This window comes from Arsenicicoccus dermatophilus (assembly GCF_046267915.1).
GTDB lineage: Bacteria > Actinomycetota > Actinomycetes > Actinomycetales > Dermatophilaceae > Arsenicicoccus > Arsenicicoccus dermatophilus_A.
In genome coordinates this window covers 564,789-675,227 of sequence record NZ_CP176520.1, presented here as the reverse complement: position 1 = coordinate 675,227, position 110,439 = coordinate 564,789, and the positions used below count along the sequence as shown (strand labels likewise).

At 73.9% G+C, this 110,439-nt stretch carries 111 protein-coding genes and 4 tRNA genes (2 of these 115 running past the window's edge); 55 read left to right on the top strand and 60 right to left on the bottom strand.

Going from position 1 to position 110,439, the window contains the following annotated elements:
• On the top strand, positions 1–236 hold the final stretch of the coding sequence (locus ACK2IS_RS03545) for a class I SAM-dependent methyltransferase (protein ID WP_409484784.1). It extends 553 nt beyond the left edge of the window; 236 of the gene's 789 nt are visible here — the last part of the coding sequence; its start codon lies beyond the left edge, outside the window; its stop codon occupies positions 234–236.
• A gap of 84 nt (positions 237–320) precedes the next feature.
• Here ACK2IS_RS03545 and ACK2IS_RS03540 read toward each other — a convergent pair whose 3' ends face one another.
• Entirely contained in the window at positions 321–1,091 is a 771-nt protein-coding gene (locus tag ACK2IS_RS03540) for a CPBP family intramembrane glutamic endopeptidase (RefSeq protein ID WP_409484783.1), read from the bottom strand.
• 187 nt (positions 1,092–1,278) lie between these two features.
• Here ACK2IS_RS03540 and ACK2IS_RS03535 point away from each other — a divergent pair, with 187 nt between their 5' ends.
• Positions 1,279–2,469 carry an MFS transporter gene (locus tag ACK2IS_RS03535; RefSeq protein WP_409484782.1) on the top strand — a complete coding sequence of 397 codons (1,191 nt, stop codon included), beginning with the start codon at positions 1,279–1,281 and terminating at the stop codon, positions 2,467–2,469.
• Here ACK2IS_RS03535 and ACK2IS_RS03530 read toward each other — a convergent pair.
• The 10 genes from ACK2IS_RS03530 to ACK2IS_RS03485 all read right to left on the bottom strand — a co-directional run bounded on the left by ACK2IS_RS03530 (position 2,458) and on the right by ACK2IS_RS03485 (position 9,061).
• Positions 2,458–3,264, bottom strand: coding sequence for an alpha/beta fold hydrolase (locus ACK2IS_RS03530; protein ID WP_409484781.1), 807 nt, complete (start codon positions 3,262–3,264; stop codon positions 2,458–2,460). The genes ACK2IS_RS03535 and ACK2IS_RS03530 overlap by 12 nt on opposite strands.
• A complete protein-coding gene (locus ACK2IS_RS03525; RefSeq protein ID WP_409484780.1) occupies positions 3,261–3,581 on the bottom strand; it encodes a DUF2516 family protein in 321 nt (106 codons plus the stop codon). The genes ACK2IS_RS03530 and ACK2IS_RS03525 overlap by 4 nt, the downstream gene beginning before the upstream one ends.
• Before the next feature lie 16 nt (positions 3,582–3,597).
• The gene (dtd, locus tag ACK2IS_RS03520) at positions 3,598–4,023 is read right to left on the bottom strand and encodes a D-aminoacyl-tRNA deacylase (RefSeq protein WP_409484779.1); all 426 of its coding nucleotides are present in this window, start codon (positions 4,021–4,023) and stop codon (positions 3,598–3,600) included.
• 61 nt (positions 4,024–4,084) lie between these two features.
• Positions 4,085–4,954: a hypothetical protein gene (locus ACK2IS_RS03515; RefSeq protein WP_409484778.1), complete on the bottom strand. Its 870-nt coding sequence runs from the start codon at positions 4,952–4,954 to the stop codon at positions 4,085–4,087.
• On the bottom strand, positions 4,951–5,427 hold the full coding sequence (locus tag ACK2IS_RS03510) for a helix-turn-helix domain-containing protein (protein WP_409484777.1): 477 nt from the start codon (positions 5,425–5,427) through the stop codon (positions 4,951–4,953). The genes ACK2IS_RS03515 and ACK2IS_RS03510 overlap by 4 nt, the downstream gene beginning before the upstream one ends.
• A 78-nt stretch (positions 5,428–5,505) precedes the next feature.
• A complete protein-coding gene (locus tag ACK2IS_RS03505; protein ID WP_409484776.1) occupies positions 5,506–6,345 on the bottom strand; it encodes a 3-keto-5-aminohexanoate cleavage protein in 840 nt (279 codons plus the stop codon).
• A gap of 44 nt (positions 6,346–6,389) precedes the next feature.
• The gene (locus ACK2IS_RS03500; protein ID WP_409484775.1) at positions 6,390–7,430 is read right to left on the bottom strand and encodes a YgfZ/GcvT domain-containing protein; all 1,041 of its coding nucleotides are present in this window, start codon (positions 7,428–7,430) and stop codon (positions 6,390–6,392) included.
• Positions 7,427–7,930 carry an FABP family protein gene (locus ACK2IS_RS03495; protein WP_409484774.1) on the bottom strand — a complete coding sequence of 168 codons (504 nt, stop codon included), beginning with the start codon at positions 7,928–7,930 and terminating at the stop codon, positions 7,427–7,429. The genes ACK2IS_RS03500 and ACK2IS_RS03495 overlap by 4 nt, the downstream gene beginning before the upstream one ends.
• Positions 7,931–7,950: 20 nt before the next feature.
• Positions 7,951–8,784 carry a hypothetical protein gene (locus ACK2IS_RS03490; protein ID WP_409484773.1) on the bottom strand — a complete coding sequence of 278 codons (834 nt, stop codon included), beginning with the start codon at positions 8,782–8,784 and terminating at the stop codon, positions 7,951–7,953.
• Positions 8,785–8,800: 16 nt separating this feature from the next.
• Complete coding sequence (locus ACK2IS_RS03485; RefSeq protein WP_409484772.1) at positions 8,801–9,061, bottom strand: MoaD/ThiS family protein; 261 nt, start codon at positions 9,059–9,061, stop codon at positions 8,801–8,803.
• An 84-nt stretch (positions 9,062–9,145) separates the two neighbouring features.
• On the opposite strand from ACK2IS_RS03485, the gene ACK2IS_RS03480 reads away from it, so the two are divergent.
• From ACK2IS_RS03480 to ACK2IS_RS03440, 9 genes are all read left to right on the top strand, one after another.
• On the top strand, positions 9,146–9,871 hold the full coding sequence (locus ACK2IS_RS03480; RefSeq protein ID WP_409484771.1) for a DNA-binding response regulator: 726 nt from the start codon (positions 9,146–9,148) through the stop codon (positions 9,869–9,871).
• Between the two features lie 34 nt (positions 9,872–9,905).
• Positions 9,906–10,814: a mycothiol synthase gene (mshD, locus tag ACK2IS_RS03475; RefSeq protein ID WP_409484770.1), complete on the top strand. Its 909-nt coding sequence runs from the start codon at positions 9,906–9,908 to the stop codon at positions 10,812–10,814.
• Between the two features lie 12 nt (positions 10,815–10,826).
• Positions 10,827–13,061 (top strand): RNA degradosome polyphosphate kinase, encoded by a 2,235-nt coding sequence (locus ACK2IS_RS03470; RefSeq protein ID WP_409484769.1) that lies wholly within the window; start codon positions 10,827–10,829, stop codon positions 13,059–13,061.
• Between the two features lie 72 nt (positions 13,062–13,133).
• Positions 13,134–14,126, top strand: a complete 993-nt coding sequence (locus ACK2IS_RS03465) for an NUDIX hydrolase (RefSeq protein WP_409484768.1) — start codon at positions 13,134–13,136, stop codon at positions 14,124–14,126.
• A gap of 167 nt (positions 14,127–14,293) precedes the next feature.
• Positions 14,294–15,463 (top strand): phosphate ABC transporter substrate-binding protein PstS, encoded by a 1,170-nt coding sequence (pstS, locus tag ACK2IS_RS03460; RefSeq protein WP_409484767.1) that lies wholly within the window; start codon positions 14,294–14,296, stop codon positions 15,461–15,463.
• Positions 15,464–15,574: 111 nt separating this feature from the next.
• The gene (pstC, locus tag ACK2IS_RS03455) at positions 15,575–16,618 is read left to right on the top strand and encodes a phosphate ABC transporter permease subunit PstC (protein ID WP_409484766.1); all 1,044 of its coding nucleotides are present in this window, start codon (positions 15,575–15,577) and stop codon (positions 16,616–16,618) included.
• Complete coding sequence (gene pstA / locus ACK2IS_RS03450; protein WP_409484765.1) at positions 16,615–17,529, top strand: phosphate ABC transporter permease PstA; 915 nt, start codon at positions 16,615–16,617, stop codon at positions 17,527–17,529. Before pstC ends, pstA begins: the two co-directional genes overlap by 4 nt.
• 28 nt (positions 17,530–17,557) lie before the next feature.
• Complete coding sequence (pstB, locus tag ACK2IS_RS03445; protein ID WP_409484764.1) at positions 17,558–18,334, top strand: phosphate ABC transporter ATP-binding protein PstB; 777 nt, start codon at positions 17,558–17,560, stop codon at positions 18,332–18,334.
• A gap of 270 nt (positions 18,335–18,604) precedes the next feature.
• Positions 18,605–18,871, top strand: a complete 267-nt coding sequence (locus tag ACK2IS_RS03440; protein WP_409484763.1) for a hypothetical protein — start codon at positions 18,605–18,607, stop codon at positions 18,869–18,871.
• Positions 18,872–19,099: 228 nt separating this feature from the next.
• Here ACK2IS_RS03440 and ACK2IS_RS03435 read toward each other — a convergent pair whose 3' ends face one another.
• From ACK2IS_RS03435 to ACK2IS_RS03415, 5 genes are all read right to left on the bottom strand, one after another.
• The gene (locus tag ACK2IS_RS03435; protein WP_409484762.1) at positions 19,100–19,696 is read right to left on the bottom strand and encodes a hypothetical protein; all 597 of its coding nucleotides are present in this window, start codon (positions 19,694–19,696) and stop codon (positions 19,100–19,102) included.
• A gap of 29 nt (positions 19,697–19,725) precedes the next feature.
• Positions 19,726–21,477 carry a malto-oligosyltrehalose trehalohydrolase gene (treZ, locus tag ACK2IS_RS03430; RefSeq protein ID WP_409484761.1) on the bottom strand — a complete coding sequence of 584 codons (1,752 nt, stop codon included), beginning with the start codon at positions 21,475–21,477 and terminating at the stop codon, positions 19,726–19,728.
• 98 nt (positions 21,478–21,575) lie between these two features.
• Complete coding sequence (gene treY, locus ACK2IS_RS03425; protein WP_409484760.1) at positions 21,576–23,951, bottom strand: malto-oligosyltrehalose synthase; 2,376 nt, start codon at positions 23,949–23,951, stop codon at positions 21,576–21,578.
• Between the two features lie 168 nt (positions 23,952–24,119).
• Positions 24,120–24,557 carry a CoxG family protein gene (locus ACK2IS_RS03420; protein ID WP_409484759.1) on the bottom strand — a complete coding sequence of 146 codons (438 nt, stop codon included), beginning with the start codon at positions 24,555–24,557 and terminating at the stop codon, positions 24,120–24,122.
• A 43-nt stretch (positions 24,558–24,600) separates the two neighbouring features.
• On the bottom strand, positions 24,601–25,635 hold the full coding sequence (locus ACK2IS_RS03415; protein ID WP_409484758.1) for an NAD(P)H-binding protein: 1,035 nt from the start codon (positions 25,633–25,635) through the stop codon (positions 24,601–24,603).
• 216 nt (positions 25,636–25,851) lie between these two features.
• On the opposite strand from ACK2IS_RS03415, the gene ACK2IS_RS03410 reads away from it, so the two are divergent.
• Positions 25,852–26,301, top strand: coding sequence for a MarR family winged helix-turn-helix transcriptional regulator (locus tag ACK2IS_RS03410; RefSeq protein WP_409484757.1), 450 nt, complete (start codon positions 25,852–25,854; stop codon positions 26,299–26,301).
• Between the two features lie 75 nt (positions 26,302–26,376).
• On the opposite strand, the gene ACK2IS_RS03405 is transcribed toward ACK2IS_RS03410, so the two are convergent.
• Together ACK2IS_RS03405 and ACK2IS_RS03400 are read right to left on the bottom strand one after the other, a co-directional pair.
• A complete protein-coding gene (locus ACK2IS_RS03405) occupies positions 26,377–26,685 on the bottom strand; it encodes a hypothetical protein (RefSeq protein ID WP_409484756.1) in 309 nt (102 codons plus the stop codon).
• Between the two features lie 137 nt (positions 26,686–26,822).
• Positions 26,823–29,429, bottom strand: a complete 2,607-nt coding sequence (locus tag ACK2IS_RS03400; RefSeq protein WP_409484755.1) for a DEAD/DEAH box helicase — start codon at positions 29,427–29,429, stop codon at positions 26,823–26,825.
• A 92-nt stretch (positions 29,430–29,521) separates the two neighbouring features.
• On the opposite strand from ACK2IS_RS03400, the gene ACK2IS_RS03395 reads away from it, so the two are divergent.
• The 3 genes from ACK2IS_RS03395 to ACK2IS_RS03385 all read left to right on the top strand — a co-directional run bounded on the left by ACK2IS_RS03395 (position 29,522) and on the right by ACK2IS_RS03385 (position 33,004).
• On the top strand, positions 29,522–30,991 hold the full coding sequence (locus tag ACK2IS_RS03395) for a 6-pyruvoyl tetrahydrobiopterin synthase (RefSeq protein ID WP_409484754.1): 1,470 nt from the start codon (positions 29,522–29,524) through the stop codon (positions 30,989–30,991).
• Between the two features lie 85 nt (positions 30,992–31,076).
• Complete coding sequence (locus tag ACK2IS_RS03390; protein ID WP_409484753.1) at positions 31,077–31,589, top strand: SigE family RNA polymerase sigma factor; 513 nt, start codon at positions 31,077–31,079, stop codon at positions 31,587–31,589.
• Positions 31,586–33,004, top strand: a complete 1,419-nt coding sequence (locus tag ACK2IS_RS03385; protein ID WP_409484752.1) for a hypothetical protein — start codon at positions 31,586–31,588, stop codon at positions 33,002–33,004. The genes ACK2IS_RS03390 and ACK2IS_RS03385 overlap by 4 nt, the downstream gene beginning before the upstream one ends.
• 448 nt (positions 33,005–33,452) lie before the next feature.
• Here the strand turns inward: ACK2IS_RS03385 and ACK2IS_RS03380 are convergent, their stop codons facing one another.
• A complete protein-coding gene (locus tag ACK2IS_RS03380; protein ID WP_409484751.1) occupies positions 33,453–34,634 on the bottom strand; it encodes a zinc-dependent alcohol dehydrogenase in 1,182 nt (393 codons plus the stop codon).
• A gap of 236 nt (positions 34,635–34,870) precedes the next feature.
• Between ACK2IS_RS03380 and ACK2IS_RS03375 the strand changes: the two genes are divergently transcribed.
• Positions 34,871–37,054: a catalase gene (locus tag ACK2IS_RS03375; protein WP_409484750.1), complete on the top strand. Its 2,184-nt coding sequence runs from the start codon at positions 34,871–34,873 to the stop codon at positions 37,052–37,054.
• 57 nt (positions 37,055–37,111) lie between these two features.
• Here ACK2IS_RS03375 and ACK2IS_RS03370 read toward each other — a convergent pair whose 3' ends face one another.
• Both ACK2IS_RS03370 and ACK2IS_RS03365 read right to left on the bottom strand, forming a co-directional pair.
• Positions 37,112–38,335, bottom strand: coding sequence for a glycosyltransferase (locus ACK2IS_RS03370; RefSeq protein ID WP_409485627.1), 1,224 nt, complete (start codon positions 38,333–38,335; stop codon positions 37,112–37,114).
• Positions 38,332–39,357, bottom strand: coding sequence for a hypothetical protein (locus ACK2IS_RS03365; protein WP_409484749.1), 1,026 nt, complete (start codon positions 39,355–39,357; stop codon positions 38,332–38,334). The genes ACK2IS_RS03370 and ACK2IS_RS03365 overlap by 4 nt, the downstream gene beginning before the upstream one ends.
• Positions 39,358–39,534: 177 nt before the next feature.
• Between ACK2IS_RS03365 and ACK2IS_RS03360 the strand changes: the two genes are divergently transcribed.
• The 13 genes from ACK2IS_RS03360 to ACK2IS_RS03300 all read left to right on the top strand — a co-directional run bounded on the left by ACK2IS_RS03360 (position 39,535) and on the right by ACK2IS_RS03300 (position 51,856).
• Positions 39,535–40,914 carry a glycosyltransferase gene (locus tag ACK2IS_RS03360; RefSeq protein ID WP_409484748.1) on the top strand — a complete coding sequence of 460 codons (1,380 nt, stop codon included), beginning with the start codon at positions 39,535–39,537 and terminating at the stop codon, positions 40,912–40,914.
• A complete protein-coding gene (locus tag ACK2IS_RS03355; protein ID WP_409484747.1) occupies positions 40,911–42,068 on the top strand; it encodes a glycosyltransferase family 4 protein in 1,158 nt (385 codons plus the stop codon). The genes ACK2IS_RS03360 and ACK2IS_RS03355 overlap by 4 nt, the downstream gene beginning before the upstream one ends.
• A complete protein-coding gene (locus ACK2IS_RS03350) occupies positions 42,065–43,087 on the top strand; it encodes a glycosyltransferase (RefSeq protein WP_409484746.1) in 1,023 nt (340 codons plus the stop codon). Before ACK2IS_RS03355 ends, ACK2IS_RS03350 begins: the two co-directional genes overlap by 4 nt.
• Positions 43,084–43,932, top strand: a complete 849-nt coding sequence (locus ACK2IS_RS03345) for a glycosyltransferase family 2 protein (RefSeq protein WP_409485626.1) — start codon at positions 43,084–43,086, stop codon at positions 43,930–43,932. Before ACK2IS_RS03350 ends, ACK2IS_RS03345 begins: the two co-directional genes overlap by 4 nt.
• Entirely contained in the window at positions 43,929–45,290 is a 1,362-nt protein-coding gene (locus ACK2IS_RS03340) for a cryptochrome/photolyase family protein (RefSeq protein ID WP_409484745.1), read from the top strand. Before ACK2IS_RS03345 ends, ACK2IS_RS03340 begins: the two co-directional genes overlap by 4 nt.
• 131 nt (positions 45,291–45,421) lie before the next feature.
• Positions 45,422–46,078 carry a class I SAM-dependent methyltransferase gene (locus ACK2IS_RS03335; protein WP_409484744.1) on the top strand — a complete coding sequence of 219 codons (657 nt, stop codon included), beginning with the start codon at positions 45,422–45,424 and terminating at the stop codon, positions 46,076–46,078.
• The gene (locus tag ACK2IS_RS03330; RefSeq protein WP_409484743.1) at positions 46,075–47,097 is read left to right on the top strand and encodes a hypothetical protein; all 1,023 of its coding nucleotides are present in this window, start codon (positions 46,075–46,077) and stop codon (positions 47,095–47,097) included. Before ACK2IS_RS03335 ends, ACK2IS_RS03330 begins: the two co-directional genes overlap by 4 nt.
• Positions 47,081–47,848, top strand: coding sequence for a glycosyltransferase (locus tag ACK2IS_RS03325; RefSeq protein WP_409484742.1), 768 nt, complete (start codon positions 47,081–47,083; stop codon positions 47,846–47,848). Before ACK2IS_RS03330 ends, ACK2IS_RS03325 begins: the two co-directional genes overlap by 17 nt.
• Positions 47,849–47,856: 8 nt before the next feature.
• On the top strand, positions 47,857–48,834 hold the full coding sequence (locus tag ACK2IS_RS03320) for an SDR family NAD(P)-dependent oxidoreductase (protein WP_409484741.1): 978 nt from the start codon (positions 47,857–47,859) through the stop codon (positions 48,832–48,834).
• The gene (locus tag ACK2IS_RS03315) at positions 48,834–50,372 is read left to right on the top strand and encodes an ATP-dependent DNA ligase (RefSeq protein WP_409484740.1); all 1,539 of its coding nucleotides are present in this window, start codon (positions 48,834–48,836) and stop codon (positions 50,370–50,372) included. Before ACK2IS_RS03320 ends, ACK2IS_RS03315 begins: the two co-directional genes overlap by 1 nt.
• Positions 50,372–51,076: a phosphodiesterase gene (locus tag ACK2IS_RS03310; protein ID WP_409484739.1), complete on the top strand. Its 705-nt coding sequence runs from the start codon at positions 50,372–50,374 to the stop codon at positions 51,074–51,076. Before ACK2IS_RS03315 ends, ACK2IS_RS03310 begins: the two co-directional genes overlap by 1 nt.
• Positions 51,073–51,552: a pyridoxamine 5'-phosphate oxidase family protein gene (locus ACK2IS_RS03305; protein WP_409484738.1), complete on the top strand. Its 480-nt coding sequence runs from the start codon at positions 51,073–51,075 to the stop codon at positions 51,550–51,552. Before ACK2IS_RS03310 ends, ACK2IS_RS03305 begins: the two co-directional genes overlap by 4 nt.
• Positions 51,553–51,628: 76 nt before the next feature.
• Positions 51,629–51,856, top strand: a complete 228-nt coding sequence (locus ACK2IS_RS03300) for a hypothetical protein (protein ID WP_409484737.1) — start codon at positions 51,629–51,631, stop codon at positions 51,854–51,856.
• A gap of 119 nt (positions 51,857–51,975) precedes the next feature.
• Here ACK2IS_RS03300 and ACK2IS_RS03295 read toward each other — a convergent pair whose 3' ends face one another.
• Positions 51,976–52,353: a hypothetical protein gene (locus tag ACK2IS_RS03295; RefSeq protein ID WP_409484736.1), complete on the bottom strand. Its 378-nt coding sequence runs from the start codon at positions 52,351–52,353 to the stop codon at positions 51,976–51,978.
• A gap of 153 nt (positions 52,354–52,506) precedes the next feature.
• Here ACK2IS_RS03295 and ACK2IS_RS03290 point away from each other — a divergent pair, with 153 nt between their 5' ends.
• From ACK2IS_RS03290 to ACK2IS_RS03260, 7 genes are all read left to right on the top strand, one after another.
• Complete coding sequence (locus ACK2IS_RS03290; protein ID WP_409484735.1) at positions 52,507–54,003, top strand: phytoene desaturase family protein; 1,497 nt, start codon at positions 52,507–52,509, stop codon at positions 54,001–54,003.
• On the top strand, positions 54,000–54,884 hold the full coding sequence (locus tag ACK2IS_RS03285; RefSeq protein WP_409484734.1) for a phytoene/squalene synthase family protein: 885 nt from the start codon (positions 54,000–54,002) through the stop codon (positions 54,882–54,884). Before ACK2IS_RS03290 ends, ACK2IS_RS03285 begins: the two co-directional genes overlap by 4 nt.
• A complete protein-coding gene (locus ACK2IS_RS03280) occupies positions 54,881–55,210 on the top strand; it encodes a lycopene cyclase domain-containing protein (RefSeq protein WP_409484733.1) in 330 nt (109 codons plus the stop codon). Before ACK2IS_RS03285 ends, ACK2IS_RS03280 begins: the two co-directional genes overlap by 4 nt.
• Positions 55,207–55,527, top strand: a complete 321-nt coding sequence (locus ACK2IS_RS03275; protein WP_409484732.1) for a lycopene cyclase domain-containing protein — start codon at positions 55,207–55,209, stop codon at positions 55,525–55,527. Before ACK2IS_RS03280 ends, ACK2IS_RS03275 begins: the two co-directional genes overlap by 4 nt.
• Positions 55,524–56,390 (top strand): prenyltransferase, encoded by an 867-nt coding sequence (locus tag ACK2IS_RS03270; RefSeq protein WP_409484731.1) that lies wholly within the window; start codon positions 55,524–55,526, stop codon positions 56,388–56,390. Before ACK2IS_RS03275 ends, ACK2IS_RS03270 begins: the two co-directional genes overlap by 4 nt.
• A 117-nt stretch (positions 56,391–56,507) precedes the next feature.
• Positions 56,508–57,533, top strand: a complete 1,026-nt coding sequence (locus tag ACK2IS_RS03265; protein ID WP_409484730.1) for a C1 family peptidase — start codon at positions 56,508–56,510, stop codon at positions 57,531–57,533.
• Positions 57,534–57,659: 126 nt separating this feature from the next.
• Positions 57,660–57,908 carry an addiction module antidote protein gene (locus ACK2IS_RS03260; protein WP_409484729.1) on the top strand — a complete coding sequence of 83 codons (249 nt, stop codon included), beginning with the start codon at positions 57,660–57,662 and terminating at the stop codon, positions 57,906–57,908.
• A gap of 328 nt (positions 57,909–58,236) precedes the next feature.
• On the opposite strand, the gene ACK2IS_RS03255 is transcribed toward ACK2IS_RS03260, so the two are convergent.
• From ACK2IS_RS03255 to ACK2IS_RS03235, 5 genes are read right to left on the bottom strand one after another with little or no spacing between them, the layout of a single operon-like run.
• Complete coding sequence (locus ACK2IS_RS03255; RefSeq protein ID WP_409484728.1) at positions 58,237–58,797, bottom strand: hypothetical protein; 561 nt, start codon at positions 58,795–58,797, stop codon at positions 58,237–58,239.
• Positions 58,794–60,299 (bottom strand): isopentenyl-diphosphate Delta-isomerase, encoded by a 1,506-nt coding sequence (idi, locus tag ACK2IS_RS03250; RefSeq protein ID WP_409484727.1) that lies wholly within the window; start codon positions 60,297–60,299, stop codon positions 58,794–58,796. Before idi ends, ACK2IS_RS03255 begins: the two co-directional genes overlap by 4 nt.
• A complete protein-coding gene (locus ACK2IS_RS03245; RefSeq protein WP_409484726.1) occupies positions 60,296–61,528 on the bottom strand; it encodes an NAD(P)/FAD-dependent oxidoreductase in 1,233 nt (410 codons plus the stop codon). The genes idi and ACK2IS_RS03245 overlap by 4 nt, the downstream gene beginning before the upstream one ends.
• 44 nt (positions 61,529–61,572) lie before the next feature.
• Positions 61,573–63,027, bottom strand: a complete 1,455-nt coding sequence (locus ACK2IS_RS03240; protein ID WP_409484725.1) for a tryptophan-rich sensory protein — start codon at positions 63,025–63,027, stop codon at positions 61,573–61,575.
• Positions 63,024–63,740, bottom strand: coding sequence for a CPBP family intramembrane glutamic endopeptidase (locus tag ACK2IS_RS03235; protein WP_409484724.1), 717 nt, complete (start codon positions 63,738–63,740; stop codon positions 63,024–63,026). The genes ACK2IS_RS03240 and ACK2IS_RS03235 overlap by 4 nt, the downstream gene beginning before the upstream one ends.
• A 31-nt stretch (positions 63,741–63,771) precedes the next feature.
• Here ACK2IS_RS03235 and ACK2IS_RS03230 point away from each other — a divergent pair, with 31 nt between their 5' ends.
• Both ACK2IS_RS03230 and ACK2IS_RS03225 read left to right on the top strand, forming a co-directional pair.
• Positions 63,772–64,179 carry a DUF3253 domain-containing protein gene (locus tag ACK2IS_RS03230; protein ID WP_409484723.1) on the top strand — a complete coding sequence of 136 codons (408 nt, stop codon included), beginning with the start codon at positions 63,772–63,774 and terminating at the stop codon, positions 64,177–64,179.
• Positions 64,180–64,185: 6 nt separating this feature from the next.
• Complete coding sequence (locus tag ACK2IS_RS03225) at positions 64,186–64,671, top strand: MarR family winged helix-turn-helix transcriptional regulator (protein ID WP_409484722.1); 486 nt, start codon at positions 64,186–64,188, stop codon at positions 64,669–64,671.
• Between the two features lie 34 nt (positions 64,672–64,705).
• Here the strand turns inward: ACK2IS_RS03225 and ACK2IS_RS03220 are convergent, their stop codons facing one another.
• Positions 64,706–64,996, bottom strand: coding sequence for an LPXTG cell wall anchor domain-containing protein (locus tag ACK2IS_RS03220; protein ID WP_409484721.1), 291 nt, complete (start codon positions 64,994–64,996; stop codon positions 64,706–64,708).
• Positions 64,997–65,082: 86 nt separating this feature from the next.
• On the opposite strand from ACK2IS_RS03220, the gene ACK2IS_RS03215 reads away from it, so the two are divergent.
• Positions 65,083–65,823 (top strand): spermidine synthase, encoded by a 741-nt coding sequence (locus tag ACK2IS_RS03215; protein ID WP_409484720.1) that lies wholly within the window; start codon positions 65,083–65,085, stop codon positions 65,821–65,823.
• Here the strand turns inward: ACK2IS_RS03215 and ACK2IS_RS03210 are convergent.
• The 4 genes from ACK2IS_RS03210 to ACK2IS_RS03195 all read right to left on the bottom strand — a co-directional run bounded on the left by ACK2IS_RS03210 (position 65,733) and on the right by ACK2IS_RS03195 (position 67,591).
• The gene (locus ACK2IS_RS03210) at positions 65,733–66,128 is read right to left on the bottom strand and encodes a DUF952 domain-containing protein (RefSeq protein ID WP_409484719.1); all 396 of its coding nucleotides are present in this window, start codon (positions 66,126–66,128) and stop codon (positions 65,733–65,735) included. The two genes, ACK2IS_RS03215 and ACK2IS_RS03210, sit on opposite strands and share 91 nt — an antisense overlap.
• 72 nt (positions 66,129–66,200) lie before the next feature.
• Positions 66,201–66,274, bottom strand: a tRNA-Lys gene (locus ACK2IS_RS03205).
• A gap of 99 nt (positions 66,275–66,373) precedes the next feature.
• Entirely contained in the window at positions 66,374–67,081 is a 708-nt protein-coding gene (locus ACK2IS_RS03200; RefSeq protein ID WP_409484718.1) for a GAF and ANTAR domain-containing protein, read from the bottom strand.
• A 327-nt stretch (positions 67,082–67,408) separates the two neighbouring features.
• A complete protein-coding gene (locus tag ACK2IS_RS03195) occupies positions 67,409–67,591 on the bottom strand; it encodes a hypothetical protein (RefSeq protein WP_409484717.1) in 183 nt (60 codons plus the stop codon).
• Positions 67,592–67,765: 174 nt separating this feature from the next.
• On the opposite strand from ACK2IS_RS03195, the gene ACK2IS_RS03190 reads away from it, so the two are divergent.
• The gene (locus ACK2IS_RS03190) at positions 67,766–68,386 is read left to right on the top strand and encodes a hypothetical protein (protein ID WP_409484716.1); all 621 of its coding nucleotides are present in this window, start codon (positions 67,766–67,768) and stop codon (positions 68,384–68,386) included.
• An 85-nt stretch (positions 68,387–68,471) separates the two neighbouring features.
• Here ACK2IS_RS03190 and ACK2IS_RS03185 read toward each other — a convergent pair whose 3' ends face one another.
• The 5 genes from ACK2IS_RS03185 to ACK2IS_RS03165 all read right to left on the bottom strand — a co-directional run bounded on the left by ACK2IS_RS03185 (position 68,472) and on the right by ACK2IS_RS03165 (position 74,010).
• The gene (locus tag ACK2IS_RS03185; protein ID WP_409484715.1) at positions 68,472–69,755 is read right to left on the bottom strand and encodes an NAD(P)H-dependent oxidoreductase; all 1,284 of its coding nucleotides are present in this window, start codon (positions 69,753–69,755) and stop codon (positions 68,472–68,474) included.
• A complete protein-coding gene (gene rfbC, locus ACK2IS_RS03180; RefSeq protein WP_409484714.1) occupies positions 69,752–70,348 on the bottom strand; it encodes a dTDP-4-dehydrorhamnose 3,5-epimerase in 597 nt (198 codons plus the stop codon). The genes ACK2IS_RS03185 and rfbC overlap by 4 nt, the downstream gene beginning before the upstream one ends.
• On the bottom strand, positions 70,348–71,388 hold the full coding sequence (locus ACK2IS_RS03175; protein ID WP_409484713.1) for an NAD-dependent epimerase/dehydratase family protein: 1,041 nt from the start codon (positions 71,386–71,388) through the stop codon (positions 70,348–70,350). The genes rfbC and ACK2IS_RS03175 overlap by 1 nt, the downstream gene beginning before the upstream one ends.
• 8 nt (positions 71,389–71,396) lie before the next feature.
• Positions 71,397–72,236: a sugar phosphate nucleotidyltransferase gene (locus tag ACK2IS_RS03170; RefSeq protein WP_409484712.1), complete on the bottom strand. Its 840-nt coding sequence runs from the start codon at positions 72,234–72,236 to the stop codon at positions 71,397–71,399.
• 400 nt (positions 72,237–72,636) lie between these two features.
• Entirely contained in the window at positions 72,637–74,010 is a 1,374-nt protein-coding gene (locus ACK2IS_RS03165) for an L-serine ammonia-lyase (protein WP_409484711.1), read from the bottom strand.
• Between the two features lie 67 nt (positions 74,011–74,077).
• Here ACK2IS_RS03165 and ACK2IS_RS03160 point away from each other — a divergent pair, with 67 nt between their 5' ends.
• The 4 genes from ACK2IS_RS03160 to ACK2IS_RS03145 all read left to right on the top strand — a co-directional run bounded on the left by ACK2IS_RS03160 (position 74,078) and on the right by ACK2IS_RS03145 (position 75,638).
• Positions 74,078–75,175, top strand: a complete 1,098-nt coding sequence (locus ACK2IS_RS03160) for a PHP domain-containing protein (RefSeq protein ID WP_409484710.1) — start codon at positions 74,078–74,080, stop codon at positions 75,173–75,175.
• A 115-nt stretch (positions 75,176–75,290) separates the two neighbouring features.
• A tRNA-Glu gene (locus tag ACK2IS_RS03155) sits at positions 75,291–75,363 on the top strand.
• A 76-nt stretch (positions 75,364–75,439) separates the two neighbouring features.
• A tRNA-Asp gene (locus ACK2IS_RS03150) sits at positions 75,440–75,516 on the top strand.
• Between the two features lie 45 nt (positions 75,517–75,561).
• Positions 75,562–75,638, top strand: a tRNA-Phe gene (locus tag ACK2IS_RS03145).
• A gap of 210 nt (positions 75,639–75,848) precedes the next feature.
• On the opposite strand, the gene ACK2IS_RS03140 is transcribed toward ACK2IS_RS03145, so the two are convergent.
• The 5 genes from ACK2IS_RS03140 to ACK2IS_RS03120 all read right to left on the bottom strand — a co-directional run bounded on the left by ACK2IS_RS03140 (position 75,849) and on the right by ACK2IS_RS03120 (position 79,974).
• Positions 75,849–76,484 (bottom strand): SGNH/GDSL hydrolase family protein, encoded by a 636-nt coding sequence (locus ACK2IS_RS03140; protein WP_409484709.1) that lies wholly within the window; start codon positions 76,482–76,484, stop codon positions 75,849–75,851.
• A 33-nt stretch (positions 76,485–76,517) separates the two neighbouring features.
• A complete protein-coding gene (locus ACK2IS_RS03135) occupies positions 76,518–78,179 on the bottom strand; it encodes a protein kinase domain-containing protein (protein ID WP_409484708.1) in 1,662 nt (553 codons plus the stop codon).
• A gap of 50 nt (positions 78,180–78,229) precedes the next feature.
• Positions 78,230–78,991 (bottom strand): hypothetical protein, encoded by a 762-nt coding sequence (locus ACK2IS_RS03130; RefSeq protein WP_409484707.1) that lies wholly within the window; start codon positions 78,989–78,991, stop codon positions 78,230–78,232.
• A gap of 20 nt (positions 78,992–79,011) precedes the next feature.
• Positions 79,012–79,692: a SatD family protein gene (locus ACK2IS_RS03125; RefSeq protein WP_409484706.1), complete on the bottom strand. Its 681-nt coding sequence runs from the start codon at positions 79,690–79,692 to the stop codon at positions 79,012–79,014.
• A 72-nt stretch (positions 79,693–79,764) separates the two neighbouring features.
• The gene (locus tag ACK2IS_RS03120) at positions 79,765–79,974 is read right to left on the bottom strand and encodes a BldC family transcriptional regulator (RefSeq protein WP_409484705.1); all 210 of its coding nucleotides are present in this window, start codon (positions 79,972–79,974) and stop codon (positions 79,765–79,767) included.
• A gap of 392 nt (positions 79,975–80,366) precedes the next feature.
• On the opposite strand from ACK2IS_RS03120, the gene ACK2IS_RS03115 reads away from it, so the two are divergent.
• Positions 80,367–80,564: a DUF3073 domain-containing protein gene (locus tag ACK2IS_RS03115; protein WP_409484704.1), complete on the top strand. Its 198-nt coding sequence runs from the start codon at positions 80,367–80,369 to the stop codon at positions 80,562–80,564.
• A gap of 245 nt (positions 80,565–80,809) precedes the next feature.
• Here the strand turns inward: ACK2IS_RS03115 and purM are convergent, their stop codons facing one another.
• The 5 genes from purM to ACK2IS_RS03090 all read right to left on the bottom strand — a co-directional run bounded on the left by purM (position 80,810) and on the right by ACK2IS_RS03090 (position 85,217).
• Positions 80,810–81,922: a phosphoribosylformylglycinamidine cyclo-ligase gene (purM, locus tag ACK2IS_RS03110; protein WP_409484703.1), complete on the bottom strand. Its 1,113-nt coding sequence runs from the start codon at positions 81,920–81,922 to the stop codon at positions 80,810–80,812.
• A 90-nt stretch (positions 81,923–82,012) separates the two neighbouring features.
• The gene (gene purF / locus ACK2IS_RS03105) at positions 82,013–83,512 is read right to left on the bottom strand and encodes an amidophosphoribosyltransferase (protein ID WP_409484702.1); all 1,500 of its coding nucleotides are present in this window, start codon (positions 83,510–83,512) and stop codon (positions 82,013–82,015) included.
• A gap of 30 nt (positions 83,513–83,542) precedes the next feature.
• On the bottom strand, positions 83,543–83,785 hold the full coding sequence (locus ACK2IS_RS03100) for a hypothetical protein (RefSeq protein ID WP_409484701.1): 243 nt from the start codon (positions 83,783–83,785) through the stop codon (positions 83,543–83,545).
• A 75-nt stretch (positions 83,786–83,860) separates the two neighbouring features.
• Positions 83,861–84,829, bottom strand: coding sequence for an LLM class flavin-dependent oxidoreductase (locus ACK2IS_RS03095; protein ID WP_409484700.1), 969 nt, complete (start codon positions 84,827–84,829; stop codon positions 83,861–83,863).
• Position 84,830: 1 nt separating this feature from the next.
• Positions 84,831–85,217, bottom strand: a complete 387-nt coding sequence (locus ACK2IS_RS03090) for a sterol carrier family protein (protein WP_409484699.1) — start codon at positions 85,215–85,217, stop codon at positions 84,831–84,833.
• A gap of 155 nt (positions 85,218–85,372) precedes the next feature.
• On the opposite strand from ACK2IS_RS03090, the gene ACK2IS_RS03085 reads away from it, so the two are divergent.
• From ACK2IS_RS03085 to ACK2IS_RS03060, 6 genes are all read left to right on the top strand, one after another.
• A complete protein-coding gene (locus ACK2IS_RS03085; protein WP_409484698.1) occupies positions 85,373–86,419 on the top strand; it encodes a zinc-dependent alcohol dehydrogenase family protein in 1,047 nt (348 codons plus the stop codon).
• Positions 86,416–87,246 (top strand): spermidine synthase, encoded by an 831-nt coding sequence (locus ACK2IS_RS03080; RefSeq protein WP_409484697.1) that lies wholly within the window; start codon positions 86,416–86,418, stop codon positions 87,244–87,246. Before ACK2IS_RS03085 ends, ACK2IS_RS03080 begins: the two co-directional genes overlap by 4 nt.
• 73 nt (positions 87,247–87,319) lie before the next feature.
• Positions 87,320–87,475 carry a hypothetical protein gene (locus tag ACK2IS_RS03075; RefSeq protein ID WP_409484696.1) on the top strand — a complete coding sequence of 52 codons (156 nt, stop codon included), beginning with the start codon at positions 87,320–87,322 and terminating at the stop codon, positions 87,473–87,475.
• Positions 87,472–87,897 (top strand): organic hydroperoxide resistance protein, encoded by a 426-nt coding sequence (locus tag ACK2IS_RS03070; RefSeq protein ID WP_409484695.1) that lies wholly within the window; start codon positions 87,472–87,474, stop codon positions 87,895–87,897. The genes ACK2IS_RS03075 and ACK2IS_RS03070 overlap by 4 nt, the downstream gene beginning before the upstream one ends.
• Positions 87,894–88,397, top strand: a complete 504-nt coding sequence (locus tag ACK2IS_RS03065) for a glutathione peroxidase (protein WP_409484694.1) — start codon at positions 87,894–87,896, stop codon at positions 88,395–88,397. Before ACK2IS_RS03070 ends, ACK2IS_RS03065 begins: the two co-directional genes overlap by 4 nt.
• A complete protein-coding gene (locus tag ACK2IS_RS03060) occupies positions 88,394–89,398 on the top strand; it encodes an alpha/beta hydrolase (protein ID WP_409484693.1) in 1,005 nt (334 codons plus the stop codon). Before ACK2IS_RS03065 ends, ACK2IS_RS03060 begins: the two co-directional genes overlap by 4 nt.
• A 97-nt stretch (positions 89,399–89,495) precedes the next feature.
• Here the strand turns inward: ACK2IS_RS03060 and purL are convergent, their stop codons facing one another.
• From purL to purD, 5 genes are all read right to left on the bottom strand, one after another.
• Complete coding sequence (gene purL / locus ACK2IS_RS03055) at positions 89,496–93,395, bottom strand: phosphoribosylformylglycinamidine synthase (protein ID WP_409484692.1); 3,900 nt, start codon at positions 93,393–93,395, stop codon at positions 89,496–89,498.
• Between the two features lie 52 nt (positions 93,396–93,447).
• Complete coding sequence (locus ACK2IS_RS03050) at positions 93,448–93,858, bottom strand: hypothetical protein (protein WP_409484691.1); 411 nt, start codon at positions 93,856–93,858, stop codon at positions 93,448–93,450.
• Between the two features lie 77 nt (positions 93,859–93,935).
• A complete protein-coding gene (locus ACK2IS_RS03045; RefSeq protein WP_409484690.1) occupies positions 93,936–95,303 on the bottom strand; it encodes a hypothetical protein in 1,368 nt (455 codons plus the stop codon).
• A 418-nt stretch (positions 95,304–95,721) separates the two neighbouring features.
• A complete protein-coding gene (locus ACK2IS_RS03040; RefSeq protein WP_409484689.1) occupies positions 95,722–96,627 on the bottom strand; it encodes a phosphoribosylaminoimidazolesuccinocarboxamide synthase in 906 nt (301 codons plus the stop codon).
• A 13-nt stretch (positions 96,628–96,640) separates the two neighbouring features.
• Positions 96,641–97,912, bottom strand: a complete 1,272-nt coding sequence (purD, locus tag ACK2IS_RS03035; RefSeq protein WP_409484688.1) for a phosphoribosylamine--glycine ligase — start codon at positions 97,910–97,912, stop codon at positions 96,641–96,643.
• A 164-nt stretch (positions 97,913–98,076) separates the two neighbouring features.
• Between purD and ACK2IS_RS03030 the strand changes: the two genes are divergently transcribed.
• Positions 98,077–100,302 carry a HelD family protein gene (locus ACK2IS_RS03030; protein ID WP_409484687.1) on the top strand — a complete coding sequence of 742 codons (2,226 nt, stop codon included), beginning with the start codon at positions 98,077–98,079 and terminating at the stop codon, positions 100,300–100,302.
• 62 nt (positions 100,303–100,364) lie between these two features.
• On the top strand, positions 100,365–100,679 hold the full coding sequence (locus ACK2IS_RS03025) for a chorismate mutase (RefSeq protein WP_409484686.1): 315 nt from the start codon (positions 100,365–100,367) through the stop codon (positions 100,677–100,679).
• A gap of 72 nt (positions 100,680–100,751) precedes the next feature.
• Here ACK2IS_RS03025 and ACK2IS_RS03020 read toward each other — a convergent pair whose 3' ends face one another.
• The 5 genes from ACK2IS_RS03020 to ACK2IS_RS03000 form a co-directional block, all read right to left on the bottom strand.
• Positions 100,752–102,044 (bottom strand): adenylosuccinate synthase, encoded by a 1,293-nt coding sequence (locus ACK2IS_RS03020; protein WP_409484685.1) that lies wholly within the window; start codon positions 102,042–102,044, stop codon positions 100,752–100,754.
• Between the two features lie 85 nt (positions 102,045–102,129).
• Positions 102,130–103,101: a helix-turn-helix domain-containing protein gene (locus ACK2IS_RS03015; RefSeq protein WP_409484684.1), complete on the bottom strand. Its 972-nt coding sequence runs from the start codon at positions 103,099–103,101 to the stop codon at positions 102,130–102,132.
• Positions 103,102–103,420: 319 nt separating this feature from the next.
• Positions 103,421–103,840, bottom strand: coding sequence for a DUF3151 domain-containing protein (locus ACK2IS_RS03010; RefSeq protein ID WP_409484683.1), 420 nt, complete (start codon positions 103,838–103,840; stop codon positions 103,421–103,423).
• A gap of 12 nt (positions 103,841–103,852) precedes the next feature.
• On the bottom strand, positions 103,853–104,881 hold the full coding sequence (gene fbaA, locus ACK2IS_RS03005) for a class II fructose-bisphosphate aldolase (protein WP_409484682.1): 1,029 nt from the start codon (positions 104,879–104,881) through the stop codon (positions 103,853–103,855).
• Positions 104,882–105,037: 156 nt separating this feature from the next.
• On the bottom strand, positions 105,038–105,745 hold the full coding sequence (locus tag ACK2IS_RS03000) for a TrmH family RNA methyltransferase (protein WP_409484681.1): 708 nt from the start codon (positions 105,743–105,745) through the stop codon (positions 105,038–105,040).
• Here ACK2IS_RS03000 and ACK2IS_RS02995 point away from each other — a divergent pair.
• Together ACK2IS_RS02995 and ACK2IS_RS02990 are read left to right on the top strand one after the other, a co-directional pair.
• Entirely contained in the window at positions 105,734–106,420 is a 687-nt protein-coding gene (locus ACK2IS_RS02995; protein ID WP_409485625.1) for a DedA family protein, read from the top strand. The genes ACK2IS_RS03000 and ACK2IS_RS02995 overlap by 12 nt on opposite strands.
• A gap of 220 nt (positions 106,421–106,640) precedes the next feature.
• On the top strand, positions 106,641–107,996 hold the full coding sequence (locus tag ACK2IS_RS02990) for a hypothetical protein (protein WP_409484680.1): 1,356 nt from the start codon (positions 106,641–106,643) through the stop codon (positions 107,994–107,996).
• 334 nt (positions 107,997–108,330) lie between these two features.
• Here the strand turns inward: ACK2IS_RS02990 and ACK2IS_RS02985 are convergent, their stop codons facing one another.
• The 3 genes from ACK2IS_RS02985 to ACK2IS_RS02975 form a co-directional block, all read right to left on the bottom strand.
• Positions 108,331–109,155, bottom strand: a complete 825-nt coding sequence (locus ACK2IS_RS02985) for a LemA family protein (RefSeq protein ID WP_409484679.1) — start codon at positions 109,153–109,155, stop codon at positions 108,331–108,333.
• 178 nt (positions 109,156–109,333) lie between these two features.
• Positions 109,334–109,888 (bottom strand): orotate phosphoribosyltransferase, encoded by a 555-nt coding sequence (gene pyrE, locus ACK2IS_RS02980; protein ID WP_409484678.1) that lies wholly within the window; start codon positions 109,886–109,888, stop codon positions 109,334–109,336.
• Between the two features lie 26 nt (positions 109,889–109,914).
• On the bottom strand, positions 109,915–110,439 hold the 3' portion of the coding sequence (locus tag ACK2IS_RS02975) for an SDR family NAD(P)-dependent oxidoreductase (RefSeq protein WP_409484677.1). Its footprint extends 252 nt past the window's final position; 525 of the gene's 777 nt are visible here — the last part of the coding sequence; its start codon lies off the right edge, out of view — the gene reads right to left on this strand; its stop codon occupies positions 109,915–109,917.

The following is a 110,439-nucleotide window of genomic DNA, read 5'->3' as shown; positions in this document are numbered from 1 at the left end:
GACTGCCCAAGGCGCTGATCCACCGCAACGTCCCCGGGGAGCGGGTGCACCGGTGGCTCGCGGCGGTGGACGCGCAGTGGGCCCGGCAGGCGCCGCTCGCGTCGTACGGCGCGCGCCAGCGCTTCCTCGCGACGGCGGGCGCGCTCCGCGACCAGGGTTGGCCGGTGCTCGACGGCCCGGCGCGGTGGCGGCTGGGCGAGCTGACCGTGGCGTGGGCGGCCGTGGCCCCCTCCTGAACGCGGGTCTCCCGTCGTGCGCGGGTCTCCCGTCGTGCTCCGGGCCGGCCCGTCGTGCGCGGGGCCGGGCCGGCCGTCGTGGCGTCAGGCCCGGGCCGCCGCCAGCGCCGGCCACGAGCGCCAGCTCGCCCGGTGCCGCCAGGCCCGCACGACGAGCAGCAGCAGCGAGACGATCACGATCGCGTCCACCAGCAGGCCGATCAGCCCGGGGCTGTAGAGGTCGCCCGCATGGGCGGCGAACAAGCCGAAGTCCACGGTGGCGTGCCAGGCGACCAGGGCCCAGATGTTGCGGGTGCCGAGGTAGAGCGCGGCGAAGCACACCCCGAAGCCCAGGGCCCCGACGGACTGGCCCACCGCCGCCGACAGCGGCATACCGCCGGTCACGTTGACCAGATGGACCGCTCCGAAGCTGACGACGGACAGGACGGTGCACCCGACCAGCGAGCGCCAGGTCGGCCCGGCCGCGTCCAGGAGGTACTTGCGGAACATCCCCTCCTCGGCGAACCCGATGAGCAGGGCCAGGACCGCCGAGCTGATCAGCACCGGGGAGAACATCCCCCGGGCCAGGGCCTCCACCCAGACCACGACGACGGTCAGGACGGCGGCCAGGGGCAGCAGGTGCACCGCCGTGCCGTCAGGGCCGCGACGCAGCAGGGACCTCACCGGTGGCCAGGCGCCGCGCTGCACCCACCACACGAGCCCGGCCAGGACGAGCATCTGCGGCAGCGCCGCCCAGGTGATGCGCGGGTCGGAGTACTCGATCCCCGCCCGCGCCAGGAGCGCGAACCCGGTCGCGCTGACGGCGTAGTAGGCGGCGATCGTGGCGAGCAGCCGCCCGAGCGGTCGTGACGTCATGCTGGTTCCCCCCCTGCGCCGGGGCCCTCGCCCCGGGTCGATCCGTTCCGGTGATCCGGGGAACCTAGATCCCCGCGCTGGGCGGAGGCTTCGAGCAGACCGGGAAGGACCAGGGAACTCGCTAGGTTGGCCTCACCACCCCGCGCGAGAGGACGCCGTGCCCAGCAGCTGCGCCACCCCCGGCCCGATGACCACCGTCACCCCCGAGTCCGCCCGCCGCGCCGCGTGGGCGGTCGCCGCCGTCTTCGCCGTCAACGGCATGGGCTTCGCCACCTGGTCCTCGCGGATCCCCGCGATCAGGGCCGCCCTGCACCTGGAGCCCGACACGCTCGGCGCCCTGCTCGTGTGCGGCTCGGTGGGCTCCCTGGTGGGTCTGCCCCTCGCCGGCGCGATCACGAGCCGGATCGGGGCGGCGCGGACCGTGCTCGCCGGCCTGGCGGTCTTCGTCGTCGGCCTGGCCACGCTCGGCGTCGCGACCGACCTGCTGCACCTGGTGCCCCTCGCCGGGGTGGGCTTCGCGCTCGTCGGGCTGGGGATCGGCAGCTGGGACGTCGCCATGAACATCGAGGGCGCCGCCGTGGAGCAGCACCTGGGCCGGGCGATCATGCCGTGGTTCCACGCGGCCTTCTCCGCGGGCACGGTCCTGATGGCGCTGGTCACCGCGGGCCTGGCCTACCTGCACGTCCCGGTGTGGACCCACCTGCTCGCCGTCGCGGCCGCCTGGCCGCTGCTCGGGGCGCTGGCGGTGCGGGGCTTCGTCCCGGGCGGCGAGGCCGAGCACCACGAGGGGCGTCCTTCCGCGGCGTCGGCCTGGCGCGAGCGGCGGACCCTGCTCGTCGGCGTGGTCGTGCTCGTGGCGGCGCTCACCGAGGGAACGGCGAACGACTGGGTGGCCGTGGCCCTGGTCGACGGCTACGAGCTGCCGCAGTGGGCAGGGGTCCTGGGCTTCGCGGTCTTCCTGACGGCCATGACGGTGGGTCGGCTGCTCGGCACCGCCGCCCTGGACCGGCACGGCCGGGTGCCGGTGCTGCGGGTGCTCTTCGTCCTGGCGGCCGTGGGCTCGCTCCTCGTGGTCCTCGGCGGGCCCGTCCTGGCGTATGTCGGTGCCGCGATCTGGGGCGTGGGGGCGAGCCTCGGCTTCCCCGTCGGCATGTCCGCGGCGTCCGACGACCCGCGCCGCTCGGCCGCCCGGGTGAGCGTCGTGTCCACCATCGGCTACCTCGCCTTCCTGGCCGGGCCGCCCTTCCTCGGGTTCCTGGGCAGCCGGGTGGGGGTGCTGCACTCCCTGCTGCTCGTGGGGGCGCTCGCGCTCCTCGCGCTCGTGCTGGTGCCCGCGACCCGCGAGCAGACCTGCCGCGAGGAGCCCTCAGCCGCCTAGGAATCCGCTGACGAGGCGGCGGACCTCGTCGCGGTGCGCCCAGAGCAGGCCGCCCGGTGGGAGCACGTGCACCTCGGCCTGCGGGAGCACCTCGCCGAGGCGGCGGGCCACCTGCGCGGGGTGCACCTCGTCGTCCTCCTGGGCGAGCACGAGCACCGGGCAGGCGACGGCAGCCAGGTCGGAGGCGGACCCGACCGCCGCCTGTCCTGGCATCGTCGCCAGCGCGCGGGCCAGGCCGGCGCGGTTGACCCGGCCGTCCGTGACGGCGTCGGCCATGGACCGGGCCCACCGGTCGGCGGCGCCCGCGGCACCACCCGCCCCGGCCCCTGCGCCCATGTCACCGGCGAAGAGCTCGTAGGCCGCCTCCGCGTCCCCCTCCGCCAGCCGGCGGGCCAGACGGTGCACCTCGTGGACGGCCGCGCCGCGACGCGGCTCGTCCAGGGCCGGTGGCAGGACCAGGGCCACCCGCTCGAAGCGGTCCGGGGTCCGGGTCAGCAGCCGCAGGAGCGCGGCCGCCCCCAGGGACACGCCCAGGGCCCGGGTCGCCCCGACGTGGTCCGCCACCGCGCGCAGCTCGTCGGCGAGGTCGGCGTAGGTCCACGGCAGGTCCGGCGTCACCGAGGCGCCGTGCCCGCGGAAGTGGAAGAAGGTCCGGGTCCCGCGGACCCCCGAGGCGAACGGGCGGGTGGACTCGATGGCCGCCCCCACCCCGTGCGCGAACACCGTGGCCGGGTCGCCGCGCCCCACGGTCAGGACCTCCAGCGGCCCGGCCGGACCCTCGACGAAGGTCGTCACCACGGGCCGTAGGGGCCGTCCGAGCGGCCCGCGCCCAGCACGGCCCGCAGCGCCGGCCGTACGTCGACCCAGTAGACGATGATCGCCACCACGGCGACCAGACCGAGCAGGCTGAGCGGCCCGAAGGCGAAGACCACGAGGGCCGACCCACCGAGGATGGCGCCCCACCCGGCCTTGGTGAGCTTGCCCGCGGCCCGGAAGGCGTCCTCGCGGGTCCGCAGCACCTGGCCCAGGCCGACGAGGGCGCCGACCACGGCGGCGAGCATCAGGGCCGAGGTGATCAGGCCCTGGAGGGTGAAGGAGAGATCGGCGAGCACCCCGGCAGCGTAGCCGTCAGACGTCCACGATCACGGTGAACGGGCCGTCGTTGACCGACGCGACGTCCATCATCGCGCCGAACCGGCCCGTCTCCACGTGGATCCCGCGCTCGCGGACCGCGGCCACCACGGCGTCGACCAGCGGCTCCGCGACCGGCCCGGGGGCGGCCGCCGACCAGGACGGGCGACGGCCCTTGCGCGTGTCGCCGTACAGCGTGAACTGGCTGACCACCAGCACCGGGGCGCCCGCGTCGAGGACGCTGCGCTCGTCGTCGAGGATCCGCAGCTCGGTGATCTTGCGGGCCATGGCCGCGACCTGGTCGGGGCCGTCGTCGTGGGTGACGCCCAGCAGGACGAGGAGCCCGGGCGAGGTGATCTGCCCGACCACCTCGCCCGCCACGACGACGCTCGCGGCGGTGACTCGGGTGATGACGGCGCGCACGGCAGCTCCAGGTGGGGCGAGGGGTCGGAGGGCGGTCAGCCCTCCGACCCTACTCGGCCGGTCACGGCGCGGCAGCCTCGACGTCCGGGGCCTCGACCTGCCCACGGGAGGTGCCGGTGGTCGCGGACGACGCGTCTGCCCCGGCGGTGCGGGGGCGGCGCGGCGCCCGGGCGGCCCTGGTGACCGCCGGGGTGTCTGCCTGTGCGCCCTCCTCGAGGTCGGCGATCGTGGTGGCGGACCGCATCGCTGTGGCCTTGCCGGCGACCGAGGCGCGGGAGGGCCGCTTGCTCGCCGTGGCCGGGGTGGTCTCGACGTCCTCGATCGTGGTGGCGCGCTTGGCCGTGCGCTTGCGCGGCGGGCGGGGGGTCTCGGCCTTGTCGTCCTTGGCGACGGCCCGGACGTTCTTGACCGGGGCGGTCTGGGCGCCCTCGCCCTCGACGACGGCGCCCTTGACGGTCACGGCGGCGGTGTCCTTGACGGTCACGGCGGCGGTGTCCTTGTCGTGGCCTCGGGTCTTGTCGGCCAGGCCCCGCACGGACGCGGCGACCTTGACGGTCGCCTCGGCCCGCTCGGCAGCGGCCCGGACCCGCCTGTCCTCGCGGATCTCCGCCACGCCGCGGCCCACGACGCGCTGGCCGCGCTGGGTCATCTCGGTGTACGCGTGGGACGCCAGGCTCGCCACGGTCAGCCCCTGGTTGAGCACCTGCTCGGGGGCGCCGTGGGCGACCCTGCCGGCCCTGACCGCCGCGTCGTGGGCCTCCTCGTTCGCCTTGGCGATGCGCTCCTCGAGGTCGGTGCGGATGGTCTCGGCGAGGGTCTCGACCTGGGCGAGGGTCTTCTTCAGCTGCTCGATCGCCAGGTCGGCGGCTCCGACGGCGGCGTAGACCGGCGTGACCGCCGGCTGCTTGGGGGCCTTCGACTTCTTGCTCATGGCGTGCTCCTCGGGGTGGTGGTGACGATGCTGCGGGACGTATGGCGGCGGGTGCCGGGCGGGGTGCCCGCCGGACCGGGGGCCGGGGTGCGGGCATGACCGGCGGGCGACCTCGTCGGCTCGACCATCCGGCGGTACCGGGCGATCAGCGACGCCCGCTGGGCCGGGGACAGGGCCGGGTCCGCCTCGATGGCGGCCACCACGTCGGAGCGCGCCGGCCGGGCCGCCTCCTCGTCGAGCAGGCCGGCCCGGACGTAGAGCGACTCCGCGGAGACCTGCAGCCCGGCGGCCAGGGCGTTGAGGATCTCGGCGCTGGGGCGGCGAAGCCCTCGCTCGATCTGGGACAGATAGGGATTGCTGACGCCCGCCAGCTCCGACAGCTGCCGCAGGCTCAGCTGGGCGGAGACCCGCTGCTCGCGCAGGTAGGCCCCCAGGTCGGGCCCGGGCAGCCGAGCGACAGGTAACCGTCCCATGACGGACAGTCTGCTTGCGATTGCAAGCAGAGGTCAACCGTGCGCGCCGTGACCCGGTCCGCCCGACGCCCCGCCCGGTCAGCGGGCGCGCTTGTCCTTGACCTGCAACAGCTCCCGGGCGTCCGCCGGCGACATGGCCGGGCGCTGCATGAGCTCGGCCAGCCGGGCCGCCCGCTCCACCAGCTGGGCGTTGTGCTCGACCTTGACGCCCCGCGCGAGGAACAGGTTGTCCTCCATCCCCACCCGCAGGTGACCGCCCGCCGCGACCGCGGTCGCCATGATCGGCAGGTGCCCCCGCCCGATGCCCGTCGCCGACCAGGACGTGACCTCGGCCGGCAGGGCGGCCACGCAGGCGAGCAGGGCCTGCGGCGTGGCCGGCGCGGCGCCCGGGACACCGAGGACGAGGTCACAGTGCACCCTTCCGCCGTACGGCAGTCCGCACTCCTCGATCAACCGCCCCAGGGCGTGCGCGTGGCCGAGGTCGAAGATCTCGAACTCCGGCACGACCTCCTGCTCCTGGGCGCGGACGTAGAGGTCCCGCATGAAGGGATGGGGGTTGAGGAACATCCCGTCGCCGAAGTTGGTGCTGCCGCAGGTGAGCGAGCAGGAGTCGGGGTCCGCGTCCAGGACCGCCAGGCGAGCCTCGAAGGGGTCGGTGATGGCGCCGCCGGTCGACAGCTGCACCACCAGGTCGGTCGTCTCGCGCAGCGCCGCCACGGTCTCGCGCAGCCGGCCCACGTCGAGGGTGGGCTCGTGCTGGTCGTCGCGGATGTGCACGTGGATCAGACCGGCCCCCGCCGCCTCGCAGCGCTGCGCGGTCTCGACGAGCTCTGCGAGCGTCGTCGGGAGGGTGGGGACGTCGGCCTTGGTGGACTCCGCGCCCGTCGCGGCCACGGTGATCAGGGTGGACTCAGACATGCCGCCATCGTGGCACAGGCCGCAGATCCTGCGGGTCCAGGGGGTTATCGAGCCACGATCTGCGTCTGGGCGGCGGCGATGCCGCAGATCGTCAGGTCGGCCTCCACGGGGGTGGAACGCTTGAGCACCGCCAGACCGATCGGGCCGTCCTCGTGGTGCCGGGCGACGGAGCTCAGCCGACCGACCACGCGGCCGTCCAGCTCCACGGGCGCGTCGCGCTCCGGCAGCAGGTGACCCGAGCCGTCCAGGTGCAGGAAGGCCAGCCGCCGCGGTGGTCGCCCCAGGTTGTGCACCCGGGCCACGGTCTCCTGACCGCGGTAGCAGCCCTTGTGCAGGTGCACCGCCGTCCGCAGCCAGTCCACCTCGTGCACGATCGTGCGGTGGTCCGTCTCGTGACTGAGCCGCGGCCGCCAGGCGGCGATCCGCAGGGCCTCGGCGGCCCAGGTGCCGGCGAGCGACCGGTCGGCCAGCCGGTCGGCGAGCTCGGCACGGGGCACGACCACCTCGCGCCAGCGACGGTCCGCGCCGGGATGGCCCTCGACGGGGCCGTAGGCCGCGGTGTCCGGCCCCAGGTGCGGCCAAGGGTCGCGCCAGGTGGGCGGCTCGCCCTCGGCGCCCTCCGCGTCGACGGGCTCCCCGACCACGGCATACGCCTCGGTCACGTCGTCGACCTCGACCCGCAGCAGGAACTGCATCCGCCGCAGCCAGGCCACCAGCGTCCCGGCGGTGCCCGGCTCCACGGTGATCCAGGTGGTCCCGCCGTCGTCGACGAGGTGCAGCGCGTGCTCGACGTGCCCGGTGGGGCTGAGCACCAGGTCCTCCACCGAGGTGCGCGGCGGTAGGCCGGTGAGCTGCTGGGTGGTGAGCGAGTGCAGCCAGGACAGGCGGTCCGGACCGGTCACCGTGACGACGCCGCGGTGCGACAGGTCCACGGCCGCCAGGCCCTCGAGGAGGAGGCGCTGCTCGCGCATGGGGTCGCCGTAGTGCGCGGCGACGCCCGCGTCCTCGCGCTCACCCGCGACGGCGTCGGGGCGCCGCAGGAGCGGTGAGACCTGGCGCCGGGGGTCCCCCGCCGCTGCGGTCACGGCACCCGCTTGAGCTGGGCGGACACGTGGGTCTGCAACGGCTGCCCCTCGGCGGCCATGTCCATGGCCCAGAAGAGCTCGCCGTTGACGTAGCCGTACATCCGCGAGCCGGCGGAGTAGTCCTTGGCCTCCGGTGAGCGCAGCACGCCGTCGGTCTTCATCATCAGCCGGGCCGGCTCGACGGTCCCGTAGTACATCTCCACGATGCCGGTCGGGTGGGCGAGCAGCAGCTCGCACTCCTTGCTCTCCTCGCCCGTCGGGCGCAGGTAGCCGACCTCGGTCGCCCGCGGCCGGATCGTGGTCCCCGCCTCGTCGAGCTCCCAGGTGCGCGAGCGCCACTCCAGGAAAGGACGCCCGTCGTGGGTGATCTCGAGCTCCTGGCCGAAGCGGCCCTCGCTGATCGTCGGGTAGGAGAACAGGCCGACACCCTCCCACCGCCCGATCATCCAGGCGAGGGGCAGCAGCGGCGCGGGCAGGTCCGTGGGGATCTCGAAGGGCACGGGTCGATGCTAGTCCCTGGTCAGTCCAGCAGGTGGCGCGTGACCATCTCGACCGCCGGGCCGCACACCAGCACCGAGACCACCCCGCTCACCAGCTGGGCGCGGTGGGCGACCAGCGTGGGCAACGGCGCCATCAGGGCCCGGGTGGCGACACCGAGCCCGGAGCAGGCGACGCCGAGCAGGACCGCGGCCGGCAGCGAGGATCCGACGAGCGCGGCCACCGCGAGCGCCGCCCCGGTGCCGGCGACGACGGCCCCGGGCACGATCGCCGGCCACCGGCGCGCCCGGTGCAGCAGCCACTCCACCAGGGTGGCGACCGCCAGGGCGGTGCAGGCGAGCAGTGACCCCCGCCCGCCCCCGGGCAGGCCCGGGACGGCCACCCAGGTGACCCCGGACGCGAGCAGGGCGAGGGCGAGCAGGGTGCCCGACAGGGAGGTGACCACGCGTGGGCGGCCGTCGCGACGCAGCAGCTGGTGCAGGAAGGCCGACACGACCCCCAGCGCCAGGGCGGCCGGGACCCAGCGCAGGCTCGCGCCGTCCCGGGGCAGCGCCACGGAGGCGAGGAGCAGCACCGCGGTGATGCCGACCGTGATGACGGTCCCCTTGCGGCTCGGCAGCCCGACGAGCCGGGTCCAGCCGGCGGTGAGCACCGCGAAGGCCAGGGCGACGGCGCCCACGGTCACGGGGCCGGCGGCCCCCCGGGCGCTCCCGGCCACCGCCAGCAGAACCGCAAGGACGACCGCGGCCAGGGCGACCAGGCTGCGCGCGGGCAGCTCGCGCACGGTGGTGGGGCGGGCGAACCGCCTCGCGTGCTGCCTCAGCTCGCGGCGACGGGAGGCGTCGGGTGAGGTCACGTCGCGCATCCTGCCATCACCCGCCGGCGAAGGGCGGCAGCACCTCGACGACGCCACCGGACGGCACCGGGGCGTCCAGGGCGACCGCGCGGCCACCGAGGAGGATGCTGCAGGCCGGGAGCACCGGGGCGAGGGCGGGTCGCGCCTCGACCGCGGCGGCCAGCACGTCGGCGACCGTGCGCGGACCCGCCGCGAGGGTCAGGGTGTCGGACGGTGCCCCGGCGGCGGCCCGGGCCCCGGCCCAGTACCTCACCTCGACGGTGTGCGCGCTGACCACGGCTCTCCTCGGTCGTGCGGACGGTGCTCACCCCATGGTCGCATCCCGCGCGAGCGGAGCCGGTCGCCATACGCTCCTCGGACCATGGCCCTGCTCCTGCTGCTCACCGACCCGCCGGCCGCGAGCGCCGAGGTGCTGCCCGCGCTGGCCCTGCTGCCGCACCACGTGCGGGTCCTGGCGGCGCAGGCCTCGGCGCTGCTGGACGCCCCGCGCTGCGACGCGGTGCTGGTGGACGCCCGCCGGGACCTGGCCTCGGCCCGCGGCCTGTGCCGGGTGCTGCGGGCGACGGGGACGACCGCGCCGCTCGTGGCGGTGCTCACCGAGGGCGGGCTGGTCGCCATCACCGCCGAGTGGGGCCTGGACGAGATCCTGCTGGACACGGCCGGTCCGGCGGAGGTGGAGGCGCGGCTGCGACTGGCGACGACCCGTCGCGCCACCGCGGAGGACCCGGCCGACGTGCCGATCCGCTCCGGCTCGCTGACGATCGACGAGGCGGCCTACACCGCTCGGCTGGGCGAGCGGGTGCTCGACCTGACCTACAAGGAGTTCGAGCTGCTCAAGCACCTGGCCCAGCACCCCGGACGCGTCTTCACGCGGGCCCAGCTGTTGCAGGAGGTCTGGGGCTACGACTACTTCGGCGGCACCCGCACCGTGGACGTCCACGTGCGGCGGCTGCGCGCCAAGCTCGGGCCGGAGCACGACCTGGCGATCGGGACGGTCCGCAACGTCGGCTACCGCTTCGACGAGCTGACCGGGCCGGACGAGCCGGCGGGCGGCACCGACCTGGCCGGGGACCCGGGCCACGGCTGAGCCGTGCCCCGGGCCTGCGTGGTGCAATGGGCGCATGCCCAGCCAGCCCGAGGTCGACCTGCTGCCCCAGCTCACCCCTGTCCAGGTCGCGGAGGTGCTCCACGTCGCCGGCGAGGCCACGGGCACCGACGGCGTCGGTCCGCTGTCGGAGCAGGCCCGTCTCGACCTGGGTCGTCCTGGTCGGCACCTGGTCGTGCGGTCCGGCGGGCGCGTCGTGGCGTATGCCGGCGGCGAGGCCGACGGCCTGGAGCTCGTGGTCGGGCCCGGGCACCGGGGTCAGGGCCTCGGCGGCGCGCTGCTCGACGCCGCCCTCGCCGCTCTCGGGGACGGCGAGGTGCGGGTGTGGGCGCACGGCGACCTGCCGCCCGCCCGGCGGCTGCTGGCCTCCCGCGGCTTCCGGCCCGGACGGGACCTGCGCAAGCTCGCCCGCCCGCTCGCGCCGACGGCGGCCGAGCTCGAGCCGCCGGTCGTGCCCGAGGGCCTGGCGGTGCGCCACTTCCTCCCCGGGGACGAGGAGGCGCTCCTGCGGGTCAACGCCCGGGCCTTCGCCCACCACCCCGAGCAGGGCTCGCTGGACCTGGCCGGGCTGCAGGACCGGATGGGCTCGGCGTGGTTCGACCCGGAGGGGCTGATCATGGTCGAGGACGTCACGGGCCGGGCGCCGCGCCTCGCGGCCTTCCACTGGACCAAGGCGGACCCGGCGGACGACGACGAGCACACCGGCGAGGTCTACGTCGTGGCGGTCGACCCCGACCACCAGGGTCGCGGCCTGGGTGCCCTGGTCACCCGCCTCGGGCTGGACCACCTGCGCGCACGCGGGCTGAGCCGGGTCGTGCTGTACGTGGAGGCGGACAACCGGGCGGCGATGGCGACGTACACCCGTCAGGGTTTCTCCACGGTGGCCACCGACGTCCAGTGGTCGCGACCGGCGGCGTCGCGATGAAAAGATAGAACCATGCAGGCAGACGACGCGCAGCAGCCGCCCTCGACCCCCGACCCCGCGCAACCGGCGGAGGACGCACGCGAGACCGCCCCTGCCCGCCCCCGTTCCGCCGACGGGAGGTTCACCCGCAGCACCGTCCTGGACGCCGGCGACGGCCTGCCCGAGGACCGCTTCCTGGACCGGGAGCTGTCCTGGCTGCAGTTCAACGAGCGCGTGCTGCAGCTGGCCGCCGACCCGGACGTCCCGCTGCTGGAGCGCACCCGCTTCCTGACGATCTTCGCCAGCAACCTGGACGAGTTCTTCATGGTGCGCGTCGCCGGCCTGAAGCGGCGGATCGCCACCGGGCTGGCCGTCCGGTCGGCCTCCGGGCTGGAGCCCCGCGAGCTGCAGGACGAGATCAGCCGCACCGCCCACGACCTGATGATGCGGGCCGCGCGGATCCTGCACGAGCAGGTCGAGCCCGCGCTGCGGGAGGAGGGCATCCAGATCGTCCGCTGGGACGAGCTGACGCCGCAGGAGCAGGAGCACCTGTCGGAGGTCTTCCGCAGCGAGATCTTCCCGGTGCTGACGCCGCTGGCGGTGGACCCCGCCCACCCCTTCCCGTACATCTCCGGGCTGTCGCTCAACATGGCGGTGACGCTCAGCAACCCGCGCACCGAGGCCGAGCACTTCGCGCGGATCAAGGTCCCGGACCTGCTGCCCCGCCTGCACCAGGTGTCCACGACCGGGGAGGTCGACCTCTACCACGTGCGTTTCGTCCCGCTCGAGGACATCATCGCGGCGCACCTGGAGCTGCTCTTCCCCGGGATGCAGGTGCAGCAGAGCTATCTGTTCCGGGTCACCCGCAACGAGGACCTGGAGGTGGAGGAGGACGACGCCGAGAACCTCCTCAAGGCCCTGGAGAAGGAGCTCACCCGCCGCCGCTTCGGCCCGCCCGTGCGCCTCGAGGTCGAGGAGGCGATGGACGACCACGTGCTTCAGCTGCTGGTGCGTGAGCTCGGCGTCGAGCCGCACGAGGTCTACCGCCTGCCCAACCCGCTGGACCTGCGCAGCCTCGGCTCCGTCGCCGACCTGTCCCGCTCGTCGCTGCACTTCCCGGCCTTCCGGGCCCGCACCCACGGCCACCTCGCCCCGCGCGAGCGCTCCGAGGCCAGCGACGTGTTCAGCGCGATCCGGCAGCAGGACGTCCTGCTGCACCACCCCTTCGACTCGTTCAGCACCTCGGTGCAGGCCTTTCTCGAGCAGGCGGCGGCCGACCCTCAGGTCCTGGCGATCAAGCAGACGCTCTACCGCACCTCCGGCGACTCCCCCATCGTGGACGCGCTCATCGCCGCGGCCGAGGCCGGCAAGCAGGTCGTCGCGGTCGTGGAGATCAAGGCGCGCTTCGACGAGTCCAACAACATCGCCTGGGCCCGCCGCCTCGAGCACTACGGGGTGCACGTGGTCTACGGCATCGTCGGGCTCAAGACCCACGCCAAGCTGTGCCTCGTCGTCCGGCAGGAGCAGGACGGGCTGCGGCGGTACTGCCACGTCGGCACGGGCAACTACAACCCCAAGACGGCCCGGCTCTACGAGGACATCGGCATCCTCACCTGCGACCCGCAGGTCGGCGAGGACCTCACACGCCTGTTCAACCAGCTGTCCGGCTGGGCGCCTCGTAGCAGGTTCAAGCGCCTGCTCACCGCTCCGCGCTCGCTGCGCAACGGGCTGATCGAGCACGTCGAGTCGGAGATCGACCTGGCCCAGTCCGGGCGCGGGGGCTACGTCGCGATCAAGGCCAACTCCCTGGTCGACGAGGCCGTTATCGACGCGCTCTACCGCGCGTCGCGGGCCGGGGTCCGGGTCGACGTCCTGGTCCGCGGGATCTGTGCGCTGCGCCCCGGCGTACCCGGCCTGTCCGACAACATCCGGGTCCGCTCGATCCTCGGCCGGTTCCTGGAGCACTCGCGCATCTTCGTCTTCGGCAACGGCGGCGACCCGGTCGTCTACTTCGGCAGCGCCGACATGATGCACCGCAACCTCGACCGCCGGGTCGAGGCCCTGCTGCGGGTGCGCGACCCGCGCCAGGTCAAGGAGCTCGTCTCCGTCGTCGAGCAGGGTATGGCGGACACCACGTCCAGCTGGCACCTCGAGGACGACCGGTGGGTGCGCCACCACCTGGATCCCGACGGCGAGCCGCTCCTGGACCACCAGGCGGCGCTCATCGAGCGGCACCACAAGAAGCAGCGACGCCGCAACCGCGTCTGATCCGGACCCCGGCTGCGCTGCCGCCGGTCGCGCGCCATACGGTCGGAACGACCACCCACGACGAGGAGTCCGATGCCTGCCCCGGTGCCCGCGCCGCCCGCCCGCAACCCGGCGGTCCCCCCGGTGGTCGCCGCCGCCGGGGCCGTGCCGTGGCGGCGCCGCCGAGGCACCCTCGAGGTGGCCCTCGTGCACCGGGCCGCCCACGACGACTGGGCTTGGGCCAAGGGCAAGCTCGACCCGGGCGAGGACTGGCCGACGGCGGCGGTCCGGGAGGTGCACGAGGAGACCGGGCTGCGGGTGCGGCTCGGGCGGCCGCTGCCGACGTCGGCGTACTCCTTCGTGGACCGCCACGGTGACGCGGTCCACAAGCGGGTGCGCTACTGGGCGGCCGAGGTCACCGGGGGCGACGGCGCGCTGCACCACGAGATCGACGAGGTGGCCTGGCTGCCCGTGACCGAGGCGATGCGGCGGCTGGACCACGACCGCGACCGCGAGCAGCTGCGGGCCGTCGTGCGGCACGCCGACCGCGGGACCTTGACGACCTGGCCGCTGGTCGTGGTGCGCCACGCCAAGGCGCTGCCCCGCGGCCGGTGGCAGCGCGACGACCGGGAGCGGCCCCTGGACGACCGTGGACGCGACCGTGCCCGGGCGATCGTCCCGGTGCTCGACGCCTTCGGGGTGCGCCGCCTCGTGACGTCCGCATCGGTGCGCTGCGCGGACACCCTGGCGCCCTACGCCGAGGTCGCCGGCCTGGAGCTCAAGCGCAAGAACGGCCTGACCGAGGAAGCCTTCCTGGAGGATCCCGATCGTGCCGTCGGGCACCTGCACCGTGCCGTCGTGCGGGGCGTGCCGGGCGCGCTGTGCTCCCACGGCCCGGTCCTGCACCTGCTGCTGGAGGAGCTGTCGGCCCTCGCCGCCGAGGGCGAGGAGGACGGGCGGGCCGTGGCCGAGACCCTGCTCGAGGCGGCCGACCTCGGTATGGCGAAGGGCGAGCTCCTCGTCTGCCACCTCAGCGGGAGCGGCGCCGACGCGCGCATCGTGGCGGTCGAGCGGCACCTGCCCTGACCCCGGCATCCGTCGTGATCTAGTCGATATCTGACTACCGAGGGTGATGCCCGGCGTTCACCTCGCGTTCATGGCGCGCGCGACATGGCGTCACCAGTGGTGCCTAGGTTGACCGACGAGGGCGCGCCTGCGCCCACCATCACACTGCTGTGGAAGGTTCTCCCATCGTGAAGACTCAGCGTATTGCCGGTCTGTCGACCCTTGCCCTTGCTGGCGCCCTCGCGCTGACCGGGTGCGGTTCGGACGACAACGCCACCAAGACCTCGTCGTCGACCAGCACCGCGGTCTCCGGTGGCTCGTCCTCCTCCTCGTCCACCGGTGGGGACTCCGCCGCCGCCGCCGGCAAGGCCGACTGCTTCAAGGGCTCCCTCAAGGCCGAGGGTTCGTCGGCCCAGAAGCTCGCCTTCACGGAGTTCTCGGACAAGTTCTCCGAGGCCTGCCCCGACGCAACCGTCGACTACAACCCCTCCGGCTCCGGCGCGGGCATCAAGGCCTTCATCGGCAAGCAGGCCGACTTCGCGGGCTCCGACTCCGCGCTCAAGACCGTCGCCAAGGACGGCAAGATCGAGCAGGCCGAGGCCGACAAGGCGTGCGGCTCCCCCGCCTGGAACCTGCCCATGGTCACCGGCCCGATCGCGATCGCCTACAACGTCAAGGGCGTCGACAAGCTCGTCCTCAACGCCGACGTGGCCGCCGACATCTTCAGCGGCAAGATCGTCACCTGGAACGACCCGGCCATCGCGAAGCTGAACCCCGGCACGACCCTCCCCGCGACGGCCATCAAGGTGTTCTTCCGCTCCGACGAGTCGGGCACCACCGAGAACTTCACGAAGTACCTTAAGGCGGCGGCCCCGGCGAAGTGGACCGCCGAGCCCGGCAAGAAGTGGACCGGCAAGGGCGAGGGCAAGCCCAAGTCCGACGGTGTCGCCGGCGCGGTCAAGTCCACCGACGGTGGCATCACGTACGCCGAGTGGGGCTACGCCAAGCAGAACTCCCTGGGCACCGCGGCCATCGACACCGGTGCGGGCCCGGTCGAGCTGACCGGCGAGTCCGCGGGCAAGGCCGTGGCCGCCGCCACGCAGGAGGGCCAGGGCAACAACCTCGCCCTCAAGCTGGACTACGCCACCAAGGCCCCCGGCGCCTACCCGATCGTCCTGGTGACCTACGAGATCGTCTGCTCGAAGAACGCCGACGCCACCAAGGGCACCGGCATCAAGAACTTCCTGGGCTACATGGCCTCGGACGAGTCCCAGGCCGCCCTGGCCGACAAGGGCTACGCCCCGCTGCCGGCGGAGGTCCTGACCAAGGTCCGCACCGCCATCTCGGCCCTGAGCTGACCCCGGGTCCACGACCCACCATCGACGGCGGTCGCGTCCTCACGACGCGCCCGCCGTCGATGACGTACCCGCCCTCGCACCCCCCTCGATCCCTGATCTGCTGAGGTCATCGTGACTACACCCACTTCATCCCCGACCGACGTCTCGACACCCGTCCCGTCGGTCACGGGCGTCGCGGCGCCCGCCGCCACCCGCGACGGGAAGCCCCCGGTCCTCGGCGATCGCGCCGCCACCGGCCGCCTCGGCGACAAGATCTTCCTCGGGCTCTCCTCCGGCGCCGGCATCCTGGTCATCGCCCTGGTGACCCTGATCGGCGTGTTCCTCCTCGCCCAGGCGATCCCCGCCCTGGCGAAGAACCACACCGGCTTCCTGACGAGCCGCACCTGGAACGTCGACGACCCGGCCAACATGCGGTTCGGCATCGTCCAGATGCTGTGGACCACGGTCGTCAGCTCGATCATCGCCATGCTGATCGCCGTGCCCGTCGGCGTCGCGGTCTCGTTGTTCATCACCGAGTACGCCCCGCCGTGGCTGGCGCGCCCGGCCGCCACCCTCATCGACCTGCTGGCCGCCGTCCCCTCGATCGTCTACGGCCTGTGGGGGGTCGCGACGTTCACGCCCTGGGTCGACCCGATCCAGACCTGGCTGATGAACCACCTCGGCTGGTTCCCGCTGCTCGGCCGATCGAGCACCTCGGGCACGATCTTCGTGATCGGGCTGGTGCTGTCGATCATGATCCTGCCGATCGTCACCGCGCTGACCCGAGAGGTGTTCAGCCAGACGCCGCGCGCCCACAAGGAGGGTGCCCTGGCGCTGGGCGCGACCAGGTGGGAGATGATCCGGACCGCCGTCCTGCCCTTCGGGCAGCCGGGTGTGATCTCGGCCGCCATGCTGGCCCTAGGTCGGGCGCTCGGCGAGACGGTCGCGGTGATGATGATCCTGTCCAGCCTGTCCGACGGCGCCGCGTGGAGCTGGTCGATCTTCGGCGGCGGCGAGACCTTCGCCTCCAAGATCGCCAACAGCGCCGGCGAGCTGGACACCCCGACCAAGACGGGGGCCTACATCGCCGCCGGCCTGGTCCTGTTCATCCTCACGTTCATCGTCAACGCGATCGCGCGCGTCGTGATCGAGCGTCGGAAGGCCTTCACCGAATGAGCACCTCCGTCACCGCAGCCCGCCCCGAGACCCAGGGCACCACGCGGATCGCCAGGGCCTCCGGCTCGCGCCGGACCAAGGACCAGATCGCCCGCGTCCTGGTGTGGGCGGCCTTCCTGCTCGCCCTCACCCCCCTGGTGTGGATCCTCTGGGACGTCCTGCACAACGGTGCCAAACTGCTCCTGGACGCCGGCTGGTGGACCCACTCCCAGCGCGGCATCCGCACCAACAAGGTAGGGGGCGGGGCCTATCACGCCATCATCGGCACCCTCCTGCAGGCCCTGGTCACGGCGCTCATCTCGGTCCCCATCGGGATCTTCACGGCGATCTACCTGGTCGAGTACGGACGCGGCCGGCTCGCGCGCGCCGTCAGCTTCATGGTGGACATCCTCACCGGCGTCCCCTCCATCGTCGCGGCGCTGTTCGTCTACGCGGTGTGGGTCACGACCTTCGGCATCCAGAAGATGCCCTTCGCGGTCTGCCTGGCCCTCATGCTCCTGATGATCCCCACGATCGTGCGCTCCACCGAGGAGATGCTCAAGCTCGTTCCCAACGAGCTCCGCGAGGCGTCGTACGCCCTCGGTGTGCCCAAGTGGAAGACCATCGCGAGCGTCGTGCTCCCGACCGCCTTCTCGGGCATCGTCACCGGCGTGCTCCTCGGCCTGGCCCGCATCATGGGTGAGACGGCGCCGCTCATCGTCCTGGCGCCCTACACCAAGTCCATCTCCACAGACCTGTTCGGCGGCAACATGGCGACCCTGCCCACGATGATCAACGACGGTCGGGGCGACATCTTCATCCCCGCCGCGCACGACCGGGTGTGGGCCGCCGCCGCCACCCTCATCGTCCTCGTCCTCCTGCTCAACCTGCTGGGCCGCCTCGTCGCGCGCTTCGGCTCGGTCAAGAGCTGACCCCACCTCGAAAGCGACAGAAACTCTCATGGGCAAGCGCATCGACGTCGAGCACCTCAACATCTTCTACGGCACCTTCAAGGCGGTCCAGGATGTGACGATGACCATCGAGCCCCGCTCGTGCACGGCCTTCATCGGCTCGTCCGGCTGTGGCAAGTCCACCGTCCTGCGAACCCTCAACCGGATGCACGAGGTCATCCCCGGGGGCCGGGTGGAGGGCAAGGTCCTCCTGGACGGCCAGGACCTGTACGCCGCGGGCGTCGACCCGGTCGGTGTCCGCCGCAGCGTGGGCATGGTCTTCCAGCGCCCCAACCCCTTCCCCACCATGACCATCAAGGAGAACGTCGCGGCGGGCCTGCGTCTCAACGGCGTCAAGAACAAGAAGCAGATCGACGAGGTCGTCGAGCGGTCGCTGCGCGGCGCCAACCTGTGGAACGAGGTCAAGGACCGTCTGGACAAGCCCGGTGCCGGCCTGTCCGGCGGGCAGCAGCAGCGGCTGTGCATCGCCCGTGCCATCGCGGTGGAGCCCGAGGTCCTCCTCATGGACGAGCCGTGCTCCGCCCTGGACCCGATCTCGACCCTGGCCATCGAGGACCTGATCACCGAGCTCAAGCCGCAGTACACCATCGTCATCGTGACGCACAACATGCAGCAGGCGGCCCGCGTGGCCGACCGCACGGCGTTCTTCAACCTCGAGGCCCAGGGCAAGCCCGGCCAGCTCATCGAGATCGACGACACGACAAAGATCTTCAACAACCCCAAGGAGCGGGCGACGGAGGACTACATCTCCGGCCGGTTCGGGTGAGCGGCAGGCGTCTGCAGAGCCGGGTGGGGGACGCCGCCGGCGCGGGCCCGGGTCCGGGGCACCCGGGCCCGCCCGGTCCTGTCGCGCTCGGGGCAGACTCCCGGTGACCGTGCCACGGGGCCAGGCTGGCCCCGTGGCACGGCGGCATTCACGCTGGTGGCCGCCCAAGAACTCACTGTGTGCCACGATGGTGTTGCCGCAGGTTAGGGCTTTGGGACGAACACCTGACGATGCCTGGCCGGGGGTTCGAGCCTGGGTCATGCTCGATCCATGAGCATCGAGAGCCGCCGTGGCACCGACGTGACGGCCGACCCCCTCATCGAGACCGAGCCCGGCCGGTCCGTCGCCGACCCTGCCTGGCAGATCGCCGAGCACGGCAACTTCACCCACGGCGAATGCCTGGACTGCCGCTGGGTGGGCCCGGGAAGGCGCGCTCGCAGCAGCGCCCGGCAGGACGCCGAGCTGCACGCGCTGACCGGGTGCGGCGACGCTCAGCAGGTCCTCGAGCGCTTCCCGGAGGGTGCCTTCGGCCGCTGAGGCGGATGTGCCGGGGCTTCGTGGCAGGACCGGCCGCGACCTGCGAGGACGTCGCCGGCCCGGAGGCCTGACGAGGGCGCCGGACCGGGAGCGCCTCTCGGCACGTGGCCGCTCGTAGCGGCTTCAATTGGGACCCGGGGCTACCGCGGCCCGGCGCCCCACCAGCATAACGGGACAGCCACGAGGGTGGGAGTCGTCTCGTGTTCCGGCCGACCGGGGCCGGTGCGGTCAGTCGAGCCGGCCCGCCCGCCACAGCCGGGCACAGGCCTCCAGGTCCTCCCCCGTCTCCTGGATCGACCCGGCGGAGCGCAGCCAGGCCCCGGAGGAGGTCGTGACCACCCGGTCCGAGCGGTGGGCCCGCCCCGAGGCGACGATGCGGCAGAAGGCGCCGGCGCGTTCCAGGGCGACGGCGAGGTCGCCCTCGTACACGCCCGAGAGGATGGCGTCCGCCAGGGCGAGGACCTGGGCGGGTCCCGGTGGCTGGGCGGCCCCGGCGACGGCGTGGTGGACGGCGGCGTAGGGCATCCCGGCCTGGTAGTCCGCAGCGGCGCCGTCGGCGTCGCGACGGACCCACTCGCGCAGCGCGTAGAGGCGCCACAGGGCTCCGGGCAGCGACCGGGCGGGCAGCTGGGCCCATAGCTCGGCGAGCGTCGACAGGCCGATGTCCTCGACCAGCGAGACGAGCCGGGCCGTGACGGCGGGGTCGTCGCTGGCCCGCCCGGCGTGCACGAGCACCTGCGCGGTCTCGTGGGCGATCTCGGAGATGACGGCGGGGTCGGGCAGCTGTCCGCCGTACGCCTCCATCGCCTCGGGCGAGGAGAACACGGGCCGGCGCGGTGGCCGGTGGCCCCCGGTCATCGGGGACCGACCACGGCAGCGCCCGGGCCGGGCAGGAGGACGGCGTCGTCGAGCCCGTCGGCGGCTCCCGGCTCGTCCCAGGACGCGAGGAGCACACCGCCGCGCAGCCGCACCACGCACGGGCCGTCGCCGAGCGCGGCCACGACGCGGTGCTCGCCGCGGTGCAGGACGGCGACCCGCTCGTCGGGGTCCCAGTCCAGGCGCACCAGCGCCAGCCGGGGGTCGGCGAGGTCGGGGCGGGTGCGGCGCAGGCTCAGCAGGGTGCGGTACCACGCGAGCATGCGGGCGTGCGGCGCGTGGGTGAGCTCCTCCCAGCGCAGGCGGGAGGCCTCGAGCGTGCCTGCGGCCTGAGGGTCGGGAACGGCGTCCGATCCCCAGCCGTGCGAGGCGAACTCGGCGGCGCGACCCACACGGATCGCCTCGACGAGCGCGTCGTCCTGGTGGTCGGTGAAGAACTGCCACGGGGTCGACGCGGCCCATTCCTCACCCATGAACAGCATCGGGGTGAAGGGCGAGGCCAGCAGCAGCGCCGCGCCCGCGGCCAGCCGTCCCGGGGCGACGGTCTGGCAGAGCCGGTCCCCCGCCATCCGGTTGCCGACCTGGTCGTGGGTCTGCAGGGACACGACGAACCGGGAGCCCGGCACCGTCGCGCGGTCCACCGGCCGGCCGTGGCAGCGCCGACGGAAGGTCGAGTAGCACCCGTCGTGGAAGAAGGCCCCCTCGAACACCTTGGGCAGCGCGGCCGGTGATGCGAAGTCGTCGTAGTAGCCGTCGGTCTCGCCGGTCAGCGCCACGTGCAGGGCGTGGTGGACGTCGTCGGCCCACTGGCCGTGGACGCCGAGCCCACCGGCGACCGCACCCTCGCCGCGTGGCGTCGTGGTCCGCACGTCGTTGCGGTCGTCCTCGGCGACGAGCACCAACGGCCGCCCGACCTCGGCGGACAGCTCGTCGACGACGCGGGACATCTCCTCCAGGATCGGCAGGGCGCGGTCGTCGGCCAGGGCGTGCACCGCGTCCAGGCGCAGCGCGTCCACGTGGAAGTCCCGCAGCCACATGGTGACGTTGTCGAGCAGGTAACGGCGGACCTCGTCGGACAACGGCCCGTCCAGGTTGACCGCGGGTCCCCAGGGCGTCTGGTGGGCTGCGGTGAAGTACGGCCCGAACTCGGCCAGGTGGTTCCCGTCGGGACCGAGGTGGTTGTAGACCACGTCCAGGGCGACGGCGAGGCCGCGGGCGTGCGCCGCGTCGACGAAGCGCTGGAAGCCCGCAGGGCCGCCGTAGGGCTCGTGGACGGCGAAGAGCGCCACGCCGTCGTAGCCCCAGTTGTGGACGCCGGGGAAGGACGCGATCGGCATGACCTCCACGGTCGTGACACCCAGGTCGACCAGGTGGTCGAGCCGTCCGATCGCCGCGTCGAAGGTCCCCTCGGGGGTGAAGGTCCCGATGTGCAGCTCGTAGATCACCGAACCCTCGAGCCCCCGGCCGGCCCAGCCCTGGTCGGTCCAGGCGAAGGTCGTGGGGTCGTAGGGCGTCGTCGGACCGTGCGGCCCCTGCTCCAGGCGTCGGCCGCGGGGGTCGGGGCGCGGGGCGCCGCCGTCGAGGCTGAAGGCGTAGGGCGCGTCGGCGGGCACCTCGTCGGTCTCCAGGTGCCACCACAGGTCCTCCCCCGCGGTGAGGGGCAGGCGGCGGCCGTCGACGAGGACCTCGACGGTCTGCTTGCCGGGAGCCCAGAGGGAGAAGGAGGTCACGGGGAACCTTTCACGGGATCGGGTGGTGACTCGGGCGAGGCAGGACCTCTGGGGCCGAGGCTGGACGTATGCCGCCCGGCGCGCCGGGCGGGTCCGGGTCAGTCCCGGACGAGCAGGGCCACGGGTCGGTCGGCGAGCACCTCGGCGGCGAGCACCTCGCTGGTCGCGTCCACCTCGACGACGCGGCCGCCGAGCCGGTCGGTCCAGGTGCCGCGCGGCAGCACGATCCGGGTGTCGCCGAGGCCGCCCTCGCGCTGCAGCCGGTGCGGTGCGCGGGTGACGACGGTGGCGACGGCGGCCGAGCGCAGGAAGCCGATGACGTGCTCGCTGGTCGTGGTGAGCGGGGCGTAGAGCCCAGCCTCGTCGAAGCTGTGCGGCTGCTCGCGACGCAGGCGCAGCGCGGCGGCGGTCACGAGGAGCTTCTCGTCGTGCAGGTCGCGCGGCGCTTCGCCGGCGTCGAGGCGGTCCAGGCGGGCGGCCAGGTCGGGGTAGTCCACGGGGCGGCGGTTGTCCGGGTCGACGAGGGACTGGTTGACGGTCTCGCAGCCCTGGTAGACGTCGGGCACGCCGGGCAGGGTCAGCTGCAGGAGCTTGGCGCCGAGCACCAGGGCCCGGATCGCCTCGGCGTGCGTGGACCACAGCGACACGAGCGCGTCGTGACGGTCGCCGGCCTCCAGGGCCTTGTCGGCGAAGTCCAGCACCCGCGCCTCGTAGTCCGCGTCCCCGTCGACCCAGGCGGTGTGCTGCTTGGCCTCGCGGACCGCCTTGAGCAGGTAGGCGTTCAGCCGGTCCGGCTCGATCAGGCCGGCGCCCGCGATGGTCTGCCAGACCAGGTGGGCCGTCGGCTTGTCCACGCCCATCTCGCCGGCGACGGCGCGGAACCGCAGCGACAGCTCCTTCCAGGCGGCCGGGTCGCCCGCGACGGCGAGCAGGAAGGCGCGGGTGTCCTCCGAGCGCTTGGTGTCGTGCGTGGACAGGGTGGTCATGCCGCGCGGCCAGTAGCGCCGCTGGTGGGTGGCCCACTCGTGCAGCGCCTGCGGGCTCGCGGTCTCCAGCGCGGCGGGGTCGCCGCCGACCTCGTTGAGGGCGATCAGGCGGTGCCAGCGGTAGAAGGTCGTGTCCTCGATCCCCTTGGCCATCACCGGCCCCCAGGTCTGCTGGAGGCGCACGGCGAAGTCCACGGCGTTGCGGTCGGCGTCCTCCGCGGACGCCAGCTCGACGAGGGCGCGCAGCTCCTCCTCCAGGTCCGGGCGGGCGCCCAGCGCCCCGTCGAGAGCCTCCTGCAGGCGGCGGCGCGCCAGCGGCGACAGCCGCTGCTCGGGGCGGACGTAGGCGCGGTAGACGTCCCCCGCGACCAGCAGCTCGACGACGGCGGCCTGCAGGCGGGTCGCGTCGAGGGCCGGCAGGGCCTCCCGGGCGCGGCGCACGAGCCGCTCCACCTCGGGGGCGAGGAGCTCGTCGACGACCTGGCGCTTGGCGCGGGTCACCGAGCGCTCCACGTCCACGTTGCCGCCGCAGGCCTCCCACTGGGCGGTGAGCTCGGGCTCGGAGGCGGGGTCCACCAGGGCGGTCTGGACGGCCAGCATGGCGTCATACCCGGTCGTGCCGTCGCAGGCCCAGTCGCGGGGCAGCCGCTCGTGGCCCTCGAGGATCTTCTCGACCCAGATGACGGTGTCCTCGCGGGCGTGCGAGCGCAGCCGGTCGAGGTAGCCGGCCGGGTCGGCGAGGCCGTCGGGGTGGTCGATCCGGAAGCCGTCGATCAGGCCCCGGTGGTTGAGGTCGAGCAGCAGCCGGTGGGTCTCGTCGAAGACGTCGGGCTCCTCCACGCGCACCGCGATCAGCGCGTCGACGTCGAAGAACCTGCGGTAGTTGAGGATCGCCTCCTTCTGCCGCCAGGACGCCAGCTGGTAGTGCTGGCGGGCGAGCACGGCCTCGACGTCGGTGGACTCGGTGCCGACGGCGATCGGGAAGACGTGCTCGCCGTAGCGGACGACCGGCTCCCCGGTCGTCTCCAGGGTGTCCACGGTGATCTCGCCGCGCTGCAGCGTGCTGACGAGGGTGTCGCCGAGGATCGGCAGGCCGATGCGGCCACCGCCGGACTTCCAGTCGATGTCGAACCAATGGGCGGTCTCGGCGTCACGGCCCTCCTTGAGCACGCTCCACAGCGGCCTGTTGAGGTGCTCGGGGGCGACGAGGGCCATGTGGTTGGGGACGACGTCGACGACGATGCCCAGGCCGTGCTCGTGCGCGACGGCTGCGAGCCGCTCGAAGCCCGCCGTCCCGCCCAGGTCGTGGCTGAGCTCGCAGTGGTCCTGGACGTCGTACCCGTGCAGGCTGCCGGTCACGGCGCGCAGGATCGGCGAGAGGTAGAGGTGGGAGATCCCCAGCCGGGCGAGGTAGGGCACCTGGGCGGCCGCGTCGTCGAAGGTGAACTCGTGCTGCAGCTGCAGGCGATAGGTCGCCGTCACGCTCATGGCAGGGACGTCCTCGGGTGGCTGGGTGGGTGGGGTCCGCGCCGTCGCGGCCCTCCATCCTGCCAAACGGTCGGGTCGGATGGCGAGGCAGCCCGGGGTCGCCGGGTCCGGTCCCCGGGGGTCCGGCGCGCGGCCCGGGCGGGGCGGCGTCGTGGACGCCGCCCCGCCTCAGCTCGCCAGCCGCCTTAGGAACCGGTGGACCAGGGGCGCCGCGATCCGCTCGGCCGCCGGCTGCGCCAGCGACAGGCCCGCGCCCGCGAGGTCGAGCTCGGTGGTCAGGGCCAGGTCGGTCCGATCGGCTCCCCGAGGGCGCAGCACGGCACGGACGGTCATGGTCACGTCGCCGCGCCGGCGGGCGGGTCGCCCGCGAGCCGTGAGGGTCACCTCGTGACGCTCGTCGTCCACGAGCAGGTAGCGCCCCTCCCCCGCGTAGCCGACGGCCACAGGCCCGAGTCCGACGGTCACCGTCCCGGTGAAGCTGCGCCGGTCCGGTGCCCAGGTGGCCCTGGCCCCGGGGAAGCAGGCTGCCACGGTCTCGACGTCGAGCAGCCGCTGCCACAGGTGGTCGACCTGGGCGGGCAGCTCGGCCCGGTGGTGCAGCCGCATCGTCACCGCTGCGCCGGGGCCGGGCGCCGGACCGGGAGACGGGTCACCGCTCGCCGCCGGAGGTCAGGTCCTTGATGGCGTCGACGACCTTGGCGACGGCGGGGCGGGCGTCCCCACCCTGCGCCCACCTGGGGTCCTGCGGCAGGGGTCCCATCGGGTCGGACGTCGCGGGGTCGGGACCGGCGGGAGCCAGCGAGCGACGGATCGCGCCGGCCAGGTCCAGCAGGTGGTATCCCGTGGGCAGCAGGTCGCGCCGGAAGTCGTCCTCGGCGGCGACCATGTCGTGGTGCAAGGACTCCACCAGCGCCTCGACGACGCTGCGAGGAACGTCGGTCAGCGTGCCCACCATCGTGCCGACGAGCTGCGTGGGCAGCAGGGGGATCGTCACCTGGGGCCTGGTGAGCCCGGCGATCTGGGCGTACTCCTCCAGCAGGTCCGGGTAGGGCAGGACGTCCGGTCCGCCCACGTCGTAGGACCGCGACGCGGTCCGGACGGTCAGGGCCCCCACCAGCGCCTCGACCACGTCCACCACCGCGATGGGCTGCACCTGCGACCGCATCCAGTCCGGCACGGTCTGCACCGGGAGGCGCTCGCTCACCTGCCGGATGATCTCGAAGGACGTGGAGCCGCTGCCCATGATGACGGCCGCTCGCAGGGTGATCACCGTGGCCGGAGATTCCGTCAGGATGCGCTCGACCTCCAGGCGCGAGGAGATGTGGTCCGAGAGCTCGCCCTGGGGCACGTCGGGCACGATGCCGGACAGGTAGACGACCCGGTCCACCTCGTGGGCCGCCACGGCCGCGGCCATGTTCTGCGCGCCCCGCCGGTCGTTCTCCACGAAGGAGTCCCCGCCCATGCCGTGCACCAGGTAGTAGATCGCGTCGACGCCGTCGGCCGCGGCCAGGACCTGCCGGGCGTCCAGGACGTCCATCTGCACCGTCTCCACCCGGTCTGACCACCACGGACCCGGCCGCGACGCGTCCGAGGTGGCGACCCGCACCTCGTGACCGTCGTGGAGCAGCCGGGGCACGAGCCGCCCGCCGACGTATCCGGTGGCTCCGGTGACGAGGATCTTCATGACGCCCTCCTGGCGATGGTCGTGGCCGGGGTGGCCCCGCCGCGGGGGCGCCGTCGGTGGTGCGGTGGCCCGGACACGTCGGAGTCGGGGAGTGCCCCCGGAACGGGACGAGGTAGTTCGCCCGTGGAAAGAGTACGCCGGGAGCGTACCTGGCGGGTCCGCTCCCGCACCCGGACGCGTGTCGTGGACAAGAAGGTTGTGTGCAATAGTTTGCCGGTGCCCTCCCTCAGCGCCCTGGAGCACCAGCTCTGCTTCGCCCTGTACTCCGCCGCCCGGGTCACCCAGGCGGCCTACCGTCCGGTGCTGACCGAGCTGGGACTGACCTATCCGCAGTGGCTGGTGCTGCTGGCCCTCGGCGAGGACGACGGGGCGACGGTCAGCGCCCTCGGCGAGCACCTGCACCTGGACAGCGGCACCGTCTCCCCGCTGCTGCAGCGGATGGAGACGCGCGGCGTCGTCGAGCGCCGGCGCGTCAGTCGTGACGGACGCCAGGTGACGATCCACCTCACCGACGACGGGCGGGCGCTGCTCAGACGCGCCCCCGAGGTGCAGGACTGCCTGGCCGCCGCCGTCCCCCTGTCCCCGCAGGAGATCACCACCCTGCGCGACCTCGCCCACCGACTGGCCGCCGCCCCGCACCAACCCGGTAGGCCCGAGCAGCTCTGACCGAGGCCGGCCGAGCCCCCCGCCGGCGGGCAGGGTCCCGCACACCGCGCCAGGCAGGCGGTCCCACGGGTCGGGTCAGTCCCGCAGATCGGGGCAGGTGGTGCGGTTGTGCCCGGGCCGACGGCAGTGACCGCAGCGGCGGACCTTGCCGGCGCCGGGCGCAGCCTTCCTCGGCGGCTGCCGCCGGCGCCTCGCGGTCGCGGCCAGGACGTCCGGGCGACGCCAGAGCCAGCGGGCCAGGGTCGCGGCCCCGGTCCCGGTCAGCAGCTCGCACGCCGGAGCCCAGCCCTGGCCGTCGCGGACCCCGTCGACGCCTGACAGCAGCAGGACCACGGCGACGAACACCGCGGCGAAAGCACCCGCCCGGTAGCCCACGCCGTCCATCGGATCCCCCTGGTCGCTCGTCCTGGGCCCGAACCTACCGACCGGTCACCCCCGCCGGGAGCGCCTGAGACCGCGGTGACGTCGGCGTGTCGTCCTCCGACGGGCCGCCCGCCGGACGGACGGACCGGCCGGGCCGGTCAGGTCTTGTCGAGGTTGGTGGTGATCAGCACCAGCTCGCCGGCCGCGTCGGTCGCGTCGAGGTCCACCTCGGCCTGGATCCGCCAGTCGTGGTCGCCCTCCGGGTCGTCCAGCACCTGGTCGACGAACCACCGCCCGGGCGTGGCGGTGTCGACGAGCAGCAGCCCCGGGCCGCGGGCGTCGGGGCCGGTGCCGATCTCGTCGTACTCGGCATACAGCTCCTCGATCGCCTCCTGCCAGCCGTCCGCGTCCAGCTCGGCGACGGCGGGCGGGGGCAGCTCGGCCTCGGCGCGGGCCTGCCTGGCCAGGGCGACCGCGGCGGCGTCGAGCTCGGCCAGGTCGTTCCAGCGGCGCAGGGCGACCAGCTCGACCTTGCGGAACATCGCGGTGCGCACCATGACCCGCAGCGCACGCTCGTTGGCGGTGAGCGGGCGGTTGCCGCCCGGCAGCGGTGTGGACAGCGCGTCCAGGGCGTCCTGGGACAGCGGCTGGTCCTCGCCGGTGAGCGCCTCCCACTCCTCCAGCAGCGAGGAGTCGGTCTGGCGCACGACCTCACCGAGCCACTCGACGAGGTCGCCGAGCTCCTCGGTGCGGTAGGACGCGGGCACGGTCTGGCGCAGCGCCTTGTAGGCGTCCGACAGGTAGCGCAGCACGATCCCCTCGGCCCGCCCCAGCTGGTAGAACGCGACGAACTCGCCAAAGGTCATGGCGCGTTCGTAGAGGTCCCGCACCACCGACTTGGGTGACAGGTCGTCCTCGCTGATCCACGGGTGGGACTCGCGATAGGTGTGCAGCGCCTGCTCCAGCAGGTCGGCGAGCGGCGTGGGCCAGGAGACCTCCTCGAGCAGCTCCATCCGCTCCTCGTACTCGATGCCGTCCATCTTCATCTCCTGGACGGCCTCGCCCCGCGCCTTGAACTGCTGGGCCAGGAGCACGGCCCGCGGGTCGTCCAGGGTGGCCTCGATGATCGAGACGACGTCCAGGGCGTAGGTCGGCGACGCGGGGTCCAGCAGCTCGAAGGCCGCGAACGCGAAGGTCGACAGCGGCTGGTTGAGGGCGAAGCCGCGCTGCAGGGCCTCGGTGATCACGACCCGGCGGCCGTCGGCGTCGGGCTCGTCGAGCTGGGTGACCACGCCCGCGTCCCGCAGCGAGCGGTAGAGCTCGATCGCCCGCAGCTGCAGCCGGGTCTGCGAGCGCGCGTCGCCGTGGTTGTCCCGCAGCAGGTCTCGTACGGCGGGGAAGGCGTCGCCCTCGCGCTGGACGAGGTTGAGGAGCATCCCGTGGTTGATCGTCATCCGGCTGACGAGCGGCTCGGGCTCGGCGTGGACGATCCGGTCGAACTGCTCCTCGGTCCAGCTGACGAAGCCCTCCGGCGGCTTCTTGCGCTTGACCTTGCGCTGCTTCTTGGGGTCGTCGCCCGCCTTGAGGAGCGCGTTGTGGTTGTCGATGACGTGGTCGGGGGCCTGGACGACGACGGTCCCGGCGGTGTCGTAGCCGGCGCGCCCCGCCCGCCCGGCGATCTGGTGGAACTCGCGCACCTTGAGCAGCCGCTGCCGGGTGCCGTCGTACTTGGTCAGCCCGGTCAGCAGCACCGTGCGGATGGGCACGTTGATGCCGACGCCGAGGGTGTCGGTGCCGCAGATGACCTTGAGCAGGCCCTGCTGGGCGAGGGTCTCCACCAGGCGGCGGTACTTCGGCAGCATGCCCGCGTGGTGGACCCCGATGCCGTGCCGCACCAGCCGCTGCAGGGTCGCGCCGAATCCCTTGGCGAAGCGGAAGCCCTTGAGCTCCGCCGCGATCGCGGCCTTCTCGTCCTTGGTGGTCACGTTGAGGCTCATCAGCGCCTGGGCCCGCTCCAGGGCCGCGGCCTGGGTGAAGTGCACGACGTAGATCGGCGCCTGGCGCTCCATGAGCAGCAGCTCGATGGTCTCGTGGACCGGCGTCATCGCCCACTGGTAGGTCAGCGGGATCGGGCGGGTCGCGCTGGACACGACGACGGTCTCGCGGCCGGTGCGACGGGTGAGGTCCTCGACGAAGAAGGAGGTGTCGCCGAGCGTCGCGCTCATCAGCAGGAACTGGGTGTGCGGCAGGGTCAGCAGCGGCACCTGCCAGGCCCAGCCGCGGTCCGGCTCGGAGTAGAAGTGGAACTCGTCCATGACGACCTGGCCGATGTCGGCCCGGTCCCCCTGGCGCAGCGCGATGTTGGCGAGCACCTCGGCGGTGCAGCAGATGATCGGGGCGCGGGAGTTGACCGCGGCGTCGCCGGTCATCATGCCGACGTTCTCCGCGCCGAAGGCCTCGCACAGGGCGAAGAACTTCTCGCTGACCAGGGCCCTGATCGGGGCGGTGTAGTAGGTGCGCATCCCCTGCGCGAGCGCCATCAGGTGCGCGCCCAGGGCCACGAGGGACTTCCCGGAGCCGGTGGGCGTGGCCAGGATGACGTTGGCGCCGGTCGCGAGCTCGAGCAGCGCCTCGTCCTGGGCGGGATAGAGCTCGATCCCCCGCCCGGTCGTCCACCCGACGAGGGCCGAGTAGGTCGCGTCGGCGTCGTAGCCGTCGGCGGTGCGGGAGGCGGGCGGCGGGAGCAGGTCGGTCAGCGTCGTCATGTCCCCACCAGTCTCCCAGACCCGAGGTGTCGCCCGGCGCCGTCATGGTCCACGCTGGTGGTCCGGCTCCCCTCACCCCTTGCGAGGTCCTCGTGTCCCGTCGTCCGTCGTCCGTCGTGCGGGCCTGCGCCGCAGCGCTGCTCGTCTCCCTCACGGGGCTCGCACCCGCCGCGTCCGCCGCACCCGCCGCGTCCGCCGCGGGTGCGCCGGTCTCCTCGGCATACGACCCGATGCCGCTGCCCGGGCTCGGCCCGGACGGCACGGCGACCATGCACGGCGACGGCCGGTCGAGCGACGTCACCCCGCACCCCGGGGTGGGCCGTGGCCCGGCGCGGGCCACCTGGCACGACCTGTCGGCGGCGTGCCCGACGATCCTGCAGGGACGCGACCGGATGGTGGTGGCGCTGTGCACCCAGGTCCTCGGGCGCGCGCCGGTGGTGCTGCTGCTCGACCCGGCGAGCGGCGCCCGGCTGGCCTCGCTCCCCGTCGCCAAGGGCGCCCTGCTGGGCGGGGTCTACGCGTATGTCGACGACCAGGACCGCCTCGTCCTCGTCGACGGCACCCGGCACCTGCTGCGGGTGGCGCACGAGCGGGCGGCCGCCGGCGGGTGGGCGCTGCGGGCCACGTCCTCGGTGTCGGTCGCGGACTTCGTGACCGGCGGCGATCCCGCGTCCACCGACGCGGTCGTCGGTCTGACGCCGGACCGGCACGGGCACGTGTGGCTCGCCACCCGGGAGGGGCGCGTCGGGGTTCTCGACCCGGCCACCGGCACGGTGCACGGCACCCGCCTGCCCGCCGGGGAGCGGATCGACAACTCGATCTCGGCGGCCCGGGCCGGGGTGGCCGTGGTGTCCTCGCACGCGACCTACGTGCTCGACGACGAGGGCGGGGCGCCCGCGGTGCGGTGGCGGCGCGCCTACGACCGGGGGACCGCCCGCAAGCCGGGGCAGCTGAGCTGGGGCAGCGGTGCGACCCCGACCTTCTTCGGGCCCGGCGGCGACGACTACGTCACCGTCACCGACAACGCCGACGGCCAGGAGCACCTGCTCGTCCTGCGCTCCTCGGACGGCGAGATCGTCTGCAGCCCGGCGATCTTCGCGCCCGGCGCGTCCGGCACCGAGAACTCCGCCATGGCCCACGACCGCACCGTGATGGTCGCCAGCACCTATGGCTATCCCTATCCCGCGCTGCCCGAGGGCGCCGGGCCGAGCGTGCCCGCGACCGCGGGCTTCGCGCGGGGCGGGATCGAGCGCTTCGAGGTCGCCGAGGACGGCTCCGGGTGCACCCGCACCTGGTCCGCGCCCGTCGCGTCGGCCGCGGTGCCGCGCTGGTCGCTCGCCGACGACACGGTCTACACCGTCGAGCGGCCGCCCGTGCTGGGCGGGACCGGACCCTCGCTGCACGCCGTGGCCCTCGACGCGGGCACCGGCCGCGTGGTCTCCCGGACGTACCTCGGCGGACCGCTGCGCGACACGCTGCAGATGGTGGGCACGATCACGCCGGACGGGGTGTGGTGGCAGGGCGGCATCACCGGCGTGCACCGGATCACCGCCCGGGACTGACCCGCGGCCGGGCCGACGATCCCGCCGCGCCCCCACCCGTGGGACCCCCGCCACACGTCGACAGGGGTGAAGGGGAGGTGAGCCGATGAGACCGGTGCCACCGGAGTTCGAGGAGTTCGTCCGCCACCGGCGCGCCGGACTGGTCGCGACCGCCACCCTCCTGCTCGGGGACCCGGGGCGGGCGGAGGACGCCGTCCAGGAGACCCTGGTCCGGGTCGCCGAGCGCTGGGAGCAGGCGACGCGCGACGGGACGCCGGGGGCCTACGCGCACACCGCGCTGGTGCGCCGCTGCATCGACACCCGCCGGTGGTGGCAGCGCCGGCCCGAGCGGTCGGTGGAGCACCTGCCCGAGATCCCCTGTGTGGCAGGCGACGCCGACCGCTCGCTGCTGCTGCGGTCCGCGCTGCTGCGCCTGACGCCGCATCAGCGCGCCGTCGTGGTCCTGCGCTACCTCCACGACCTCACCGAGGTCCGCACCGCCGAGGTCCTCGGCTGCTCGCCCTCGACCGTCAAGTCCCAGACCCGCGTCGCCCTGCAGCGGCTGCGCGAGCTGGCCCCCGAGCTGTCCGACCTCGTGCCCACGGGAGGCCCGTCATGAGCGAACTGCGAGAGCTGCTGCAGCACGGCGTCTCTCCCGTCGACGCGGGTCCGGACCCGGCCGAGGTCTGGCGTGCCGGGCGGGCCCGCCGCGCCCGTCGGCGAGCCGTGAGGGCCGTGGCGAGCGCCCTCCTCGTCGCGCTGGTCGTGCTCGGGGCCCTGCCCCTGCTCGGACGCGGCCCAGCCCTGACCCCCGCCGCCCGGGACGGCTCGAGCAGCGGCCACCCCCAGCGCATCTCGTCCCACCGGACCCGCTCGGAGCCGCTCACCGCGGTGGCCGGGGTGCTCAGCTCCCCGCAGTGGCACCCCGGGCCGGTGCTGGTCGACCCGACCGGTGAGACCTTGGTCCCGCAGGGGCTGCCACCCGTACGCTCGGCGGCCCTCAGCCCTGACGGCAGCCGGGTGGCCTACCTGGTGCCGGGCGACGACTCCGCACCCGGTCCGCAGACCCCGGCCGCCGGGCTGGTCGTCGCGGGCACCACCGGCCGCCAGGCCTCCGACCCGACCCGCACCGACCTGACTGCACGCCCGCACGGACAGCTGCCGCACGTCGACCCGGGCCCCCTGCGGTGGTCGCCCGACAGCCGCCGCGTCGCCCTGGCCGTGCACCTCGGCGACGCACCACCCGCCGACGCGCCGTCCGTGCTGGTCCGCGACGGCAGCCGGTCCTGGCTCGTCGGACGGGCCGGGGCCCACCTCGCCGGGTGGCGCGCCGACGGCGCCCTGCTGCTGTGGCGCGAGGCGGGCGCCGGCCGCGTCACGCTCGACGCCGTCGAGGCGGGCACCGGCCGCGTCCTGGGCAGCCAGGGGCTCGACTCCGACGCGGGCGGGTCGCTCGGCGACGTGCAGACCGACCCGACGGGTCGGCTCCTCACGGCCGTCGCCGCACGGGCCGAGCGCGACGACGTGACGGTGGTCGCCGGACCGCTCCTGCCCGCGGGACGCCCGGTCACCCTCACCACCCGGGGGGTGGACGCGGGCGCCCAGAGCCCGCGATGCGTCTCGTGGCGCGGCGACCGCCCGCTCCACTACGCGCCGGCCGAACGGGCCCTGAGGGACCTCGGCAGCGGGGAGGTCGTGACCGTCGTCGACCCGGTCTACGACGCGGACTGCCTGCAGCTCACCTCGGCCGCGCTCGCCGGTCCCCGGCACACGTCCTGGTTCGGCACGAGCACCGGCTGGGCGGCCTGGCACGTCCGGGAGATCGGCGTCGGGGTCCTCGGGCCGGGGATCCTGGGGCTGCTCCTGTGGTCCGCGGGTCGGCTGCCGCGGGGCGGCTCGTCCGGCGTGGTCACCGGTGGGCCGGACGCGTGGCAGCGACGACGCCGCGGTTCCGTGGTCACCCACGGCCGTGACGACGATCCCTGGGACCAGGTCGCCCAGTCCCGCGCGCGCCCGCGGGGCCCCTACGGCTGACCCGCCACGCCGCGCCCACGGCCCGTGACCGTCGTACCCGCCCGATCGCCGCCCGGACGACCGCGTCGGTCGTGCCACCCACCCGCCGCACCGCGGCCCCGTCCGGGGAGGGTCCGGGGGCACGAGGATCCGCGCCCCGACCCCGAGCTCCGGGCAGGCGACCGTCGCCCGGGCCGTGGGTCCCGGCGCTGCCCTCAAGTCACGCAGTGCTGACGTTACTAGTCCATTCAGGCGCAAATCAGGCCAGAGGCTCACGAGATGCAACGTCTGTGGAGAATCATCCGTTCTGCATGTGTGTGAACGACCGAGGGGGAGGTTCACACACCTGAGAGCGGTGCCGACGGACTTGGGGGTCGTCGGCACCGCTCTTGGTTCGTCCGGGCTCGTCACCGCTCGGCGACGCCGGCCGGCTCTCGGCGGTCATCCTCAGGCGCGTGCCGGAGCCCGATCAGGGCTTGAGGACCACCTTGATGCAGCCGTCCTCCTTCTTCTGGAAGGTGTCGTACATCTCCGGCGCCCGGTCGAGCGGCACCCGGTGCGTGGCCAGGGTCTCGGTACCGAGGACGTCGCCGTCCCGCTGCACGACCTCGAGCAGCTCGTCGGTCCACCGGCGCACGTTGGCCTGACCCATGCGGATGGTGAGGTTCTTGTCGAACATGTCCATCATCGGCATCGGGTCCGCAGCGCCGCCGTACACCCCGACGATCGACAGGGTGCCGCCGCGGCGCACGGCGTCGATGGCGCTGTGGAGCGCGTTCAGCTGGTCCATGCCGACGGTCTCGGTCATCTTGCGGGCGACCGGCTTGGGAAGCTTGCCGACCAGGTCGAAGGCCTTCTCCGCGACCGGGGACCCGTGAGCCTCCATGCCGACCGTCTCGAGCACCGCGTCGGCGCCGCGACCGTCGGTCAGGTCGCGGATCGCGTCGGCGGGGTCGACCTCGCGCAGGTCGACGGTCTCCACGCCGAAGGAGCGGGCCAGCTCCAGCCGCTCGGGCACCAGGTCGACGGCGATCACCCGGCCGGCGCCGAGCTCCTTGGCCGCGCGGGTGGCGAGCTGGCCGACCGGCCCGAGGCCGTAGACCGCGACCGTCGAGCCCTCCTCGATGTCGGCATACCTCGCCGCCTGCCACGCCGTGGGCAGGATGTCGGACAGGTACAGGTAGCGCTCGTCGGCGCCCTCCTGCGGGATGACGACCGGACCGTACTGCGCCTGCGGCACCCGGACGTACTCCGCCTGACCGCCGGGGACGGCGCCGTACATGCTGGTGTAGCCGAACAGCGCCGCACCCTTGCCCTGCTCGCGCACCTGCGTGGTCTCGCACTGCGACTGCTTGCCGATGCGGCACATGAAGCAGTGACCGCAGGAGATGTTGAACGGCACGACCACTCGGTCGCCGACCTCGAGGGTGCCGACCTCGGACCCGACCTCCTCCACGATGCCCATGAACTCGTGACCCAGGACGTCGCCCGCCTTCAGGTAGGGCCCCAGGACGCGGTAGAGGTGCAGGTCGGAGCCGCAGATGGCGGTCGACGTGACCCGGACGACGGCATCGGTGGGCAGCTGGACGGCGGGGTCGGGAACGGTCTCGACGGAGACCTGCTCGACTCCCTGCCAGGTCAAGGCCTTCATGGGGGGTGCCTTTCGGTGAGGAAACGTTGACCGATCGCGACGACGTCTGCACGACCTGTGAGTGTCATACCTCCCCGCGCAGGGGCCTAGACCTCCGACACCGGTTCTCCTCTCTTGGCGGTACCCAGGTCTGACCTCGTCGTGACCTGGGTAGGCGCACTCAGGAGAACGGCGGTCGAGAGGCGCGCCGCCGGTCCACCCCAGCCGCTGCGGCGGCCCTAGACGATGGAGGACGTATGCCGAACCGTCTGCCCGAGAACCCTGCGATCGACGAGCCCACCACCCCCCAGGCCCCGCTGCCCCCGGCCGACGACACCCGCGCCCCACAGGTCCGCACCGCCACCGGCACCGACCTCGGCGGGGACCAGACCTCCCGCGGCCAGCAGGGAGAGTTCCTCACCACGGCCCAGGGCGTCCGCCTCCACGACACCGACCACTCCCTCAAGGCCGGCGACCGTGGACCGACGCTGCTGCAGGACCACCACCTGCGGGAGAAGATCACGCACTTCGACCACGAGCGCATCCCGGAGCGCGCGGTCCACGCCCGCGGCACCGGCGCCCACGGCGTCTTCCAGGCCTACGGCACCGCCGAGAAGATCACCCGCGCCGCGTTCCTGAAGAAGGGCGTCCAGACCCCCGTCTTCGTGCGCTTCTCCACCGTGCTCGGCTCCCGCGGCTCCGCGGACACCCCGCGCGACACCCGCGGCTTCGCGGTGAAGTTCTACACCTCCGAGGGCACCTACGACTGGGTGGGCAACAACATCCCCGTCTTCTTCATCCAGGACGGCATCAAATTCCCCGACGTCGTCCACGCGGCCAAGCCCGAGGCCGACCGGGAGATCCCGCAGGCCGCGAGCGCCCACGACACCTTCTGGGACTTCGTGTCGCTGCACACCGAGGCCCAGCACCACACGCTGTGGAACATGTCCGACCGGGCCCTGCCCCTCTCGCTGCGCACCATGGAGGGCTTCGGGGTCCACACCTTCCGCCTCGTCGACGAGGACGGCAAGACCTGCCTGGTCAAGTGGCACTGGAAGCCCAAGGCCGGCGCCCACTCCACCACCTGGGAGGAGGCGCAGCTGATCATGGGCAAGGACCCCGACTTCCAGCGCCGCGACCTCGCCGACGCCATCGAGGCCGGCCACTACCCGCAGTGGGAGCTCGGCGTGCAGGTGTTCCCGGACACCGAGGACCAGATGTTCGAAGGGATCGACCTGCTCGACCCGACCAAGATGGTCCCCGAGGAGCTCGCCCCCGTGCAGCCGGTGGGTCTGATGACGCTGGACGCCAACCCGACGAACTTCTTCGCCGAGGTCGAGCAGGTGGCGTTCCACCCCGGCCACCTGGTGCCGGGCATCGACCTGGTCAACGACCCGCTGCTGCACGCCCGGCTGTTCTCCTACCTGGACACCCAGATCACCCGGCTCGGCGGCCCGAACTTCGCCCAGCTGCCGATCAACCGCCCGCACGTCCCGGTCAACGACAACCTGCGTGACGGCTACGGCCAGCAGGCCGTCCACGCCGGTGCCGGCGCCTACCGCCCCAACTCCCTCGTCGGTGGCAACCCCTTCCTGGCGCAGAGCCAGGACGGCGCCTACATCGAGGTGCCCGCCCCCGTGGCCGCCGCGAGCAAGGTCCGGGCCAACCCCGTGTCCTTCGACGACCACTACTCCCAGGCGCGGATGTTCTACCGCTCGATGACGCCGCTGGAGCAGGACCACATCGTCTCGGCCTACACCTTCGAGCTCGGCAAGTGCGTGACGCCGGCGATCCGCGAGCGTCAGGTGCAGTGCCTGGCCAACATCGACGCCGACCTGTGCGCTCGTGTCGCCGAGGGCCTGGGCCTGCAGGCGCCCGCACCGACCGTCGAGGTCGTGGACCTCGCGCCGAGCCCGGCCCTGTCCCAGATCGGTGGCGAGTTCCCGGTCGACGGCCGCAAGGTCGGCATCGTCTGCGACGCGTCCAGCGACCTGGCCGCGGTCGCCACGCTGGTCGAGGCCGCCAAGGGCGCCAAGCTCATGCCCTTCGTGGTCGGCCCGCACGGCGGCGAGCTGACCGGCGCCCAGGGCGCGTCCGTGACCGTGGACAAGACCTTCGCCACGGCCGCGTCCATCGAGTTCGACGCGATCGTGCTGGCCGGGCCCATCGCCCCCGCCAAGGATGCCCTGCCGTCGATCGACTCGCGCAACGGTGACCCGGACGCCTCCCGCAAGCCCACCGACCCGCGCGTGGCGCTGATGCTCGGCGAGGCCTTCCGCCAGTGCAAGGCCATCGGTGGTCTCACCCCCGACGCTCTCGGCGACCTGCCGACCGACGCCAAGGGTGTGGTCGTGGCCGACGCGGCCTCGATGGTCGACCAGCTGGTGCCGCTGCTCGCCAAGCACCGCGCCTGGGACCGCTTCCCGGCGATGGGCAAGTGATCTCGCGCTGACGTGGCCCGCCGCGGCGGGCCGACCACCTGACGGGGTGGCTGGGTCTCAGGCCCAGCCACCCCATCGGGCTTCCAGGGTGGCGTCACCGGCGAGCGCCCGGACGCCCGCCGGCCCGGCCTCCCGACGGGGCGGGTCCGGCTCGCCCCGCGCCAGGTCCCGGGTGCGGTGCAGGACCAGCAGCGCTCGCCCGCCGGCGGCATACCGGGCCGGGCCCTCCTCGACGATCTCGCGCAACAGGCGGTCGAGCAGCACCGGCGCGGCCAGGTGGACCTGGTGTCGCGCGCGCCGCAGCACCTCGGCGGGCGGTGGGCCCGCGTGCACGCGCGGGTCGGGCGGCAGACCGTCGGGCAGCGCGTCGAGGTCGGGCAGCCACAGCGCGGCGTCGGTGTCGCGCAGCACCGCCGACGCGGTCACGGCCAGCGCCCCGGCGTCGGGCGTCCCGGCGAGGGTCACCGCGACCTGAGGGCAGGGCCAGACGAGTCCGGCGCCACGGGCGCAGGGGTCGGTGAGCACCCGCGCCAGCTGGAGGGTCTCACGGTCCTTGGTGCGCCGGGCGTCGTCGTCGGCGCGCCCGGCGAAGTCCGGCCCGTCGTGCCAGGCCACGGCGTCCGGCACGTGGCGCAGGTCGGCCCCGGCCAGCCAGCAGCGGTGGGCGAGGTCCCAGTCCTCCCCGCCGTAGCCCACGAAGGACGGGTCGAACCCGCCCGCGGCGTCATAGGTCCGGCGGGTCAGGGCGAGGACGGCGCTGATGACGAAGCGGTAGGACCGGTCGTCGGCGTCGCGCAGGTCGCGGGAGGCGGCATAGGCCTCGCGCAGCCAGCGGGGCTCGGGGAGCTCGACCGGTGCCTCGCCGGTGCCGTCGAGCCAGGCGCGCAGCCGGCCCGGGGTCCAGCCGTCGAGGTCGGCGTGCCGCCGGCGCCCCACGGCGACGGTGCCGCCCGGCCCCTCCCCCACGACCGCGGTCAGCCGGGCGAGGTAGGCCGGCTCCGGCACGGTGTCGGCGTCCAGGAAGCACAGCACCGGCGCGGTGGTGGCCGTGGCACCCAGGTGACGGGCGGCCGAGGCGCGGAAGCCCCGGTCCTCCTGGCGCACCACGCGGACGGCATAAGGCCGCTCGCCCAGGTCGGGCGGCCTCGGGGAGCCGTCGTCGGCCACCACGACCTGGATCCCGGCGGGGTCGACGGTCTGCCGCTCCAGCGCGGCGAGCACCAGGTCCAGGCTCGCCTGCTGGGCGTAGTACGGCACCACCACGGCGATCTCGGGGGTCATGCGAGCCACCCCCGCAGGGTCTCGGCATACCGCCGGCCGGCCTCCTCGGTCGAGGGCCCCAGGCGGACGTCCCCGGCCAGCCAGGTCAGGTCCGGCTCGGCCAGCGCGCGGGCGGCCGCCTCGGCGAGGTCGTCGTAGACGAGCAGGGCGCCAGGACAGCGGCGCTCGAGCTCGTCGACGTACCGCGACCGTGGCACGAGCGGGCGCCGTCCGGCCGCGAGCCAGGAGTTGATCGACCCGGAGGCGGACAGGTGCCGGTGCGGGGCGACGGGCACCGCGACCGCACGCAGCCGCCCGGTGAGCTCGGCGTCGGGGACGAAGCCGGTGACCACCGCACGCCGCCCGAGCCGCGCCGCCGTGCGGGCGATCTCGTCGACCAGGTCCTCGTGGCCGGGCGAGGGCCGACCGAGCGCCAGCAGGCCGACGTCCGGCGGGAGGGCGGGCAGGACGGCGAGCGCCTCCTCGTGGCCCTTGCCGGGATACAGGTAGCCGAGCACGGCCAGATCCCTGTCGTCCGAGGGTGTGTCCGGGCGCGGCGCCGGGAGCCGTGCCGGCGGGTCGACGGGCAGCGGTATGACGGCCCGCGCGCGTCCGGTCAGGTCGGGTCGGCCGGCGAGCACCAGCGCGTCGTCGAGCAGCAGGGCCTCGTGCTCGCTGCTGACGACGATGCCGCGGGCGGCGTCGACGATCCGGGCGTAGGCGCCCGCCCGCCGGGGATGGGCCCCCTCGCCGTCGGAGGGCTGGGGGACGTCGTGCAGCGTCACCGTGGTCGGGTGGGCGCGCAGGAGGGGCTCGAGGCGGTCGGCGGCCTCCGGCGCGGTCCGCCCGAAGAGCCGGTCGGTGACGTGGACGTGGACCCGGGCGGGGGCCGGTCCGGGGAGCGGGAGCCCGGCCAGGTCGCCGGTGGTGCCGTCGACCACCCGGACCAGCGGCTCGTCGCGCAGCGCGGCGGTGGCGTGCAGGTGCAGCGCGCACCGGGTCACCCCGTGGCCCTCGGGACCGACGACGAGGTGGGTGATCATCGCTTCTCACCACTGTACGTAGCAGTTGGACGCGATGCGTAAGCCCCCAGGTTACCCAGGGTGACGAGATGCTTCGTGCGGCGGGACATGGGGTAACACTAGGCAGCGATCATCGTCGCAGGCGCCTTGAGCCCAAGGGCACCCCGGCCGCACCCCGGCCCGTCCAGGAGGAGACTCTTGCTGCGCATCGCCAGCATCCCCAGCGCCCATCCCTACGTCGTCCGCATCCTGCCGGGCGTCGTCGACGTGGACTATCCCCACGTGACTCCGCCGGCCGGGGCGCCCGTTGACGTGGGCCACGCCGAGGCCGCCCGGCTGCCGGACCCGCTGCCCGCGGGCCAGGAGCCGGACGACGGCGTGTGGTGGCCGCCCGTCATGCTCACCGACGAGTGGGTGGTCGAGCACGCGGCCGACCTGGACCTGGTCCACGTGCACTTCGGCTTCGAGACGCGCACCTGCGCCCAGCTGGCCTCCTGGATCGGCACCCTGCGGGCCTACGACCGCCCGCTGGTGGTCACGGTCCACGACCTGGAGAACCCGCACCTGCCCGCCGACGAGCAGGAGCAGCACCTCGCCGCGCTCGGCACCCTGGTGCGCGGGGCGGACGAGGTGCTCACCCTCACTCCCGGCGCGGCTGCGCAGATCGAGCAGCGCTGGGGGGTGACGGCCACCGTCGTCCCGCACCCGCAGGTGGTCCCCGTCGCGCAGGTGCGCGCGGCCGCGGCCGCGCGCACCTGCGAGCCCCCCGCCCGGCCCCGGGTCCCCGGCGGCGATCAGGCGACGGCGGACGCACCGGACGCCTCCGCGGCCGCCCCGGCGACCCCGGGCGACGGACCTGCGACGCAGCAGGCTGGGCCCCGGGTAGGCGTCCACCTCGGAGCCCTGCGCGCCAACGCCGACCCGACCGACTGGCTGGCCGAGCTGGCGCAGGCGACCACCGACCTCGGGGGGACCCTCGACGTGGTCGTCAACGACGAGGCGTTGACCGGTCCCGAACCGCTGCTCGACCGGATCCGCGAGCTGCTGCCGGACCGGCCTGGCGTGGGCCTGCGCGTCGTCCCGCGGATGGGCGATGCGGAGCTGCACCAATGGGCGGGCGGCCTGGACGTCCTGGCGCTGCCCTACCGGCACGGCACCCACTCCGGCTGGCTGGAGCTGTGCTGGGACCTCGGCACCTCGGTCCTGGCCCCGTCCGTGGGCCACTACGCCGAGCAGCACGACGACGCGGGCTTCCTCGCCGCCCTGGAGCCCGGCTCGGTGGCGGCGGCGCTGGGCGGCCTGCTCCAGGCGCGCCGGGAGGGCTGCCCCTGGGGCGACGACCAGGTTCGCCTCGCCGCCCGCGCCGAGCGGGACCAGCAGGTCCGGGCCGCGCACCTGGCGGCATACCGCCGCGCCGCGGACCGTCGTGCCGCCTCCCCGGCGGCCGACCCCGCTCCTGCCCCGACGCCGGACGACACCGCCTCGGCCACGCCGGACCCGGCTCTCGCCGGGGCGCCCGAGCCCACCCCGCCACCGGGGGCCCCGGCATCGGCAGCGACCGGCGCGGACCGCCGATGAGCAGCCGGCGACGCCCCCTGCGGGTCGCCCTGATCGCGCCGCACCGGCACCGGATCCGCGAGCCCTTCGCCGGCGGCCTGGAGGCGCACGTCTGGCACCTGGCCCGGCGGCTGCGCCAGCTCGGCCACGAGGTGCTGCTGCTGGCCCCGGAGGGCTCGGACGGCGCCGACCCGCGCTACGCCTTCCCCCGGGAGGGCTGGCGGGCCAGCGCCCTCGCCGAGGCCGACGTCTCCATGCCGTCGCGGGAGTTCCTGGCCGCCCACCACGCCTACCTGCGGGTGATGCTGGCGCTGTCCCGCGAGCTGGCGGGCGAGGTCGACGTGGTCCACAACCACGCGCTGCACCACCTGCCCGTGGCCATGGCCCCGTCGCTGCCCATGCCGATCCTCACCACGCTGCACACCCCGCCCACGCCGTGGATGGAGTCGGCGGTGGAGCTCGGGCCCCGCGCCGCGTCGTCGGATCGGTCCCGCGCGACGATCCGGTTCGCCGCCGTCAGCGACTACACCGCCGACGCCTGGCAGACCCTGCCCGAGCGACCCGCGGTGGTGCACAACGGCGTCGACCTGCGCGACTGGCCCTTCGGCACCGGCGGCGACTGGCTGGTGTGGTCCGGGCGGCTCGTCCCCGAGAAGGCCCCCCACCTGGCCGTGGACGCCGCCCGCCGAGCCGGGCTGCGGCTGCGCCTCGCCGGGCCGATCAGCGACCCGGACTACTTCGCCCAGGAGATCGCCCCGCGCCTCGGCGAGGACGTGCGGTACGTCGGGCACCTGGCCCACACCGAGCTCGCCGAGCTCGTCGGCCGCTCCGCCGCGTCCCTGGTCACCCCCCGCTGGGACGAGCCCTTCGGGCTGGTCGTGGCCGAGTCGCTCGCGTGCGGCACCCCGGTCGCGGCCTTCCGCCGCGGCGGGATCCCCGAGGTCGTCGGCGGCCCCGAGCACGGGGCCCTGGTGGCCCCGGACGACGTGACCGCCCTCGCGGCCGCGCTGCCCGACGTCATGGGGCTGGACCGGCGCCGGGTGCGGGCCTATGCCGAGGCCGAGCTGTCCGTGGCCCACATGGCCGACTCCTACGTGCGGCTCTACGACGACCTGCTCGCCGGCCGGTGGCACTCCCCGGACGACGTGGTGCGACCGCTGCGGGTGGGCGCATGATCGGCTGGTACGTCCACCACCAGGGTCGCGGGCACCTGCACCGCGCCAAGGCGATCGCCGCGCACCTGGACGAGGAGCTGACGATCCTGTCCAGCCTGCCGTCCGAGGAGTGGGCAACCTGGGTGGCCCTGCCGCGAGACGACCTGGAGGGGGCCACCGACGCGACGCCCGGCGGACGGCTGCACTGGGCGCCCGTCGACAGCCGCGGGCACCAGGAACGGCTCGCGACCGTCGCGGCGTGGGTGGCCGTCACCCGGCCCCGGCTGATGGTCGTGGACGTGTCGGTCGAGGTCACCACCCTGGTGCGGCTGATGGGGGTGCCCGTCGTGGTCATGGGCATGCCGGGCGAGCGTGACGACGCGCCCCACGACCTGTGCCACGACCTCGCCGACCTGGTGATCGCCCCCTGGCCGGGCGAACTCTACGAGCCGGGCTACCTGCGCCGGCGGCCAGGCCTGGCGCGCTACGTCGGCGGGATCAGCCGGTATGCCGACCGACTGGCGCCGCCCGCGCCCGATGCTCGGGCACCCGGGGCATCCTCGCCCGGTGCTCCCGCACCCGACGCCGGGCGGCCCGGCGCTCCCGCCCGCCGGGTGCTGCTGCTCGGCGGGGCCGGCGGCAGCGCGCTGACCCCCGGGCACCTGGCCGCCGCCCGCGCGGCCACCCCCGGCTGGGAGTGGACCGTCGCCGGGCCCCTCGGCGAGTGGTACTCCGACGTCTGGGCGCTGCTGCACGACACCGACGTCGTGGTCATCGCGGCCGGGCAGAACTCCGTCGCCGACGTGGCCGCCGCCGGCACCCGCGCCGTCGTCATCCCCGAGGACCGGCCCTTCGACGAGCAGCGGGCGACCGCCGCCGCGCTGCACCGGGCAGGGCTGGCCGTCGTCCGGGACGCCTGGCCGGACGACTGGGCCGCGACCCTGGAGGAGGCCTGGGCCCTGGAGCCGTCCTGGGAGCGCTGGCGCACCGCAGGCGCCCCCGCGCGCGCCGCCGCGATCCTGGACGGGTGGCGCCGATGAGCGGCCCGGTGCTCGTGACCATCGCGGCCGGGCGGCACGACCACCTGCTGGCCCAGCGCCGCCACGTCGCCGCGCTGCCGGAACCGCCCCGCCACGTGGTGGTGGCGATGGGTGACCCGGCCGTCGCGGGGCTGCTGGCCGGCGCCCCGCCCGAGGCGCCGGTAGAGGTTCTCGACATACCCCTGGCCGGGTCCGGGCGGCTGCCCCTCGCCGAGGCCCGCAACGCCGGGATCGACCGCGCCCTGGCGCTCGGGACCGACCTGGTGGTGCTGCTCGACGTGGACTGCCTGCCCGGCCCCGGCCTGGTCCGGCGGTACGCCGCCGCTGCGCGGGAGCTCGGCGCGGACCCCGCCCTGCTGTGCGGCCCGGTGACCTACCTGCCCGCGCAGGCCGGCGCCCCCGAGCCCGAGGACCTGGCCCGGTGGCGCGCGCCCCACCCGGCCCGCCCGGCCCCGGCGGACGGCGAGCTGGTCCGCGGCGGCGACCACCGGTTGTTCTGGTCGCTGTCGTTCGCGGTGACGCCGCCGACCTGGCGGCGGGTCGGCGGCTTCTGCACCGACTACGACGGCTACGGCGGGGAGGACACCGACCTGGGGCTGACCGCGCGCGAGGCCGCGGTCGAGCTGGTCTGGGTGGGTGGCGCCGACGCCTATCACCAGCACCACCCGGTGTCCTCGCCGCCGGTGGAGCACCTGGACGACATCCTGCGCAACGCCGCGACCTTCCACCGCCGCTGGGGCGTGTGGCCGATGACGGGCTGGCTGACGGCCTTCGCCGAGCGGGGACTCGCCGTGCACGACGAGTCCGGGTGGCACCGGGCCCGATCCGGCACGATCGACCCATGACGAGCCTGCTGTGGCTGCGCCGCGACCTGCGCCTGGCCGACCATCCCGCCCTGCTGACCGCCGCCGAGGACGGGGACGTCGTCCCGCTGGTCGTCCTCGACCCGGCGCTGGACCGGGCGGGCGGGCCGCGCCGCGAGGCCTACCTCGCGGCCGTCGCCGCCCTGGCGCAGCGATGCGAGGGGGCCCTGGTCGTGCGCCGTGGGCGCCCGGTCGACGTGGTGCCCGCCGTCGCCGCGGAGGCCGGGGCCCGGCGGGTGCACGTCTCCGCCGAGACGACCCCCTACGGCCGGCGCCGGGACGCGCGGGTGGGGGCGCTGCTGACCGAGGCGGGCCGTGAGCTCGTGCCGACCGGGTCCCCCTATGCCGTCGGCCCCGGCGTCCTGACCACGGCGGCGGGTGGCCCCTATCGCGTCTTCACGCCCTACAGCCGCGCCTGGCGCGACCACGGCTGGCCTGCCCCCGCGCCGATCCCCGCCGGGCTGCGGTGGCGGCGCGGTATCGCCAGCGAGCCCGTCCCGCAGCACGACTCGCCGCACCCGGCCGGCGAGGAGGCCGCACGCAGCGCCTGGGCGGAGTTCCTCGACGGACCGGTGGCGACCTATGCCGAGGACCGGGACCGGCCCGACCTGGCGGGCACCTCGATGATGTCCATGCACCTGAAGCAGGGCACGATCCACCCGCGCACGCTGCTGCACGACCTGGCCCGTCTGGACGCGCGCGGCCCGGTCGCCGAGTCCGTCGAGCGCTACGCCACCGAGCTGGCCTGGCGGGAGTTCTACGCCGACGTGCTGTGGCACCGCCCGGACTCGGCCTGGGGCGACCTCAAGGCGGCCTTCGCGGGGTTGGAGTACGACGACCCCGCCACCGACCCGCAGGTGGCCGCGCTGCTCGACCGCTGGCGCGAGGGCCGCACCGGCTTCCCGCTCGTCGACGCCGGCATGCGCCAGCTGCGCGAGATCGGGTGGATGCACAACCGGGTGCGGATGGTCACCGCGTCGTTCCTGGTCAAGGACCTGCACGTGTGGTGGCCGTACGGCGCGCGGCACTTCCTGGACCACCTGGTCGACGGCGACCTCGCCTCCAACAACCACGGGTGGCAGTGGGCCGCGGGCACGGGGACCGACGCGGCGCCCTACTTCCGGGTCTTCAACCCGGTCGAGCAGGGCAAGCGGTGGGACCCGAGCGGGGACTACGTGCGCCGCTGGGTGCCCGAGCTGGCGCACCTGCCCGGGCGGTCGGTGCACGAGCCGTGGAAGGCCACGGGCGGCCTGGCCCACGGCTATCCGCAGCCTTGCGTGGACCACGCCGAGGAGCGACGGGAGGCCTTGCGTCGATATGACGCGGTCCGCGCCGTGTGAGATGCCCGACCTCGGCGCAGGGGTTCGCGGGTGACCGCCGGGGGTAGGTGCTCGACCAGAACGATCACGGAGCCTCGAGCCTGGTGGGCACCGGACCGGGACGCCGTCGTCCCGCCACACCAGGAGGCACCATGAGCAGCACCGACTGGGAGGCGCGCTATGCCGCCGATCCCGACCCCTTCGACGTGCGCACGAGCTGGTACGAGCGGCGCAAGATCGAGGTCGTCCTCGCCTCGCTGACCCGCGAGCGGTACGCCCGCGCGTGGGACGCGGCCTGCGGCACCGGGGACCTCGCGGTCCGGCTGGCGCGCCGCTGCGGGTCGGTCCTCGCCTCCGACGCCTCGGCCACGGCTGCCCTGCTCGCCGGTGAGCTGGCCCGGCAGCACGGGGTCTCGTCCATGACGGCGGCCACCCACGCGCTGCCGGACCCACCACCCGCGGACGTGCTCGGTGGCGGCCCGGTCGACCTGGTCGTGCTGTCGGAGGTCCTGTACTACCTGCCCGAGCGGACTCGCGCCGCCACGGTCCGCACGGTCCTGGACCTGCTTGCCCCCGGCGGCGAGGTGGTGAGCGTCCACTGGCGCCACCACCCCCACGACGCGCACCTGTCCGGCGCCGAGGCTACCGCCGAGCTGCACGAGGCCCTCGCCGACTGCGGCCTGACCCGGGCCGTCCGCCACGACGACGCCGACTTCGTGTCGGCCCACTGGACCCGCCCCGGCGACGAGACCGCGCCGCGCGCCGGGTCGACGCCCGAGGACCCCACCACCGAGGAGGACCCCCGATGACCGCCGTCCCCTGGACGAGCCTGACCCCTGTCCCAGCCCCGCTGCTGGCGGTCGCGGGGCTCGGCGCCGACGCCACCCGCCGCACCGGGCTGCTGCGCGAGCTCGTCGCCGCGCGCCCCTGGGCCGACCTGACCTGGCCGGAGCTGCTCGACGCGCTCGTGGCGCTGGGGCGCACGGACGTCCCGCTCGCCCGGCTCACCGAGGGGCACGTGGACGCGCTGCGGATCCTGCGCCAGGCCGGGCGAGCGCCGCGTCCCGATGCGGTGTATGGCGTGTGGGCCTCCCGCTCGCACGCCACCGGGGTCCAGGCCACCCCGGAGGGCGGCGGCTGGCGGCTGGACGGGACGCTGCGCTTCGCCTCCGGGGTGGGGATCCTGGACCGGGCGCTGCTGCCGGTGTGGCTGGACGACGAGCGTTCGGTGCTGCTCGACGTGGACGTCTCCTCCTGGACCGGTGACGCCGCGTCCTGGCACACCCCGGCGATGCTGGCCTCGCAGTCGTGGACCGTCCGGGTCGGGGACGTACGGGTGCCCGCCGACGCGCAGGTGGGTGAGCAGGGGTGGTACCTCGGGCGGCCGGGCTTCTTCCCCGGCGGCGTCGGGGTGGCGGCCGTGTGGGCCGGGGGCGCGGTGCGCGTCGCCGACCTCACCGCCCGCGCCACCGAGGGTGCTCCCCCGGCTCCGGCGCGGATCGCCCGCTGGGGTCGGGTGCGCACCGAGATCGCCTCGGCCTCGGCACTGCTCAGGACCGCCGGAGTCGCCCTGGAGGCGTCCGAGCAGGACCCGGCCGGCAGCCCGGCCCGCGGCGCCGGCGGGCGCGGCCAGGAGCTGTCGACCGAGGTGCGCGCCGGCGTCGCCCGCGCCGCCCGCGCGATCCTGGCCGAGTGCCACGCCCTCGCCGGACCGGCAGGGCTGGCCTACGACCCCGACCTCGCGCAGGCGGTCGTGGACCTCGACCTCTACGTCGCCCAGCAGTCCCGCGACGGCGACGAGGGCTACCTCGGTGGGCTCCCTCGCTGACCGGGTGCTCGTCGTCGTGCCCGCCCACGACGAGGAGCACCGGCTTCCCATCGCCCTCGCGGCCCTGGACCATGCCATGGCCCAGGCGCTCTCGGCGGGCGAGGTGGACCGGGCCGAGGTGGTGGTCGTGGCCCACCGCTGCACCGACGCCACCGCGCAGGTCGCCCGACGGCACCGCTGGTCGGCCGGCGTGACCGCCCTCGTGGTGGCCGACTCCGGGTCCGCGACCGTGGGCGAGGTTCGCGACCACGGCGTGCGGTCCGCGCTGGGTCGTGGTCGTGCCCTCGGCCTGCCGTCCGACACCTGGCTGCTCTCCACCGACGCCGACTCCGAGGTCCCGGCCGACTGGGTGCGGGGGCTCCTCGCCGTCGCCCGGACCCAGCAGGCCCAGGCGGTGGCGGGCCTGGTGGAGCTGGTCGACTGGCAGGCCTCTCCCGCCGCCCGACGGGCCTACCAGCGCATCGTCGAGGCCGGGGTGACCGGACCGGACACCCACACCCACGCCTACGCCGCCAACCTCGCGGTGCGGCTGGACGCCTATCTGGCCGTCGGTGGCTTCCCGGCCGTCGCGCACGGCGAGGAGGCCTCCTTGCTGGCGGCGCTGGTGGCCGCCGGGCGACCGATCGCCAGCACCCGTGGGTGCGTGGTGCGCACCTCGGGGCGGATGCCGGGTCGCGCGGCCGCCGGCCTCGGTCACCTCCTGCAGACCCTGGGCGACCCTGCGGAATGCCTGGCGACGGAGGGGGTATGACGCACCCCATGAGCCTGCACACCCAGCCCCCGATCGCCCCCGTCAGCGGCCGCACCCCGGTCGCCCTCGTCGCCGGCGCCTCCCGCGGCCTGGGCCTGCTCGTGGCCCGTGACCTCGGTCGCCGCGGCTTCCGCGTCGTCCTGCTCGCCCGCGACGGCGCCGAGCTGGAGGACGCCCGCGCCCGGCTGGCCGCCGAGGGCCTGGACGCCCACGCCCGCACCGGCGACGTCACCGACCACGAGGGCATCGAGGCGGTCGTCGCCGAGGTCGAGCGCGAGATCGGCCCGATCACCGTCGCCATGCACGTCGCCGGGATCATCCAGGTCGGCCCGCTGGCGGCCACCGAGCGCGCCCACTTCGAGCAGGCCGTCGACGTCATGCTGTGGGGGCCGATCAACGTGGCGCTGGCCGTCCTGCCCGCCATGCGCGAGCGCCGCCGCGGCCGGATCGGCGTGGTCACCTCGATCGGTGGCAAGGTCAGCGTCCCGCACCTGCTGCCCTACTCCACCGCGAAGTTCGGCGCCGTCGGCTTCACCGAGGGGCTGCACGCCGAGCTCGCGGGCACCGGGGTCACCGCGACCACGATCGTGCCCGGCCTGATGCGCACCGGCTCGCACCTGCAGGCGAGGTTCATCGGCACGGGCGCCGCCAAGGAGTACGCCTGGTTCGCCCCCGGCGCGTCCCTGCCGCTGCTGTCGATCAGCGCCGAGAGCGCGGCCCGCCAGATGGTGGACGCGACCCTGGCCGGCGACGCCGTCGCCCTCGTCTCGCCGCTGAGCAAGGTCGCCGCCCGCGTCGCGGGTCTCGCGCCGGGCACGACGACCCGGCTGCTCCGCGTGCTGAGCCGCCTGCTGCCCTCCGGGGAGGCCGACGGTCGGACGATCACCGGTCACCAGGCCCGCGCCGAGCTCGGCAACCCGATCGTGGATCGGCTGACCACGCTCGGCGACCGAGCGGCCCTGCGCAACAACGAGCACCACCGCTGATGTCCTTGGCCTACGCCGACCTGGTCGCCACCTCTGCGGCCGTGGCCGCCACCCGCTCGCGCACCACCAAGACCACCCTGCTCGCGGAGCTCCTGCGCCGCGCCGCAGCGGATGAGGTCGGGGTGGTGGCGGCGCACCTGGCGGGCGTGCTGCCGCAGGGCCGGGTCGGCGTGGGCTACCGCACCGTCTCCGCTCCCCCGCCGCCCGCGCCGACGCCGACGCTCACCGTGACCGGGGTGGACCGGGCCGTGACCGCGCTCGCCGGGGTCGCCGGCTCCGGCTCGGCGTCCGCCCGGGCGCAGGCGCTGGCCGTGCTGCTCGGCGCCGCGACGTCGGCCGAGCAGGACTTCCTGCGTGCCCTGCTGGTCGGCGAGCTGCGCCACGGCGCCCAGGAGGGCTCGCTCGTGGCCGCCGTGGCCGCGGCCTACGACGTGCCGGAGTCGGCCGTGCGCCGGGCCGCGATGATGGCGGGCCACCTCGGGCCGGTCGCCGAGGCCGCCGCCACCGGCGGGCTCGCGGCGCTCCGGGCGATCGGCCTCGAGGTCGGGCGGCCGGTGCGACCCATGCTGGCCGGGGCGGCCCCCGACGTCACCACGGCGTACGCCGACGGCGACCGCGAGCGCCTGGTCCAGGGCAAGCTCGACGGGATCCGGATCCAGGTGCACCGTGACGGCGAGACGGTCCGGGTCTTCACCCGCAGCCTGGACGACATCACCGACCGGGTCCCCGAGGTCGTCGAGGTCGCCCGCGCGCTGGACGTGCGCCAGGTGGTCCTCGACGGCGAGGCGATCGCGCTGCGGGCCGACGGGCGCCCGCAGCCCTTCCAGGTGACCGGGGCGCGCACCGCCTCCAGCGCCGACCCGCAGCGGCTGCGCGAGCAGACCCCGCTCACCACCTTCCTGTTCGACGTGCTGCACCTGGACGGCGCGGACCTGGTGGACCGGCCCCAGGCCGAGCGCGACGCCGTGCTCGCGCGGGTCGCCCCGGACCACCTGGTGCCCAGCCTGACGACCGCCGACCCGGACCGCGCCGCGGGCTTCTTCGCCGACCTGGTGGCGGCCGGGCTCGAGGGCGTCGTGGTCAAGGACCCGCACGCGCCCTATGCCGCCGGCCGTCGCGGCACCGGGTGGACCAAGGTCAAGCCCCGGCACACGTTCGACCTGGTGGTGCTCGCCGTCGAGTGGGGCAGCGGGCGGCGGGCCGGGTTGCTGTCCACCATCCACCTCGGGGCGCGGCTGCCCGACGGCGGGGGCTTCGCGATGCTGGGCAAGACCTTCAAGGGGATGACCGACGAGATGCTGCAGTGGCAGACGCGGCGCTTCCTGGAGCTGGAGACCCACCGGGAGGGCGCCGTCGTGCACGTACGGCCGGAGCAGGTCGTGGAGGTCGCGGTCGACGGTGTCCAGACCAGCCGTCGCTATCCCGCGGGGATGGCGCTGCGCTTCGCCCGGGTGCTGCGCTACCGCGACGACAAGACCCCTGCCGGGGCCGACACCGTGGACGCGGTGCGGGCTCTGCACACCGGTGGGGAGTCGTGATGAGCCGCACCCTGGCCCACCGCTCGACCCGGTCCACGGGGCTGGTGCTCGCCGCCGGTGGGGGCGCGCTGCTCGCCGGGGCCTTCGGGATCGCCGCGCTCGTGCGCCGGGACAAGCCGCTGCACGCCTACGGCCGGGTGACCACGGGCACCCTGGTGCTGGACGGTGCCGAGATCGCGTGCGGGGTCCCGCTGCTCGACCGGGCCGGGTCGTGGCCGTGCACGGTCCGCGCCTCGCGGGCCGCCTCGTTGACGCACGCGGGTCCCGACGTCCAGGGCCTCGCCCTGCGGGTGGCCGGGGCCGGTCGCACCGGCGACCACGCCGACCTGCTGCTGGCGAGCACCGGCACCGGGTCGGTCACGCGCTACCTGCTCGCCGTGCGCCGCCGGGTCGAGGACGGCCCGCTGACGACGCTGCTGCCCCAGCGCGGCCCGGGCGGCGACGTGCTGCTGCGGCTGGACCCCGCGGGCTCCTCGGCGTACGACCTGTCCTGGAGCCGCGCCCGCGGGCCCTGGCACCGGCTGGGCCGGCTGGTGATCGACCTGCCCTGGGGCCCGGACCAGCCGCTACGCTTCGCCCCGGTCGCCCGTCCCGTGGCCGGCCTCGTCCCGCCCGGCTGGGTCCGGGCCCTGCGCCATCCCGCCTATGCCGCCGCGCGGCGACTCACCGACCCGGCACCACCACGACAAGGAGCACCGACATGACCGACGAGCAGCAGCAGAAGGTCGCCGAGATCATCAAGAGCACCCGGATCGCGATGATGACGCACGTGGACGGGACCGGTCGCCTGGTCTCCCACCCGATGGCGACGCAGGACGTGGACTTCGCGGGAACCGTGCTGTTCATCGCCGAGCGCCACAGCCAGAAGTGCCTGGACCTGCAGGCCAACCCGCAGGTCAACCTGGCCTACGCCGGGAACGGCGCCTGGGTGTCGCTGTCCGGCACCGCCCGCGTCGTCGACGACACCGAGCGGCTGAGGGAGCTGTGGAGCACCTTCACCGGCGCCTGGATGGAGGGCGGCCCGGACAACCCGGAGAACGTCCTCATCGAGGTCACCGGCGACACCGCGGAGTACTGGGACACCCCCGGCGGCAGCAAGGTCGTCCAGCTCGCCAACCTGGTCAAGGCCGCCGTCACGGGCAAGCGGGTCGAGGGCGACAACGAGGTCGTCGACCTCTGACCGGCGGCCCGCCACGGCTGCACCGCGCCACCGCGCCCCACCATCACCGAAGCCCCACCACCGGAGAGGAAGCACCATGACCGACAACCACGAGATCCAGGACGCCAAGGACGAGGCCGTCGACACCGTCGTCGAGCGCGTGGAGTCCTGGAACGACGGCGCCGAGAAGGACACCGTGGCCGAGGAGCTGCGCAAGGGCTTCGACGAGGCCGAGGTGGACGTGCCCGAGAGCGACGTGGACCAGCTCGCCGAGCAGATCCACACCGACGGCAAGGCCGCCACCGAGGGGGTCCGGGCCGACTGACGGCAGATGCGCCCGCGCCGCCACGTGACGACGCCCTCTCCCGGCGATCCGGGAGAGGGCGTCGTCACGTGGTCCCAGGGCCGCCCCCACCGTCGTGACCGGGGCCGCCCAGGGATCGATCAGGAGTAGGCCGGGCGCTCGTCGTCCTCCGGGTCCTCCGACCCCTGCACGTCGGTCGCGTGCGTCGCCGGGGTCCAGCTGGGGTCGCCGAGCAGCACCCGGCCGGCGTCGGTCACCACGGTGACCTTGCCGGCGTTGCGCAGGTTCTCGGCCATCCGGGCCACGACCACCTCGGGCTGGGCGAGCCCGGCCTGCTCGAAGGCGCGCGCGAGGTGGGGCTGCAGGTCCACGTCGTCGGCCTCGTGCTGGACGACCTGGGCGAGGGTGGCGACGAGCCGGTCGAGCTCGGCGCGGTCGAGCCGGCTGACCAGCTCGTCGTCGAGGCTGATGATCGCGTCCCGACCGTGGTGCTCGTGACCGTGCTGGATCTGGGGCATGGCGTCTCCTCCTGGCAGGTGGCCCGGCGAGGTGCCGCCCAGCGGACGGACTCGCGAGATGGGTCTTTTCAGTATCTAATCATTCCATGGTCGAAACAAGGCGCGCCCCGTCCCCTGCCGCACCCGGTTCGCGCCGGAGCGGGGAGCGACGGCATGGCTGACGTCCTGGTCGTCGGCGCCGGGCTGGCCGGGCTCTCGGCCGCCTGCCACCTGCGCGGCCGGGGGCACCAGGTGACCGTCGTCGAGCGGGAGAGCGGGCCTGGCGGTCGCGCCGGGCGATCCACCCACGGCGGCTTCACCTTCGACACCGGCCCCACGGTGATGACCATGCCGGGCCTGCTCGACGACGCGTTGCAGGCCGTGGGCTCCTCGGTCGCCGACCTGGTGCCGATGCGGGTCCTGGACCCGGCCTACCGGGCACGCTTCCACGACGGCAGCCAGATCCGCGTGCGGCACGGGCACGAGGCGATGCGTGAGGAGATCCGCAGCACCTGCGGCGACCGGGACGCCGTCGCCTTCGACCGCTTCGTGGCCTGGCTGCGCGAGCTCTACGCCGTGGAGATGCCGCACTACATCGACCGCAACTTCGACTCGCCGCTGGACCTGGCCCGCCCCCTTGGCGCCTCCACGACCCTGCTGCGGCTCGGGGGCCTGCGGCGGCTCGGGCCCACGATCCGCAGCTTCTTCCACGACCAGCGGCTGCACCGGCTGTTCACCTTCCAGGCGATGTATGCCGGGCTGCCCCCGGAGACGGCCCTGGCGATCTACGCCGTGATCACCTACATGGACTCCATCGAGGGGGTGTACTTCCCCGACGGCGGGATGGGCGCCATCCCGGCCGCCCTGGACACCGCCGCCCGACGCGCCGGGGTGGACCTGCGCTACGACAGCACCGTCGTGCGGCTGCTGCGCGCGGGTGGCCCGGGCGAGGGTCACCCGGTCACCGGCGTCGAACTCGCGTCGGGCGAGACCCTGCACGCCGACGCGGTGGTCTGCACGCTGGACCTGCCGGTGGCCTACGCGCTGCTGCTGCCCGACCTCACCCCGCCACGGGCGGTGACCCACGGCACCTACTCGCCCTCGGCGGTGGTGTGGCACGTGGGCGCCTCCTCGCCCGCGCCGGAGCACGTCGGTCACCACAACATCCACTTCGGCCGGGAGTGGGACGAGGCCTTCGAGGCCCTGCTCCGGCGGCGCACCCTGATGCCGGACCCCTCGCGCCTGGTCACCGTCCCGTCGATCACCGACCCCACGCTCGCGGCCCCGGGCGGCACGACGATGTACGTCCTGGAGCCGGTCCCCCACCTGGACGGCGGCATCGACTGGGACCGCGAGGCCGGCCCGATGCGCGAGCGCCTGGGCGAGTTCCTGCAGACCGAGGGCTATCCCACCGACGTGGTCGCCGAGGAGCTGTTCACCCCGCTGGACTGGCAGCGGCTCGGGATGGCCCGCGGCACCCCCTTCGCGCTGGCGCACACCTTCGCCCAGACCGGGCCCTTCCGTCCGGGCAACCTGGAGCGGCGCGCTCCCGGCCTGGTCCTCGCCGGGTCCGGGACCATCCCGGGGGTCGGCGTGCCCATGGTCCTGGTCAGCGGCAAGCTCGCCGCGGACCGGGTGGACGCCCTCACGGCAGGCGGCCCCGGGCGGTGACGGCGACCCTGGACCCGCGGCTGCGCGAGGGCTACTCGCGCTGCGCGGCGATCACCCGCCGCCACGGCACGACGTACTTCTGGGGCGTCACCCTGCTCCCGGCCGAGCGCCGGCGCCACGTCCACGCGGTCTATGCGCTGTGCCGGGCCGCCGACGACATCGTGGACGCCCCCGAGGCGTCGGCACCGCACCGGGTGCCGGAGACCGAGCGGCGCCTGGACGCCTTCCGGCGGCGGGTGACCGACGCCGTCCGGTCCGGCGAGGCGGCGGACCCGGTGCTGGCCGCCGTGGCCCGCTCCCTGCGCCACCTGGGGATCGGCGAGGAGCCCCTGGACCGGTTTTTCGGTGCCATGGCCCAGGACCTCACCACCACCCGCTACCAGACCTGGTCCGACCTGCGCGCCTACATGGACGGGTCGGCCGCCGTCATCGGCGAGATGATGCTGCCCGTCCTGCAGCCCTCCTCCCCCGACGCGCTCGGCCCGGCCCGTGCGCTCGGCGAGGCCTTCCAGCTGACGAACTTCCTGCGCGACGTGGCCGAGGACCTGGACCGCGGCCGGGTCTACCTCCCCCAGGAGGACCTGCGCTCCTTCGGGGCCGACCCGCACCGGCGCGAGGTGACCCCGCAGTGGCGGGCCATGCTGCGCCACCAGATCGAGCGCAACCGCACGCTGTATGCCGAGGCCGACCGCGGCATCCCCCTGCTCCCCCCGGCGAGCGCCCGCTGCGTGGCGACCGCGCGCCGTCTCTACGCCCAGATCCTCGACCTGATCGAGGAGGCGGACTACGACGTCTTCTCCCACCGCCTGGTCGTGCCCACCCGGGTCAAGGCGACCACGGCGGCCCGGACGCTGCTCTCCCGGCATACGGTGGCCGCGTGAGCGCACTCGCCTATCTCGTCTGCCTGCTCCTGTCCCTGGCCGGCGTGGCCACGATCGACCGGCGGTGGCGGCTGTTCGTGTGGCGCAGCCCCCGCGCCGCGCTCGCCGTCCTCGCCGTCGGGGTGGCCTATCTCGTGGCGTGGGACCTGGCGGGGATCGCGCTGGGGATCTTCTTCCGCGGACAGACCCGCTGGATGACCGGCCTGCAGGTGGCGCCCGAGCTGCCGGTGGAGGAGCTGTTCTTCCTGCTGCTGCTGTCCTGGACCACGATGTGCCTGTGGTGCGGCGGCGAGCGCCTGGCCCACGCCCGGCGGGGGGCTCGGTGACCTTCACGCTGCTCGACCTGGTCATGCTAGGGCTGGCCGTCGCGGGGGCCGCCTGGGCGGGCCGCGGCCTGCGCGGGCGGGCTCCGGCCCTGGCCCCGCTCGTCGCGGCGGGCGGGCTGCTGCTGCTCACCGTGGTCTTCGACAACCTGATGATCGCGGCCGGCCTGTTCGACTACGCCCCGGAGCACCGGACGGGGCTGCTGCTCGGGCGGGCCCCGGTCGAGGACCTGGCCTATCCCCTCGGCGTGCTCGTGCTGCTGCCCGTGCTGTGGCGCCGCTGGCGGACCAGCCCCCCGACCGCCGAGGAGGACTCGTGATCCGCACGCTCGGGCGCCTGGTCGCGTCCTCCCGCCCGCTCAGCTGGGTCAACACCGCCTATCCCTTCGGCGCGGCCTACCTGCTGACCACCGGACGCCTGGACCTGCGCGCAGCCGTCGGCATCGGGTTCTTCCTGGTGCCCTACAACCTGCTCATGTATGGCGTGAACGACGTCTTCGACTACGAGTCCGACCTGCGCAACCCGCGCAAGGGCGGCGTCGAGGGCGTGGTCCTGGACCGGTCGCTGCACCGCGCCACCGTGTGGACCGCGTCGCTGCTGCCCGTGCCCTTCGTGCTGTGGCTGCTGGCCCACGGCTCGCCGCTCGCCGGCCTGGTGCTGCTCGGGACCGTCGCCGCCGTGGTGGCCTACTCGGCGCCCGGGCTGCGGTTCAAGGAGCGGGCCTTCGTGGACTCGGCGACGTCCAGCACCCACTTCGTCGGGCCGGCGGTCTACGGCGTCGTGCTCACCGGCGAGCACCTGCCCTGGCAGGGCTGGGTCGCGCTGGTCGCGTACTTCCTGTGGGGCATGGCCAGCCACGCCTTCGGGGCGGTGCAGGACATCGGCCCGGACCGGCAGGCCGGGATCGGCTCGGTGGCGACGGTCGTCGGGGCCCGGGCGACGGTGCGGCTCAGCGCCGCGGCCTACGTGCTGGCCGGACTGCTGCTCGCCACCACCGGACGGTGGGGCGTGCTCGCCGGGCTGCTCGTGCTGCCCTACCTGTGGCTGGTCCGTCCCTACCTGGACCTCACCGACGAGGACGCCCCCCGCGCCAACGCCGGGTGGCGGCGCTTCCTGTGGGTCAACTACCTGGTGGGCTTCCTGCTCACCCAGCTGCTGATCGCGCGGTGGCTGCTCGGCTGACGTCCGTGGGCACGGTCGATCGCGTCGACCTCGGCGGGACACGTCCGGGGTCAATACCGTTGCCCCACGACGTGGTCGAGACCTGACCTCGCCCGACGGTCGACCCCAGGAGGAACCGTGCACCATCGCCGCATCGTGTCCCTGACCGCTCTCGTCCTGAGCCTCGGTCTGGCGGGCGCCGGCCCGGCCACGGCTGCCGCGCCACCCGCACCCGCCCCGGTGGCTCCGACCGCGACCACGCCCGGCTCCTTCGCCCCCACGATGATCCACGCCGGACCGATGTCGACCCCGCGGCAGCACTCCGGCCTGGACCTCGCCGAGATCGCCGCCCGCCCGCCGGTCACCCAGGTCACCACCGTGGGGAAGGTGCCGATGGGTCGCACCGTGGCCGCCGAGGTCGGCGACCTGCGGGCCTACGTGCTGCCGCCCGGCAACCAGGGCAACGTGCAGTCCTGCGTCGCCTGGGCGCTCGGCTACAGCGCCTACGGGATCCTGATGAACAAGGCCGGCCGCCCGGGCGCCCCCATGGCCCCGATGTACGTCTACTCCCAGGTCAACAACGGTGTGGACCAGGGCTCCTCGGCCCCCCGGTCGTTCTCGGTGCTGATGGAGCAGGGCATCGACACCCGCGAGCACTACAGCCACGGCGACCACGACTGGAGCAGCAGGCCGACCCAGGAGGACCGGAGCAACGCCGCCAACTACAAGCTCTCCGGCTACCGGCAGATCCCGTTGCGACCCAGCATGGCGATCCCGGCGATCAAGGCGGCCATCAACAACGGCTATCCCGCCCTCATCGGGATGCGCCTGCGCCAGAACTTCGTCGACATGGACGCCGAGACCGCCCGCAGCTACACCTACACCGCCTCCGGCGACGTGATCGGCGGTCACGAGCTCGCGGTCGTCGCCTACGACGAGAAGGGCATGACCCTGCAGAACACCTGGGGCACGGCCTGGGGCGACGGCGGCTACCTCACCCTCCCGTGGAGCTTCCTGGGCGCGGGCGACGTGGTCGAGATCTACTCCATGGGTCCGCTCGAGCCGGTCCGCGGCCCGTCCCTCGCGCCGGTCGGCACGCCCTCCCCCGCGCCGACCCGCATGCCCACCTCCGTGCCGGCGGTGTCCGCCCGGACCGCCCGCTGAGGCGCCGGGCCGCACCAGGCCGTCTTTCGTCATACCTCCCAGTCGGCCGACGGCGCGCGGCGTCACGACCGCGCCGGTCACGGCGGGGGTGCTTCCACAGGGGTGGCGGTTCGAGCCGATCTCGTCATGCAGGACCCAGCCAGCCCGGCCCTTCTGAGCGCCCGCAGCGGTGGACCCGCCCGGCTCCAAGCCGCCCTCGGTGACATCGCCAAGGCCCAGGGCATGGCAGAGGTCGCCCGCGCCGACGGCGTCGGCCGCGAGTCTCTCTACACGTCGCTCAGCACGACCGGCAACCCGTCCTTCCACACCATCGCCAGAGTCGTCGACGCCCTCGGTGGCCAGCTCACCGTCGCACCCAAGGAACCCGCCGACTGACGCAGCCGCATGCGCCACCATGGAACGGGGCTGCTGTCGTTCTCGCTGACGGTCGTGTCGAAGAGCGCGTCTCGAGGCCTGTGCCGAGGTCTGGTCTGGGTTGCCGGCCCTGGTACACCCCTGCGGGCTTTCTGGCTGGTCGCCACCACTTCCATCACCATCACTTCCCGCCAGCCACAGGCTCCTGGAAGACGGGGTCTTCCCGCCGCTGACCTGGGCGAAGATGCCACGGACGGGAACAGCGTCGAAGACGACCCGTCTTGAGCACCGCACGCGGCAGCGAGGGCGACCATGGTAGTCCTGTCCTCCACCATCGACACCACCATCCTCACCCGCTCCTCCGCCACACCTGACCCAGCCGGCGGGGCGGTCGCGCGAGCCCCCAGGTCGCACCGACCAGCCCACCGAGCGTGTCGGCGACCAGGTCGCCCACGGTGTCCAGGCCCCCGACCTCGATCCGCTCCGCCAGCCACCGGTGCCCGGCCAGCTCCCCCAGCTCCCACACGACCCCGAGGACCAGCACCAGGAGCACCGTCCGGAGCACCTGCCCGTATGTCGGACCGGCTGCGCCGGTCAACCGCACCACCAGCACCCCGAGCACCAGACCGCACCCGGCGTGGGAGACCAGGTCCAGGTGCGGCACCCGCTCGAAGGTCCTCGCCGCAGCCCACCACCCCGAGGCGAGGAAGCAGGCCTGCCCGGCGAGGTCGACCGGTCCCGGCAGGTCGACGAACCGCAGCAGCATGCACCCGCCCAGGACGAGCGCGAGGGCGAGCCCAGCGGCGGTGCCGTAGGTCACGGCGACGACCGGCACGGATGCTGCGGCCGCCAGCCGCAGCACGTCGGTGCCGCGCCACCGGTCCTGACCGTCCAGCCAGGCCCAGCTCATGCCTTGTCGACAGGTGACGCGGCGCCGATGCTCACGTCGGTCGGGGGCGCGGCGGACGGGGGCGCGTCGTTCGGGGACGCCGCCGCGGCCGGCGGCAGCGCCGCCAGGTCGGCAGTCGGCCAGCGGCGCGGGTCGTCGGGCAGCCCGGCGAGCAGCGCCACCTGCTCGGCGCACCACGGCGAGACCTCCCGGTCGCCGGCGAGCACCCCGTTGCGCAGCGCGGGCCAGGGCTCCCACCAGGTCTCGGCGACCTCCGCGGGGTCGGGCTGCAGTGCGGCGGAGCCCGCCACCGGGGCGACGTGCACCGGGCACAGCTCGTGCTCGACGACCCCGTCCATCTCGGCGCGGTAGGCGAAGTCCGGCAGCACCACCCGCACCTCGTCGAGGGCCAGGCCCAGCTCGGTGCGGGCGCGCCGCCGCACGGCCTCGGCGAGGGGCTCCCCGGGTGCGGGGTGGCCGCACACCGTGTTGGTCACCAGCCCGGGGAAGGTCGCCTTGTCCCAGGCCCGGCGGGACATCAGCACCCGCCCGGCGTCGTCGACGACGTAGCAGGAGAAGGCCAGGTGCAGCGGCGTGTCCTCGTGGTGGACCGCGGCCTTGGGGGCGGTGCCGAGGGCCCGTCCCCGGGCGTCGAGCAGGACCACCTCCTCCTGCGGCGGCGCAGCCGGTCGCACGGGCAGGTCGGCCCACCGGGTCCACCCGCACCGGGCCAGCCAGCGCCGCCCCGGGGAGCCACCCTGGGCCCAGCCGCGCCGCAGCGTGCGCATCGCCATGTGCACGCGACGCCAGGCCTGCGCGCGGGAGGCGAAGATCCGCCCGGCGACAGCCACCTGCAGGCGGGGGTCCAGCCGCACCCGGGCGTCCGGCCCGAGCGCCATGGACAGGTCGAGGTCGTCGTGCACGTCCGGGTCGGTGCGGGTGACCAGGTGTCGCACCGATTCCCAGGTCGTGCGGCGCAGCGCCATGTTGGAGCCCCACAGCGGTATGCCGGCGAGCGCCGATCCCGTCGCGCCGAAGGCCCCCACGGCATACAGCACCGCGGCAGGGCCGGCCCAGGGGCGGGGCAGGTCGTAGAACCGACCCGGCCCGGTGAGCGCGTCGAGGGTGGGGTCCTGCTCGAAGCGGTCGTGGATCCGGGCGATCCAGTCGGCGGGCAGCACCGAGTCGGCGTCGCAGCGGGCGATGATCTCGCCGGTGACGTTGTCGTAGCCGCGGGCCGCGGCCGCCGGGATGCCGCGGACCGGCTCGGCCACGACGCGGGCGCCGTGCCGGCGGGCGACGTCGGTCGAGTCGTCGGAGCTGGCGTTGTCGACCACGACGACCTCCCACGGCCGCCGGGTCTGCGACTGCAGGGAGCGCAGGCAGCGCTCGAGCAGGGCGGCGTCGTCGCGCACCGGGATCACCACGGAGATCCGCAGGCCCCGGCTTGCGGACGGTCCTGCGTCCGGTCCTGCGTCCGCGTGCCCCACCTGGACGTGGCTCGCCTGCTCGGTGGCGGTCACCGGCCGCACCGGGCGGCGACCAGCGCGGCGGCGCGGACGCCCGACACCAGCGCGCCCTGCAGCGACGCGGTGTCCCGATGGTCCCCGCAGACCACCGTGGCCTCGTCCAGCGCCAGGGGCCGGCGCAGCTGCACCGGAGACGGCTGGACGGGCAGGGCGTCGGTCACGTCGTGCCGCACCACCAGGTCCCAGCCGCGGGTGTCGCACGCATGGAGCTCGGCGAGCTGGGCGCGCACGTCCGCCTCGGTCGCCCGGCAGCCCTGCTCCACCGCGGTGGCCTGCACCAGGTGCCGTCCGGGCGGGGCGTAGCTCGGCGCCGCGTTGGTCATCACGGCGGTGTTGACGAGCGGGCCGCGTCGGCTGCGGGCGTCCAGGAGCAGCAGGTCCGTGGCGGTCGGGCGCTCCTCGGTGGCGAACCACCAGGTCACCAGCGGCTTGGTCGCCACGGCGGGCAGCGGGGTGAGCCGGCCGACCTCGCGCGGGTCCACGGCCACCACGACCTGGCGGGCCCGCAGGCTCTCCCCGCCCGCGTGCACCACCGCGCCATCGCCGTCGCGGGCGACCCCGTCGACGCGCGCCCCGGTCCGGACCGGTCGGGACAGCCGGGCCGCGAGCTGGCGCGGGAGCGCCGACATACCCTCGGCCGGGACGCCGGGGGTCGCCCGGACGAAGGACCGCACGAGCAGCCGGACGTAGGCCGCCGAGGACGAGCCCTCGCTCTCCAGGATCGTCCCGGCGAGGAAGCGCTCGATCACCTCGTGGCGCAGCGGCCCCTGCGCGCCGCAGCGGTCGAGCGAGGCGCCCCACCCCTCGTCGCCGTCGGCGAGCGCGGCCACCGGGCCGAGGGCGGGCAGCACCCAGCGGGCCGCCCCGAGGAGCTGTCGCGGGGTGAGGTAGCCCGAGCGCAGGGTGTCGAGCAGCCGGTCGGGGTGCCGCAGCGGGTCGGCCACGACGGCGCGGCCCTGGTCGCGCAGCACGCCCACCCCTCGCCCGAAGGTCCGCAGGTCGAGGGCGTCGACGTCCACGTCCGAGCGGATCCGCGGATAGGCGGGGTTGAGGACCTGGAAGCCCCGGTCGCAGCGGTAGCCGTCGATCACGTCCGTGCGCACCCGGCCGCCCACGTCGTCCCCGGCCTCCAGCACGAGCACGTCCAGCCCGCGCGCGGCGAGCCGGCCCGCGCAGTGCAGCCCGGCGATCCCGGCCCCCACCACGATCACGTCGGCGTCCACGGGTCCTCCTCAGGTCGAGCGGTATGCCGGGGTAGCCGGCGGGGTCAGCGGTTGCGGCGGGCGATGGCGGCGGTGAGGACGGTCGCGAAGGCGGTCCAGGCGGCGTAGGGCGCGAGGACCACGGCCTTCTCGGCGCTGACCCGACCCGACCGCCGCACCAGGTCGGCGCTGGACAGGGCAAGCAGGGCGGCCTCCGCGGTGGCCAGGGGCAGCCGGTGCCCGCGGAAGAACACCGCGCTCCACCCGGCGTTGAGCGCCAGGTTGACCCCGAGCGCCGTGAGGTAGGCGTGGCGCTCGTCCTCGCGTCCCGTCTCGGCGAGGTCGGCGAGGCTGAGCGCGCCGACGACGGCGACGTCGGCGTAGAGCAGCATCCACACGACGGGAAAGACCCAGCCCGGCGGCTGCACGGCAGGCTTGTCCAGGCGGCGGTACCACCGGCTGGTCGGGTCGGTGGCCAGGCTGCCGAGCCCTGCGGTGAGGGCCACGGCGGCGGACGTGCCGGCGAGGGTGCGTCGCCACCTGCGGGTGTCCTGCCCTCGGGCGGCCGCGCGCACGGCGTCCTCGAATCCCGTCGCCCCGCCCTCGGGCTCGCCCACCAGGTCGGCCAGGTCGTGCTCGTCGGCGACGGTGTCGTGCAGCAGGCTGCCGACCAGCGGCTCGGCGAGGGCGTGCGGGACCGGGGTGACCAGCCCGATCCACCGGGCGGCCGCGCGCGGGGTGGTGACCGGCGCGGTGAGGACCAGGCGCGGGCCCAGCCCCACGGCCTCGGCATACCGGCTCATCATCTGGGCATAGCTGACGACGTCCGGCCCGGCGACGTCGAACTCGCGGTTGTGCTCGGGCCCCAGGTCGGCCGCGGTGACGAGGTAGTGCAGCACGTCGGCGACGGCGATGGGCTGGATCTCGTTCTGCAGCCAGCTCGGCCCGATCGCACCGGGCAGCCGCTCGGCGAGGTGGCGCAGCATCACGAAGGACTGCGACCGGTCGCCCAGCACCACCCCGGCCTGCAGGACGGCGGTGGGCACGCCCGAGGCCATCAGGATCTGGCCGACCTCGACCCGGGAGGCGAGGTGCTCGGACAGCTCGTCGCCCTCGGGGTGCAGACCACCGAGGTAGACGATGCGGCTCACCTCGCAGGTGCGCGCCGCCTCGGCGAAGGACCGGGCCATGTCCCGCTCGGCCTGCTGGAAGTCGTCGGCGTCACCCATCGAGTGCAGGAGGTACCACGCCACGTCGACGCCCTCCAGGGCACGGCGCAGGTCGGCGTCCTCGGTGGCGTCGCCTGCCACGACCTCGACCTGACCGGCCGCGGCCGGGCCGTCGACGACCCGGTCGCCCCAGTCGGCGTCCTGGACCTTGTCCACGCTGCGGCTGAGCACCCGGACCCGCCAGCCACGCTCGAGCAGGGCGCCGACGAGCTCGCCGCCGACGTAGCCGGTGGCCCCGGTGACGAGCCCGAGGCGGGTCCGGTCCGGACGGGCGCAGGCGGCGTCGGTCATCGAGGCTCCAGGAGGGCCAGGGTCGGTCCGAGGAGCAGCAGCATCCCGACCGACCAGGTGAGGTGGGCGAGCACCGGGGCGAGGACGCCCCGGGTGAGGCGGCGCAGCACCGCGACGGCGAGACCGAGCAGGAGGGCGGCCAGGGCGAGCAGGGGTATGCCGGACAGCGCGGTGACCAGGGTGTAGACGGCCGTGGTCACCAGGATCGCCCGACGACCGCCGAGCGCGTCGTAGAGCGCCCCGCGGAAGAACAGCTCCTCGACGATCCCGTTGACGACGGTGATGGCGAGGACGACCGGCAGCGAGCCCCACTCGGCGTGGGCGAGCAGCTGCTGGACGGGCTCGCGCAGCGGCGGGACCTGCGCGACGACGGCCGCGCCCAGCAGGAAGACCACGAGCAGGACGAGCCCCACGCCCAGGCCGAGCAGGGCGAGCCGGGCCGAGTGGTGCGAGTCGTGCTCGCCGGTGGCCCGCAGCGGGCGGCCGGCGAGACGGGCCCCCAGGGCCCACACCGCGGCCAGCGCCAGCGTCGCGGGATAGAAGAGCGCGTCGCCCGGGGCGATCCGCAGGGCCCAGGCGAGGGTGGCGGCGCCCACGACGGTCACCACGGCGGTGACGGCGCGACGCCGGTCCCGGGCCCGGGGGTCCTCCCGGTCGGCGACGGCCACCTCGCCGTCACGGCGCGCGACCAGCAGGGACAGCCAACGATCCATGAGGTTCACCCTAGCCCGATATCCTTCGACCGTGGAATCATCAACCACCCGGATCGCCGCATCGGGGGCCGCCCAGGGCTCGGGCCGGTCACCGGGCGCCGCCCCGGACGCGACGCAGGGCGAGGTGCGGGTCGGCTCGCAGGAGGCCTCGCCCGGTGGCGAGGCGTCGGTGGCCGGGACGATCCTGCGGCAGCTCGCCGCTCGCTCGCCCGCCGCCTCGATCTGCCCCTCCGAGGTGGCCCGCGCGCTGTGGCCCGACGACTGGCGACCCCGCATGGACGAGGTCCGCGCCGTCGCGTCCGTCCTGGTCCGGCAGGGCCAGGTGGTGGCCACCCGCGGCCCGGACGTGGTGGACGTGCTCGCCCCCGGCGGCCCGGTGCGGCTGCGCCGCGGGCCGCGGTGGACCGGACCCGACCCGGGCGGGCGATCCGTAGACTGACGGGTAATGACCGACCATTCCCCCCTCCCGACGCTCCCTGCCCGCCGGCTGCGGCGCGCGGTGCGCGAGCTCACGCTGTGGAGCCAGGCCTACGTGGTGCGCGCCGCCCGTCGGCGCGGGATGCACGACGCCGACGTCCACGCCATCGGCCTGGTCCGCGCGGCCGGCGACCGGGTCGTCAGCCCCGGGGACCTGGGTCGCTCGCTCGCGCTCTCCCCCGCCGCGGTCAGCGCCCTGCTCGACCGCATGGAGCGCAGCGGCCACGTCTGCCGCTCTCGCTCCGACCGGGACGCCCGCCGCGTTGAGCTCACCCTCACCGACCAGGCGCTGCGCACCAGCGACGAGCTGTTCACCCCCCTGGTCCGGGCCTACGACCAGGTCCTGGCGGGCTACACCGACGAGGAGCTCGACCTGGTGGTGCGGGTGCTGGACGACCTGCTGGCCGCGACCGTGGCAGCCGCCCCGGGCGGCGAGCAGCCCCGCCCTCGCTGACGAGGACGGGGCCGGTGCGTCGGCGTACGGCAGGTCAGCCCTTGTTCCGGCGCCCGCGCAGGAAGTAGGCCCCCAGCCCGAGCAGCGTGGCGAGCATGACCCCGCCCAGGACGTAACCCGTGGTCAGGTCACCGCCGGTGCCCTTGCTCGCGGGAGCGCTGCTCGAGGGCGCCGAGGTGGGGGTGGCGGTGTCGGCCGGCAGGGCGAGCGCGGCGGCAGGTGCCGGCGCGGCCACGGCGCCGGGGGCGTCCGCGACGACCGGGGCGGTGGCGGCGCCCAGCGCCAGGGCCAGGGCGACGGCGCGGTGGGTGAGCGGGCTGGGCATCGTTCCTCCAGGTGTTCGCGGACTCGGGACACTGGTGCCCCTACCCTCCCGGCTCGCAGGGCATGCGTGGTGGATCATCTGTGTGCATGAGTCTCGGTGAGCAGCACGGCGGTCCGCTGACGGTGGTGGACCGGGGGCAGGGCGTCAACGGCGAGCTCGTGCTGCGCTCGGACGGGGCGGACCTGGAGGTGGTGGCCAACGGCGTCTTCCTCATGGACACCCGGGTCACCGTGTCCGAGCGGGCGATGGTGCGCGACACCCTGGCCCACGTCGGCGCCGGGGCCCGGCTGCTCGTCGGCGGGCTGGGGGTCGGCTCCTCGGTGCACGAGGCGCTCGTGACCGGCGCCGGCGAGATCGACGTCGTGGAGATCGAGCCGCTCGTGATCGCCTGGTGGGAGCGGTGGTTCCGCGCCCACTGGGGGCTGTCGACCAGCCGGTGCCGCCGGGTCCGGATCGTGCGGGCGGCGCTGCAGGACTACGTCCGGACCTGCGAGCGGACCTACGACGCGATCGTCCTGGACACCGACAACGGCCCCGAGTGGCTCGTCACGTCGGGCAACGCCCCGATCTACGCCCTGCCCGCCCTGCGTGCGGTCGCCCGGCTGCTGGCCCCTGGCGGGCGCTGCGTCTACTGGTCCGCCTCCCCGTCGGCGGACTTCGAGGAGCGGCTGCGCCAGGTGTATGCCGACGTCGAGCGCCTCGACGTGCCACGCGGTGACGTGCCCCCCGACGTGCTCTACGCCTGCGAGCGCCCGATCCTCAGCTCCCCGTCCTCGAACCACGCGGGCACGACGGAGATCACCGCTTCCGGGGGCAGCGCGCCGTAGACGTGCGGGAAGATCTCCTCGCCCACCTGCTCCATCCTGAGGTAGGCGCGCCCGAGCAGGGCCGGCTCGATGATCAGCACGACCAGGGGCCCGGGCACGTCGCGGTAGAACCGTCGCGCGGTCTGCGGGAGCTGCTCGGGGGAGGAGCAGTGGATGAAGCCCTCCTCCGCGAGCGTGCGGCCGTACGTCGAGGTGGTGTAGGCGCCCGCGGCGAGGCCCTCCTCCCACGCGGCCTGCGTGGTCAGGTGACCGACGATGTCGGCGCTCTGCGGCTTGCCGGCGGTGCGGCGGGGGCGACGGGTCATGGCTCCATGGCACCACACCCCGGACGGGCGACGTGGCGGGAGGCGTCGGGCAGGTCGCCGGACGACGGACGGTGGGCCCCGTGGGGCTCGAACCCACGACCTATGGATTAAAAGTCCACAGCTCTGACCAACTGAGCTAGAGGCCCGTGCGACGGGCGGCCTCCGACGTGGGCCGGGTGCTCGCCGTCGGAATTCATCCTAGCCAGTGGCCGGACGTCTGCCGGTCGGCCGGCGCGCCGCGGGCGTCAGCGGCGGCTCTGGGCCCGCTGGCCCCGCACGATCTCCTCGGCGACGGTGGCGAGCTTCATGTTCAGGTGCTGGCTGGTCGTCCGCAGCACCTCGAACGCCTGCCGGTCGTCGACCTTGCGCGCCGCCATGATCAGGCCGATGGCCTTGCCGATCTCCCGCGAGCTCTCCAGCGCGCGGGTGAGGTGACGGGCCTCCTCGCGGGCGACGACCGTCGCGATCGACGCCGACGCCATGGCGGCCAGCACCGAGGCCTGGTCCACGGAACGCTGCGTGAGCCCGCCGGGCGTGTCGCTGAAGAAGTCCAGGGCACCGGCGCGTCGGTCGTCGATCCGCAGGCGGCACCCGATCATCCCGCGCACGGGCGTGTCGGCGAGCACCCGCTCGGCGAGGGTGGGCCAGGTGGGGTCGCGGCTCAGGTCGGGGTCGAGCTGGATGGCGTCGTCCTGGTGCTCGATCGCGTCGATGCACGGCCCGGCATCGACCGCGATCTGCAGGTCGTCGACCTGCTGGGCGACCTCGTCGCTGACCGCGGCGCAGACGTAGTGGTCGTGGTGGTGGAGCATGATCGCCGCGTGGTCGCAGCCGTCCACGAGATGAACCGCGGCGGCCACGATCGAGGCGTAGATCTCCGTGGGCTCGTCGGTCTCGTGCACCAGGGCGTTGAGCGTCGTGAAGACCTCCGCCTCCGGGGTGGGCTCGACCACCGTGGGTCTCCTCTCTACGACTGCGGGCGTCAGGGGAATCGTAGGGGCTTTCCCGGGGTATGGCCGATGTCGTGCGGGGAGAGCCGTTCACTCGACGATTCATCGAACGGTGCTTCCGCGGTCCAGCAGAGCGGCCGCGGCCCCGCACCTCACCTGTGCGGGTATGGTGCCCCCTGCCCGCCGTACCCCGGACCACGACGCGACGCGGCGCGACGCACCAGGAAGTACGCCCCAGGCGTCGGTTCGACGTCGCCATGATCTGCCCCGACGCGCCCGGGCCGTCATCGCTTCGCGAGAGGAGCGACGGCGGCCCGGTCGGTCCGCAGCTCAGGCGCTGCGCTGCTGCGCACCGCCCTTGAGCTCGATGACGAGATGATCCAGCGCATCCGCCAGGGTGGGCATCGCCGTGCGCACGGTGTCGTGCTGCTGGGCGAGATAGGCAGGGTCGCTGCCCGTCTCGAGCCAGGCGCGCACCACCTTGTCGAGAGCGGCGAGTCGACGGTCTTCCATGGTGACCTCCTTGTCACGTGTCGGCGATCATCCTGCCACCGCTCGACCGGCGTCGCGGCTCGGGAGGGCCTTCCGCGCCAGGAAATGGTGTGACCTTTCCCACCGACGTCGCGCTGGGTTTCGCCATCCGGTCCCGGCTTGGGGACCGCATCACCGACCGTTACCGTCGCCGCCATGGACATCTCCCTGGAGAGCGTGCACGTCGGGGGTCGCAAGCTGGGCGCGCTGGTGCGTCGTCGCACCGCCACGGACCTGGGCTCGCTGACCGTCTTGCGCGACGACGCGGGCCTCCACCTCGCGCGGCTCGCCCTGGACCACCCCGGCGACGTGCGGGCCTGGACGAGCTTCACCTTCTGCTCGGCCGACGGGACCGTCACGGTCATCCGGCCGACCCCGACGACCCTGCAGGTCGACGGGCGATCCTGGACCGTCCCCGCCGACACCGTGCCCAGCCACGCCGGGCCGGTCCTGCTGGCCGAGATGCTCGCCGGCTGCCACACGGAGGCCGAGCTGCACGAGCTGCGGGAGTCCGACCCGAGCGCCCCGCCCGTCGCGGCGCACTTCAGCGTCGGCAACCCCGAGGAGGTCGACCTGCCCGGCGTCGGACCGCGCTCGCTCGGCAGCGTGACGCTCTATCGCGACGACGTGCCCGCCGACCGTTACTGGTTCGACGACCGCGAGGTGCTCGCCGGCGTCCGGCAGGGCGCGCGTTCCTATCACGTGGCCTCCCTGGAGGAGCTCCTCGACGGGCTCGACCCCGAGGTCGTGGCGGCGGTCCGGCACTTCCTCGCCTGAGCAGCGCCCCTGGCCGTATGCCGGAGCCCGGCGCCCCACCAGCAGGTGGGAGCACCGGGCTCGGGCGTCGTGCGGGGCGCCGGCCTCAGGACAGGCGGGCCTGCTCCTCGCGCAGCGCGTCGACGAGACGGCCCGGGGGCAGCTCGACGTCGGCGTAGGTGAGGTACTCGTCCTTCTTCACGTCCCGCGTCAGCACGCAGCCCTCGGCCACGCCCATGGGCAGCAGGTCCTCGGCCGCGGTGATGCCCGCGGCCTCGCACTGCCCGTAGCTGTCGTAGCCCCCGAGGCCGTCGAGCGTGTGCCCGGCGGGCAGGTCGCGCTTGGCGACGGTGATGACCTCCACGGTCGGCGGCCCTGCCGGCGTGATGGCACAGTCGCCGAAGAGCACCGCCCGGGCCACGGTCAGCGGCACCTCGAAGTGGCACAGGTGGTAAGGCGTGTAGAAGGAGTACAACGGTCCGTCGCCGAGCTTGTAGAGCTTGAGGTAGTGCTGCTGCCTGGGGTCGTCATGGGTGGCGAAGCAGTAGACGCCGGGCCCGGGCTGGGCGCCCACGACGTAGTCCACGACGCCCCCGAGGCGCTTGAGCTCCTCGACGTCGTAGAGCCTGGTGGCGGTGTCGACGTGCCCGCGGTGGTCGGCGCCGTTGAGTCCGCGCCGCGGCACCGTCATACCGGTCGCGTTGGCCACGAGGGCCTGCTCGAAGGACACCTTGGTGCCGTCCGCGAAGGACGTCACCATGTAGGGGTCCTGGCCCCACTGCCTGGCGAAACCCTCCTGCGTGGTGGGGTTGCGGTACTCGTCCTGCAGGCCCTTGATGTTGCCCATGACCAGCGGAGTGAGCCCGATGGACCGCACGAAGCGGTAGAGGTTCATCTGCACGCCGGGCTGGTCGCCGTCGCAGCCGGTGAGGACGACGCCCTTGGCGAGCGCCCGCTGCTGGAGCGCGTAGCCGACGGTGCCGTCGACCTCGGCGTTGAGCAGGACGACGTGCTTGCCGCCCTCGATGGCGTCGGTGACCACGTGCGCGCCGTACTCCACCGCGCCGGTGGCCTCGACGATCGCGTCGACGCAGGCGGATCCGGTGACCGCGGTGTGGTCGTCGGTGATGACGTGCCTGCCGGCCTTCACCGCCTCGTCGAGGGCGGCCGCGCAGTCCACGACCTGCCACTCGGTGATGCCGGCCTCGGTGTAGGCCCGCTCGGCGTTGGCCCGGGTGCGGTTGACGATGGCGACGACCTGCATCCCGGGCACGGAGTTCGTCACCTGGTTGACGAAGCCGCGGCCCATGAAGCCCGCGCCCACGAGGGCGACCCGGATCGGATTGCCCTCCTGCTCGCGCCGGGCGAGGGCGGTGTCGACGAGGATCATGCCTGCTCCTTCAGCTGCGCCTGGCGCGGAGCCGGCATGGTCTCGGGCCTGCGGACGTCGTCGCGCTCGGCGAAGAGCGGCCACTGCGCGTCCTTGTCGGAGACGACCTCGACCTCACGGCCCCAGTCGATCCCGAAGGCCGGGTCGTCCCAGCGGAAGCCGCGCTCGGTGTGGGGCGTGTAGGCGTGGGAGACCTGGTAGGTCACCTCGCAGCCGTCCTCGAGGGTGAGGTAGCCGTGCGCGAAGTACTCCGGGACGTACAGCGCCTGCCGGTTGTCCGCGGTGAGCTCGACCCTGACGTGCTGCAGGTAGGTCGGGGACTGCGGGCGCAGGTCCACGATGACGTCGACGATGCGGCCGCGGATGCAGCGCACCAGCTTGGCCTCGGGGGCCGGGTCGATCTGCTGGTGCAGCCCGCGGATCGTGCCGGCCTTGTGGTTGTAGGACATGTTGCACTGGACGACGGCGGGGTCGAGCCCGGCATCCCGGAACTCCTGGGCGCAGAAGGTCCGCGCGAAGAAGCCGCGGTCGTCCTCCAGGAGCGTGAGGTCGATCAGGGCCGGGCCGTCGATGTCGAAGGTGCGCAGACGCATCAGCGGACGCTCCCCGCCGGCGTGACCCAGAACATCTGGTCGTCGAGCTGCCTGGTGCGCATGAGGTGCTCCAGCTGCTTGAGGCGGGTGTGGCCGCGGCCGGTGAAGGTCGCCTCGTCCAGGTCGATGGTCGCGAAGACCTCGGCGAGCTGCCTGGCGCCTCGCTCGGCGTCCCACTCGCTCGCGTAGCCCGGCAGCTGCGTGGCGATCTTGTCGAAGTTGACCCGGTAGGACCGGTTGTCACCACCGTTGTCGCCGAAGGTCACCGCGCAGCCGGGGAAGGCCGCACCGACGATCTCGGCGATCTCCCGGACCCGCCAGTTGTGCTCGGTCTTGCCGACGTTGAAGATCTGGCCGTGGACGGTCTCGCGCGGCGCGGTGATCGCACAGCGGATCGACCTGGCGATGTCGAGGGCGTGGACCAGCGGGCGCCAGGGGGTGCCGTCGGAGGTCATCGCGATCTTGTTGGTGGTCCAGGCCAGCCCGGACAGGTTGTTGAGCACGATGTCGAAGCGCATGCGCGGGGAGGCGCCGTACGCCGTCGCGTTGCGCATGAAGGTCGGCGAGAAGGTGTCGTCGGCCATCGGCATGACGTCCCGCTCGACCAGGGCCTTGCACTCCGCGTAGGCCGTCTGCGGGTTGACCGGCGAGGTCTCGTCGACGACGCCGTCGGCGACGCCGTAGACCGAGCAGGAGGACATGTAGACGAACCGCTCCACGCCGGCCTGCTTGGCCAGCGCGGCGAGCGTGACCGAGCCCTTGTGGTTGACGTCGTAGGTGACGTCCGGGATGAGCGCGCCCAGCGGGTCGTTGGACAGCTCGGCCATGTGCACGACGGCGTCGTGACCGCGGACGTCGTCCGGCGTCAGGTGGCGGATGTCCTTGCGCAGCGTCCGGGCGCCGAGGTCGACGCCGTGGTAGAGCCAGCCCTGGGCGTAGAAGCCCGTGTCGACGCCGGTGACGTCGTGACCGTCGCGCATCAGCTCGGCTGCGACGAGGCAACCGAGGTAACCCTCGGTGCCGGTGACCAGAACCTTCATCGTCTCCCTCACTCCCAGATCTTCCAGGGCGCCTTGCCCTCGTCCCAGCGCTCGTTGAGCTCCTTCCAGTCCCGGAAGGTGTCCATGCCCATCCAGAAGCCCTCGTGCTCGTAGACCGCGAGCTCGCCGTCGCGCGAGGCCTGGCGCAGGGGCTTCTTCTCCAGCATGTCCTCGACCTCGATGCCGGCGAGGTAGCGGTCGACGAACTCCCGCTTCATCATGAAGAATCCGCCCGAGACCCAGCCCGCGGCCAGGGTGGGCTTCTCGTTGAACTCGGTGACCATCTCCCCGGCGTCGTCCACGTGCATCTCGCCGTACCGCGAGGCCGGGTGGACACCGGTGACGCAGGCGATCTTGTCCATCCGCACCGCGTGGCGGACCTGGGCGGTGAGGTCGACGTCACCGATGCCGTCGCCGTAGGTCAGCATGAAGTACGGCGCGTCGAGGTACCGGGCGGCGAGCTTGACCCGGCCGCCGGTCCCGGCGTCCAGACCGGTCTCGACGAGGGTGACCTCCCACTCCTCCTCGGTGCGGTCGCCGCCGCGGAACTCCGGCTCCTGCCCGGGGCGCAGGATGACGTCCGCGGAGAGCCGCTGACGGTCCAGGAAGTAGGTCTTGATGATGTCGGACTTGTAGCCGAGGCACAGCACGAACCGGCGGAAGCCGTGCTCGTGGTAGGTCTTCATGATGTGCCAGACGATGGGCTTGTCGCCGATGGCGATCATCGGCTTGGGGAGCCTCTCGCTGGCCTCGCGGATGCGGGTCCCCTGCCCCCCGCAGAGGATGACGACGGGGATCTGCGAGACGTCCACGCCTCGGTCTCCCGTCTCGTGCTGGTCAACGGTCACTGGGCTACCTCTCGTGTGGCGGCTGCGCCGGTCGGCGCCGAGCGGCCGCGTCCCCTGGCGCGCAGCTCCCCCCACGTCTCCCCAGGTCGTGACCGCCGGCGGCTCGCCCCCACGGCTCACGCCGGATCTCAGGTCGATCACAGCCGTTGATCACTCTAGGTGCCCTGGCCATGGCCTGTCGGTGGGCGAGGGAGTTATCACGAGGATGCGGCAAGTCATGCACGTAGAGTTACTCGTCGATACGCGTAGTCGTGTTCCACTGGTCCCTCGCGCCTGGTCGTGCGGGCCGTATGCCGGCGCCGTGGGTGCCGCGTCCCACCACGTCGACCCACGGCACCGCCCGCGACGGCAGCCTGCACCCCTCCCCGGCCTACACGGAACGTGACCGGCGGCGCGGGGGTCAGCACTCGATGACGTTGACCGCAAGCCCCCCGCGCGCCGTCTCCTTGTACTTCACCTTCATGTCGGCACCGGTCTCGCGCATGGTCTTGACCACCTTGTCCAGGGAGACGATGTGCCGTCCGTCGCCGTGGATGGCCGTGCGGGCGGCGGTGACCGCCTTGACCGCCGCGACCGCGTTGCGCTCGATGCACGGGATCTGCACCAGGCCGCCGACCGGGTCGCAGGTCAGGCCCAGGTTGTGCTCCATGCCGATCTCGGCGGCGTTCTCCACCTGCCGAGGGGTGCCGCCGAGGACGGCCGCCATACCCGCCGCAGCCATCGCGCACGCCGACCCGACCTCGCCCTGGCACCCCACCTCGGCCCCCGAGATGGAGGCCGTCTCCTTGATGATCACCCCGATCGCGGCGGCGGTGAGCAGGAAGCGCACGACCCCCAGGTCGGTGGCCCCGGGCACGAACCGCGTGTAGTAGTGCAGCACGGCCGGGATGATCCCGGCCGCGCCGTTGGTCGGGGCCGTCACGACCCGCCCGCCCGCGGCGTTCTCCTCGTTGACGGCGAGGGCGTAGAGCGTGATCCAGTCCAGGCCCCGCAACGGGTCGGGCTGCCCGTCCTCGATGGCGAGACGCACCGCGAGCTCCGGGGCACGGCGGCGCACCCGCAGCCCGCCGGGGAGGATCCCCTCGGTCGACACACCGTTGTCGACGCACTCCTGCATGACCCGCCAGATCCCCAGCAGCCCTTGGACGACCTCCTCGCGGGAGCGCCAGGACAGCTCGTTCTCCAGCATCACCTGGGAGATCGACAGCCCCGTCTCCTCGCAGATCGCGAGCAGCTCGTCGCCGGTGCGGAAGGGATGCGGCACCGGGGTCGTGTCCTCCACGATGCGGCGCACGCCGGAGCCGTCCTCGGTGACGACGAAGCCGCCGCCGACGGAGTAGTACGTCCGCTCGACCGGCTCGTCCAGGCCGTCCACGACCGCGGAGCAGGTCATCCCGTTGGAGTGGGCAGGCAGGGCCTGGGTGCGGTGCATCACCAGGTCGACGTCCTCGTCGAAGCCGATCTCGTGACGGCCGATCAGCCGGATCCGCTTGTCCTGGCGGATCTGGCGCAGGTCCCCCTCGCAGCCGCGCGGGTCGATGGTCTCGGGGGCGTTGCCCGCGAGGCCCAGCAGGACCGCCTTGTCGGAGCCGTGCCCGTGACCGGTCGCACCCAGCGAGCCGTAGAGCTCGACGTGCACCGTGCGCACCCGCTCCAGCAGGCCCTCCCGGTCCAGCAGCTCCACGAACATGAGCGCCGCCCGCATCGGCCCGACGGTGTGCGAGCTGGAGGGACCGATGCCGATCGAGAAGAGGTCGAAGACGCTGAGGGCCATGCCACGAACGGTATGTGACCTGCGCGACAAGCTCCAAGCCACCCCCCTGCGGTGCCACCATCACCGTATGACGACCAAGGACGCCCGTCCCACCCGCCACGGCTCGGCCTCGCTCGATCCCCTGGGGCCGGCCACGCCGGACGTGGCCGGGGTCGTGCTCACCCTCCGGCGGATCGCCTTCCTGCTGGAGCGGGCGCTGGAGTCGAGCTATCGGATCAAGGCCTTCCGCGGCGCCGCCGCCACGATCGGGGCGCTCACCGACGAGGAGCTGGCCGACCAGGCCCGCACCCGCACCCTCCAGCGGCTGCCCGGCGTCGGCAAGGGCAGCGAGGCCATCGCGCTGGCGGTCCTGAGGGGCGAGGTCCCGGCATACCTCACCGACCTGGAGGCCCGGGAGTCCGCCCCCCTCGCCCGGGACGGCGCCGGGCTGATCGCGCAGCTGCGCGGCGACCTGCACAGCCACAGCGACTGGTCCGACGGCGGGTCCCCCATCGACGAGCTGGTCCTGACCGCCGTCGAGCTGGGCCGGGAGTACCAGGTGCTCACCGACCACTCGCCCCGCCTCAAGGTCGCCAACGGCCTGTCGCCCGAGCGGCTGCGGCGACAGCTGGGCGTGGTCGCGGCCGTCAACGAGATCGTCCCCGACAGCTTCCGGCTGCTCTCCGGCATCGAGGTGGACATCCTCGACGACGGCTCGCTCGACCAGGAGCCCGACCTGCTGGCCGAGCTCGACGTGGTGGTCGCCTCGGTCCACTCCAAGCTGCGGATGGACCCTCCCGCCATGACCCGCCGGATGGTCGCGGCCGTCAGCAACCCGCACACCGACGTCCTCGGCCACTGCACCGGCCGGCTGGTCGCTGGAGGGCGCGGCACCCGGCCCCGGTCGCAGTTCGACGCCCGCGCGGTCTTCGAGGCGTGCGCGGCCCACGGCGTCGCCGTGGAGATCAACTCCCGTCCGGAGCGGCAGGACCCGCCGGACGACCTGATCGCCCTGGCGCTGGAGCTGGGCTGCCTCTTCGCCATCGACACCGACGCGCACGCCCCGGGCCAGCTCGACCTCCAACAGCTGGGGGCCGAGCGCGCCTGGCACCTGGGGGTGCCGGCGGAGCGGATCGTCACGACCTGGCCGCGGGATCGCCTGCTGGAGTGGGCCTCCCGGCGCTGACGGGGACCCCCGCCGGGGCCGATTAGGAGTTCCCGCGAACTGTCCCCTATGCTTTCCAAGTCCTCGACGGGCACGAGCTACAGGAGCGCTGGCAGTCGGGCCCGACGAGACGTCGGTCCCCATCGTCTAGCGGCCTAGGACCCCGCCCTTTCACGGCGGTAGCACGGGTTCGAATCCCGTTGGGGATGCTGGAGCATGTAAGATCTGGAGCGTTGGTCACGGCCAGCCACTCGGATCCGAGTGCTGAGGTGAGACCCCTCTCTTGGCCCCGTAGCGCAGTTGGTTAGCGCGCCGCCCTGTCACGGCGGAGGTCGCCGGTTCGAGCCCGGTCGGGGTCGCCAGTCTCTCCTTCGGGAGAGACTTCGCGATATCTGAGGATGTTGCGAGGCCAGGTAGCTCAGTTGGTACGAGCGTCCGACTGAAAATCGGAAGGTCGGCGGTTCGACCCCGCCCCTGGCCACCACGCGAGCCGCACTCCATCACGGGGTGCGGCTTTCTTGCGTCCCCGTCGGGCGGGCCCGACAGCAGCCTGCGGCACGCGGCGTTCCCTCGCTCACCTCCCAGGTGGCTCTTCCCGCTCCGGGACCGGGGAGCGACCTCGGTGAGCACCGGTCGTTCACCCAGGCTTCCGGGCCTGGCCCCGACGTCCGGGGCGACGCGGGAGGTCGGTGGCTCAGGCGCCGGCCGCCACGGAGCCGGCGCCCAGGTCGAGGGCCCGCAGGGTGGGCAGGATGCAGTCGGCGAGCGCCCGGTGCCCGGCGTCGTTGGGGTGTATGCCGTCCCAGCTCAGCAGGCTCGGATCACCGTCCACCACACGCCGGAAGTCCTCGACGTAGATCGCGCCGTACTCGGCGCAGGCACGCTCGACGTTGGCGACGATCCGCAGGCCTCGCCAGCCGAGGGAGGTCCCCCGGAAGTAGGTCACCGCCACGACGGGCACCCCTGGCAGGCCCCGGGTCAGCTCCCGGAAGTCACGTCGGACGCACTCCTCGACCTGGTCGGCGTCGGCCTCGACGTGCTCCAGGTCGTTGGCGCTCAGACACACGACGACCGCGTCCGGACCGAGCCGGACGGCGGCGTCCAGCAGGGTGGTGTCGGTGGTGGAGGCGGTGAGTCGTCCGGCGGCGTCCCGCGGACCTCGGCGGCGGCAGAAACCCATGCCGTCGATGGCGAGGTTCACCTCCCGCCACCCGAGCTCGGCGCACACCAGGCTGCTCCACCGCCGCTGGGGGGCCGAGATCCCGCGCCAGCCGGTGACGATGGAGTCGCCGTAGAAGACCACGGTGGGAAACCCTCGAGCCGGAGGCATGGCCGCAGGCTAGCAGCGGCCCGCCGATGCCTGTCAGGCAGGTGGCAGCAGCTGGTTCACCTGGTTCAGCGCCCCCGACACCGCGTCCTTGACGGCGCCGTCCACCGCGCCCTGCTGGGAGGCGTCCTCCAGGGTCGACTGCAGCTCCCCCAGCGCGGCGCGAGCGGCCTGCGCGTCGCCCTTGTCGACGGCCCGGGACAGGTGGTGGACCGCCCCGGTGGCGTCCCGGTCGAAGGGCTTGGGCAGCGTCATCGCGTCGACGGCCTGCTGCAGGACGCCGACCGAGGCTGCGGCCGCCGTGGTCCACGTGGGGTCCGGCGCCGGGCTGGTGTCGGTCGGGGTGTCGGCAGGGGTGGGGGTGTCGGTGGGGGTGGGCCGCCTGGTCTCCGTCACGGTCACGGTGGGGTGCGAGGTGGCGGTCCTCGTCGGCGCCGCGCTGGTGCGCCGGGGCCTGCGGGTGGTGGACGTGGCCGTGGCCGTGGGCGAGGGCTCCTCGGTGGTGGTGGGGACGACCGGAGCGGGGGTGGTGGTGGGGGCCGGCGTCGCGGGGGCGCCGGTGCCCGACATGATCCCCAGCCTCCACAGCAGCCCGACCGTCGCCGCCAGGAGCAGGAGGACGAAGACGAGGGCCGCCAGCCCGCCGCGGCGACGGCGCTGCGGCTCCGGCTCGACCCGGCCGGTCCCGGTGGCGGGCTGCGCCGTGGCGCCGGTCGCCGTCTGCGCGGTGGCGCCCGTCGTGGAGGTGGCGACCGGCGCCGGCCCGGTCACCGCGGGCTGGACCCGGGTGCCCCCGGCACCCGCCGACGGGGGCAGCACCGTCGTGGCCGCGGCCTCGCCGGCCTGGGGCAGCACCGTGGTGCGGGGGGCGACGCCACGGCGGATGGCCGCGATCCGGCCGGCCACGTCACCGGCGCTGGCGGGGCGCTCCTCGGGCCGCTTGGCGAGCAGCTGGGCCACCAGGTCGTCGACGGTGGCCGGCACACCGGGGCGCAGGTCGGAGGGGCGCGGCGGAGTCGCGCTCAGGTGCTGGTGCAGGATCGCCAGCGCGTGCTCGCCCTCGAACGGCGGCTCGCCCGTCAGCAGCGCCATGAGGACGCAGCCGAGGGAGTACAGGTCGCTCTGCGGGCTCGCGATCCCGCCCGTCGCCTGCTCGGGCGACAGGTAGGGTGCGCTGCCGATGACCATGGCGGTGGCGGTGAGCCGGCTGGTGCGCGCCTGGTCCAGGCGGGCGATGCCGAAGTCCACCATCTTCAGGGCCCCGCGGGCGTCGAGCATCAGGTTGCTCGGCTTGACGTCGCGGTGCACGATTCCGGCTCGGTGGGCGGCCCCCAGCGCCGACGCGGTGTCCTGGGCGTACTCCAGCGCCTGGTCGACCGGCAGGGGCCCCTCGTCCTGGACCAGCTCCTCCAGGCTCGGCCCGGAGAGCAGCTCCATCACGAGGAAGGCGGTGGTGCCGTCCATGCCGTTGTCGAAGATCGTGACGATGTTGGGGTGGGACAGGGCGGCCGTGGCCTGGGCCTCTTGCTGGAACCGGGCTGCCGCCACGTCGTCGCCCGCCGCCGCGAGGTCGACGGTCTTGACGGCCACCTGCCGCTGCAGCCGCAGGTCGTGCGCCGACCACACCTGCCCCATGCCCCCGCGGCCGATGGAGCGGTCCAGTCGATAGCGTCCCGCCAGCACCGTGTCTGCACTCATGGGGTCATTGTCACAAACGTCGCTGGTGATTCTGCGCCGTACCCGCCCTGTCATCGGAGGGTGAGCATCACCGATCCCAGAGCGACGATCCAGGAGGTGAAGGTGCCCAGGAGGAAGTACTCGGTCACGGTGTCGATCCGCTGACCGGCGCCCCGCTGGTCCTGCAGCTCGGGGAAGCGCAGCAGACCCTTGGCCGCGACCACCACCGCGGCGGCCGTCGGCTGCCCGGCCAGCGCCAGGGTGACGAGGAAGAGCCGCTCCATCGGACCGAGCCAGCGCCCGCCGCGCAGGACGCCGGGCTCACGACGGGCCCCGGCCGCGTCGAGGACGAGCCGGACGACGACGTTGCCCGTCCCCACCTGTGCCACGACCACGGCCAGGACCATGAGGGCACGCGTCGGGGACACCGTGGCGAGCGCCTCCAGCCCCAGTCCGCGCCACCACCGGGCGAGGGGCCCGGCCACGGCGGGGTCCAGCCCGGCCACCGCGAAGCCGACGACGACGGCTCCGAGGAGCACCACCAGGGCCGCCGGACGGTGCGGGTCGGCCGGATGGGCGGAAGACTCCTCCCCCGCCCCCGCCGCGACGGCCGAGGTGGACGCGTGCGCCCAGGCGACCAGCAGGGCGGCCATCAGGGGCAGGGCCACCAGGCGCGGCCCGCCGCCGACGCCCGCGAGCAGCCAGACGACGACGAGCACCGGGACGCCCAGGGCCGCGGGCCACCACCAGCGTCGCCGGGGGTCCAGCTCCGCCCCCGGACGCAGGAGGTCGCCGAGGCCGGCCGCGAGCAGCCAGGTGGCGAGGAAGGTCACGAGCGCTCCCCACGGTCGGGTCAGGCGGGCCGGTCGGCCGCCCGCAGCAGGCGATGGGACTCGACCACCGCAGCCAGACCGCCCCGGGAGACGATCTGGGACACGGCGGACTGGGTGATGCCCTCCTGCCTGGCGATCATCGTCTGGGTCAGGTCCGACAGACCCCCCAGGAGCACCCTCCGCGCGCGATCGTCGAGCGCGGCCACCACCTCGTCCCGCAGCACGAGCACGGCCCGTATGCCGGCTTCGCCGTCCGCGGACGCTCCCGGCCCGTGGGCGTACCAGCTGCGGCAGGACCGGGTCGCCGGCCGCGCGCCCCGCCGCTCGGCCTCCTCGATCGCCTGGCGCGCGGCCCACCACGCCGGGCCGTCCTGCAGCGGCGGGGTGCGCGTGTCGTCCAGGACCTGCACCCGCCCGCGGCCGAGTCCGCACCGTGCGTCCATGTCGGGGAGCAGCAGCAGCCGCACCACCAGGGAGGCCAGGACGGCCTCCCCCGCCGTCGCGTACACCCCCTGGAACTCGTCCCCCACCGTCACCGTGGGCGCCATCACGGCCGGGACCAGCGCCTGGGTCCGCGCCAGGGCCTGCTCCACCGTCCGGTGCAGGGCCATCCGGTCGGTGGTCGCACGCGATCGCACGAGGTCGCCCAGGAGGACGTGCGCGTCGTCGAGGACAGGGACTGCGCGCTGCTGGCCTGGCATGTCGTCGAGTGTAGCGAGCGGCGCCCTGGATATCAGTTGAGAACTGATATCCGGGGCGCCATGAGCAGACGGTCAGTGGGCGAGGCGGGCGCCCTCACCGACCCCGTCGAGCAGCTGGCGGATCTCGGTCTCCCGATACCTGCGGTGACCGCCCAGAGTGCGGATCGAGTTGAGCTTGCCGGCCTTGGCCCACCGAGTGACCGTCTTGGGGTCCACCCGGAAGAGCTCGGCCACCTCGGCGGGCGTCAGCAGCTTCTCGCCATCCTGATCGCGCTGCGGCATGTGTACTCCCCGTGCTCTGGGGGACGTGCGTCCCCGTCGTGTGGACCCTCTCGCCGCTCCGTTACTAAGTCACTCTCAGTAGTCACAGATAGGCATGGAACGTCCGTCTGACTCGAAATGCTACTACCGAATGTAACGTATGAGCGGTGTCTGTGGAATCTTACCCCCATATGGGGGTAACTAGTCCGACCTCAGCAATTGCCGAACGAGGCCACTTGATTACTCCGAGTGTTCACCTACCGCATCGCCCCTCAGCGCGACTGCACATCAGTCCTTCGCAGCATGTACCGTGTCCCTCACGAAGACACGAGATTCCCGGGGTCGCTCCGCCCGCCACGACGTCAGTCGCGGCAGACGATGCTGCTCCGGCAGACGCGCGAGGGGGTCACGCCATGGGGCGCGGCCGGGCCAAGGCCAAGCAGACGAAGGTCGCCCGGGAGCTGAAGTACTTCACTCCCGACACCGATCTGAGTGCTCTTGAGCGAGAACTGCACGCATCGTCGCAGCGTGAGTCGGGCGAGACCCGCAACACGCAGGACGACGAGGACGACTACGACGACTACGACGGCTGGGCAGCCAGCGGGCGCTGATGCCCGTCCTGCGGACCTGACCGCTCGCGGCTTCGGGTCGGCGACGCTCCGGCCTCGGAGATCGCGATCCCTCCGCCTCGACGACAGTGGGGAGGACGACACCCACCGGTGACGTCCTCCCCACTGTCGTGCCTGGCGGGGCTGGAGCCGTCGGCCTGGCAGCGGGCTCGACGGTCGGCCGGGACGGCGGACCGGTGCACCCGGCGGCCGCCCGTCAGCCCCCAGCGGCCGCCCGTCAGCACCCGTCAGTCGGCATACGACCCGAGGAGCTGGACCGCGCCGCCGTCGACCCCCTTGGCGCCGTGCACGACCTCGTGGCCCTCGGCGGGCGTGACGCTCGCCCGGTCGGCGACCCGGCCCATCACCCACGCCGGCAGGTCACGGTCCGCGCACACCGCCAGCGCGCGGTCCACCGACTCCTCGGGCAGCACCGCGACGAAGCCCACGCCCATGTTGAGGGTGCGCTCCAGGTCCGCCAGGGGCACCTGGCCGAGGCGCTGCACCAGCCCGAAGACCGGCGCCGGCGTCCAGGTGGAGCGGTCCAGGGTCGCGAGGACGCCCTGCGGCAGGACCCGGGCGAGGTTGGCCGCCAGCCCGCCACCGGTGACGTGGGACAGCGCGTGGACGTCGACGCCCTCGGCCCTGATCAGCGCCAGCAGGTCGCGGGAGTAGACCCGCGTGGGCGTCAGCAGCGACTCCCCCAGCGTCGTGCCGAGCTCGGCCACGGGCCGCTCGTAGTCCCATCCGGCGGCCGAGAACACGCGGCGCACCAGGGAGTAGCCGTTGGAGTGCAGCCCGGAGCTCGCCATGCCGAGGACGACGTCGCCCGCACGGACCCGCTGCGGACCGAGCACCTCGTCGTGCTCGACCACGCCGGTCGCCGCCCCGGCGCAGTCGTACTCGTCCGGGTCGAGCAGGCCCGGGTGCTCGGCGGTCTCCCCGCCGACCAGGGCCACCCCCGCCTGCTCGCAGGCCGCCGCGATGCCGGACACGATGGCGGCGATCCGCTCGGGCACGACCTTGCCGGTGGCGATGTAGTCGGTCATGAACAGCGGCTCGGCCCCGCAGACCACGATGTCGTCGACCACCATGCCGACCAGGTCGTAGCCGATGGTGTCGTGGCGGTCCATCGCCTGGGCGATCGCGACCTTGGTGCCGACCCCGTCCGTCGAGGTGGCCAGCACCGGGCGCCTCATCCCGGCCAGCGCCGAGGCGTCGAACATCCCGGCGAAGCCGCCAAGCCCGCCCAGCACCTCGGGGCGGGTGGCGCGGCGCACCGAGTCCTTCATCAGCTCGACGGCGCGGTCACCGGCCTCGACGTCGACGCCCGCGGACGCATAGGTGATGGGCTCGCTCATGGGTGGGGCCTTTCTGCGGAGGGGCAAGCAGCGGTATGCCGGGGGAGGTCGCGGGTCGCCCGCCGACGGACCTCTCGGACGAGAGATCGTTCAGACGGTGACGCCGCGCGGGGTGTCGGCCTCGTGGGGGGTGCCCAGGACCTTCTCCTGGTCGCGGGGGACCCCGAGGGGGTACTCCCCCGAGAAGCACGCGGTGCACAGCCGGTCACGGGGCTGCTCGGTCGCACCCACCATGCCCTCCTCGCCGATGTAGCCGAGGCTGTCGGCGCCGATCGCCTGACGCACCGCCTCCACGTCCAGACCGGTCGCGATCAGCTCGGCCCGGCTCGCGAAGTCGATGCCGTAGAAGCAGGGCCAGCGCACCGGCGGGGAGGAGATGCGGACGTGCACCTCCGCCGCCCCCGCCTCACGCAGCATCCGGACCAGCGCCCGCTGGGTGTTGCCTCGGACGATGGAGTCGTCCACGACCACCAGGCGCTTGCCCCTGATGACCTCGCGCAGGGGGTTGAGCTTGAGCCGGATGCCCAGCTGTCGGATGGTCTGCGAGGGGGCGATGAAGGTGCGGCCGACGTAGGCGTTCTTGACCAGCCCCTGGCCGTACGGGATGCCGGACTGCTCGGCATACCCGATCGCCGCAGGCGTCCCCGACTCGGGCGAGGGCATGACCATGTCGGCCTCGACCGGGTGCTCCTGGGCCAGGCGGCGCCCCATCTCGACGCGGGCGGCGTAGACCCCGCGCCCCGCGATGGTGGTGTCCGGGCGGGCGAGGTAGACGTACTCGAACACGCAGCCCTTGCGGGCCGGCTCGGCGAAGGGCCGCGCCCGCAGCCCCGACTCGTCGATGACGACCAGCTCGCCGGGCTCCACCTCGCGCACGAAGCTGGCGCCCACGATGTCCAGCGCCGCCGTCTCGGAGGCCACCACCCAGCCGCGCTCCAGTCGGCCGATGACGAGCGGGCGGACCCCCTGCGGGTCTCGCGCGGCGTACAGGGTCTGCTCGTCCATGAAGACGAAGCAGTAGGCGCCCTTGATCAGGGGCAGGTCGGCGAGGGCGGCCTCCTCCAGGGAGACGTCCTCGCCGCGGCTGCCGAGCAGCGAGGTGACGATGGCGGTGTCGGTGGTGTTGCCGCGACGCATCTCCCCGCCCGCGTCGCCGAAGCCGTCGACGTGGCGGGAGGCGAGGACCTCGCGCAGCTCCTCGGTGTTGATGAGGTTGCCGTTGTGGGCCAGCGCGATGGTGTGGTGCTCGGTGCCGCCGAGGGTGGGCTGGGCGTTCTCCCACCGGCTGGCGCCGGTCGTGGAGTAGCGGGTGTGCCCGATCGCCAGGTGCCCGGTCAGCGAGCTGAGGGAGGTCTCGTCGAAGACCTGCGAGACCAGACCCATGTCCTTGTAGACCAGCATCCGCGTGCCGTCGGAGGTGGCGATGCCCGCCGACTCCTGGCCACGGTGCTGCAGCGCGTAGAGCCCGTAGTAGGCGAGCTTGCCGACCTCCTCGCCGGGTGCCCAGACCCCGAAGACGCCGCAGGCGTCCTGCGGGCCGGACTCCCCGGGAAGGATGTCGTGATTGAGTCGACCGTCACCTCGTGCCACCGCGCCAGTGTCCCACAGCGCCGGGAGGGGTCACCTCCGGCGATCGAGCAGCAGGGCGACGACCGCTCCGAGCAGGGCACCCAGCCCGCCACCGACGACGGCGAAGTACATGAGCACGCGACCGAGCCCGTAGGTCGCGTGGGAGGGGTCCAGCCGGGCCTCGGAGATCATCGCCAGACCAGTGGCGAGAATCACTCCCAGCACCGCTCCGGTGATGATGAAGCGGGAGAAGCTGGGCTGGCCCCGACGGGGGCGGGGCGCGGGCTCGGTCACGGCAGCAGTCTATCGAGCGACGGCCCGCTGCGGGGGTCCGGCCGCCGCGGGGGTACGGGCACGCCGCGGCCCCGCTCAGCGGGCGAGCAGCCTTGAGGCCACCTGCGCGAGGACCCGCTCGTCCCCGGCGTAGGGACCCTCGGGCCGGGGCCGGTGGGTGATCACGTCGGTGAAGCCCAGCTCGGCGAGCCGGCCCACGACGTCCTCGAAGCGGTCGGCCGACTCCAGCGCGAAGCGGTGGGCCGGGTCGGCGTGGACGTAGCGGCGGAAGCCCACGGGCGGGGCGAGCTCGGCCATCCGGCCCGAGAGCTCGCGCAGGCTGCGCCACCAGGCGGCCTCGTCGTCGCCGTGCAGGCCCGTGGTGACCCAGGCGTCCCCGAGCTCCACGGCCAGGCGCTGCGCGCGCGGTCCGTTGCCCGCCATCACGAAGGTCGGCCGGCAGGCGGGCACCGGGAGGGTGCGCACGTCGACGCACGTGAAGTAGGCGCCGCGGTGGTCGACGTGGTCCTCCCGCAGCAGCCGGTCGAGCAGCCGCGCGAACTCCGCGAAGCGGTCGACCCGCTGCCCGACGGTGAGCCCGGGTCCCCCGAGCGCGCGGGAGTCCCGGTCGCCGCCGGTGCCCAGGCCGAGCAGCAGCCGCCCCTCGGACACGTCGTCGAGGGACAGGACGTCGCGCACGAAGGCGCCCGGGTGGCGGAAGTTCGGGCTCGCCACGAAGGTCCCCAACCGGGCCCGGGAGGTCACCAGCGCCGCGGCCGTCAACGTCGACACGGTGGAGAACCACGGCGCGTCCGGCAGGCCCGACCAGGTGAGGTGGTCATAGGTCCACAGGTGGTCCCAGCCCATGTCGTCGGCCTCGCGCCACAGCGGCTCGGCGTCGCGCCAGCGGTGCTCGGGCAAGATCGTCAGCCCCAGGCGTGGGCCGGGGCGGGCCGGCGCCTCGGGCGGGTCGGGCCTGGCGGTTCCGGGGCTGGCGGTGTCGGGGCCGGGGACGTCCGGCCGGGCGGCGCCGGTCCCGGCGGCGGCCGTCTCGGCAGTGGTCATCTCAGTACTCCGCGGCGCTCGACGGGTGGACCAGGGGCAGCAGCGCGCCGATCGCCGCGCGCCGCCCGCTCGCCCGCACCCGGCCGTCGGTCACCGCGTCGTCCCACGAGAGGGCGCCGGTCGCCACCCGCAGCCAGGTCACCGCGTCGGTCTCCACCACGCTGGGCGGGGTGCCCCGGGTGTGCACCGGTCCCTCCACGCACTGCACGGCCCCGAAGGGTGGCACCCGCACCTCCAGGCTGCGGCCGGGGTGACGCTGCTCGAGCTCCTCCAGCAGGTGGCGCACCGCGGTGGCCGTGGTGGTGCGGTCGGCGGTGTCGGGCCCGGCGAGCCAGCGGTCCAGCGCCTCGCGGCCCTGGGCGACGGGGATGCGGCGGCGAGGAGGCATGCGTCCGATCCTGTCAGACGAGCGGGGGTGCGGGGGTGGTCCGGCCGCAGGCCGCGGCCTACGGCTGCTGCTGTCCCGGGCGCGCAGGGCCGGCGAGGGGACGTCGCCCGTGGTCAGGACGGGCGTGGGCCGATCCTGCGTGGGACCATGAGGGCATGCGCGCCACCATGATCCACGCCCCTCGAGACATCCGCCTCGAGCAGACGCCCGACCCCACCGTGCTCGCCCCCACCGACGCGGTCGTGCGCGTGGTGCGGTCCTGCATCTGTGGCTCCGACCTGTGGCCCTACCGCGGGGTCAACCCGACCGACGAGCCCCACCCGATCGGGCACGAGTACGTCGGCGTGGTCGAGGCGATCGGCGCCGACGTCGCCACCGTGTCCGTGGGGCAGTTCGTGGTGGGCGGGTTCACCTACTCCGACAACACCTGCGAGATCTGCCGGGAAGGCATGCACAGCGCCTGCGAGCAGGTGGGCTACTACGGCTCCCCCGACCGACAGGGTCGCCCCGTCGGGGGCTGCCAGGCCGAGCTGCTGCGCGTGCCGCTGGCCGACGGCACCCTTGTCGCGACCCCCGAGATGCCGGCCGACGAGCTGCTGCCGTCCCTGCTCACCCTGTCCGACGTGATGGCCACCGGCTGGCACGCCGCCGTGTCCGCCGGCGTGCGCGACGGCGGCATGGTGGCCGTCGTGGGCGACGGCGCCGTGGGCCTGTGCGCGGTCCTCGCGGCTCGCGAGCTGGGCGCCTCCCGGATCATCGCCATGTCCCGGCACGCCTCCCGCCAGGAGGTGGCGCGGGCCTTCGGCGCGACCGACGTGGTCGAGGAGCGCGGCGACGAGGGTGCCGAGCGGGTGCGCGAGCTCACCGGCGGCCACGGGGCGCACCACGTCCTGGAGTGCGTCGGCACCAAGGACTCCATGGCCCAGGCGTTCGCCTCGGCCCGGCCCGGCGGGCACGTCGGCTTCGTCGGGGTGCCGCACGGCGGCGAGGCGCCGATGGAACGGATGTTCCGCAAGAACATCTCCCTCGCGGGCGGCATGGCCCCGGTGCGGCGCTACCTGCCCGACCTGCTCCGGCGGGTGCTCTGCGGCGCCATCGAGCCGGGCCGCGTCTTCGACCGCACCCTGCCCCTGGACCAGGTGGCCGAGGGCTACCGCGCGATGGACGAGCGACGGGCGATCAAGGTCCTGCTGGAGCCGTGAGCGACGAGGAGGCTTCTCCCGGCATACGGCTGGACTGGCTGGACGGGCGGACCGGGCGCGCCGCCACGGTGATGCGCGACGGGCACCCCCAGTCCTTCGTCGACCTCGACGACCCGACGGTCCTGGCCTTCGAGTACGTCCAGCACTTCGCCTGCGTGCTCGACGCGCTGCCGCCCGGGCCGCTCGCCGTCACCCACGTCGGCGGGGCCGGGCTGTCCCTGGCGCGCTACGTCGAGGCCACCCGGCCGGGTTCGCCCCAGATCGTCCTGGAGCCGGACGCCGAGCTCACCGAGGCGGTGCGCCGCGAGCTGCCCCTGCCCCGACGGCACCGGATCCGGGTGCGCCCGGTCGACGGGCGGTCCGGGGTGGCGGCGCTGCGCGACGGGTCGGCCGACGTGGTCGTGGTCGATGCGTACGCCGACGGCCGGGTGCCCGCCGACCTGGGGACCGTGGAGTTCCTGACGGACCTGGCCCGGGTGCTCGCGCCCTCAGGCGTGGTGCTGCTCAACCTCGCCGACGAGGCCGCCGGCCGCTACGTCGCGGCGGTGGCTGCGGGCGCCGCGGTCGCCGGGCTCGGGCAGCAGTGCGTCCTCGCGACCCACGACGTGCTCAAGGGGCGCAGGTTCGGCAACTCGGTGCTCGTGGCGTCCACGTCGCCGCTGGACCTGGACGAGCTCCGGCGACGGGTGGCGCGGTCGCCCTTCCCGACCGGGGTGCGCGCCGGGCCCGAGCTGGTCCGCCGGGCAGCTGCGGTGCGACCGCTCACCGACGCGGCGAGCACCCGGTCCCCCGAGCCCCCGAGCCTGGGCGCCTGGCGCCTGCGCTGACGGACGGACGGACGACTCATCCTCGCCGCCCACTACGGTTGCGCACAATTAAGTTGTGTGCAATATTCACGGGGTGATCGTCCGTCGAGCCCAGGAGCCGACCCCCACCGGCGCGGTGCAGCGCCGTCGAGCGGCCCTGGTCGACCCGTGCGCGGACGAGATCACCACCCGGCGACCCGGCACCCGCCCGGTCGCCGCCATGCCTCACCTCCGAGGAGAGATCCCATGAAGACCCTCTACACCGCCGAGGCCCTGGCCACCGGCGCCGGTCGCAGCGGCCACGTCCGCAGCTCCGACGGGCTGGTCGACCTCGCTCTGGCCGTGCCCCGCGAGATGGGCGGCCCGGGCGGGGCGACCAACCCCGAGCAGCTGTTCGCGGCGGGGTATGCCGCCTGCTTCCACTCGGCGCTCCAGCTCGTGGCCCGCGAGGCCAAGGCCGACCTCGGCGACTCCGGCGTCGGTGCCCGGGTGGGGATCGGCCCCCGCGACGACGGTGGCTTCGGGCTCGAGGTGGCCCTGGAGGTCGTCGTCCCCGGCCTGCCTCACGAGCAGGCGCAGCAGCTCGCCGACCGGGCCCACGAGGTCTGCCCCTACAGCAACGCCGTCCGCGACAACGTCGCGGTGACCGTGACCGTCCGGGAGGGCCGATGACCACGCTGCACGACTTCACCGCCACCACCCTCACCGGCGAGGAGCAGGACCTGTCCACCTACGCCGGGAAGGCCGTCCTGGTCGTCAACACCGCCAGCAGGTGCGGGCTGACCCCCCAGTACCAAGGACTGCAGACCCTCTACGACGACTACGCCGACCGCGGCCTGACCGTCCTCGGCTTCCCGTGCGACCAGTTCGCCCACCAGGAGCCCGGCGACGCCGACGAGATCAGCCAGTTCTGCACCCGCAACTACGGCGTCACCTTCCCGATGTTCGCCAAGGTCGACGTCAACGGCCGGGACGCCCACCCCCTGTGGCGCTGGCTGCGCACCCAGCACGGCGGACTGCTCGGCGACGCCGTCAAGTGGAACTTCACCAAGTTCCTCGTCGACCCCCAGGGCCACGTCGTCAAGAGGTACTCCCCCACCACCGCGCCTGACGCGATCCGGGCCGACCTGGAGACCATCCTTCCCGACACCGCCGAGGAGGAACGTCCGTGACCGCACCGGACCTGCGGGTGCGGGCCCTGGGGGGAGCACTTCGGCTCTTCTCCGTCGCGCGAGCCACGCCCGAGCAGATCGTCGCCCGTCAGGGCCGGTCCCGCGGGCACGGCCGGGTGCTGGACCACGTCTTCGGCGGACTGGTGCCGGGCGTGACCGTCCAGGACACGGCCGTCCGCTCCGGGGAGCATCGGCCGCCGCTGCGCGTCTATCGTCCCCAGGTCGACGCACGCGGCCCCGACGACGCTGCGCTCCCCCTCGTCCTGCTGCTCCACGGCGGCGGGTGGGTGGCCGGCGACCTGGACGGGTATGACTGGATCGGCAGCTCGGTCGCCTCGGGTGCCGGCGCGGTCGTGGTGTCGGTCGACTACCGCCTCGCGCCCACCCACCCGTGGCCGACCGCGGCCGAGGACTGCTGGGCCGCGCTCCTGGACGTGGTCGACCGCGCCGAGGAGTGGGGTGCGGACCCGACGAGGCTGGCCGTGCTGGGTGACAGCGCCGGCGGCAACCTGGCCGCGGTCCTGACCTTGATGGCACGTGACCGCTCGGGTCCGACGATCACGGCGCAGGCGCTGGTCTATCCTTCGACCGACCTCGACTCCGAGACCAGGTCGATGGTGGTCAACGCGCACGCCCCGATCCTCGACCAGCGTGAGGCCTTGATCTACCGGGACCTCTACGTCCCGCACGAGCCGGACCGGCACCACCCCTATGCCTCGCCCGCCCGCGCGCACGACCACCACGGGTTGCCGCCGGCGCTGATCCAGGTCGCCGAGCACGACCCGCTGCGCGACGACGGGCTGCGCTACGTCGCGCTGCTGCGCGAGGCCGGCGTCCCGGTGCGGGAGACGACCTACGTCGGGATGCCGCACGGCTACCTGTCCTTCCCCGGGATCTGCCGCAGCGCGCCGCAGGCCATGGCCGAGCTCACGGCCTTCCTCCGGGACCGGCTGGGCCCTCGTCCGCGGCCGCCGGCCACGGACCCGGGCACCTCGGACTGACCCACCCCCAGGGAGCCGGTGCTCACCACGGCGGGGGCACCGGCTCCCGGCTTCCCTGCCGCAGCGGTGGGCGTCGGAAGCCGGGCGCGGGCGACGCTCAGCCGACGGCGGCGCGGGCGTTGCGGAACATCCGCAGCCAGGGGCTCTCCTGCTCGACGGGGCCGTCGGTCCACGACAGCTGCACGTTGCGCTGCACCCGCTCGGGGTGCGGCATCATCGCGGTGAACCGGCCGTCCGCCGTGGTGACCGCGGTCAACCCGTCCGGCGACCCGTTGGGGTTGGCCGGGTAGCGCATCGCCGGCTCTCCCGCGTGGTCGACGAACCGCATCGCCCGGGTCACGTCGGCGAGCGAGCCCTGGCGGGAGAAGTCGGCGCGGCCCTCCCCGTGGGCGACGGCGATGGGCAACCGTGAGCCTGCCATGCCGCCGAAGAAGATCGACGGCGAGTCCAGCACCTCGACCTGGGACAGCCGCGCCTCGAACTGCTCGGAGCGGTTGCGCGTCCACCGCGGCCAGGCCTCGGCGCCGGGGATCATCTGCGCGAGCTCGCCGAACATCTGGCAGCCGTTGCAGATCCCGAGCCCGAAGGTGTCGCCCCGCCCGAAGAACGCACCGAACTGCGCCTCGAGGCGCGGGTCGAAGATCACCGACCGGGCCCACCCGGCGCCGGCGCCGAGGGTGTCGCCGTAGGAGAAGCCGCCGCAGGCCACGAAGCCCGCGAAGTCGCCCAGGTGCGCCCGCCCGCTCTGCAGGTCGGTCATGTGCACGTCGTGCGCCTCGAAGCCCGCCCGGTCGAAGGCGAAAGCCGTCTCCACGTGGGAGTTGACGCCCTGCTCGCGCAGGATGGCGACCTTGGGTCGGGCTCCGCGCGAGAGGTATGGCGCCGCGAGGTCCTGCGTCGGGTCGAAGGTCAACGTCACCGACAGCGGGGACGGGGCGGCTCCCACCGTGGCGTGCTCCTCGTCCGCACAGTCGGGGTTGTCGCGCAGCCGGCAGATCCGCCAGGACACCTCGTCCCAGGTCTGGGCCAGGTCGCGCAGCGGCTCGTCGAGCAGGGGGCGGCGGTCGGGGATCTGCAGGACACGGACCTGGGCGTCGTCGGTGGTGCGACCGGCGACGCGGGAGAGCTCGCCGAGCCCGTGGGCGTGCAGGACCTCCAGGACGCGCCCGGCGTCGTCGACCGCGCAGCCGAGCACCACGCCGAGCTCCTCGGCGAACAACGCCGGCACGGAGGGGACCTCGAGCTCCAGGCCGGTGGCCCCGGCGAAGGCCATCTCGCAGGCCGTGGCCCACAGCCCGCCGTCGGAGCGGTCGTGATAGCTGGTGACCAGCCCGGCGGCCCGCAGGTCGTCGAGGGCTGCGGCCAGCGCGACGAGGCGCGCCGGGTCGTCCAGGTCCGGCACGGTCTCCCCGAAGGCGCCGCTGACCTGGGCCAGCATCGAGCCGCCGAGGCGGTCGCGGCCGGCGCCGAGGTCGACGAGCACCAGGGCCGAGCCGGGGCGCAGCTGCGGGGTGAGGGTCCCGCGCACGTCCTCCGTCGAGGCGAAGGCCGTGACCACCAGCGACACCGGCGAGGTGACCTGCCGGGCCTCGCCGGCCGGACCGGTCCAGCGGGTGCGCATCGACAGCGAGTCCTTGCCGACGGGCACGCCGATGCCGAGGGCCGGGCACAGCTCCAGGGCGACGGCCGCGACGGTGTCGTAGAGCGCGGCGTCCTCGCCCTCCTCGCCGCAGGCGGCCATCCAGTTGCAGGACAGCTTGACCCCGGGCAGCGAGACGGGGGCGGCGAGCAGGTTGGTGAGCGCCTCGCCGACCGCCATCCGCCCGGACGCGGGGGCGTCGACGGCGGCCAGCGGCATCCGCTCGCCGGAGGCCATCGCCTCGCCGGCGAAGCCGACCAGGTCCCCCAGGGTCGCGGCCACGTCGGCGACCGGCACCTGCCAGGGACCCACCATCTGATCGCGGTGGGTGAGGCCACCGACGGTGCGGTCGCCGATGGTGACCAGGAAGCGCTTGGACGCCACCGTGGGGTGGCGCAGCACGGCGTGCGCCGCCTCCCGCACGTCGAGCGCCTCGACGTCGAACGGGTCGCCCTGACGGACCACGCGGGTCACGTCGCGGGTCATCCGCGGCGGCTTGCCGAGCAGCACCTCCATCGGCAGGTCGATGGGCCGGTCGGCCGGGTCCTGCGCGAGCGGCTCGCCCACCCGGTCGTCCGAGAGCACCAGGCGGCCCTCGTCGGTGGCGACGCCGACCACGGCGCAGGGGCAGCGCTCCCGGTCGGCGAGCGCGGTGAGCACCGGCAGCGACTCCGGCGCGATCGCGAGCACGTACCGCTCCTGCGACTCGTTGCACCAGATCTCCTTGGGCGCCAGTCCGCTCTCCTCCAGCGGCACCGCCGCGAGGTCGAAGCGCGCCCCCAGCCCGGCGCCGTCCACCAGCTCGGGGAAGGCGTTGGACAGGCCGCCCGCCCCGACGTCGTGGATCGCCAGGATCGGGTTGCCCTCGCCGAGCGCCCAGCAGTGGGTGATGACCTCCTGCGCCCGACGCTCGATCTCGGGGTTGCCGCGCTGCACCGAGTCGAAGTCCAGCTCGGCGGCGTTGGCCCCGGCGGCCAGCGAGGACGCCGCGCCGCCGCCCATGCCGATGCGCATGCCCGGCCCGCCCAGCTGGACGAGCAGCGTGCCCGCCGGGAAGCGGACCTTCTCGGTCTGGGAGGCCGAGATCGTGCCCAGGCCACCGGCGCTCATGATCGGCTTGTGGTAGCCGCGGTGCACGCCGTCGACGGTCTGCTCGTAGACCCGGAAGAAACCGCCCAGCGCCGGCCGCCCGAACTCGTTGTTGAACGCCGCCGCCCCGATCGGCCCCTCGACCATGATCTGCAGCGGGCTCGCCAGGTGCTCCGGCGCCCCGAGGTCCTCGGTCTCCCAGGGCTCCTGCGTGCCCGGCAGCCGCAGGTTGCTGACCACGAAGCCGCTCAGTCCGGCCTTGGGCGCCGACCCGCGACCGGTCGCCCCCTCGTCGCGGATCTCGCCCCCCGCGCCGGTCGCCGCCCCGGGGAAGGGCGAGATCGCGGTCGGGTGGTTGTGGGTCTCGACCTTCATCAGGACGTGCACGTCCTCCTCGACCGGGCCGTAGGCCGAGGGCAGGTCGTGCTCGGCCGGGAGCCAGCGGGTGCGCCGCCCGCCCGCCATGATCGAGGCGTTGTCCTGGTAGGCCACGACCGTGCCCTGGCCGTTGACCTCCTCGGTGTGCCGGATCATCCCGAACATCGACCTGGTCTGCGGCTCCCCGTCGATGACGAAGTCCGCGTTGAAGATCTTGTGGCGGCAGTGCTCGGAGTTGGCCTGCGCGAACATCATCAGCTCGACGTCGGTCGGGTTGCGCCGCAGCCCGGTGAACGCGTCGACGAGGTAGTCGATCTCGTCCTCGGACAGGGCCAGCCCGAACCGCGCGTCGGCCTCCCGCAGCGCCTCGGCGCCGCGGGCGAGCACGTCGACGTGCTCCATCGGCTCGGCCTCGCGCTCGGCGAACAGCCCGGCCACCTCGTCCCGGGACGCCAGCACCGTCTCGGTCATCCGGTCGTGCAGCACCGCCGCGGCGCGGACCCAGTCCGGCGGGGACAGCTCCTCGGGGGCCTGCAGCCGCACCTCCATGACCCGCTCGACGCGGTGGACCTCCAGCCCGCAGGAGTGGGCGATGTCGGTGGCCTTGGAGGCCCACGGCGACACCGTCCCCAGCCGGGGTGCGACGACGACCAGGGTGCCGTCGCCGGGGCCCGGGACCACCGGGTCGCCGTACGTCAGGAGCCGCTCCAGGGTCTGCCGCTGCGTCGCGGTCAGCTCGCCGTGGCTCGCCACCCAGTGCACGAAGCGGGTCTGCAGGCCGGACACCTGGGGGACGGCGGCGCGCACCCGGGTGAGCAGGGCGGCGGCGCGGAAGTCCGAGAGGGCCCGGCCACCCTCGACGACGGTGAGCACGAGGTCGTGCGAGGACATGGCTTCTCCTGAGAAAGGCGCGTGGGAGCGCCCTCAGGCTACCGGAGCCAGCTCAGTCGTCCTCGCCTGCGTAGACACCGGTGCCGAAGCCCTCGACCCGCTGGTCCAGGGCGACGTCCGCGCGGCCGTGGTGACGTCCGACGTGCTCGCCGGCGCCGGCCGGGATCGGCGCGATGGCCCCGATGCCCTCGGCGTAGACCTCATCCCACTCGTCCATCGAGCCGACCACGACGGTGGAGCCCTCACCGTGGACCCCGGTGACCTCGTAGCCCTCGCCCACGAGACGGGCGCCCAGCTCGCGGGCCCGGGCCAGGTGCGCCTCGGTCACCGGGCCCGCCACGCTGAGCAGCAGGCGCTTGCCCTCCCGCACCCGCGTGAACTCCCCGAACCCCTGGTCGGCGGCGCGCGCGCGTCCGTCGGGGCTCTCGGCTGTGGGCATGGCGTTGACGACGATGCGACCCATGCCCCGAGGATATCCGGGCCGGGTCGCATCGTCCCGGCGGGGTGATCCCCGCGGGCCGGCGGTATGCCGAGGGGCCGTCAGCCCTGGGCCAGGTCCGCGCGGATCGCGTCGATGTCGCCGCGGATCGCGTTCTCGTCGAAGGGGATGTCCAGCAGCCGCAGGCGCGCGGCCAGCGACGACAGCTGCTCGAGCTCGCTGAAGCCCTGCTGGGTCTGGGCCTCCATCGCCGCGGTGGTCTCGGCCATCTGGTCGGTGACGCCGCTCTCGGCGCACATGTCCTGCCACTTGTACAGCGGACGGCGGAAGCGGTCGACCTCGCGCACGGCGGCGCGGATCTGGTCCGGCACCACGCCCACCTGCTCGCGCACCTCCCGCACGTCGGTCGCCACGGCCTGGGCGCCCTCCCCGAGCGCCTCGCACAGCAGCCGCATCGACTCGCGGGTGTCCTTGACGTCCTCGGTGGGCCGGTTGCCGTCGATCAGCTCGGCGGCGAAGGTGCCGACCATGATGTTGTGCAGCCGCAGCAGCGCGATGCGCAGCCTCATGCGTCCGACCTGGTCCTCCAAGGAGGTGAGCCGGGGGGAGAGCTGGGTGAGCTCGCCGGAGGCCGTGCCGGCCCGCTCGCCCATCTCCTCGGCGAGGGAGACCAGGTCGGGCGCCTGCTCGCTGACGGAGGCGGCGCCCTCCCGGGCCGAGCGCATCACGGCGGTGAGGCGCTCGATGGTGGGGGTGGCGGTGGCCGCGGTGGCTCGCAGCTCACCGGCCACGGCGGCGTACTCGTCGAGCTGGTCGACCAGCTGGGCGGTCTCGTCGTCGAGGGCGTGCATGCACTCGAGGATGTCCGCGAGGGGGCCGGTGGCGTCCGGGCGGTAGGGCAGCCCCTCGCTGTAGAGCGCGTGCTGGGCCATCTCCGCCGGGAGCGTCGTCCGGGTGAAGGCCTCGAACGACGCGATCCCGAGGGAGGACAGTCCGTGGGCCAGCGTCTCCGCGCCCTTGACGGCGGCGTCGTGGGCCGAGGCCCCCTCCTCACGCGCCCGCCGCTCGGCCGGGTTGGCGAAGTGGTAGAGGTTGCGGGAGGCGTCCCAGAAGTCCTGGGACAGCGGGCGCATCCGGACCGACAGGAAGCCCTCGCCGAGCGGCATCAGGGTCGCGAAGACCCAGTAGTTGCCGCCGTCCTTGGCGAGGTTGTTGACGTAGGCGCAGGCCGGCCGCCCGGCCAGGAGCTCGTCCCAGACGAGCTTGAAGGCGCCACCCGGCATGTCGGGATGGCGGATGATGTTGTGCGGTGCCCCGACCAGCTCCTCGTGCGTGTAGTGCGACAACCGCACGAAGGTCGAGTTGGCCTGCTCGATGACACCCTTGCGGTCGGTCGTCGAGAAGAACAGCTCGTCGACGCCGAAGTGATGCTCGGCACCCGTGGGCTGGACGGCGGACTGCACCGACATGTTGGGACTCCCGTGATCTGGTGTGACGCTCCCGGCAACGCGCGTTGACCGCCATCTGCAGGGACGGCCCGGGCCGGGCGCGTGCCTGAGCCTACTCAGCAGGCAGCACAGAGTGTTATCCGGGCGCCAGTCGTACACCCGCACGGACGACGTACCGCCGTTCTGGTCACGAGCAGGGGCGCAGCGTGGCAATCAAGGGGAATTCAGGTGATAGACCGCGCTGCGGTCCTGAGCCGGGTCCCCTGCTCCGGCACGCACGGGCGGGCGGCGGAACGCGAGGAGTGACCGGCGTCCAGGGTGCGCCGACGAGGACGCCCGCCCGCCGGGTCCGGCAGGCCTCCCCCCGCCGGACCCGGCGGACCACCGGGCCCTCCGGGCGACCGGTCCCGGCGCGTAGGACGGGCGCTCCCGCGAGCGCTCAGGCCGTGAAGCGTCGTCCGGTGAGCGCCTCGTAGGCCTCGACGTACTTGGCCCGGGTGCGTTCGACGACCTCCGCGGGCAGCGCCGGCGGCTGCCCGCCCGAGCGGCGGTCCCAGCCGGAACGCTCCGAGGTCAGCCAGTCACGCACGTACTGCTTGTCGTACGACTCCTGCGCGCTGCCCGGACGCCAGGACGCCGCGGGCCAGAAACGGCTCGAGTCCGGCGTCAGCACCTCGTCGGCGAGGACGACCTCGGTCTCCCCGCCCGCGACCGGCCGCAGGCCGTACTCCACCTTGGTGTCCGCGAGCAGGATGCCGCGCTCGCGGGCGATCTCGTTGCCCCGGGCCAGGATCCGCGTGGTCAGGTCCCGCAGGCGCGCCGCCAGGTCAGCCCCCACCTGCGCCTCGACCTCGGCATAGGTCATCGGCTGGTCGTGCTCGCCCACCGGGGCCTTGGTGGTCGGGGTGAAGATCGGCGACGGCAGCTCGGAGCCGTCGGTGAGGCCCGCGGGCAGCGCGACGCCGCACACCGAGCCGCGGGCGCGGTACTCCCCGAGCCCGCTGCCGGTGAGGTAGGCCCGGCCGATGCACTCGACCGGCACCATGTCGAGCCGCTCCACGAGCACGGCCCGCCCGGCGACCTCGCCCGGCACGTCCGTGGAGACCACGTGGTTGGGCACCAGGTCCTGGAGCTGCTCGAACCACCACAGGCTGAGCTGGGTGAGCACCGCCCCCTTGTCGGGGATCGGCGTCTCGAGCACGACGTCGTACGCCGAGATGCGGTCGCTGGCCACGAGCAGCAGCCGGTCCTCGCGCGGAGCACCGTCGTCGCCGAGCGGTGCGTAGAGATCACGGACCTTGCCGGAGTAGACGTGGGCGTAGCCGGGCAGCTGGGGCGTGGTCATCGAGGGGCCTCTCTCAGCAGGTGATCTCGCCGCGCTGCGCGGCCAGGGCGATGTCGGTGCGGTGGTGCGAGCCTGGGAGCTCGACCCGGTCGACGGCGGCATAGGCCCGCTCGCGGGCCTGCGCCAGGTCGGTGCCGAGCGCGACCACGGACAGCACCCGGCCACCCGCGGACACCAGCCGGCCGCCGGCGTCCCGGGCCGTCCCGGCGTGCAGGACGTAGGCGGGGTCGAGGTCCGTCAGCCCGGTGATCGGGCCACCGGTGGTCGGGCTCGCGGGATAGCCCTGGGAGGCGACGACCACGGTGACCGCGTGCTCCGGCCGCCAGGTCAGGGGCGGCAGCTCGGCGAGGCGCCCGGTCGCGGCCGCGAGGAGCAGGGCCCCCAGGGGGTCGACGAGGCGGGCGAGCACGACCTGGGTCTCGGGGTCGCCGAAGCGGGCGTTGAACTCCACGACCCGCGGGCCGCGGGAGGTGAGCGCGAGCCCGACGTACAGCACGCCGACGAAGGGGGTGCCGCGCCGGGCCATCTCGTCGACCGTCGGCTGCGCCACCTGCGCCACGACGTCCTCGACCAGTCCCTCCGGGGCCCAGGTCAGCGGCGAGTAGGCCCCCATGCCGCCGGTGTTGGGTCCGGCGTCACCGTCGCCGACGCGCTTGAAGTCCTGCGCCAGGGCTAGCGGCACGACCGTCCGCCCGTCGCAGACGCAGAACAACGACGCCTCCGGGCCGTCGAGGAAGTCCTCGACCACGACGCGACCCTCGTCCTTGGTCAGGCACTCGCGCGCGTGCGCCAGTGCGGCGTCACGGTCCTCGGCGACGACGACCCCCTTCCCCGCGGCGAGCCCGTCGTCCTTGACGACGTACGGCGCACCGAAGGCGTCCAGCGCCTCGGCCACCTCCGCCTCGGTGGCGCAGGTGCGGGCCTGCGCGGTGGGGACGCCCGCCGCCGCCATCACCTCCTTGGCGAAGGCCTTGGAGCCCTCGAGCCGGGCCGCCTCGGCGCCGGGCCCGAAGACCGCGATCCCCCGCTCGCGCAGCTCGTCGGCGACGCCCGCCACGAGCGGCGCCTCGGGACCGATCACAACCAGGTCGACGGCGAGCCGCCCGGCCAGGTCCGCCACGGCCGCCCCGTCCGTGATCGCCCCGGGCAGGTCCGCGCAGGTGGCGATCTCGGCGATCCCGGGGTTGCCGGGTGCCGCCGTGACGGACTCCACCCCGGGGTCCTGGACGAGGGCGTGGACGATGGCGTGCTCACGGGCACCGCTGCCGACGACGAGTACCTTCACAGGGCCCACCCTAAGTGCCCGGCGAGGCCGGTGCGGCGCGGGCGCCGTGGCGCCGGGCCGCACCGCCCGGGACGACCCTCTTGGCTAGAGTGGGTCGCTCCCTGCTCGGGGCCCACCCTGCCGCAGGCCATCCATCCCTCGACCGCCAGCAGGTGACAGCGCACGTGACGGACCTCCACCAGCCCACCGCACCGTCCGCCGACGCGGCCCTCCGGGGCGAGCTCGCCGTCGAGCAGGGGCACGTGGACCGCGTCTACTCCGAGCTGGAGCGGGCCTCCCAGCGGGCCCGGCTCCTGGAGACCGAGGGCCTGTCCCGCGGGCGCACCGACCGGGTGGGCGACGTGCGGGACGAGGAGGCGTCGGCGTTGTTCGAGCGGGATGCCCTGATGTTCAACGCCGCCCGACGTCGCGCCTCGCTGGAGAGCCAGTACGAGGGGCTCGTTTTCGGCCGGCTGGACATCGAGCACCCGCCCGGTCCCGGTCAGGGCCGCGAGGTGCGGTACGTCGGCCGCCTGGGCGTGCGCGACGCGGACTACGAGCCCCTGGTCATCGACTGGCGGGCACCGGCGGCCGCGCCCTTCTACCGCGCCACCCCGGCCGCGCCCATGGACGTCGTGCGGCGCCGGGTGCTGCGGTGCCGCGGCGACCGGGTGCTGGGCGTCGAGGACGACCTGATGGTGCCCGTGGCCCCCGACGACATCGTGGTGGTCGGGGACGGCGCCCTGATGGCCGCCCTGACCCGCTCGCGCGGGGCCCGGATGCGCGACATCGTGGCGACCATCCAGCATCACCAGGACGAGGCGATCCGCGCCGAGGCGCGCGGCGTCACCGAGATCACCGGCGGCCCCGGCACCGGCAAGACCGTGGTGGCCCTGCACCGCGCGGCCTACCTGCTGTACTCCGACCGGCGTCGGTTCGAGTCCGGAGGCGTGCTCGTCGTGGGCCCGTCGGCCGCCTACACCGCCTACATCGAGCGGGTGCTGCCCTCCCTGGGCGAGGACTCGGTGTCGCTGCGGGCGCTCGGGGACCTGGTCGACGGCATCTGCACGGACCGGGTGGACGATCAGGAGGCTGCCGCGGTCAAGGGCTCGCTGCGGATGCGCACCGTCCTCGCCCGCGCCGCCCGCGGCCGGGACCCGCAGGCCCCAGCCGAGCTGCGCGTCATGGTGGCGGGACACCCGCTGCGGCTCGACGCCAAGGCGCTGGACCAGGTGCGCGCCACGGTGCTGCGCCGTCACCGCCGCAACGGCTCCTGGCAGGCCGCCGTCGAGGCGCTGGGCCAGGCGCTGTGGCAACGGGTGCTGCAGCAGGCGCCCGGCGCCGACCGCGACGAGTTCTTCGAGGCCTACGACGACCACCTGGACGTCGAGGCCTTCCTGCGGCGCTGGTGGCGCCCGCTGGACCCGCGCGAGGTCGTGCTGTGGCTGGCCCGGCCCGAGGCGCTCGCCCGGCACGCCCGGGGGCTGCTGTCTCCGAGGGAGCAGTCCGTGGTGGTCGACTCCCTGGAGGTCGCCCTGGCCACCGGCACCTGGTCCGTCGCCGACGTCGCCCTCGTCGACGAGGTGTCCGCGCGGATCGGCATCCTGGATGACCTGCCGTCCGAGGAGCGTGGGTTCTACGAGATCGAGGAGCTCGACAGCGTCGAGCAGTACGGCGTCAGCGAGGTGACCGTCGGTGGTCACCGGCTCCGGTCCGCCGAGCCACGCGCCGAGGTGTCCCCGGCGACGGCGCGGGAGCGGCTGCTCGCCGGCCGCGTCGGCGAGCCCGACGACTACGCGCACGTCCTGGTCGACGAGGCCCAGGACGTCTCCCCCATGCAGTGGCGGGCCCTGGGTCGCCGGGGGCGGCGCGCCTCCTGGACGGTGGTGGGCGACGCGGCCCAGGCCTCCTGGCCGGTGCCCGAGGAGGCGGCTGAGGCCCGGCGCGAGGCCTGGCGCGAGATCGAGCCCCGGCGTTTCCACATGACCACGAACTACCGCAACGCCTCGGAGATCTTCGGGTACGCCGCCCGGGTCATCCGCGAGCACGTGCCCGACGCGGACATCCCCGTGGCGGTGCGCGAGACGGGCGTCGAGCCGGTCGACCGCACGGTGCCCGCAGCCACCCTCGCCGAGGAGGTGACGACCGCCGCCCGCGGCTTGCTCGACGAGGTCGAGGGTCTGGTCACCGTCATCCTCCCGCCCTCCCACGCCGACCTGCTGCCCGTGCTGACCCCCCTCGGGGAGCGCGTGGTGGCGATCGATCCGCTGTCGACCAAGGGCCTGGAGTACGACGCGACGGTCGTCGTCGACCCGGAGGCGATCGTGCACGAGACGGCCGGCGGGATCCGCACGCTCTACGTCACGCTGACCCGCGCCGCCCACCGGATGACCGTGCTCCGGCCCGCGTGAGGGTGGCCCCGGCAGGTGAGACGGGGCTGTCGGGCGGCGGCGGCGCCCGACACACTCGGGGCATGACCGAGCCCGCGAACCCCGAGACGGCGTCGGAGGACCCGGTGCTGTCGTCCTACCGCCAGAGCATCGACAACATCGACGCCGCCCTGGTCCACCTGCTCGCCGAGCGCTTCAAGATCACCCAGAAGGTCGGCGAGCACAAGGCGACCGCCCAGCTGCCGCCGGCCGACCCCGACCGCGAGGAGCGCCAGATCGCGCGCCTGCGCGCCCTGGCCGAGTCCGCCCAGCTGGACCCGGAGTTCGGCGAGAAGTTCCTGCGGTTCGTGATCGACGAGGTCATCCATCACCACGAGCGGATCCGCGACCCCCGCTGACCGGGAGCCGCCACCCGCACCGGGCCGCCCGCCTGGCCTCAGGCGGGCGGCCCGGTGCCGGGGTGGGCGGGGTCAGTCCCGACCGAGCAGGTCGTGCCGGACGACGACCTCGTCACGACCCGGGCCGACGCCGATGACCGAGACCCGCGCCCCGACCTGCTGCTCCACGAACTCCACGTAGCGACGGGCGTTCTCGGGCAGCTCCTCGAAGCTGCGGCAGCCGGTGACGTCCTCCTGCCAGCCGGGGAGGATCTCGTAGACCGGCGTCGCGTGGTGGAAGTCGCTCTGGGACACCGGCATCTCCTCCACGCGCTCGCCGTTGATCTCGTAGGCCACGCACACCGGGATCTCGGCGAAGGTGTCGAGGTTGTCGAGCTTGGTGATGACGACGTCGGTGACGCCGTTGATGCGGGTGGCGTAGCGCCCGACGACGACGTCGAGCCAGCCGATGCGGCGCGGCCGCCCGGTCGTCGTCCCGAACTCGTGCCCGATCTCACGGAGCCGGTCGCCGACCTCGTCGTGCAGCTCGGTGGGGAAGGGCCCCTCGCCGACGCGGGTGGTGAAGGCCTTGAGGATGGCGATGACCCGGTCGACGCGGGTGGGCGGGATGCCCGCACCGGTGCACGCCCCGCCGGAGGTGGCGTTGGAGGAGGTGACGTAGGGGTAGGTGCCGTGGTCGACGTCGAGCAGGGTGGCCTGCCCGGCCTCGCACAGCACGACCTTGCCGGCGTCCAGGGCCTGGGAGATCTCCAGGGAGGTGTCCGCCACCATCGGGCGCAGCCGCTCGACGTAGGACAGCAGCTCCTGCACGACCACCTCGGACTCGATGGCCCGACGGTTGTAGAGCTTGGTGAGCATCTGGTTCTTGGAGACCAGGGCGGCCTCGACCTTCTGCCGCAGGATCGACTCGTCGAAGAGGTCCTGCACCCGGATGCCGATGCGGTTCATCTTGTCGGCGTACGTCGGGCCGATGCCGCGGCCGGTGGTGCCGATCTTGCGCTTGCCCAGGAAGCGCTCGCCCACCTTGTCCATCGTCGTGTTGTACGACGCGATCACGTGCGCGTTGGCAGAGATCCGCAGCCGGGACGTGTCGATCCCACGGGCCTCGAGCCCGTCCAGCTCCGCCATCAGCACGCCGAGGTCGACGACCACGCCGTTGCCGATCACCGGTGTGACCCCGGGGGTCAGGATGCCGGACGGGAGCAGGTGCAGCGCGTACTTCTCACCGTCGATGACGACGGTGTGCCCTGCGTTGTTGCCGCCGTTGAACTTGACCACGTAGTCGATCTCGGGGCCGAGCAGGTCGGTGGCCTTGCCCTTGCCCTCGTCGCCCCACTGGGCCCCGACGAGCACGATGCCTGGCATAGCGGTGTTGCCTTCCGGTGAGCTGAGCACGTCGCGCGTGCCTGCGTGCACGTGACAGTCGCCCGTGCCCCCGGATCTTACCGGGTCACCGCTGTCGGGGCTGGCGCGCGACGGCCATCCCCAGCTGGAAGCGGGTGGAGACGCCCAGCTCGTCCATCAGCGTGGCCACCCGGCGACGCACCGTCCGCAAGGAGACCCCCAGGTGTCGGGCGATGGCCTCGTCCTTGTGGCCTGCTGCCAGCAGCGTGAGCAGCCGGCGGTCGTCGGCGTCGTCGGCGGACTCGTCCGGCGGTGGCATGCCCGCCGCCCAGGCGAGCTCGAACAGGTGCCGGAAGGTCTGCACGAGCATCGGGTCCCGCACCTTGACGTAGTCCGCCTGGACGCTGGCCCACTCCGTGGTGGCGATGACCAGGTCCTGGCCGAAGACCACGAACTCCGACAGCGGGTCCCGCACCAGCCGCTGCTTCTCCCCCACCGCGGCGAACCGCGACATCCAGATCCGCGCCGACGGGGAGGACAGCGCCGTCATGGGATAGAGCGAGCGCATCTCCCGGCCCGAGGTGATCGTGGCCCGCGACTGCTGCAGCACCTGGTCGATGCCGTCCGGGCTCCAGTCGGCGGTGATGGCCGAGGACCGGATGGCGCCGGTCGTGGAGCGGATCGACTCCAGGACGACCCCGTGCATCAGGTCGGCGGGCACCACCTCCCAGGTGGGGCGGCGGGCACCGCGGCGCGCGGTGTCGTGGTCCGCGACGAAGTGGGCGATGGCGTTGCGGGCCCGCTCCAGCTCCCCCTGGCGACGGCGCACCTCCCCGAGCTCCCCCTCGAGCAGCCGGCCGATGGTGGCGCGGGGGTCGTCCGCGAGGAGCACACCGTCGTCGGTCTCGGCAACGAGCCCCAGGTCGAGCAGCGGCACCACGGCGTGCCGGAGCGTGGCGAGGTCCCACCCGAGCTGCTCGGCGAGCTCCGGGACCCCGATGGGGGCACCCCGAAGGATCTGTCGGTAGAGCCGCTCGGCACCGGAAGAGATGTCGAGCGACCGCAGGTAGGCCGTCACGATGACCGCCCGGGAAGCCCGGATCGCCGCATACGTGACAGGTTAGTGCCATTGACCGATTCGAGACATTCCAAAGCCCATGAGTGGGACATACTTGATGCATCGCTGCGAAACGTCACGCAACGTGCCTGAGCAACACGTTTGCCGTCAGCAGCGATCGAGGAGAGCGCTTGATGGCGGCGCTGCCTCACCAGGGGGGAACACGGTGCCGGGGCAGGGGATGCCCCGGCACCACCCCTGTCCGGACCGGTCCGCGGTACGTCGCTGGCGCCCTCCCCGGTGAGACCGGGAGAAGGTGCCTGCGACGTACGAGCAGGGCTCAGGCGAGGTCGAGCCGCATCTGCCGGGCGGCGGTCATCGAGGAGTCGCGCAGCAGCTGCGCGCACCGGTCCCGCTCGTCCTCCTCGCCGATCGCGTCGGCCGCGTAGGCCAGTGCGGCGATGGCGCACAGGACGCCGCGGTTGGGTTCGTGTTCCCAGGGGACCTCCCCCTGACCGCGCCAGCCCGCGCGACGCAGGGCGTCCAGCCCCCGGTGGTAGCCGGTGCGGGCGTAGGCATACGCCTGCACGGCCTGCCCGTCCTGGAGCGCCTGCTCGGCGAGCGAGGCCCAGGCGAGGGACGAGGTGGGGTGCAGGGCGGCGACGGCCGTGAGCTCCAGGCCCGAGGCGATCGACGCGGCTGCCGGGTCGTCCGGCAACCGCGTCGGCTCGGGCCCCAGCAGGTTGGGGCGCTCGGTCATGTCAGACCAGGCTCACTGGTGGGTGCCGGCGGACCGGAGGTTCTCGCAGGCCTCGACGACGCGCCTGGCCATGGCCGCCTCGGCCTCCTTGCCCCACGCACGCGGGTCGTACTGCTTCTTGTTGCCGACCTCGCCGTCGACCTTGAGGACGCCGTCGTAGTTCTTCATCATCCAGGCGGCGACCGGGCGGGTGAAGGCGTACTGCGTGTCGGTGTCGACGTTCATCTTGACCACGCCGTAGTCGACCGCGTCGGAGATCTCCTGCGGCAGCGAGCCGGAGCCCCCGTGGAAGACCAGGTCGAGCGGCTTGTCGCCCTTGTCCGAGCCGTACTTCGCGACGATCGCGTCCTGGCATTGCTTGAGGATCTCGGGGCGCAGCTTGACGTTGCCCGGCTTGTAGACGCCGTGCACGTTGCCGAAGGTGAGGGCAGCCATGTAGCGGCCCTTCTCGCCCAGGCCGAGGGCCTCGACGGTCTTCAGCGCGTCCTCGGGGGTGGTGTAGAGCTGGTCGTTGATCTCGTTGGCGACACCGTCCTCCTCACCGCCGACGACGCCGATCTCGACCTCGAGGATGACGTCGAGGCGGTGGCAGATCTCCAGGAGCTCCTGGGCGATCTCGAGGTTGCGGTCCAGCGGCACCGCGGAGCCGTCCCACATGTGGGACTGGAAGATCGGCCGGCCGGTCTGCTTGAACTGCTCCTCGGAGGCCTTCAGCAGCGGGCGGACGAAGCCGTCCAGCTTGTCCTCGGGGCAGTGGTCGGTGTGCAGGGCGATGTTGACGTCGTAGTTCTTGGCGACCTCGGTCGCGTAGGCGGCCAGCGCCAGGGAGCCGGACACCATGTTCTTGACGGTCGAGCCGGACAGGTAGTCCGCGCCGCCGGTGGAGACCTGGATGATGCCGTCGCTGCCGGCCTCGGCGAAACCACGGATGGCCGCCGTCGCGGTCTGCGAGGACGTGACGTTGATGGCCGGGTACGCGAAGGAGCCAGCCTTCGCGCGGTCGAGCATGTCGCGGTAGACCTCGGGGGTTGCGATGGGCATGGGTGACTTCTCCTTCGATCGGTCGTCATCACGCCGAGGCTCGGCACCTCGGCTCGGGTCCATCCTGGCACCTCCGGGCTCGCGGGGGCGACCCACCTGCGTCGTGGACCAGCCGGTGGACGTCGCGTCCGGATGACGGCGCTCCCGGCCCGGTGCTCATGCCGGGGGCGGCTCCTGGCCGAAGGCGTGCTGCCGCACCCAGGCGTGCATCGCGATCGCGGCGGCGGCCCCCGCGTTGAGCGAGCGCGTGGAGCCGAACTGGGTGATGTGGACGACGGCGTCCGCGGCGTCGAGCAGCTCGGGCGTCAGGCCCGGCCCCTCCTGCCCGAGGGCGAGCAGGCACCGGCGCGGGAGGGCCGTGGTCTCCAGCGGGACCGACCCCGGCACGTTGTCCACGGCGATCAGCGGTATGCCGGGAGACTGCGCCCCGCACCACCGCACCAGGTCGTCGACGTCGGGGTGGTGGAGCTCGTGCTGGTAGCGATCGGTCACCATGGCGCCGCGGCGGTTCCACCGGCGGCGGCCGACGACGTGGAAGGCCGCCACGTTGAAGGCGTTGGCCGTCCGCACGACGGACCCGATGTTGAGGTCGTGCTCCCAGTTCTCCACCGCGACGTGCAGCTCGTGACGGGAACGGTCCAGCTCCGCCACCACGGCCTGCAGCGTGAGGTAGCGGAAGTGGTCCGCGACGTTGCGCCGGTCGCCGTCCCGCAGCAGTTGCGGGTCGTACCTCGGGTCGGGCTCGCCCGACGGGAGGGTCGGCCAGGGGCCGACCCACGGACCCACCCCGACGACCCGCCGCGGGCTCCTCTCGTCGGGCTCCCCGTCGCGCCGCGTACCCTGACCCCCGTGATGATCCCCCACGCGCTGTCCTCCCTGCAGTGGATGGACCCGCAGTATCTCCTCGACCACTACGGCACCGCGTTCTTCTGGGTGTCGATGGCCATCGTGTTCGTCGAGTGCGGGTTGCTCTTCCCGATCCTGCCCGGCGACTCGTTGCTGTTCGCGATCGGCATGTTCGTCAAGCGCGGCGACGTACACATGAGCCTGCCGCTGGCGCTCGTGCTGCTCAGCGCGGCGGCCTTCGCGGGCAACGTCGTGGGCTACGAGATCGGCCGCGCGCTGGGCGGCTCGCTCTACCACCGCGACGGCCGCGTCCTCAAGAAGAAGTACTTCGACCAGACCATCGACTTCTTCGACAAGTACGGCAACAAGGCCCTGGTGATCGGTCGCTTCGTGCCGATCGTGCGGACCTTCATCACGGTGGTCGCCGGCGTGGGGCAGATGGACCGCCGCCGGTTCTTCACCTGGTCGGCGGTCGGTGCGGTGCTGTGGGCCTGCTCGGTCACCCTCGCGGGCTACCTGCTGGGCGGCATCCCCGCCGTCCACGACAACCTCGAGACCGCGATCCTGCTCATCGTCGCGCTGTCGCTGCTGCCCATGGTCTTCGAGTGGTCGATGCACCGCCGCCGTCAGGCGCGATCCCGGCTCGCCGACGACGAGGTCCCGGCGACCCGCGGCAGTCGTCACCGACGGTGACGGCTTATCTTCGCCAGGAGGCCGTCCGTGTCACCCCAGCTGAGAGATCGGTTCAGGCATGACAGACGGTAGCGACATCTCGCACGATGAGAAGTCCCAGGTGAGAACCCTCGACACGACGCGCAAGCCCCTCACCCGAAGGTGTGGGGCCGCGGGGGTTACGTCTGGTTGCGTTTGTCCCTAGTGTCCGAGGTGTACCCCTCTGACACGAAGGCTTCCCATGTCTGACGCACCCCTCCGACCGGAAGAGCCGGCCTCGGCCCCCGAGGTCCCTGTCGCCGCCGAGATCCCGGCAACCGCCGGCGTCGAGGCCGACCCCGCGGTCGAGAGCACCACCCCTGCGGCGGGCACCTCGGAGCCCGCCGCCCTGCCGGAGAGCAACCTCGCGGCACCGGCCACGCCGCAGGCCACCGCGGTGGGACGTCTCGCTGCCGCGCCTGCACCGGTCAAGGCGGCCGTCGCCGCCCCGGTGCTGCTGGCCATCGCCATCGCTGCCACGCAGCTGAGCGGCAAGCCGCACGACGCGACGGTGCACCTCGAGCTGGCTCACGGCCCGGTGGCCGCCGCCCCCGCGACGAGCGGGCCGGCCGCACCCGAGAGCCCCGACGACGGCCTGCCGCCAGCCATGTCTGCCGAGGCGGCGGTCCTGGACGGCGAGTCCGCCGGCGGCACGCGCAGCGGCGTGGACCCCCAGGACGTCGGGGCGAGCGGTCCGCTGCCCGGGACCGCGCCCTCGGCAGCGGCCCCCACCGACGTCGCGCCCGTCGCTCCCCTCCCGGCAGCTCCTGCGGCCGCCCGGCCCCCCATGCCGGGTGACCCGGCCCATGCTCCGGACGTGCCGCACGCGTCGGCGGCCGCACCCGCACCGCCTGCTCCGGGTCTGGTCGCGACGGCCCCCGCCGATCCGCTGTCGCCGCAGCCCACGGCCATCGCCGCCCCACCGCTCCCGCTGCCGCCCACCGCCACGGTCCCGGCTGGCCCGGCCGTGCCGCCGGTGCCCGCGACCTCCGCACCCGCGATCCCGGCTCCGGGCACGCCGACCGTGGTGACGTCCCCGACCGCCACGCCCACCACCTCGCCCTCGGCCGTCCCCACCCCGACCGTCACCGGGCCGACCCCGACGCAGGGCGCCGCGCCCACGACGACCCCCACGCAGGGCGCCGCGCCCACAGCCGGCCCGTCCACCACCCCGTCCCCGTCGGCGACCCCCACCGCGACGAGCACCCCCACCACGACCCCGAGGCCGGGTGGTGGCGCCACCGCGACCCCGCTCGCCCTCGACCTGGACCTGGTGCTGTCCACGCTGCGGTCGCGGCCCGAGACCTCGCCGCGGACCCTGGAGGTCGTCGCAGGCGGCGGCGCCCTGCACCTGGACCCCAAGGCCGACCTGAGGCCCCTCAGGCTGCTCCCCGGGGCGCAGGCGATCGCGGAGGCCGCGCAGACACCGAGCGGGATCCTTCTGGTGCGCGCGGGCGACCCGGAGAGGACCAGGACCCTCACCGAGGGCCTCACCCGCGCCGACCTGTCCCGAGCCATCTTGGCCCTGCCCTGGGACAAGATGTCGGTCGTCCGCTGACGCCACCGGCCCCCGCGGGGCGGGCTGTCACCAGGGGGTGGCAGCCCGCCCCGCGGTCTGTCCGTCCGCCCGGTGCCTGGCCGACCGGCCGGGACGGTCGCGGGGTGCCTCCGGCCAGGACCGAGCGGGGGCGCTGCGGGACGACGCATCGTGAGCCCCTGCGATGACGCGGCCGGCGGCTCCCGCCCGTCGACGGCTCGACGAGGTACCGAAGGGCCAGGCGTCTGGCCGCGCCCGCGGCCGCACACCCACCAGCGGCCGCACGCCGGCGGCCCCGCGCTCCGACGAGGAGCGCGGGGCCGCCGGGGTGGGCGAGGTGGGCGAGGAGGTCAGGTCACCGGCGGGGAGTCTCCGGGCTGCCGGAGCCCCAGCCGAGGGCGCCGCCCTCCTGGTGAGGGTTGGTGTCGGGCATGTCCCCCTGACGACCGCCGCCCTGGGCGAGGTCGGACGCACCGGCGGGCAGCCCGCCCGCGGGGGCGTGGCCGCCCTCGGCGGTGCCGGCCTGACCGGGCAGCTGGGCCGGGGGCACCGGCGGCCCGCCCTGGACGGGGCCGCCGACGGTCGGCTCCGGGGCCGTCTCGTAGGTGCGCGCGGAGTTCGTGTCGAAGTTGACCTGCGGCGTGGAGCGCGCACCGGCCTCGGCCTCGAAGTACTGCTCCTGGCGCACGCCCGCCCGCTTGGCGATCGCGCTGCTGGGGAAGGACTCGACCTTGGTGTTGAGCTCCCGTACGGTCGCGTTGTAGTAACGACGGGCCGAGGCGATGCGGTCCTCCGTGGACGACAGCTCGGACTGCAGGGCCAGGAAGCCCTGGTTGGCCTGCAGCTGCGGGTAGGCCTCGGTGACGGCCATCAGGCGACCGAGCGCGCCGGTCAGCTCCTGCTCGGCCGCGGCGGTCTGGGCCGGGGTGCCCCCCGCCTGGACGGCGGCGGCGCGGGCCCGCATGACCTCGTCGAGGGTGCCGCGCTCGTGGCCGGCGAAGCCCTTGACGGTCTCCACGAGGTTGGGGATCAGGTCGTGACGCCGCTTGAGCTCGACGTCGATCTGGCGCCAGGACTCCTGCGTGCGGTTGCGCAGGGCGATGAGGCCGTTGTGCATGCTGATGAGCCAGAAGGCGATCGCGGCGACGATGACGAGCAGGACGATCAAGGCGATGAGCACGGGGCTCCCCCTCCAGGGCTGGACGTGGTCGTGGTCAGCCTGGCCGGACGGCCAGGACGATCACCGGTATGACGGCGCGAGGCGCCAGGACGTTCCCCGGCGCCTCGACCCGATCCGACCGGCCTGCCTCGAAGCGGCGTCCCGAGGTCGGCCGACGTGGCCGCCGGCGCAGGCCCGGTCAGGCCAGCCCGAGCTCGTCGAGGGAGTAGACGTGCAGGTAGGGAACCCCAGCCTCCTCCTTGATCCGCTCCCCCGCACCGGTGGCCCGGTCGGCGATCGTGGCGACGGCGACCACCTCGGCGCCCTCCTCGCGGCACGCGGCGACCGCCTCCAGCGGCGACCCGCCCGTCGTGGTGGTGTCCTCCACCACGAGCACCCGGCGGCCCTTGATCGAGGGCCCCTCGATGCGCTGCTGCAGGCCGTGGGCCTTGCCGGCCTTGCGGACCACGAAGGCGTCGAGGCGCGCCCCGGCGGCGGCCGACGCGTGCAGCATGGAGGTGGCGACGGGATCGGCTCCCAGCGTCAGGCCGCCGACGGCGTCATACGCCAGGTCCTTGGTGAGGTCGCGCAGCACGATGCCGACGAGGGGGGCCGCCTCGCCGTTCAGCGTGATCCGGCGCAGGTCGACGTAGTAGTCGGCCTCCTTGCCGGAGGACAGGGTGACGCGGCCGTGGACGATGGCCTTGTCCTTGATGATCTCGAGCAGGCGGGCGCGGGCGTCGGCAGGGTTCATGGCCCCGAGCCTAGCCGCGTCCCAGGTCAGCCCAGGCGGCGGCGACGGGTGGCCAGCTGCATGCTCGCGCTGCGGACCAGGCCGCGGGGCAGCACCTGCAGGGTGCCGACCAGGCCCTTGTAGAGCACCCCCGGGACCGAGACGACCCGGCCGCGGGCGACGTCGTCGAGGCAGTCCTGCACCAACCGGTCGGCGTCCAGCCAGGCCACCTCCGGCAGCAGCGACATGTCCATCTGCGCCCGATCGTGGAACTCGGTGTGCGTGAAGCCCGGGCACAGGGCGGTGGCGGTGACGCCGGTGCCGCGCAGCTCCATGGCGAGCGCCTCGGTGAAGGTCGTCGTCCAGGCCTTGGCCGCGGAGTAGGTGCCCATGGCCACGAAGCTCGCGACCGAGGAGACGTTGACGATCGCGCCGCGCCCGCGCGCCCGCATCGCCACGGCCGCCACCTGCGAGAGGACGAGCACGGCGCGGGTGTGCAGCAGCAGGTGGTGCTCCTCTGCGTCGATCGGGGTCTTCAGGAAGGAGGTCTTCATCCCGTAGCCCGCGTTGTT

Excerpts from the sequence above, each read along its gene's own strand:
- ACK2IS_RS03115 (WP_409484704.1), top strand. The coding sequence starts at position 80,367 with ATGGGGCGCGGCCGGGCCAAGGCCAAGCAGACGAAGGTCGCCCGGGAG.
- ACK2IS_RS03090 (WP_409484699.1), bottom strand. The coding sequence starts at position 85,217 with ATGCCTCCTCGCCGCCGCATCCCCGTCGCCCAGGGCCGCGAGGCGCTG.
- ACK2IS_RS03120 (WP_409484705.1), bottom strand. The coding sequence starts at position 79,974 with ATGCCGCAGCGCGATCAGGATGGCGAGAAGCTGCTGACGCCCGCCGAG.
- purL (WP_409484692.1), bottom strand. The coding sequence starts at position 93,395 with ATGTCCTCGCACGACCTCGTGCTCACCGTCGTCGAGGGTGGCCGGGCC.
- pstB (WP_409484764.1), top strand. The coding sequence starts at position 17,558 with ATGGGCAAGCGCATCGACGTCGAGCACCTCAACATCTTCTACGGCACC.
- fbaA (WP_409484682.1), bottom strand. The coding sequence starts at position 104,881 with ATGCCCATCGCAACCCCCGAGGTCTACCGCGACATGCTCGACCGCGCG.
- ACK2IS_RS03010 (WP_409484683.1), bottom strand. The coding sequence starts at position 103,840 with ATGACCGAGCGCCCCAACCTGCTGGGGCCCGAGCCGACGCGGTTGCCG.
- ACK2IS_RS03095 (WP_409484700.1), bottom strand. The coding sequence starts at position 84,829 with ATGACCACTGCCGAGACGGCCGCCGCCGGGACCGGCGCCGCCCGGCCG.
- ACK2IS_RS03175 (WP_409484713.1), bottom strand. The coding sequence starts at position 71,388 with ATGAAGGTTCTGGTCACCGGCACCGAGGGTTACCTCGGTTGCCTCGTC.
- ACK2IS_RS03135 (WP_409484708.1), bottom strand. The coding sequence starts at position 78,179 with ATGAGTGCAGACACGGTGCTGGCGGGACGCTATCGACTGGACCGCTCC.
- ACK2IS_RS03190 (WP_409484716.1), top strand. The coding sequence starts at position 67,766 with ATGGACATCTCCCTGGAGAGCGTGCACGTCGGGGGTCGCAAGCTGGGC.
- ACK2IS_RS03400 (WP_409484755.1), bottom strand. The coding sequence starts at position 29,429 with ATGACGACGCTGACCGACCTGCTCCCGCCGCCCGCCTCCCGCACCGCC.
- ACK2IS_RS03140 (WP_409484709.1), bottom strand. The coding sequence starts at position 76,484 with ATGCCTCCGGCTCGAGGGTTTCCCACCGTGGTCTTCTACGGCGACTCC.
- ACK2IS_RS03470 (WP_409484769.1), top strand. The coding sequence starts at position 10,827 with ATGCAGGCAGACGACGCGCAGCAGCCGCCCTCGACCCCCGACCCCGCG.
- ACK2IS_RS03385 (WP_409484752.1), top strand. The coding sequence starts at position 31,586 with ATGAGCGAACTGCGAGAGCTGCTGCAGCACGGCGTCTCTCCCGTCGAC.
- ACK2IS_RS02995 (WP_409485625.1), top strand. The coding sequence starts at position 105,734 with ATGATCCCCCACGCGCTGTCCTCCCTGCAGTGGATGGACCCGCAGTAT.
- ACK2IS_RS03535 (WP_409484782.1), top strand. The coding sequence starts at position 1,279 with ATGACCACCGTCACCCCCGAGTCCGCCCGCCGCGCCGCGTGGGCGGTC.
- ACK2IS_RS03220 (WP_409484721.1), bottom strand. The coding sequence starts at position 64,996 with ATGCCCAGCCCGCTCACCCACCGCGCCGTCGCCCTGGCCCTGGCGCTG.
- ACK2IS_RS03350 (WP_409484746.1), top strand. The coding sequence starts at position 42,065 with ATGATCGGCTGGTACGTCCACCACCAGGGTCGCGGGCACCTGCACCGC.
- ACK2IS_RS03235 (WP_409484724.1), bottom strand. The coding sequence starts at position 63,740 with ATGGATCGTTGGCTGTCCCTGCTGGTCGCGCGCCGTGACGGCGAGGTG.
- ACK2IS_RS03440 (WP_409484763.1), top strand. The coding sequence starts at position 18,605 with ATGAGCATCGAGAGCCGCCGTGGCACCGACGTGACGGCCGACCCCCTC.
- ACK2IS_RS03225 (WP_409484722.1), top strand. The coding sequence starts at position 64,186 with ATGACCGACCATTCCCCCCTCCCGACGCTCCCTGCCCGCCGGCTGCGG.
- ACK2IS_RS03040 (WP_409484689.1), bottom strand. The coding sequence starts at position 96,627 with ATGACCACGCCCCAGCTGCCCGGCTACGCCCACGTCTACTCCGGCAAG.
- ACK2IS_RS03165 (WP_409484711.1), bottom strand. The coding sequence starts at position 74,010 with ATGGCCCTCAGCGTCTTCGACCTCTTCTCGATCGGCATCGGTCCCTCC.
- ACK2IS_RS03290 (WP_409484735.1), top strand. The coding sequence starts at position 52,507 with ATGGCTGACGTCCTGGTCGTCGGCGCCGGGCTGGCCGGGCTCTCGGCC.
- ACK2IS_RS03125 (WP_409484706.1), bottom strand. The coding sequence starts at position 79,692 with ATGCCAGGCCAGCAGCGCGCAGTCCCTGTCCTCGACGACGCGCACGTC.
- ACK2IS_RS03420 (WP_409484759.1), bottom strand. The coding sequence starts at position 24,557 with ATGCGGCTGCACCACCGGGCCGAGCTGCCCGCCCAGGTCGACCACCTG.
- ACK2IS_RS03465 (WP_409484768.1), top strand. The coding sequence starts at position 13,134 with ATGCCTGCCCCGGTGCCCGCGCCGCCCGCCCGCAACCCGGCGGTCCCC.
- ACK2IS_RS03260 (WP_409484729.1), top strand. The coding sequence starts at position 57,660 with ATGCAGGACCCAGCCAGCCCGGCCCTTCTGAGCGCCCGCAGCGGTGGA.
- ACK2IS_RS03330 (WP_409484743.1), top strand. The coding sequence starts at position 46,075 with ATGACCGCCGTCCCCTGGACGAGCCTGACCCCTGTCCCAGCCCCGCTG.
- ACK2IS_RS03390 (WP_409484753.1), top strand. The coding sequence starts at position 31,077 with ATGAGACCGGTGCCACCGGAGTTCGAGGAGTTCGTCCGCCACCGGCGC.
- ACK2IS_RS03415 (WP_409484758.1), bottom strand. The coding sequence starts at position 25,635 with ATGAAGATCCTCGTCACCGGAGCCACCGGATACGTCGGCGGGCGGCTC.
- ACK2IS_RS03210 (WP_409484719.1), bottom strand. The coding sequence starts at position 66,128 with ATGACCCGTCGCCCCCGCCGCACCGCCGGCAAGCCGCAGAGCGCCGAC.
- ACK2IS_RS03380 (WP_409484751.1), bottom strand. The coding sequence starts at position 34,634 with ATGAAGGCCTTGACCTGGCAGGGAGTCGAGCAGGTCTCCGTCGAGACC.
- ACK2IS_RS03300 (WP_409484737.1), top strand. The coding sequence starts at position 51,629 with ATGACCGACAACCACGAGATCCAGGACGCCAAGGACGAGGCCGTCGAC.
- ACK2IS_RS03295 (WP_409484736.1), bottom strand. The coding sequence starts at position 52,353 with ATGCCCCAGATCCAGCACGGTCACGAGCACCACGGTCGGGACGCGATC.
- ACK2IS_RS03510 (WP_409484777.1), bottom strand. The coding sequence starts at position 5,427 with ATGGGACGGTTACCTGTCGCTCGGCTGCCCGGGCCCGACCTGGGGGCC.
- ACK2IS_RS03310 (WP_409484739.1), top strand. The coding sequence starts at position 50,372 with ATGAGCCGCACCCTGGCCCACCGCTCGACCCGGTCCACGGGGCTGGTG.
- ACK2IS_RS03240 (WP_409484725.1), bottom strand. The coding sequence starts at position 63,027 with ATGACCGACGCCGCCTGCGCCCGTCCGGACCGGACCCGCCTCGGGCTC.
- ACK2IS_RS03020 (WP_409484685.1), bottom strand. The coding sequence starts at position 102,044 with ATGCCAGGCATCGTGCTCGTCGGGGCCCAGTGGGGCGACGAGGGCAAG.
- ACK2IS_RS03345 (WP_409485626.1), top strand. The coding sequence starts at position 43,084 with ATGAGCGGCCCGGTGCTCGTGACCATCGCGGCCGGGCGGCACGACCAC.
- ACK2IS_RS03255 (WP_409484728.1), bottom strand. The coding sequence starts at position 58,797 with ATGAGCTGGGCCTGGCTGGACGGTCAGGACCGGTGGCGCGGCACCGAC.
- ACK2IS_RS03370 (WP_409485627.1), bottom strand. The coding sequence starts at position 38,335 with ATGACCCCCGAGATCGCCGTGGTGGTGCCGTACTACGCCCAGCAGGCG.
- ACK2IS_RS03480 (WP_409484771.1), top strand. The coding sequence starts at position 9,146 with ATGGCCCTGCTCCTGCTGCTCACCGACCCGCCGGCCGCGAGCGCCGAG.
- ACK2IS_RS03070 (WP_409484695.1), top strand. The coding sequence starts at position 87,472 with ATGAAGACCCTCTACACCGCCGAGGCCCTGGCCACCGGCGCCGGTCGC.
- ACK2IS_RS03505 (WP_409484776.1), bottom strand. The coding sequence starts at position 6,345 with ATGTCTGAGTCCACCCTGATCACCGTGGCCGCGACGGGCGCGGAGTCC.
- ACK2IS_RS03185 (WP_409484715.1), bottom strand. The coding sequence starts at position 69,755 with ATGATCCTCGTCGACACCGCCCTCGCCCGGCGCGAGCAGGAGGGCAAT.
- ACK2IS_RS03355 (WP_409484747.1), top strand. The coding sequence starts at position 40,911 with ATGAGCAGCCGGCGACGCCCCCTGCGGGTCGCCCTGATCGCGCCGCAC.
- purM (WP_409484703.1), bottom strand. The coding sequence starts at position 81,922 with ATGAGCGAGCCCATCACCTATGCGTCCGCGGGCGTCGACGTCGAGGCC.
- ACK2IS_RS03335 (WP_409484744.1), top strand. The coding sequence starts at position 45,422 with ATGAGCAGCACCGACTGGGAGGCGCGCTATGCCGCCGATCCCGACCCC.
- ACK2IS_RS03365 (WP_409484749.1), bottom strand. The coding sequence starts at position 39,357 with ATGATCACCCACCTCGTCGTCGGTCCCGAGGGCCACGGGGTGACCCGG.
- ACK2IS_RS03305 (WP_409484738.1), top strand. The coding sequence starts at position 51,073 with ATGACCGACGAGCAGCAGCAGAAGGTCGCCGAGATCATCAAGAGCACC.
- ACK2IS_RS03515 (WP_409484778.1), bottom strand. The coding sequence starts at position 4,954 with ATGAGCAAGAAGTCGAAGGCCCCCAAGCAGCCGGCGGTCACGCCGGTC.
- ACK2IS_RS03065 (WP_409484694.1), top strand. The coding sequence starts at position 87,894 with ATGACCACGCTGCACGACTTCACCGCCACCACCCTCACCGGCGAGGAG.
- ACK2IS_RS03540 (WP_409484783.1), bottom strand. The coding sequence starts at position 1,091 with ATGACGTCACGACCGCTCGGGCGGCTGCTCGCCACGATCGCCGCCTAC.
- ACK2IS_RS02990 (WP_409484680.1), top strand. The coding sequence starts at position 106,641 with ATGTCTGACGCACCCCTCCGACCGGAAGAGCCGGCCTCGGCCCCCGAG.
- rfbC (WP_409484714.1), bottom strand. The coding sequence starts at position 70,348 with ATGCGTCTGCGCACCTTCGACATCGACGGCCCGGCCCTGATCGACCTC.
- ACK2IS_RS03375 (WP_409484750.1), top strand. The coding sequence starts at position 34,871 with ATGCCGAACCGTCTGCCCGAGAACCCTGCGATCGACGAGCCCACCACC.
- ACK2IS_RS03405 (WP_409484756.1), bottom strand. The coding sequence starts at position 26,685 with ATGGACGGCGTGGGCTACCGGGCGGGTGCTTTCGCCGCGGTGTTCGTC.
- ACK2IS_RS03045 (WP_409484690.1), bottom strand. The coding sequence starts at position 95,303 with ATGTCGGTGCAGTCCGCCGTCCAGCCCACGGGTGCCGAGCATCACTTC.
- ACK2IS_RS03160 (WP_409484710.1), top strand. The coding sequence starts at position 74,078 with ATGACGACCAAGGACGCCCGTCCCACCCGCCACGGCTCGGCCTCGCTC.
- ACK2IS_RS03050 (WP_409484691.1), bottom strand. The coding sequence starts at position 93,858 with ATGGGTCGCATCGTCGTCAACGCCATGCCCACAGCCGAGAGCCCCGAC.
- ACK2IS_RS03215 (WP_409484720.1), top strand. The coding sequence starts at position 65,083 with ATGAGTCTCGGTGAGCAGCACGGCGGTCCGCTGACGGTGGTGGACCGG.
- mshD (WP_409484770.1), top strand. The coding sequence starts at position 9,906 with ATGCCCAGCCAGCCCGAGGTCGACCTGCTGCCCCAGCTCACCCCTGTC.
- pstA (WP_409484765.1), top strand. The coding sequence starts at position 16,615 with ATGAGCACCTCCGTCACCGCAGCCCGCCCCGAGACCCAGGGCACCACG.
- ACK2IS_RS03025 (WP_409484686.1), top strand. The coding sequence starts at position 100,365 with ATGACCGAGCCCGCGAACCCCGAGACGGCGTCGGAGGACCCGGTGCTG.
- ACK2IS_RS03195 (WP_409484717.1), bottom strand. The coding sequence starts at position 67,591 with ATGGAAGACCGTCGACTCGCCGCTCTCGACAAGGTGGTGCGCGCCTGG.
- ACK2IS_RS03340 (WP_409484745.1), top strand. The coding sequence starts at position 43,929 with ATGACGAGCCTGCTGTGGCTGCGCCGCGACCTGCGCCTGGCCGACCAT.
- ACK2IS_RS03320 (WP_409484741.1), top strand. The coding sequence starts at position 47,857 with ATGAGCCTGCACACCCAGCCCCCGATCGCCCCCGTCAGCGGCCGCACC.
- ACK2IS_RS03085 (WP_409484698.1), top strand. The coding sequence starts at position 85,373 with ATGCGCGCCACCATGATCCACGCCCCTCGAGACATCCGCCTCGAGCAG.
- treY (WP_409484760.1), bottom strand. The coding sequence starts at position 23,951 with ATGAGCGTGACGGCGACCTATCGCCTGCAGCTGCAGCACGAGTTCACC.
- ACK2IS_RS03315 (WP_409484740.1), top strand. The coding sequence starts at position 48,834 with ATGTCCTTGGCCTACGCCGACCTGGTCGCCACCTCTGCGGCCGTGGCC.
- pyrE (WP_409484678.1), bottom strand. The coding sequence starts at position 109,888 with ATGAACCCTGCCGACGCCCGCGCCCGCCTGCTCGAGATCATCAAGGAC.